Below are 95,954 nucleotides of genomic sequence, written 5' to 3'. Positions count from 1 at the left end.
TAGCTAATGCGCCGCGGGCCCATCTGTAAGTGACAGCTAAAAGCCGCCTTTCAACTTCTCGTTATGCAACAAAAAGTATTATCCGGTATTAGCCCCGGTTTCCCGGGGTTATCCCAATCTTACAGGCAGGTTGCCCACGTGTTACTCACCCGTCCGCCGCTCGTTCCACAGGCGTCACCTCCGAAGAGGATCTGCCTGCTTCCCGCGCTCGACTTGCATGTATTAGGCACGCCGCCAGCGTTCGTCCTGAGCCAAGATCAAACTCTCCAAAAAAGTTTGTTCATAATTAACACCGTTAATTATGATGTCTTAGCTTGCTCCAAAAGTTTCCTTTTGGTTATTTTTAAGAAAAAACAGTTGCATGTTTTTCTCTTGACATACTGGTTGTTTTGTTCAGTTTTCAAAGAGCAAATATTGGTTTGCTGCTGTCAAAAACACAGCGTTTAATATAATACCAAATCAAAGAGATTATGTCAACTAAAAGACGACTTTGATTTCACAACAATAAAAAACAATCGAATGAACAAATTCGACATTTTCTATATCGCGGATTGTTATTATAGCATCAATCCCATTTAACTGTCAATAAAAAATTACATGTTTTTTAAATGTATTACTTTTTTTGCGACAGCAATAACTATAATACAGTTCGAACAGAAAAAAGTCAACCCTTTTTTCTGTTCTCATCAAAATTCCCCTTCTACTTCGTAACAGCACCTTTCCATTCAAGCATGCCACCAGTCATATTAGACACATTATAACCATTTTCACTTAAAAACTCTGCTGCTCTCATACTTCTTCGACCTGAGCGACAGACCAATACATGGTGTTTTGATTTGTCCAATGAATTTATCGCATCTGGAATTTCTTGTAACGGTATATGTTTAGCATTTTTAATCATACCTTGAGCTACTTCTTCATCTTCTCTTACATCAACAACCTCAATGTCTATTCCTTCTTTTAATTGACTTTCTAATTCTTCTGGAGAGATTTCATTTATTTTTTCCATCTTATCACCCTTTATCGTTCATTCATGTTTATGATACGTTTTCTGAGGATAACTTGCAACTTCCTTACACACACTAGCATTAATAAAAAATATTGGAGAGATGGTATATGAAGTATTTGATTACTATTATATTTATTTTTCTTGTATCAATAGGATTATCTGTTGATAACTTGAAAGCAACAGAAACAAAGGCAACATTAATTCATACGTACGAAGCTGATGTAACTGGTGATGGTCAACATGAAAAAATTGAGCTAAAAGGTATTTTGTTTTCACCAGATACGACATTTTATCGAAAGGTTTGGGCTTCTATTACTAGCAATAATCAAAAGTGGAAAATAAATTACAATGGAGGTTATGATCCTTCACTACAGTTAATTGACTTAAACCATGACACTATTAAAGATATTTTTTATCAGAGCGCAACGGGCGGAAGTGGTGGTTTATATAATTATCAATTAGATACCATCACAAATGATGAAATAAGTAATATACCATTGCCTGAGCAAACATACCTTAGTGGTGAATTTGAAGATAATTTCAACGTTACCATTCAATTAACTCCAAGTGAAAAACCGATTCAAATAGATGTCAAAAATCGTGCTGATGATTATATAAGACTTGGGATATACAATAAAGAAGGAAAATTACTTGAAACAAATAAATCTGTAATGATTGATCCCATTGCCTTCTTCGAACCATTATTAATTAGTGAAAGTAAAGGATATGGTTTAAAAAGTTATCAACAAATAAGCGGGGCTTATCATGCGGACAGGCTAGGAACAGTTGAAACAATTTGGTATTTTGAAAATGGCAAATGGATTATCTTACAAACTAAATGGATCCCCTCTTAAAATAAAGAACCTATTATAGCATAAAGCAAAGCCGAACGAATTGGTACCTACCTCAGAAGTTAGATTTTTCACTCTAACTTCTGGGGTAATCACCTTCAAACCCGTTCGGCTTTTGTTAATTCTACTATACGTAAAATCCAAGGAGAGAAATGACCATAGTAAATCTCGCCTGTATAAAGCTTTTATCACTTCATTATAATTTTGCTCGTCTTTAATGATACGTATGTGCGAGTCTTCTTTCAATTAATTTGCTACGATATTGACTAGCTTACCGGGTACTACGATGACTTTACGAATTGTTTTCCCTTCAATTAGTGCTTGAATCTTTTCGTTTTCTAAAGCTGTTTTTTCCAGCTCTTCTTTAGATATGTCTTTAGAAACACTAATTTTCGCTCGTACCTTACCCATTATCTGTACAACGATTTCAACTTCAGCTTCAACCAATTTACGCTCATCGTATGTTGGCCATGGTTCGTAGCTGATCGTTTCTGTATGGCCCAAAACACTCCATAGTTCTTCTGACACATGTGGTGCAACTGGAGATAACATCTTTACGAACCCTTCCATATAAGCTTTAGGAAGTTTATCCGCTTTATAACCTTCATTGATGAACACCATCATTTGTGAAATACCCGTATTAAAATGGAGATGATTAAAATCATCTGTTACTTTTTTCACTGTTTCATGGTACACCTTATCTAAGGCTGTATTCCCTTCATCTACTACTTTCTCTGATAATTCTCCATTTTCACCTACAATTAACCGCCATACTCGATCAAGGAAACGTCTAGCGCCATCTAAGCCATTTTCTGACCAAGCAACGGATGCATCAAGCGGTCCCATGAACATTTCATACAGTCGAAGTGTGTCCGCACCATGCGATTCGATAATATCATCAGGATTAACCACGTTTCCTTTCGACTTACTCATCTTTTCATTTCCTTCGCCAAGTATCATCCCTTGATTAAATAATTTCATAAACGGTTCTTTTGTAGGAACCACGCCGATATCATAAAGGAATTTATGCCAAAATCGTGCATATAACAAGTGAAGGACAGCATGTTCTGCTCCACCAATATAAATATCAATCGGTAACCATTCTTCAAGAGCTTTTGGATCCGCAATTTCATTAGGGTTATTCGGATCAATATACCGTAAGAAATACCAGCAGCTTCCTGCCCACTGAGGCATTGTGTTTGTTTCTCTTCTACCTTTCATACCCGTTTCTGGATCGATAACATTTACCCAATCGCTATTTGCTAATGGTGATTCACCATTTCCAGAAGGCTTAATATTATCCATTGCAGGGAGCTCAAGCGGTAATTCCTCTTCTGGTACAGTGGTCATTGATCCATCTTCCCAATGGATAATAGGAATAGGTTCACCCCAATAGCGTTGTCGTGCAAACAGCCAATCTCGTAAACGATACGTAACTTTCTTCGTACCTTTACCAGTTTCCTCTAACCAGTCAATCATTTTTGCTATGGCTTTCTCTTTATCCAATCCATTTAAGAAATCAGAATTTACGTGTTCACCGTCACCCATATAGGCTTCTTTCGTAATCTCTCCCCCGGCTACCACTTCTACAATTGGCAATTCGAATTTAACTGCAAATTCATAGTCTCGGTCATCATGTGCGGGGACTGCCATAATAGCTCCTGAACCGTAGCTCATTAATACATAATCAGCGATCCATATTGGCATTTTTTCTTGATTAACTGGATTAATGGCATAGGCCCCAGTAAATACACCTGTTTTATCCTTAGCTAAATCCGTTCTCTCCAAATCGGATTTCGTTTGGATATCTTTAATATAAGTATCAACAGCAGCTTTCTGTTCATCTGTCACGATCTTTTCAACCATTGGATGTTCAGGAGCTAATACAGCATAAGTTGCACCGAAAAGTGTATCGGGTCTAGTCGTAAATACCGTAAACGTTTCATTTGAATGATCAACTGTAAACTGTACTTCAGCACCTTCTGATCGCCCAATCCAGTTACGCTGCATATCCTTCAAGCTTTCTGGCCAATCCAATTCATCTAAATCTTCGAGTAAGCGATCAGCATAAGCAGTTATTTTCAACATCCATTGCTTCATAGGTTTCCGAACAACAGGATGACCGCCTCGCTCACTTTTCCCATCTATTACTTCTTCATTCGCTAGAACCGTTCCTAAAGCAGGACACCAGTTCACAGCAACCTCATCCATATAAGCTAGACCTTTTTCATAAAGCTTCGTAAAAATCCATTGTGTCCATTTATAGTAATTCGGATCCATTGTACTAATTTCACGATCCCAATCATAGGAAAATCCAAGTGCTTGAATTTGTCTCTTAAAAACAGCAATATTTTGTTCTGTAAAATCCGCTGGACTATTTCCAGTATCAATCGCATATTGCTCAGCCGGTAAACCGAAAGCATCCCATCCCATTGGATGAAGTACTTCGTAACCCTGCATCCGTTTCATTCTTGAAATAATATCTGTTGCTGTATAGCCCTCTGGATGCCCTACATGTAATCCAGCACCAGATGGGTATGGAAACATGTCTAACGCATAAACTTTTTCTTTTTCAGAAAATGTATCCGTTTTGAATGTTTTGTTTTTCAACCAATACGTTTGCCACTTTTTTTCAATTTGTTGATGATGAAAACTCATTACATTTCCTCCTTTACTTCTACATATGTTTTTGTAAACGAAAAAAAGCCACTCATCCCTATAAGGGACGAGAAGCTTTTCCCGCGGTACCACCCAGATTAATGCAAATTCCTGCATTCACTTGAGATCCGTAACGTGGATCCACGGCAGAAACTACTTTATCACTTCTGCAACATTAAAGGTGAGTTCATAAATTTCCAGGGACAGTTTACACCAACCACTGCCTCTCTTTTCCTGTAGGGATTTATTACTAATCCTTTGCATAGTCATTATCGTATATGATGTATAAGAATTGTAATGAATTGCATACACTTTGTCAAGACAATACTACGTATAATCTGGTAAAATAAGTCTAACCATCATATTAAAGGAGTATACCATGTTACACGGAATATTACATTATGCCCATTATTTATTGGAAAATTCTATAGAAAAAAATGAGACGGTAATTGACGCGACTTGTGGTAATGGTAATGACACTTTATTTTTAAGTAAAGTTGTCGGTGAAAATGGACGAGTCATTGCTTTTGACATTCAACAGGAGGCGATTCGTTCTACGAAGCAAAAACTAGTAGAAAATAACCGTGAGAATGTCGACCTGATCCTTGACAGTCACGCAAATCTAAAAAAACACTTACCCTCCGAAGAAATTCTATTAGGTGGGGCTGTGTTTAATTTAGGTTATTTACCAAAAGGTAATAAATCAGTTATAACCAAAGGAACTTCAACAATTACTGCAATCGATACGATATTAAAGTATTTAAAGCGTGGTGGATTGATCGTAATTGTGATCTATCATGGACATGAAGGAGGAAAAGAAGAAAAGGAAGCTGTAATAAAACATGTCATGAGGTTAAATCAACGATGGTATCATGTTTTACAATATGGCTTTATTAACCAAAAAAATAATCCGCCTTTTATAATCGCTATTCAAAAAAGATAATAATGGTCTATCTCCATGCAAGGTACGCCTAGTTTCTGAGCGTGGCCCAACACGCGCCTATTTATCCACATGGGCAAATTTTGTAATTTCCTAGACTACCAGTAAAGTGGAGGACCTCCTCCACTTTTATGCTACTATACGTATTTTCATTTTCCCTTTTTATGAATATCATCCTTAAAATATCTCCCGCTACTCAATCCTGTCGACTACTAGTAACTAATCTTTTTAAGTAATAATAACTTCTCGTGTTCCAGTGAAAAAATTTCGAAGCTACTCCACTCGCTTTTAATAATTGTCGCTTCATTTGACGAGAGCCGTCAATTAACTTGACCTTTTCATCTCCTAAATACAACCCAACTAGACCCTGCAGTACCATTTGATGAAATGGAGCATCTGGTAGCATCGTTGAATTAACGTGAGCTTCTAATAAAAAGTGCCGAAATCGTTCCTGCATCGTGATTTGATCTGGGTAATAATTACAGAAGTTCAAATCTTCCTCTTCTTTATCCTCCACTTGGTCGATATAATAATCAAGTAAAATATGCAAGCACTGAATATATGGAAAATATCCAGATACTAATCGGCTTGCTCTGTCTGAACTAAGTCTCCCAGCAAACCCATAGCAGGCCAAACAATATATTCCAAGCGTAGATCCTGCTGCTGCTGAAAATTCATACCAGCTTAACGGATATGCATTCATATTCTCTGACCACTTTGTTAATCGTGGTATACGTTCTTCCATGATCACATGCTTGTGTACCTGTAAATCCATATACAATTTTGCCAATTTAAGCGCATGCTCTTGGAAAAGATCAATGTGATTTAGTGATGCTAGTGCTTCATTACAAGTTCTAACTAACTCTTTCAAATACCCTTTGTCATCTTTACTTTCAAAATACTTATAATAATCCGTTTTACTATCATTACAAGATAGTGCATCTATCATAGCATGATGTAACAATCGGAAATTTTCTGGATCCATAGAATTACTACGATCACAAAGATTATCTAAATAGTCACTTATCGTTTGATATGCAACAATAAATCGTACAGCTTTCTGCCAGTTTTGATGTGCTAATATGCTATAAACTGCTCCTCCTTGACAATGAAAACGTTTGGAAGAAATACTTGATAAAGCCTGAGTTCTCAATTCTTGATCGGGAATTTCCGCAGCACGTTTTTGCCAATAAACTAACTCTTTACTTACAGCTGGAAAAATTTTCAGATAAACGGTTGCCATTAAAATTATTGGGTTATTTGGTACATGATTGCTCAACTTGCTGCCTCCAATCTACATTGTCCCCGCTATAATTTTGTTATACTGTTTATATCACCATATTATCCAGGAGGATTCAAATGATACATTCATATAAAGAAAAACAACCACAAATTCATGAAACTGCATTTATTGCAGAGGATGCAACCATCATCGGTGACGTTACAATTGATGAATATTCTAGTATATGGTTTAAAACTGTAGTTCGTGGAGATGTTGCACCTGTGAAAATTGGTAAAAGAATTAGTATTCAAGATCTGTCCATGCTTCATCAAAGCCCTAATCTTCCCTTAATTATCGAGGATGATGTGACAGTCGGACATCAAGTGACCCTGCACTCCGCCATGATTAGAAACAAAGCTTTAATTGGTATGGGTTCCATTATTCTTGATGGTGCGGAAATAGGTGAAAATGCATTTATCGGAGCCGGAAGCCTTGTGCCACCTAGAAAAACGATTCCGCCACATACGTTAGCTCTTGGTAGACCAGCAAAAGTAATCCGAGACTTAACTCTAGAAGATTACGCGGAGATGGAACGTGTACGAAAATCATATGTAGATAAAGCAATCTACTACAAAAAATATACAAATTCCGGTAAGTAACTTCAAGAACAAAAGCGATTGGAGCTAGTCAACGGAGATAAAGGAATCACGGTGTGCTTGCAAGCCAATGATGACTTAGATTAGGGCGATTCGTGAAGTCACCTAGATTCTGTGCGCTGGAGCTGGACGCAGCTCAACACGCCTTCTTTATCCTTATGGAAAATATTGTAATTTAGACTATGAAAAAAGGCAGCCTAGAAGATTAAATCAGCTAGGTTACCTTTTTTCGTATCATAACCATTGTGAAGCTAAAGGATGATCAAGACTTTACTACTTAATAAGTGCTTTCAATTGCTCAACTTTGTCTGTCTTCTCCCATGGAAATAAAATGTCTGTTCTTCCAAAATGCCCGTAAGCAGCAGTATTTTTATAAATAGGTTTTTGCAAGTCTAACATACGAATAATACCTGCTGGTCGTAAATCAAATAATTCTCGAACAGCTTTTACTAGTTGCTCTTCATTTACAACACCTGTTCCAAAAGTGTTTATCGAAATAGAAACAGGTTCTGCTACACCAATGGCATAGGCTAGCTGTACTTCACAGCTTTTGGCAAGCCTGGCAGCCACTATGTTCTTTGCGACATAACGGGCAGCGTATGCAGCTGACCGATCAACTTTAGTAGAGTCTTTTCCACTAAACGCTCCGCCACCGTGTCTAGCATAGCCTCCATACGTATCAACAATAATCTTTCGACCTGTTAAACCTGCATCCCCCTGAGGTCCACCAATAACGAAACGGCCAGTTGGATTAATAAAATATTTAGTCGTCTCATCTAATAACTCATTTGGTACTATAGGGCGTATAACATGCTCTATCAAATCTTTTTCTATTTGCTCTGTAGCTATATCCTGATGATGCTGTGTAGAAATTACGATGGTATCAATTTTAACAGGTTGATCATTTTCATCATACTCAACGGTTACCTGTGTTTTACCGTCCGGTCGTAAGTATTCTAATGTCTTATCCTTCCGAACGTCAGCGAGACGCTTTGCCAACTTATGTGCCAATGAGATTGGAAGTGGCATCAATTCGTCTGTTTCATCACAAGCAAAACCAAACATTAAACCCTGATCACCAGCACCTATTGCAGCAATCTCTTGATCGCTCATTTTTCCTTGTCTTGCTTCCAATGCTGTGTCAACTCCACCAGCAATATCAGGTGATTGTTCATCAATGGCAGTTAATACTGCGCATGTCTCCGCGTCGAACCCAAATTTTGCGCGAGTATATCCGATTTCTTTTATAGTTTTACGAACAATAGCAGGTATATCTACATAAGTAGTAGTGGATATTTCACCCGCTACAAGAACAAGTCCAGTTGTAACAGTTGTTTCACATGCCACTCGGGCATTTGGATCTGTTTTTAATATCTCATCCAAAATAGCATCTGAAATTTGATCAGATATCTTATCTGGATGTCCTTCTGTTACTGATTCAGAAGTAAACAAACGACGATTAGCAGCCATGTTGCTAAATCCTCCTTCAAATATCGATTACGGAACTCTATTTATCAAATATGCTCATTCAGTAATAAGTACTAAGGTTAAACTGAAATAAGAAAGGCACCAGAAAGATTACCTACTACCGTATATTCTATTGTCACTCCTGGTTCACACGTACACGCAGGCGAATGACAATTTAGCTTAGAAATTGACTAATATGTTTATAATCGGGTTAAAGTTAGTCATCTACGTGTAGAATTTTTATAACTAATAAAAAAAGCCTTTCCCGCTTGTCATGAGGAAAGGATTGCTGGCCTTTCGCTCTTATTGTTCAAGGAAAAAAATCTCCTTGCATCAGGTTAGCACCTTTTCACTAAAGTGATGGTTGCTGGGCTTCATTGGGTCTGTCCCTCCACCAACTCTGAATAAGAGAGTATCCGTTCGAAACTTAGCTTATCGGAAGAAGCTTAATGTGTCAACTAGTTTAACTGTATTCTCAGAAGTTTTTTACTCATACTAAAGGAAAGAAAGATTCTGAACGACATTTTTTGCTGTAAACATTCAACATCTTATAAAAATTATTTTATATTTAGTATGGACTATTAACTTAAATGTGTTATACTAATAAACATATTCAGGATTATTTGGTCGTTCAACAAAAGAACGTGAATACAATTTCACATAAAGGCAGGTATTTAACATGAAAACGGTAGAAAAGTCTTTCGTAAAAGAATTATACACGCATAAACAGCTACAAACAAATTTATCCGTACCTCAGCTTGTTGAAAGAATTTTAGCAAGAGAAGAAGGCATGTTAACCGCAACAGGTGCAGTTCAAGCAACAACAGGATCTTATACCGGTCGCTCCCCAAAAGATAAATTTATTGTTACAGATGAAGTAAGTGAACAGCAGGTGGATTGGGGAACAGTAAATCAATCCATTGATGAATCTGTATTTGATCGATTGTATGAAAAGGTTATTTCCTATTTAAAAAATAAAGAAGAGCTATTCCAATTTAACGGATTTGCTGGTGCAGACCACGCGTATCGCTTACCAATACAAGTTATTAACGAATATGCCTGGCACAATCTATTTGCACGGCAGTTATTTATAACTCCAACTGCTGATGAGTTACTATCACATCAAGCTGAATTCACAGTAATATCAGCCCCTACTTTTAAAGCAGATCCTGAAGTAGATGGTACGAACTCAGAAGCGTTTATTCTTGTTTCTTTTAAAAAACGAATCATTCTAATAGGTGGTACCGAATATGCAGGTGAAATTAAAAAGTCTATCTTTTCAGTGATGAATTTCTTACTACCTCAACAAGATGTATTATCTATGCACTGTTCTGCTAATGTTGGCAAAGAGGGAGACGTGGCTTTATTCTTTGGTTTATCCGGCACGGGGAAAACCACCTTATCTGCTGATCCTTACAGAAGATTAATTGGTGATGATGAGCATGGTTGGGGTCCAAATGGAGTATTTAATATTGAAGGCGGATGTTACGCAAAGTGTATTCATTTATCTCAAGAAAAAGAGCCGCAAATTTATAATGCAATACGATTTGGTTCTGTCCTTGAAAACGTTATTCTTAATAAACAAACAAGGCTACCTGATTATGATGACACAACTTTAACAGAAAACACAAGAGCAGCCTATCCAATTGAAAACATTGATAATATCGCAGTGCCAAGTATTGCTGGGCATCCAAATACAATTATCTTCCTTACAGCAGATGCTTCGGGAACATTGCCGCCAATAAGTAAATTATCAAAAGAGCAAGCAATGTATCATTTCTTAAGTGGCTACACAAGCAAGCTTGCAGGTACGGAGCGAGGAGTGACAGAACCACAGGCTACGTTCTCTGCATGTTTTGGATCACCATTTTTACCTTTAGCTCCGGCAAAGTATGCGAAAATGCTTGGTGAAAAAATTGATTTTTATCAATCAAACGTGTTTCTTGTAAACACAGGATGGACTGGGGGATCTTACGGCATTGGTAAACGCATGAAGCTGTCTTATACACGTGCAATGATTCATGCTGCATTAGAAGGTGAACTCAATAGTGTAGAGACAATAAGAGATAATATTTTTGGATTGGAAATCCCTATCCAAGTTCCAGGTGTTCCCGATGACGTCTTAGTTCCCGAAAACACATGGGAAGACAAAAACGCTTATCAAACGGAAGCAAAATCACTTGCCATGAAGTTTCATCAGAATTTCCAAAAATTCACGGAAGCAAGCGCTGATATTATGCAGGCTGGGCCAATTTATAAAGGATAATTTATCGTTTCCTCATCCCAAAAGGATTTATTATAAATGAGTGAAAAAAGTTGTATAATTTACTGTTCAGCTATAACAGCTGGTTGCCGATCTCTTATAAAGAGATCGGCTTTTTTTAGTCTAGTAAATTATAAAGCGTATTGAGCTGCGTCCAGCTCTAGTGCCCAGAAACGAGGCGACTTCACGAATCGTCCTAATCTAAGTCATCATTGGCTTGCAAGCTACCGTGCTTCCTTTATCTCCATTGACTTGCTCCAAGTGCTACGTTTCTATTCGGGAGCTTGCGTTTCTGTTCCATAAATATTTTCGTACTATTCGATCATCTATTCATTTGACTTATTTTTTTCTAGGCATTCACACATTTTCTAAGCTGTTCATAAACTGTGTTGACATATAAATATTTGAAGGGGTCGAATAGAATGAAAAAAATAATGGTTTTTATCCTGATCTCTTGCGGGTTAATTATAACTCTTACTGCTTGTAATTCGAAGGAAAACACGTCGATCAAAATAGCAGAAGTAACTCGTTCTTTATTTTACGCCCCACAATACGTAGCTCTAGAGGAAGGTTTTTTTGAAGAAGTAGGCCTAGATGTAGAGCTGCAAACAACTTGGGGTGGGGATAAAACGATGACTGCCCTGTTATCTGAAGGAGCTGATATGGCTTTAGTAGGTGCAGAGACTTCCATCTACGTTTATGCTCAGAACTCCAAAGATTATGCGATTAATTTTGCCCAATTAACCCAAACAGATGGCACCTTTTTAGTAGCAAAAGAACCTAAACCAAATTTCACATGGGAAGACCTAAAGGATACAACATTCCTTGGACAGCGGAAAGGAGGAATGCCGCAAATGGTTGGAGAATTTGTGCTAAAGCAGCATGGTATTAATCCACAGACAGATCTCGATTTACAGCAAAATATAGAATTCGCTAACATTCCGGGGGCATTTGTATCTGGTGAAGCGGAATACGTTCAATTATTTGAACCAACTGCCAGTACGTTTGAAAAGGAAGGAAAAGGACATATAGTCGCTTCATTTGGTGAAGAGTCCGGTCACGTACCTTATACAGTATATATGACTAAACAAAGCTTTATTGACAAAAACAAAGCTGACGTAGAAAAATTCACTAGAGCTATTTATAAAGCACAGCAATGGGTTGAAACACATACCCCCGAAGAAATTGCTCAAGTAATCCAACCATACTTTGAAGATACAGAACTAGAAATGCTTACCGCATCCATTGAGCGCTACAAAAGCCAAGCATCCTTTGCAACCGATCCTGTCCTAGATAAGAAAGAATGGAATAATTTGAAGAAAATAATGAATGAAGCTGGTGAATTACCTGAGGATGTACCATACGAAGAGCTCGTGAATACAGAGATCGCAGAGGATGTAATACGTAACTAAGGAGTGAGTAAAGGTGTCATTTCTAACCTTAGATCATGTCTCACATTATTATTTCTCGAAAAATAATTATACAAAGGCATTAGATGATATTTCTTTTTCTATCCAGAAAGGAGAATTTATTGCCTTATTAGGTCCTAGTGGATGTGGAAAATCAACAATACTTTCAATCATTGCAGGTATTATTAAACAAACCGAAGGAAAGGTTAGCTTACAAAAAAAGGAAGTTGAAACGACAGCATCTGAAATCGGCTACATGCTTCAGCAAGATTATTTATTTCCTTGGAAAACCATTGTGGATAACGTTTTACTAGGACCAAAAATCACTCATACACATTCAAAAAACACAGAACAAAAAGCCCTCAAACTATTGAAGGAAGTAGGATTGGCAGAGGTCGCGAATGCATATCCTAGTTCTTTATCTGGGGGGATGCGGCAACGTGCTGCCCTTGTACGCACTCTAATTAATGATCCAAAAATTCTACTTCTTGATGAACCGTTCTCTGCTTTAGATTATCAAACAAAGCTTAAATTAGAAGAGCTAGTATCAAAATTATTAAAAGCTTACCATAAAACAACTATTCTCGTAACACATGATATTGGCGAAGCAATTGCTATGAGTGATCGCATATTCGTAATGGATGCGAATCCTGGAACCATTTCAAAGGTTTTTGAAGTGCCAATTGAATTAAGAAATGAACCACCTTTACTTGTGAGGCGACACCCTAAATATCAAATCCTCTTTGATAAGGTTTGGGAGGAGCTTGATCAAAGAGAAAATGTACAAACAAAAAAGGTGGTGAGTATAAATAATGAAGGCGACTAATACGGATGAACAACTGTTTAAGGCCTATTTAAGTAAAGTTAAAAAAGAAACTAAAATCGTATATACTTGGCAAGTAAGTATACTTATAACGTTTGTGCTACTGTGGGAAATAGCTAGCAGGCTTTATTGGATCGACCCATTATTATTTAGCTCGCCTACTACAATTTGTCAAGTAATCATTGAAAAATTTAGTAACGGCTCGTTATTTACCCACCTTGAAGTCACACTACTGGAGACCATTGCTGGATTTCTAATTGGTACACTATTCGGCATACTACTAGCTATATCTTTATGGACATCGAAGCGTTTCTCTAGAATAATGGATCCTTACCTGGTAATTTTGAATGCTATGCCAAAGGTAGCGTTAGGGCCTATCATTATTGTGGCACTAGGACCTGGGTATGTTTCAATTATAGCAATGGGAGCAATTATATCCGTTATCATCACTACACTTGTTGTTTATTCAGCTTTTAATGAAGTGGATCCCAATTTTGAGAAAGTATTAATTAGTTTCGGTGCTAGTAAATGGCAAATATTTAAACATGCCATTTTTCCAGCCACTTTACCTGCTATGATTTCCACCCTCAAAGTAAATGTAGGATTATCCTGGGTTGGGGTTATAGTCGGTGAATTTCTCGTATCTAAACAGGGCCTTGGATATCTAATTATTTATGGTTTCCAAGTGTTTGATTTTTCATTAGTCATGGCAAGCTTAGTATTAATTGCTATCTTCGCTGCCATCATGTACAAATTTGTAGAACGAATGGAAGCGTGGCTGATCAAGCATTCATCTTCCTAATAAATATATAAAATCGCCCAAATAAAGGGCGATTTTTAATAATGCTGGTGTATATATTGAATACAATGCTCAAGAACGTCATCTTTCATAATAAAGCTATAGCAATTTTGATATTTCACATTTAATGGAATAGTTTCTAAGAGTATCGGCCCATCTGTTTCATAGTATGTGTCCTGTTTTTCTAGTGCTTGGATCGAAGCATAATACACATTCTTTACTACATCTTCCTTTTTACCAGATACAAAATACTGTCCCATGTAGTTCATATTTTTCACTAACCCACCAGTCTCTTCTTTTACTTCTCTTATTGCGGCTTCCTCCGGTGTTTCCCCTTCTTCCACCTTACCTCCTGGAAATTCTAACCCTCTATCTTTGTGTTTGGTTAATAACCATTGACCCCGATATTTACAGACAATCCATACATGTTTAGGGTTTTTGGAAAAAGGAAGATAATCGAATGATAACTTAATTTCATTATTGTAATAGTCTCTGAATGTATACATTATTTCAACGCCTTTACCAATACCGTATTTATTTAGCTATGTTTGATATTAGATATTCTCCAAATATCTTCATAAGTGAACTCTATTTCGATCGTATACTTACCATGTAATGCACTTTTATTATGCTGGATAAGCTTAACCTTGTCATCATGTACTGGGATGGTACGATATGAATTGTTCTCATCTATCCATGGTGGGATTTCTGTTGGAATAATATACAACCCATTTGACCGTTCTTGATAATAATAATCAATATAAGGTTCTACAACGTTTTTTGTGGCAATTTTAGAGAATTCTTCTAAAAGCTCTTGTTTGGTATTAAATGTTATTACTTGATAATTTTCATCCGTATCCTGTTGCAGGAAATCCAAAAGTTGATTGGTTCGCTTTATAATTGTATCATGACTTAAATTATTCGTAACTTGTTCATTAGAAGTGTTATTAGCTATACCTTTATCTACTCCTGTGACCGATTGCTTCTCTACTTTTGCAGCAGCAAGAATTGGCTCTTTTTCCGTACTAATTAGAAAAACGGCTAAGAAAGTAACTCCCAAAAGAGAAACTATATTCATGAAAAGCTTCCTTTTCAATGTTAATTGCCTCCTTTACGAATATAAAAGCTCACAGATACAATACTATTCCTTGTAATTGGTAATAATAAACATTTTCATGAAATAAATCAACTAAGAGATAAAAAGGGATAACATGCACGTAATGCATTTATCCCTTACTTTTAAAGAGGTCTATCTCCTAATATTCCCATGTGCTTTATATGTTCTTTCGCACTTTCATCTCCTAATTCGTATATCATACGATACGCTTCGGTCATTTCATCGTCATAATCATCATTAGACTGATCATTATGATAGGGTGTAACTGGTACGTGAGCGCGAAAAAAAGTAGTTACTCCTGCAGCATTCATCTCATTAAATTTTTCTCTCAATAATACAATTTCATCATCAGTAGCATGTATAACAAAATTATCATTATTATCATATTTTATCTTGGAAATCTCGCCTGATCCCATATTAATATAATATTTCTTTTTTCCCATTCAACTACACCTCCTTTTAGTTAATGTTCCTAAAAGCAGGTAGAAGCATGTATGAAAAATAAAAAAGCCCGCTCTGATAAGCGGGTAATGAAAAATTATGTGCATTAATTAATCGCATTTGTAGCATTAGCAAATATACAACGTCCTTTTCCATGAGGGATGCACATTGGTGTCCCAAATCGTGGATCGAACGTAACATCACACATCATTTCAAAAACTTGATGAACCAGATTACATGTAATAATCTCCTCAGGTTTCCCTTGCGCAAAGATCTGTTTATCTTTAATAGCAACAATATGATGTGCATATCTACATGCTAAATTCAAATCATGAAGGACCATAACAACTGTACGTCCTTCCTTCTCATTTAATTCAAATAACAGATCAAGTACTTCTATCTGATGAGTCATGTCTAAGTAAGTTGTTGGCTCATCTAATAAAATTATATCTGTATCCTGCGCTAAAGTCATGGCAATCCATGCACGCTGACGCTGTCCACCAGACAATGAATCAACGGGGCGATCTTTTAAATCAAACATGTTAGTAGAATCTAAAGCGTGATTAACCGCTTTTTCATCTTCGTCAGACCATTGCTTTAATAAGCCACGATACGGATGTCTACCTTGTTTCACTAATTCATGTACGGTTAACCCTTCTGGACTAATGGGACTTTGTGGAAGTATCGCTAATTTCTTGGCAACGTCCTTTGTCCCCATTTTTGCAATAGCTGCACCATCTAATACTACATTCCCTTGTTTAGGCTTCAATAATCGTGCCAACGAACGAAGTAAAGTTGACTTTCCACAGCCATTTCCGCCAATGAATACAGTAATTTCACCTTTAGGTATCTCTAGACTTAAATCGTCAATAATTATATTATCCCCGTAACCTAGCGTTAAATCATTTGCTGTTAAGGTTTGCATTGGAATCTCTCCCTTTTCCCTCCAAAAATATCGTGCGTGTTATATGTATTTTTAGAGGATCAATACAAAGCGCTATCCTTAGTGTATTTGCTTTTTCGTGATTCGTCAATGACTTTGATAATCATTTTCAATTAATTTTAAAATTTTGTTCTTTACAATATTGCTTTCATCAATCAATCTCACTAGCATATTCCTAATTAGCAAGCTATCCATGGAATAAATCCAAAATCACCTACTGCAAAATACACACTCGTATCAATGAGAGGACAATTACCTAAGCTGCTTACACCCTTCTTTACCTCTAATCTGTTTCAAATGACTTCTTACAAGTTTATTGGATGCATTACGTGGTAAAGCATCTACTTCATAAACTTCTTTTGGCTGTTTATAACTTGCTACATGCTCATCTAAATAGCTCATAATTTCTTGTAGAGTAAGTCGATATTTCGTTACAATAAATGCGATAGGTACTTCACCCCATTTGGTATCAGAGATCCCCGTAACGCCTACTTCCTTAATTGCTGGATGACCGGCAAGAGCACTTTCAATTTCCGATGGATATATGTTTTCTCCTCCAGAAATAATTAAATCATGCCTGCGTTCCACAACATATAGAAAACCTTCGTCATCTAAATAGCCTAAATCACCTGTTGCCAGCCACCCACCTTGAATTGCCTTATTAGTTGCTTCGCGCTTTTTATAATACCCCGATGTCACCATTGGTCCTTTTACACATATTTCTCCAACACCAGAATGATCTGGATCTTTTATCATTAATTGCGCTGGAAATAGAGGCTTACCAGCTGAACCTACTTTTTGCAGCGCATCTCCTGCACTAAGTGTCACAATTTGTGATGCTGTCTCCGTCATGCCAAATGATTGGAAAACTGGCACATTCATTTCCTTCGCTTGCTCTAATAATGGACGAGGAGCAGGTCCACCTCCTAATAATACACAACGAAGGGAAGTTGGATAACGATCGGTTCCAAGCTCTTCCAATAATTGTTGAAGCATTACAGTAACTACAGATACGATGGTAACGCCTTCGTGCATAATTGCTTTCTGGACACTAGTTTTATCAAACTTCTCTAATAAATAGACAGACATACCATAAACTACACTGCGAATAAGGATGGATAAGCCACTAACATGAAATATTGGTAAAGCAGCTAACCATTTATCGTCAGAATGAATCCCTAAATTAAGTGCACTCCCTATTGCACTCCACCAATGGTTTCCGTACGTATGAATGACGCCCTTAGGAGAGCCAGTTGTGCCAGATGTATACATAATGGAAAACGGAGTATTTAATTGTATTTCCGTGGTAAGGACAATATCTGCATGCTCGTGATAATTATCTATTTCCTCAAACACAGCCTTATTTAAACAGGGTATTTGCACAGCTTTCACTTTTAATTCATCTGCATAGATTAAAAATGAAGCATCTGCATCTTTAATTTGATATGTTAATTCCTCATTCGTTAATCGAGTATTTAGTAAAACGACTACTGCCTTTAAGTAGCTAATTGCATGAATTGCAGTAATCATCGCTTGTTTATTCGTCGATAAAACAGCCACATGTGAGCCTTCCTTCACTCCCCATGTAGCTAATTTCTTCGCGTACATTTGGCTTTGTTCCTTCAATTCTTGAAATGTTATTTGATATCCATTTGCGTATTGGATAGCTGCACAATTGGGCGATATATCGGCCTGTTTAGATAACCAATGTGGTATCGTATCTTGCATGTTCCTACCTCCTTCGTTCTACAATCGTTTGCCGTCTAATCTATAATAGAGAGCTATGTAAGAAAAAAACCTTTGCTAAAAAAGCAAAGGTAAGAGATCACTATTTTTGACTGCATTGCTTAAGGGAACCGTGGGAATTTTTTAAAGTCTGGCTTTCTTTTTTCTTTAAATGCATCTCTTCCCTCTTTCGCTTCATCTGTTGTGTAGTAAAGCAAAGTAGCATCGCCGCCCATTTGCTGCAATCCTGCCAGTCCATCAGTATCTGCATTAAATGATGCTTTTAAGAAGCGTAAAGCTGTTGGAGATTTTTCTAAAATTTCCTCACACCATTGGATCGTTTCCTCTTCTAATTTATCAAGTGGTACAACTGTATTAACCATACCCATTTCATATGCTTCTTCTGCATTATATTGACGACATAAATACCAAATTTCACGAGCACGTTTATGTCCTACCATCCTTGCTAGGTAACCTGCTCCATAACCAGCATCAAAGCTACCAACCTTCGGTCCAGTTTGTCCGAAGATTGCATTATCTGCTGCGATTGTTAAATCACAAACAACGTGAAGAACATGTCCTCCACCAATAGCGTAACCAGACACCATTGCAATTACTGGCTTAGGAATCGTACGAATAAGACGTTGCAGGTCTAATACATTGAGTCTAGGTACTTGATCGTCGCCTACGTATCCTCCATGCCCGCGTACAGATTGGTCTCCCCCTGAACAGAAGGCTTTTTCTCCTTCACCTGCTAAAACAATGACCCCAATATCTGAATCATCACGTGCATCAGCAAACGCATCAATCATTTCATTAACAGTTAATGGTGTAAATGCATTACGCTTTTCAGGACGGTTGATTGTTACTTTGGCGATGCCATTATATTTTTCATAGATTATTTCTTCATATTCTCTTACTTTTTCCCATTGAATAGGCATGATAATTCCTCCTTAAAGTAGTATGTAATCAATTAGTAAATTAATTGCATATATCAGCCAGATAAATATCCGTGATATACTCAGATACTATTTTACCAAAAATCTCTGGTTTCTCCACATGAATTGCATGTCCAGCTTCAGATACAATGGTTAGCAACGATTGCGGAAAGCGATTGTCCATTTCCTTCATCAGTTCACAATATTTTTTATCTAACTCACCCGCAAGTAACAATACAGGTTTAGTAAGTCGCGCTAGAGCATCCCACCAAGATGGTTGAAAACCTGTTCCCATATGTAAAAGCGAGTCAGCTAACCCCGTTTTTGACTGCATGTGACGTTCATAACGAACAGATTGCTTTATTTCTAAGGGTAACGACGTTTGACTTTGAAATAACGGTATATTTTCCCAATATGACACAAACCAATCAAGCCCTTGTTCAAGGATCCTATTGGCTAATATTCTATCGTTTTCTTGTCGTTGAACTCTCTCTTCAAGCGTATCAATGCCTGGAGATGTACTTTCAAGAAGCAAGGCTTTTATCTTTTCAGGATAATGTATGGCATAAGATATAGCTGTTCTTCCCCCCATTGAATATCCAAGCAAACAAAAAGATGAAAGCTTTAATGCATTAAATAAAGCATCTAAATCCTTACAACAAGCCTCCATCGACTTCTCCTTCGCCTTTGTCTTTCCGTGTCCTGGTAGATCAATGGTAATTAATGTCCACTTGTTTTTCCATTTATTAACGAAATAATTCCAAGTCCTACTACTCCCCGTAAAACCATGTAGCATAACAATTGGCTCACCATTACCATGAATTTCATACCAATAGTTAGATTGATTAATGGAGAAATACAATATTTATGCCCCACCCTTCAATAGTTCAGCTTCAATTGCCTGCCATTTCTCTCGGTGCCATGCTGCATTTTCTTCTCTATCTGTCTTTACTTCGATAATGGATAAACCCATATTTGCATAGCTCTGAAGCAGCGCCTCTTTGACCTCTTTTTCAGTCTGAGGGTTAAAGTAGCGCCCCCCATACATCGTAACTACATGTTCAAAATTAATATTTAATGGTGTACCAAACAAAGCCTCAAAGTGTTTTCTATCATTTGCTTGAGGTAAAAACGAAAATATACCTCCACCATTATTATTCATAAGTAAAATGGTAACATCCAATTTATAATGCATCGCTGCATGCAATCCATTCATATCATGAAAAAATGAAAGATCTCCTAAGACAAGTGTTAATCTACTCCCATTCGAGGCAGCGCCTAAACCACTAGATACTACGCCATCAATGCCGTTAGCACCGCGATTAGCAAGAACCTGAATTCGCTTTTCTGTTGTTAAAAAGAAGGTGTCTAAATCCCGTACTGCCATACTATTCCCAACAAATATACTACTGTTATCTGGAATAACATCCAGTAAACCACGCATTGCTTCACCTTCTGTAACCTGATTATTTGTTTTACGTAGTAGATGTTTTTTTGTTATCTGATTGGTTTGTTGCCATTCATACAGCCAATCTTTGTCCAACTTTAATTCTGTATTTGCGGTAAGGTGCTCACAAAATAATACAGAATCTGCAAAGACAAACTCAGTTCTATTACCAGCTGGCTCCCGAAACCCACGGTCATTCTCTACGACAAATTGTAAAATGTCTTTATGCTGTTTCACATAGAATAAGTATGCCTTTGAAACTGGCATCGCACCGATACGAATAATAAATTCAGGCTTGAGCAGTTCACGAATTGTTTCATTCCGTAAGAAGGCATCGTAACCATCAATGACGACATCCTTAGCATGTTCTCCTGACCGAACTTGTGATAATGGGTCAGCTAGAACCGGCACTTGCCATTTAGCAGCTAGCTTTGTAACGACTTCACCTAACTTAGGATCAGTCTGTGGTCCACATACAATAATACCTTTTTTCTTTTGCTTTAACTTTTCATGCATCTGATCTATTTGTGTAGGTGATAGCTGTTTTTTTCCGTCATAGGTTGGCAGGTATGGCGTATTACAAGTATCTCCCCACAAATTATCTAGTTGAAAATCTACGACCAATGGCTCACGAAAAGGGAAATTCAAGTGAACCGGTCCACAATTTCCTTCCTTTGCCATAAAAAAAGCCCTTGCAGCCTTATTCCTGGCATACAGCAGCATTTCTGGAGTTGATTCAGGAAGCGCCATTTCCTGAAACCACTTCACATATTCTCCATATAAATTCAACTGTGCTATAGCCTGAGGAGCGCCTACATCACGTAATTCATGAGGTCTGTCAGCAGTAAGAATAATTAATGGAACTCTGCTGTAAAAAGCTTCGACAATAGCTGGATAGTAATTTGCAGCAGCAGTACCGGATGTACACACTAATGCAACTGGACGCATGGTTTTCTTAGCAATACCCAGTGCATAAAAAGCAGCAGAACGTTCATCAATGATGATCCATTCTTTAATTTGTTTATGTTCGGCTAAAGTCAAAGCTAATGGTGTAGATCTTGAACCAGGTGAAATTACAGCATCCGTTAATCCATTATTTGCTAATTCATCAATGAAATTTGCTGTATAGCGTGTTAACGTCTCGGTGTGGTTCATGATTCTCCTCCTAAAACAGAAAGCATAGGTGTGAATTTAATCCGTGTCTCCTCAAATTCCGCTTCAGGAATAGAGTCCTTTACAACTCCACATCCAGCAAATAAAGACGCTTCATCATTTTGAATAAGAGCAGAACGTATAGCTACTGCGAACTCTCCATTATCATTACTATCTAGCCACCCTACAGGAGCGCCATACCAACCCCTATCTAATAATTCATAGTCTCTAATAAATGTTATCGCATCATTTCGAGGAACACCACCAAGAGCAGGTGTTGGATGTAATTGTTCAACAATGTCAAAAATACTGTATCCTGCTTTTAACTTTCCCGTTACAGGTGTATATAAGTGCTGTAGATTTTTCAATGGGTAAACAGTCGGCTCCTCTGGCACATGAACATTGACACAATATTTATTTAAGCCTTTTTTGATCATTTGCACGACAAAATCATGCTCTTCTCTATTTTTTTCATCGTGGAACAGTTGATTGCTAATTTGTCGATCCTCTGTTTCTGATTTCCCTCTAGGAGCAGTGCCTGCCAAACAGGTTGATAGCAATTGTTTATTTTCAATCTTTACTAATCGCTCCGGAGTAGCGCCGATAAAGCAATTGTTGTTACGTTCAAAAGCAAAAACAAAGCTGTTTGATTGGGTTGCTAACAACTGATCCAGTATCGTGGCAATATTAGCATTTTTATTTAATTTCACACGCATTTCTCTAGCCAATACGATTTTATCTATTGATGTATGGCGGATTTCTTCCGTTGCTTTCTTTACCGTTTTTTTCCATTCTTCAGGTGCAATGACTTTTGTAGTTAACATACGTAGTTTTTCCTTCTCTGCCTTTATTGGCGTGAGAAGGAAACGTTCAGTATCACGTAGTTGATTTGCCAATTGAATAGGATGATCCGTTTTTTTAGCCAAAACATTTATTGTAAAATAATAGTTTTCCTTATATTTCGTTAACATATATTCTGGAACAGTAAATTGAATAGCTGGAAAATCGCCCCAAAGCTCGGTTCGGTCCTTTTTAGGATCAAAATCCATTCCCCCCAATGAGACTAATCCAGTACCAGGAACATCAAACGAATTATGAATAATGGCTTGATCTATTACTTGTTTCCATTTTAATTCCATATGTTGAAAACGATTTTCATTAGCACTGATATCATACGCATTTCCAACGCCAGCTATAGAAAATGCATCATTTGTGCTCGTCCAAAAGACGCGATCCTTCTCTATCTGTCGTGCTGCTTCAAAAAAACAAACCGGATTTTTAGGTTGAATCTTTTTCGTTATGCTACAAAGCTGGACCTTATTAATAGAAAGGCTACTAATTGCGTCTTCCAAGATCTCTTCCAGTTGTTTATCTTGTACTTCAATCATCTGAATAAACCTCCGTTAAACTAACAATGACAAAACTTCCATCTTTATTCTATTCTCTTTTCAACTGTTTCTCAAGAAAATCAAACCCAAACGTTGACACTATATAGCAATTTCCATATCATTAATATGATATTGGTACAAAAACAGGAGGAGCATACCATGCAATCATTAAATAAAGTTAATATAAAGGATGCAATGAATGAAAAGGATGGTTTTCAAGTATGGTGGCGTTTATTACGTCCTCATACACTGACAGCATCTTTCGTTCCAGTATTTGTTGGGTCTATGCTTGCTTTTCGAGAAGGCCATGTTCACATATTATTATTTATCGCAATGTTAATTGCCTCCATGCTAATTCAGGCGGCAACGAATATGTTCAACGAATATTATGATTATGCTAAAGGACTAGATACCGAGGATTCTGTTGGTATCGGGGGCACCATTGTTCGTGATGGAATAAATCCAAAAACTGTCCTCCGCTTAGCACTTGCTTTTTTTGGAATTGCCATCTTAATTGGTATCTATATAAGTATTCAATCTAGTTGGTGGATAGCTGCTATCGGTTTAATATGTATGGTATTTGGTTATTTATATACAGGTGGTCCTCTACCCATAGCTTATACACCACTTGGTGAGTTATTCTCCGGTTTCCTAATGGGTACGGTCATTATTGGAATTAGTTACTTTATCCAAACAAACACGATCACTGGTGAGGTACTAATTGCTTCCATTCCAATAGCATTGTTTATTGGCGCAATCATGCTATCTAATAATATTCGTGATCTAGATAATGATAAAGAAAATGGTCGGAAAACACTAGCTATACTTTTGGGAAGAAAAAATGCAGTCCGCTTTCTAGCATTGATGTTCATTGTAGCCTTCATAACGACTGCGACGCTTATTATAGCAGACATTTTCCCACTATGGTCTTTCATTACATTTATTGGAATTATTAAAGCAGTTGATGTCATTAACAAATTTAAAGGCAAGACAGAGCCAATTGAAATGATGCCAGCAATGGCAGCAACTGGTAAAACAAACTCCATTTACGGAATTTTACTTGGGATATCTTTAGTTATTAGTATGTACATTTAATAAGGGGATATTATACTATGGACCATACGTTACTGAAAACATTAGGAATGGAAATTGAGACATTGACGAAGAATAAAGTAGTAGTCACGATGCCGGTTGATGAACGTACACATCAGCCAGCTGGATACTTACATGGTGGTGCTAGTGCTGCACTTGCTGAGACCGCTGCTAGCATTGGGGCTACATTACACGCAGATATGGAGCAAGAATCTATTTTCGGCATTGAAATTAATGCGAATCATATCAAAAGTAAGCGAACCGGTATAGTAACAGCTACTGCCATCCCTCTTCATGCAGGAAAATCAACAATGGTTTGGGATATTAAGATTACTGATGAGCAAGGCTCACTCATATGCATTTCTAGATGCACAATCGGTATTGTTTCAAAAAGACAAAAAAAGCAATAAAGAAAATTTTCCTTTGCGCAAGTATCGATAAGCAACTTTAAGCTATTGCTATTTCGCCTAGAATCGATGGTGTATTCTCCCTTTTGAAGTTGGTGTACGAAGCTAAAATTGTTAATCCAAAGCCCGAACGATAAAAATAAATGTGCATACGAGTACAGCCAAATTACGTAGACTCCTTGAAAAAGAATGTTTCTACTAGTACGATGGAACGCTTCCGAAGCCTTCCTTTGAATACCCTTGCTTTCAGCTAACGCCTACGACGACCTTCACCGTTCGGGACTTTAACCCTAGAGCGTGCGCACATGCCTGGCACACCAAAAGGAGTATAGAAAAACGAGCGTTTTTCTATACTCCTACGGCGTTACATAATCGCCCTTTTTTCTATGAAGCAATATGGACTTGTTTTTGTTCAATCCAGCTTTTTAATTTAATAAATAACGGGATAAATAACGCTCCAACGATGATACCCTTTATTACATTAAATGGAAGAACATATGCGTAAACGGAGAACCATTTAACGGAATTTGACATATCCTCCCAGCCCATAAACCAGCTGTAAGCAGGTAGAATGATGAAATAATTTAACAAACTCATTCCCAGAGCCATTATGATCGTTCCCGTTACTAGTCCAGAAACAACACTTTTGACTCCTTTATATTTATGATATAAGAGGGATACTGGAATGACGAACATAATCCCGGCCATAAAATTTGCAATAACTCCTACCGGATCTGTACCACCACTTATAGCTAAATAAAGAATATTCTTAATCGCTACAACAATAACCCCAGCTAATGGTGAAAAAATAAGGGAAGCCATTAATGCCGGGACATCACTGAAATCTACTTTTAAATAGCCTGGCAACAAAGGCAATGGGAAATTCAGGAAAAATAAGAGCAAAGATATGGTACCTAAAAGTGATAAAATAATAAGTTTTAATAGCTTTGATGATTGCATGTTACGTTTCATCGTTTTCCTCCTTCATCAATTATCGATTCCTATCTCGTGATGAAGGATATGAGCCTAACAGTTAGCAAATGAAAAACCCTAAAGCGCGGCCTAACCGGGGCTTTAGGGTACCATAAATTCATTAGGAAAAAGCAGTGCGAACTAACGCACCTTTTCTTGGCTCGACATCTTCTCCCATCCAGACTGTAACTGTCGGTTCTGGACTTACACCAGATCAGCCACAGCAAAATGCCTGCTGTGGGTCACGGACTTAAAGCAATTAACTGCTTCTTACCGTCGGTCGGGAATTTCACCCTGCCCCGAAGATGGAATCGATATTATGTTGTACCGTTATTTTAACCTATCTTTATTCGTATTGCAATATCTATGTTTACCTACTCAATCGATAAGTTTTCAATCAAATTAAGTATAGACTTTAGCGGAAAAGCAATAATCAGCTAAACTATAGAATGAACAAAAGCGCAAGCATCCGATTAGAAACGTAGCGACTGGAGCGAATCAACGGTGATAATACTATTTCAATAGGCGAACCGCCAGTCGTCAACAAACAAAAACTTCTTGACCAAAACATTTCTTTCCATAACTTTTTACGGACATGAAGAAAATCCATCTTGCTAAGTCTTGAACTGGCACTTTTATAGGCATTGATGAATTTCGATCATTCACTGTTGGGTTGTGCTTTGAACAAAAAAGGAAAAAAAGCCTTTGGGCTGTCACCCAACCGAAATTCATCTCCCCCTTACCGTTGGGCTACGCCCTTCACACGCTTGAAGTTGGAGACTTCTTTCGGAAGTACGTTAAAATTTCCTAGACTACAAAAAAAATCACTCCGCCCCAGTAATAATGGAGCGAAGTGATTTATACATGCTAAGAAATTATGAAGGATGCTTATTCTTCGACATTGATAAATAATTTACCTTCAGCTTGCTCACGAGTTTCGTTGCCATAGTCATCTTCGACCTTTACTTCTATTACTGCCCCTTCAGCAACAACATTGCTAGTTGCAGTCCAATAACCTACATAATGTCCATCTGATGTTTCCATCATTGGAAGCTCCGTAGCGTTCATAACCGTATTGGTCAATGGCATATGAATAAAGTACGTCGCTCTAAGCCCTGGTTCACTATCAAATTCAAATTTCACCGTCTCACCTGCTTCAAGTGTAACATCTTCCTCAGGAGTCAGATTCTCAATTTCTGGTACAGTGAAATCTACATCAATAGTAACAGATTCAGTGGACGTATTGCCTGCTAAATCATGAGCAGTTACTTCAATTTCATTTTCTCCGTTTTCTAAAAGTATTCGTTTAGAATACATGCCATCTTCAACAGCCGCTTCTTGTCCATTCACTTCCACGAAATCTAGGTTGGTATCAGAAACTGAACCTTCTACAGTTACGGTTTCACGATTAGATTTCTCTCCATCCTTAGGGCTGTCTATCGTTAATTCAGGAGACTCTGTATCCAACGTTACAGTTACAGGATCAGATTCACCTGTTGGAGTACCATCAAGTAATGATACAGCAGTTAATTCATTCGCTCCTTCCATCAATTCTACCGGAATAGCAAATGAACCATCATCACCAATTTCAGCAGTACCGGCTTCTTCGCCATTATTCATTAATTGAACGGTCGTTGTTGGTGAAGCAGTACCTTCAACAGTCAATTCGGTTTCGTTTGTAATCATATCTTCAGCTGGAGAAGTAATGACAGGTTCCTCCACCTCATAGTTTACACGAGCGCGAATCATGTAATTTCCTTCATTAGCAGGAGATTTAGACCAAGCCCCTCCTACTAATTGGTAGCTGCGTTCAGCATTAGGACTGCTTTCATCTGTAGCTAGACCTGGAGCACCTGTATTTGGAGCAGTTTGGATATATACCATATAGAAATCACCATCTACAGTAATTCCATGCTCAGAAAGATCAACTACCGTCCATGCATCTTTATCGCGATTTGCCTCTGCGTCAAATGGTCCAGCAAGTTTTTCACCCGGAGCACCGTCTGGTCCTGAAGCATCCCAAACTTCTACTTGGAATGCAGTTCCACCAGGGTTAGGGAACTCTTCATCCCAGAATTTGAATACACCAGAATCAACTACCCCAGCTTCTTCTCCTTCAGGAAGAGACATTTTCACTGCCCAACCATTGAAAGCATCATAAAATGCACGAGCGTTTTCTGGTGTACCATCATCATATGCTATTTCTCCACCAGGAACCGTATAGAATGGTTCTAACTCGACATCTGCTGTCGTATCGCTATCCGCTAGAGAAACTTCAACTTCCGTACCATGATAACCGCTAGACACTACTTTTAGTGTATATGTTCCTTCATAAGCTGTAAGCGAATAGTTACCGTTTTCATCAGTTGTCACAGGTTCAACATTTGCATCCTCAACTAATAGAAGAGAAGCCCCTGAGATTGGCTCGCCTGTTTGCTGATCAGTTACCGTACCGCTAACTGTGTATTGATCAACTTCTTCTAGCGTAAAATCAGCTTCAGCAGCACCATCAGCTTCAATGGTTACGGATTGTTCTGCTGATTCAAACCCGTATGCTTCTGCTTTTACCGTATATTCTCCTGCGGCATGAAGTAATGAGTAACTACCTGTTGCAGGGTCCGTAGTCACCGAACGACCACTTTCTAGGACACTAACCTGTGCACTCATAGGAAGTAGTGTTGGGCTGACTGCCTCTTTATCTACTAATGGTTCTTTCTTTGGCTTTACTGGCTGAATTTTTGCAGGATAAACTTTTTCTTTTAGCGTATCCTTTGTATCCGTTTTAATAACACCTAAAGCAGCGTTATCGAAACCAACTACCCCTATATAGCCTCGATCCTTTGCCAAAGATGCACTTTCACCATTAGAAGTATCTGCTAGTGTTACGTCATCAATATACCAGCCATCTCTAGTGACACTCCCATCTGTGTCAAGATTAAAGCCAATATACACACGCTGTCCACTATATTCAGACAAGTCTACTTCTACGCTTTCCCAACCATCTGAGGTATTCGTTATTTCCGTTAATTGTGTCCAATCTTCTTGGTCAGTTGATATAAACACATGACCGTAATCCCAATTGTTTTCAATATTGTACCATTGATTGAATTGCAAGTATGCATTTCCTTCTGGTAAATCAATTGGTGGCATAACCAGTGTAGTGTTTGTGTTACTATCATACTCACCTGCTAAATTTGTAGCATATACGTTTTCTCCTGAAGCTGCACTCTCTGGTCCAGAAGTTGGAACACCACGCTCCCAGCTGTTATTTTCACCAAACACTGTCCAGCCAGCCGATGCTGATTCAAAATCGTCAGAGAAACCAACTGAGACTCCAGATAATAAAGTAACCTCATACGTATCACTGGTTACTTCATTGTTACCAAAATCATTAATTGTCCAAGTATACGTTAGAGATTCACCATCTATTTGCTCTCCAGGAATCGTTACTTGGTATTCACCTTCTTTATAATCTCCTGAAACACGTTCCGCTTCGACAGTTTGTGTTTCACCATCTTGATCTGTATACGATAGATTTACACTGTTTACACTTATGTTGTCCGATACTTGAATGGACAAATTCAAATCCATTCCAGTATAAGATTCACTAGGACCTTCATGTTCGAAGACGGGAGCTTCTGTATCCTCTCCTGCCTTAGTAACCTGTCCCTCAAGTGTTCCTAACCCTGTAACAAGTAAAGAAATGGCATCATATGCATTTACAAGCCCATGACCATAACCATTATTCGGTACCTCTGTAAAGTTGTCATCTGTTAATGGCGTAGCCGTTGTTGTAAGAATTTCTTCAATTTCATCAACAGTTAGGCTAGCATCTGCTTGCTTTAATAATGCAACTACAGCAGATACTGCTGGACCAGCCATTGATGTTCCATTCCATCCACCTTCATAGCCACCACCAGGTACACTGGAACGAATATTAACACCAGGTGCTGAAATTTCAGGTTTAATTTCATCATAAGGAGATGGTCCCTGAAGAGAAAACCCTGCTAATACATCATTAACATCTGTTGCACCAGTTGCAAATGATTCCGGATAATTTGCTGGCACAGCTACAGAACCTGGTCCACCTGGATTTCCAAGCGATGTGTTACCCGCTGAAAATTCAGGGAATATTTCTGCTGCTCTCCAAGCAATAACCACATCACGGTACCACTCGTCTAAGCCAGGTCCACCACCCCAAGAATTATTTACGACATCTGGAGCCATTGACGCATCTCCACCAGGAGCAAGCATCCATTCAGCTGCAGCTATCAGCCATGTATCATAGCCACTACCTGCTGCATTTAATCCTTTGGCTGAAATCCATTTTGCACCAGGTGCTACACCAACTTGGTTAGAACCATCAGGTTCACTTCCAACCATTGTCCCGGTAACATGTGTTCCATGTCCATGGTCGTCATATGCTTCTTCTTCATCTGCAGTCGCATCGAAAAAGCTATAGGTATGATCAACTTCACCGGTATCATTATTATAGCCACGATATTTTTCCTGTAATGCTGGGTGATCCCATTGTGCACCACTATCAATACTAGCTACTACTGTACCAGTTCCATCAAAGCCCATCTCCCAAACAGACGGCGCTCCAACACGATCCACATTCCACTCAATATTGGTTAATTCCGATTCGATTTTTCCAGCCTCTTTATCAATTGTCACATCATAAAGTTCGCGTTCTTCATTTGGTAATATTTTTTCTACCTCTGCAAACGTCGCTAGCTTTTCTGCTATTTCTTTTGTAGCAGTTACCGCCATTCCATTTACAATATGGTAGGATTTGAAGCTCTCAATATTACCTTTTGCCTCTTGCTCCTCCAGAAAAGCTTTTACATTTGCTTGTGATTCTAGTGCAGTAGTCTTTAATTCGGATATTACAGCTGAGCGCTGCATATGCTCCGCCTTTTGTCCTGACAAGCTTGCTTTTGCTGCATCAGATCTTGCATTTTTTGCGACCTTCATGACATCTGCTTTTTCATTAAATTTTACCAGGAAGGTTACTTTGTCGTCGTCTTTAAATGCTTTTACTAATCGATCACTCACTTTTGCCTCGGCTATCTTATTAGAATCATGGGCAGACTGATGAAGCTTACCGCTTGATTCCGCGCTGGCTATTCCTGGTGTAATTAACGAAAATGTCATTAATACCGTTGCTGCAATACTTAGTGCTTTAGATTGACGTCGTCTTCTTTTAGCCTTCACAGCTATTCCTCCCCTCAATTTTTGACACATTCTGATGCAGACAAGAACCAACAAATTAAAAACACCTTCTGCCTCCCCCCTTGAAAATTTGGTTCTCAACTGACAGTGGTGCCTCCAGAAAAATCTAAGTTGTTACAGCAAGTATAGTAGATTAACTAGATAAAATAATGTCGAATCAAGTCGAACAAAAGCTGAATTTTCAAAATTGGTAGATTAGTAATATTTTTTCATCAACTTTTCATAGGTATTAATTCGTATGTTTCACCTACTAAAACTTCATAAAAAACCCCTCATTCCTTATAAGATAAGGAATGAGGGGTTACTTTCCATTACTTTACAGCCTAGAAAACAGTTAACTGCTTCACTAAAATGAAGCTATTTACCTAGGCATATCCCTATTTTAACATTGATGTTTTCTTCATTACAGAAAACATACTACTATATTACTTTATTTTGTAATATTCCATAGATAATAATTCTTATTTTTTGATACATTCTTAATGTTCGCACAATAATTCGGCCTATAGAATGAAATATTGTTAACTTTGCGTTATAATGCAGAAACCATACGCACTTACTGATAGCTACATATCTTTAATCTTCATCTAATGGGTTTAAACTTTCATTTCCAGTTAGAGAAGCAATCATCGTAACTAATAATTCAATTTCTTGTTCCATATCTTTCAAGCTAGACGTTTCTACAGGGGAGTGCATATAGCGTAAAGGTAACGACACTAAAGACACAGGAACCCCTTTACCGGTTAATCTCATTTTATCTGCATCTGTACCTGTCATTCTTGGTGTAAGCTCATATTGTACATTTATCTTTAACTGCTTCGCGGCTCTTTCTAACCATTGATTTATTTTCCTATTAATCGGCGCCCCTTTAGCAAGAACTGGTCCACCCTCTAGTCGGACATCACCATATTTATTTTTATTCACTCCTGGATAATCTGTAGCAAAAGTAACATCACAAGCGATTGCCATATCTGGTGCAACTCCCGCAGCTGCAAAATAGGCTCCGCCCATATTTGTCTCTTCATTAACCGTACTTGCTGCATAGACACCAACCTCACAGCCTCGTTCCTTTAACCCTTTTAAAACCTCAGCCACTATAAATGCGCCCGTTCGATTATCAAGTCCTCGGCCAGAAACGTATCTATCACTTAAAATCTCTGGTTTTGTATTGTAAACAACTAAATCTCCTATTTGGATATGTTGTTCAGCCTCTTCCTTCGTTTTGTACCCACAATCAATAAATAAATCTTCCAAGCTGAAATCATTCTTTAATCCACCGTGATGCTGAGCATTTACACCGATTACACCCGTAATCGTTTGCTGATAGCCTAAAACAGTAACTTTCATTCCAACAGCCGCTTTTGGATTAATGCCTCCCATTTGATCAAAATGTAAAAACCCTTGATCATCAATGCGGTTAATCACAAGTGCAATTTCATCACAATGACCTGCAAGTAATACTTTAAAAGGTGCATCTGGATTTAGTACACCAATCGCGTTTCCAGCATGATCCGTTCTAATTTCGTCAGCAAATTCTTTTACATACTGTATCCACTTTTTTTGTATTTCCATTTCACTACTTGATGGTGATGGTGTTTGTAATAAATTTAATAAAAAATCTTGGTTTGCTAATACCACTCTATTTTCCTCCTTATTCGATAACTTGATGATGTACTACTATTATGATAGCAAAAAATTCGATGAAGAGCACTTTTGTTTACGCGTATAATAACTATGTGTACACTTTAATAAAGTGAAACTTCAATCTGTGGGGATTTTGTGTATCCCACACGGATTGGTAGTACCAAAAGGGTATGACCTAAAGGCCCTAGAACCAATCGGACATTTACGGGCAATTGATCCCTTACTTAACAATATTGGTTTTACTGTATTGCTTGATGTGGGGGGCTTACTGCCAGTTATATGGGGGATAAAAAGATTTGAAGGAGAGAAAATCGATGGACTTAAATCAATGGTATAATATTGGTATTTCACCTGACACATATATTGAAACAATGGAACAGCATCAAGAAAACTTATTACATATTTATGATCATTTCTCCTTACCAGCTGATGAGGAGTTTTTTGCAAGCGTAAAAAAGAAAAATTTACGTGTAATTGTTTTAACGGAAGACTGGTGTGGCGATGCTATGTTGAACATCCCTATTTTATTACATATTGCGGAAGTAGCCCAAATTGATGTTCGTTTATTACATCGAGATAAAAACCTGGAACTGATGGATGAATACTTAACCAACGGTAAATCTCGCTCCATCCCCATCTTCATTTTTATCGACAAAAATGGCAATGAAGTTGCCAAATGGGGGCCGAGAGCGTCAGCAATTCAATCCTTTGTAGAAAAATCTCGAAGCGAATTACCTAGCAAAGAGTCTACAGATTATAAAGTAAAATTTGATGAAATGATCCTCTTTATGACAAAGTCTTATCGAAACCGTACTTCTTTTTGGACTGATGTATACCAAAGTTTAAAAGAAACACTGCAAAAAATAGAAGTTAATCAGTGATTCAGTTAACATAGCTGTGTTAATCCGTTGTCCTATTGGAGATTATAATTAGCGAAGCCTGTCCATAATGGAGAGTATAAGAGTAAAAAACTACGTTGAATCGTGTATTTTTGGGGACAGGTGACCGTTATGAGCATTCGAATTTTTAAACAAATCTACTTCAGACTGCCTATTTTTATTAGACTACTTGTAGTTATATTTTTGCTTATGTTTCTTTTTGGTGGCCTAATCCATATCGTAGAGCCAACGCAATTCCCAAGCATATTTGATGGCGTATGGTGGGCATTTGTAACTGGAGCCACGGTGGGTTACGGAGACTTTGTACCGTTAACCGCAACCGGAAAGATCGTTGCAATTTGTTTAATCTTGACTGGCGGTGGGTTAATTGCTTTCTATATAACCTCTTTATCTGCTGCAACAATTCAACACGAAAAGGACCTTGCACAAGGTAAACTCCCTTTTAAAGGTAGTAACCATTTAATTTTAATCGGATGGAACGAGAGGACCAGACAATTAATTGAAATTATTTCAACATCTTCCGTGCATATCCGCATGGTTCTAATTGATACAACCTTGGACCATGTTTCTTTTCCAGATTATCCGGTACACTTTATACAAGGTGATCCTTCAGAGGACCGTATATTAGAAAAGGCAAATATAAAACTAGCAGAACGTGTATTAATTACTGCAGATATCACTAAAAAGGAAAGGGATGCAGATAATCATTCTATCCTTACAGCCGTTGCTATTAGAGGAAATAACGCTAAAATTCCGATCATAGTGGAAATACTTTCTTCTATACAAATAGACAATGCACATCGTGCCGGCGCAACAACCATTTTAAGATCTAATGATTTCACCAGTGCTCTTTTTTACCATGAGTTATCTAGAGAAACCAAGGCGAGACCATTTGAGGATATTTATCATATCTTAACAACTCAACAATTTCATCATGCTACATTACCAGAAGAATTGGAGAATGTATCCTTTGGAGAGGCAGCCGCCATTCATCGGAAGAGCCAACAGATTTTATTAGGTATTATTCGAAATAGCACCTATTATATCAATCCAACATCAAAATTTATCCTAAAAAAAGACGATGTACTCATCGGACTAATCCCTTGGAATGATTAAGTCCTCAACTCTTTTCATTAGTTCTTTACCAGTAGTTATATACGCTTCTGGAACTTCAGCGTCAGGATCTGTTGGAGCTTGAAACTGATTAAATGTGCCTTGAAAAGCTCCTGCAGATCCGCTTTCATCGTAGCCTTTCTGATATTGATGTGCTAATAAAAACGGTTTTTCCAATCGGACAGTAACACCTGGGTAATCTAAGGAACCTTGCACTGCATAAAATGGTATTCGCAAAAAATAGTAAGTTCCTTGATCATCTATTTTTAAATCAAAAAATCCTTTCTCATAATCCCAATTTGAACCAATTACAAATCCTTCAGGCTTTAACAATTCCTCAAGTACAAATAAAGAATAAATTTTGTTTTCCAATTTTGATTCTAGTGGTACCAATATAAATCACCCTTTCATCAGCGTTATCTTTAATATGTTTTGCCACATGTTAATTATTATGCTAAAATATTTTATTGTGTAAAATGAATCGAATAATGGTATAGGAGTTGTTCAGCATGACAAACAAATTTGAGAATGGTCAAATTTTAGATGGAAAAGTTACAGGAATTCAACCATATGGTGCTTTTGTGGCACTTGATGACGAGGTTCAAGGTCTTGTTCACATATCTGAAGTTACACATGGATATGTAAAAGATATTAATGAGCACTTATCTATCGGTGATGAAGTAAAGGTAAAGGTTTTACAAGTTGATGAAGAAAAAAACAAGGTTTCATTGTCTATCCGCGCAACAGAGGAAGCTCCAAAGAAGCAAGCGAAGCCTCAGAAGGTACAAGCAAAACATACAGATAATGATTCTGCAGGTTTTAATACACTAAAAGATAAGCTTGAAGAATGGATCAAGCAATCAGAAGGTAATTATAGTAAATAATGATAAGGCAAACTCAATCGTACGAGTTTGCCTTATTATTTAACTGTCAGCCCTCCCAGGCTCACGTTGATCTGCAAATGCTTCATCCGTTTTAAATAATAAAGGTAGCAATACTAGGCCGCTTATACCTACCAATGTATAAATCACACGCGCGAAAGCAGCACTTTGCTCACCACCAAAGATAGCTGCTACTAAATCAAATTGAAATAAACCAATTAAGCCCCAGTTAATTGCACCAATGATTGTAATTGCTAAAGCGGTACGTTGTAATCCATTCATCATTTACCCTCCTTTTCTCTTTTATTCACCTTAGCTTATGCATCTTATAAAAATCTATACAGTGTCTTTCTTGATTTCATAACATCACTTGGGTAAAGTAAGTTATGTACAGGTTTGAAAGTGCTGATGAAGGAGGAAATAAGATGACACATGTAACATTTAATTACAAGAAGGCTTTTGCTTTTTTTAATGAACAGGAAATAGATAATCTAGAAGGTGCCGTAAATGCTGCACATCATGCCATACATGAAAAAACGGGTGCAGGAAACGACTTTCTCGGTTGGGTTAATTTACCTGAAACGTATGATAAGCAAGAATTTGCTCGAATTAAAGCAAGTGCTAAAAAAATCCGCGAAGATTCAGATGTATTATTAGTCATTGGGATTGGTGGCTCTTACTTAGGTGCTCGAGCTGCACTTGAAATGCTTAATCATTCTTTTCAAAGCTACTTATCGAAGCAAGAAATCGATGCGCCGCATATTATCTTCGTTGGGCATCATATGAGTTCAACCTATATTCATGAATTAATGGATGTTTTAAGAGATAAGGATTTCTCTATTAATGTAATTTCCAAGAGTGGAACAACAACAGAACCAGCCATTGCTTTTCGGATTTTCAAAAAAATATTAGAAGAAAAATATGGTGAGGAAGCTGCAAAAGACAGAATTTATGCTACAACGGATAAAGAGAAGGGTGCTTTAAAAACTTCCGCTGATCAAGCTGGTTATGAGACCTTCGTGATCCCTGATGCCGTTGGTGGTCGTTACTCCGTTTTGACAGCCGTTGGTTTGCTTCCTATTGCTGTTAGCGGCATTTCTATTGATAACATGATGAACGGTGCTCATGCAGCCATGAACGATTTAGCAGAACCATCAATCAAGAATAATCCTAGTTATCAATATGCAGCAGTTCGTAACATTCTATACAACAAAGGAAAAACGACAGAAATGCTTATTAACTACGAGCCAAACCTTCATTATTTTGCTGAATGGTGGAAGCAGCTTTTTGGAGAAAGTGAAGGAAAAGATAATAAAGGGATATATCCATCTTCTGCAAATTTCTCTACCGATTTGCATTCACTTGGTCAGTATGTACAGGAAGGTCGTCGTAATTTATTCGAAACAGTATTACACGTAAATGAGTCCAAATATGATATTACGGTAGAAGCGGAAGAAGATAATTTAGATGGCCTGAATTATTTAGCAAGTAAAACGATTCATGAAATAAATGACAAAGCCTTTCAAGGCACATTATTAGCACACACTGATGGCAATGTACCTAACTTAATTGTAGAGATACCAAAGCTCGATGCATATACATTTGGTTATTTGGTTTACTTTTTTGAAAAGGCGTGTGCCATAAGTGGCTATCTACTTGGTGTTAATCCATTTGATCAGCCTGGAGTTGAGGCTTACAAAAGAAATATGTTTGCCCTACTAGGAAAACCTGGCTACGAAGATGAAAAAGAACAGTTAGAATCAAGATTATAGTGCTTTCCAAAAAACTTACCAATTTAGGTTTAAATTTCTATTTAACAGGGTATACTATCAAATGTAAGACTTTCTCGTATTCCCCCTGTAAGCAAAGCGATATCGCTTTGCTTTTTTTATGGATAAATCTTCGTTTACTCCCCTGTTAAAAAGGCATATTTCTTTAGTTTAATTATAAGAAGTATAGTGAAAGAAATGTTATACTATAAAAAATAAATAGCTAGGAGGTCACAAATGGGAATATTTGATTTGCAACATAATAGAAAGAATACACGTTCGGTTAAATGGGATATGCTTAAACCAATGTTTCAAACAGAAGATGTATTACCAATGTGGGTAGCAGATATGGACTTTAAAGCTCCTGAACAAGTAAATCAAGCTTTAATTGAACGAGCACAGCATGGTATATACGGCTATACGGTGATTGATGATGAAGTCAAGAATTCTATACTTAAATGGTTATCACAAAGACATCAATGGAATATCAAACAGCAATGGCTATCATTTAGTCCTGGTGTTGTTACAAGCCTACATATGGCAGTACAAGCTTTTACAGAGCCTGGAGATAAAATTATTATACAAACTCCTGTGTATACGCCTTTTTATAAGGTAATAGAAAGTCACCAAAGAGAGATTGTGAAGAACCCACTCATCTATAAAAACAATTATTATCAAATTGATTTTGCTGACTTTGAAGAGAAACTAAAACAAGGAGTTAAAGCGTTTATTCTTTGCTCCCCGCACAATCCAGTAGGACGAGTTTGGAAAAAAGATGAATTAACTGAGCTAGCTCGTTTATGTATGAAGCACAATGTTCTAATTATTTCTGATGAAATTCATGGAGATCTTACATTCCCTGGTGAAGTGCATATACCGATTGCGTCACTTTCTGAGGAAGTCGCCGAACAAACCATAACTTGTATGTCCCCATCCAAAACATTTAATCTTGCTGGTTTACAAGCATCTTATGTCGTGACTTCTAATAAAGAAAAAAGGGAATTACTAGATGCTCAATTTGCTAAGCAAGGTGTTAATATGCTTAATACAATGGGAAATACTGCATTAGAGGCAGCTTATACACATGGTGAAAGTTGGCTTGAGGAGCTTCGGCATCTTTTAAAAAATCACCAAACGTATGTAAAGGAGATGTTTGAAGAACATACACCAGAATTAAAAGTTATCGATTCTGAAGGAACCTACTTATTATGGATTGACTGTAGTGCGTTAAAGCTAGATCATAAAGAACTCAAATCGTTTATGATAAAAAAAGCAAAGGTAGGCTTAAATACGGGAGTTGATTATGGACAAGAAGGCGATACTTTCATGCGCATTAATATCGCTTGCCCTCGAGCAACCCTCGAAGAAGGAGTGCAGCGAATCATTTCTGCTGTAAAAAATAGATAATTAATGAGTTTGTGCTAAACAGAGAATTTGCAAGTCGAATGGTCATACTATTGTAAACTGAAGTATGGTAATCCTTTCCACAGGTCCAGCTAACACGCTAACTTAGAAGCTGCTTAGCAGTGCCGCTCTTCGGACATTTGCGGATCTGCAGAAGTCATCCATATTGCCTCTGCTAGATTTACACTATTTTCGCCATTCCTTTCGCTTAGATACGTCACCATATAAATGAATATTCCGAACTGTAATCCGGTTATAACCGTATACGGATTACGGTTCGGAGTTTCTTTATCTTTTGTCTCGTCCTCTATTCTTCCTGTTTTTCATTATATTGCGTAGGATCTGTTGGAGATTCTTCTTGTTTTTCGTTTTTAGTTAATGTACCGCATATAATTCTTTCGCCTGAATTACCACCAGGTTGGCTCATTCCATCATCTTCTCCTTCTGTAACAATGACAGCTGTCCCATCCCCTCTTGTCAGAGAATTTTTCCCATCCAACAATGTTGCTTCCGGAAGCATAAGATCTGCATCAACCAAACCTCCTGAATCTGCCTCAATATTTGGCAAATCTCCTAAATGAGCACCCTCTGGATGCATGAGTCCATGCTCTTTTCCCTCTGGATTAAAATGATTTCCTGCTGATTTAAAATCCGGGCCTTCACACTTAGCGTATTCATGCATATGAATACCATGGAATCCTGGAGCTAAACCCTCAAGCTTTACTTTAAGATTCACGCCACCTGACTGTTCATTAAAAGTAATAGTTCCGAGCATATCTCCAGAAGCATTATACATATCAACACTTTTACTCTTTTCATCTTTCGGTTGGCAGCCTGTTATTAAAAGCATAATTAGAATAAAGGATAACCAGCGCATACGATTGTCTCCTTTTAACTGATTTGCCCTTTATTCTTTACCTATTTTAGAAAATCTAATCGTTGTGTAGGGATAAAGTGATACTTCAATCAGTGGAAGTTTGATTTATCCTCCACTGATTGTTAGTATCACAAGGCTAGGACCTAAAGGTCTTTGAATCAATCGGACATTTACTGCCATTCGTCCCCTTCTTATCCATATTGGTTTCTCTTTATTGCTTAGTGGGATTCTTACTGCTAGTTATATGCGGGAAGACAAAATCGCAAGTGCCCGATTAGAAATGTAGCGACTGGAACGACAACGAAGATAAAGGAATCACGGAGCTTGCGAACCGATGATGATTTATCCGTAGGGCTATTCGTGAACTCGCCTAGTTCCTGAAGGCTCTGGACGCGGCTCAACAGGCCCATATATATCCACAGGCTCAAATTTTATAATTTCGTAGACTATGAAAAAAGAAGATTTAGTACACATTATTCATTATTTTTATCGTTTAATTGCTCATTATATTGCTCATTAAATTTTTTCTCATCATTTTTAGATTTTTTATAGAACAAATACATTACAATACTAGCAGCAATTAAAAAGATGACTAAAGTGATTACAGCTGGGATATATTCTGATTTATCCTCTGGGAAATAGAGAAATGGCATCATTTTCATTCACTTCCTTCTTTGCTATTATAGCAAATTCCACTATATAACTAAATGAGTGATCTATTTTGTTCGCTAAACGGATACATTTTTGGCACAATAATAGTAAGGAGGACGATAAATATGCCAGAAGTTCAACTAGGGGAAACAGTTAAAGCCCATTATCGCTCAGGAACATATATCGGTAAAGTAATGGACGATAAAGGAGATCGCTATGTTGTAGAGGTCCTTGCTGTTAAGAAGCATCCAATGCAAGGAGATTTGCACAATCCGAATCAAACCGAAGGGGTTTTCTTCCATGAAAGAAAAGCCCTTGCACATCATGAAAAAATGAATGTAAAAAAACCAGCTGTACATTCATATCCAGATCCTATACCTAACTACATAGTATCATTAAAAGAAGCTGTAGAAACGTATCGAGCAAAGCTGCTTAAAGACGATACTGCATATCACAGAGCAGCACTGGAGTGTTTAAATAGGTTAGAAGAACAGTATTATGACAAAATATAGAAGAGGTCCAAGCCCACTTTCACGCTATAAAGATTTACTACACCCAAGCCTGATTAGCTAATTCATTACTATCAGCAGTGCTAGATGAAGGTAGCACCTTTTCACTATATGTAAAAAAGGCTGGGACAAAACACAACTTCTTTACCCAAAATACGAATAATCATATTATCAATAAGAGCATCATCGCCACACCGTGAAAATATACGCGCTTTTCGCGGGCACGGCCTCAGCTAACTTGGTAAAGAAAAACACGTTACCAAGTGGATTTTCGGACTCGTGCTGTTCCCACCGGAGTCTCGCTTATTTTAGGTGCTAAATGAATGATTCTTATCAAAAAACGAACGATAATTAATTGAAATTAATTATCGTTCGTTTTTTATTGTTTCTTCATTCTTTTGTCTCAGCCTTATGATAAAGGACATTTAACAAATAACTTTAAATTATTATTCACCTAAATGCTCTTTAATTACTTCCTCTACACCCTTAAGCGCTTCTTCCTCATCAGTTCCTGTAGTGGTAATTTTAATCTCTGCACCTTTAGGAATTCCTAAGGACATAACACCCATTATTGATTTTAGATTTACTGTCTTCTCATTGTATGAGATTTCTACTTCTGACTCGAACTGACCTGCTTTATTTACCAGAAGTGTAGCTGGACGTGCGTGAACTCCTGTATCCGCTGTAATTGTAAAATTTTGTTCTTTCATCCTCATTCATCCTTCCAAAGATATTATCTTTTTATGTACATACAGTACATTGGTTTTTCATATGTTATTAAGTGAAAAACTGAACTAATAATATTATATACAATAATAAGCATTTTTGAAACAGATAAGCTACAGTTTTTTATGTATCGACAAAGATTTAACAACTTCTGCTTCTATTTTCAATCATGATACGATAGTTTATACCTATTATTTGTCAGAAAGGATGAATTATAGAACTATTTGTCTTTCCTAATAGCTTATGATAACGTTATTTTGAAAGTATTCCATTTATACTAGGAGGAATTAACATGAGTGTACATATAGGTGCAAAGCAAGGAGAAATTGCTGACAAAATATTATTACCAGGTGATCCCCTTCGTGCCAAATATATCGCAGAAACTTTTTTAGAACATCCAACACAATATAATAGCGTTCGCGGTATGTATGGATTTACAGGAACATATAAAGGAGAAAGGGTATCGGTTCAAGGAACCGGAATGGGAGTTCCTTCCATCTCTATATATGTGAATGAATTAATCCAGAGCTATGATGTAAACAAACTAATCCGCGTAGGTACTTGTGGAGCAATACAAAAAGATGTCAAGGTTAGAGATGTTATTCTTGCTCAAGGATCTACCACTGATTCACAAATGAATCGCATGACCTTCGGTGGTATAGACTACGCTCCACTTGCTGACTTCCATTTATTAAAAAATGCATATGATGCTGGAATAGAAAAAGGATTAAACTTGCGAGTAGGTAATGTCTTTACAAGTGACACGTTCTACCGTGATAACGCAAAAGAAATCAATGAAAAGCTTGCTGCTTATAAAGTGCTTGCAATTGAGATGGAAACAACTGCATTATATACCTTAGCAGCAAAGTATGATCGCCAAGCTCTTTCCGTTCTTACAGTTTCTGATCATATATTAACTGGTGAAGAGACGACCTCCGAAGAAAGACAAACAACCTTCAATGACATGATGGAAATTGCATTAGAGACAGCGATTAAATAGCATAACATAGAAGGTGGGAGCCTACACCCACCTCTTTTATTCCCCTCTCTACTTTTCTTCCTTAAAGAAATTATCTAACATAGAAATAGTTTATCTAGCATTTAACAGCCACAATTTTTGTTAACCCAAAAAAAATGAGGTTGACAAAAATCCATTCTCCAATTACTATCATATACAGAGAGGATGAGATTATGAAAGGATTACGAACAATTGATCTTACATATGGAGCCGTATTTGTTGTTTTAATGGCTATAGGTGCAAATATTACGGTTTGGTTTCCTATGCTGGCAGTTCCAATCGGCGGGACAAGCGTGCCTTTATCCTTACAGACATTCTTCGCCATATTAGCCGGATTAATGTTAGGTAGAAAGCTAGGAACTCTTTCTGTTCTAGTGTATATACTTGTCGGATTTGCTGGTGTTCCCGTATTTGCTGGATTGTCAGCGGGACCTACAGCATTATTAACTCCAACTGGTGGATTTATCATATCTTTTATTTTTGTAGCCTATTTTACTGGATGGATGGTCGATAAACGGAAAGAAAGCTCTCTTTTTTATTACTTACTTGCTGCACTCGTTGGAACCATCATTAATTACGGTATAGGTGTATCATATATGTATGTCGCCTTAAATACGTGGTTAGCGGCTCCTATAACTTATCCATTAGCTTGGGCTTCGATGATTCCATTCTTGATTAAGGATATCGCCTTTGCTGGTTTAACTGCTTTATTTATGGTCAGAATTGCAACACGTATTCCAGCAGTTCGCCAAGCCAAAATTGGATAAATACTAAATTTATAAAATAATTCTTTGGTGCGCCTGATTACTAGCCATTCATGTGATAATATAGCATTAGATACCATGCATATTGTCATCTAACAAGGGATAAACTTTCCTTTAGAAAGGATGTTTAGACGACCATGGAATTATTTCATAATTACCCATTGTTTGCTGCTCTAACTGCAATAATTTTTGCTCAAGTTGTTAAAATTCCCATTTCGCTTATCGTTACAAGAGAATTTAAACCGGATTTAGCTTTTAGTACTGGAGGAATGCCAAGCAGTCATTCAGCTGCTGTAGCTGCATTAACAACAGGTGTAGGTATTGTAGAAGGAGTTTCCTCTACCATGTTTGCTATCTCATGTGTATTTAGTGTGATCATCATGTTTGATGCTACTGGTGTTAGAAGACAGGCCGGGGAGCAAGCCATCGTGTTAAATCAATTAATTAAAGATTTCCAGCTATTTATTGATGGAGCAAAAGATTGGACAAATAAAAAGCAATTTGAAAAACGCCAAGAACTAAAGGAATTATTAGGTCATCAGCCGATCGAAGTATTTTTTGGCGGATTAACAGGTGTAGCGATTGCATTCATTTTAAATGCATTGCTAAATTAATTCATGCTGGAGCAATAGTATTTTAGTTTAAGCAAAAGCCGAACTATCATTCGAAATATTTGGTACTGATCTCTTGAAATTAGATTCCTCTAACTTCAGGGAGCGGTACCATCAGAACTCTTCGAATCTGTTCGGCTTTTTTGCTTTTAAACTATTTATTGGAAAAGCACTATTTAGCTGATAAAAAACACATAAACTTCTGTTGACCTATTTTAACTAATTATACTTTTTTAACTATCCGTTATTTCCTGCCTAAATACTTGTAAAGCTTGATTCTCATTTAATTCATCCAATTTCTTTTCCGAAAGCTTACCATTACCTTTTTCAATCACGTATACATCAAGTTTCTTTTTCCCCCACTGACTGTATACGTCCTCGACCGTATTATAATAAAGGTCAATTTTATTCCCATTAATAGCACTGCCCTTATCAGCAACAACTCCAAATCCATAATCAGGAATAAATAAGATAGTGCCGATAGGATATACATTAAGATCTGCTGCTATCGTAGAGTACAAATCTCTTTTTACCTTGACCCCAGAATAAGTAATCCCATATTCCGGATGATCTGGTGTCTTTCCTGTTGACTCAATTCCAGCAGTATATCCTGTTGCAACAACATTTGCGCTTGGATACTGTTCAAAATTAATTACATCAGCTAATGTCTCTGCACCTTCAATTTCCTCACTAGAAATATAGCGCTTCTTCTCCTTTAGATGATTCAATGATTTCCCTTGTAATACCGTATGCCTAAGGGAAGAATCAGACGCCTTTGCTTCCTTAATCATATGAACAGCAGGTGATTTCAGCTTGGACCACACCTCTACTTCTGCAAAAGATACATTGGTTATGGACGAAATAGTAGTAAGAAACGCTACGATTGCTAAGATTACTAAACTTGTTCTACGAATAAAACTTTTGACATTCATAAATAACACCTCTCTGGTAGTGAACCTTTGTACAGTCTATAGAAAGTTCCAGTAAATCAAGCTCTTCCCTGACTCAGGACAGATAGTTGATATGGACAAAACTCCCAACAAAGGTTTCCTTTTTCCTACCAGTTCAGCATTTCCAATTAATCAAAAAATATACAAAACCACATAAAATTTTTTAGATAAATATGAAAACTTTAAATTTATAATCGTAATGTTTGTTTATTTATAAACGAACTAAAATCTTAATACCAGTTATGCATGTATAGTAACTAGAGAATTATTCCTTTCAAAAAAACAATCCGAACTACTTTCCGAAAATAAATATACTCGGATTATAGTCCGGATTTACTGATCATAAATCCACTTATCTCTTTTTCTTTGTTATAAACAAAGCTTTTAAAACATTTGATATCCACTTTTTCTTAATAACTTAATAATGATTCCAGACACAATTGTACCTGCAAATCCTGCTACTAATATGGCAATATCAACTGGAGTGATTTGCATTAGCCTGGAAAAAGCTTCTGAAAATGCAGATCCTGGTGCCTTTAAATACTCCATTGTAGACATATTATCTACAATAATTAATACGACAAATGGATATAAAAATGCCATCAACCATGTTCTTCGTAATAACATATTCAATATAAATGCAATACCAAAAAAGATGACAAAATATAATATAATCGACACTACTAATTGAATCAAAACAGGTGGCTCCCTTCGCAACTTTACTCACCTAACAAGCAGTTAGACATTATTATGTATAAACAATTTCTTTTCCCTTTTCCATTTTAAATGAATTTAGAAAAAAAGCAAAGACAGTGGCACTGTCCTTGCTACATCCACACTTAATAAAAAATGTTAAACTTTCCTTTTTTCATTAATAAACTTAGTCCACCTAATTTCAATAAGTACCGATTATCAATTATTTTTTTCATCACAGTTGCTTTCCAGCCAAACAATTTTTGATCGTTAAATATAACCCCTATCGCATCATTATGGCCTAGAGAAGCTACTGTACCAAGTATTTCCGGTTCAAAGTGCTCCATTTCTCCGCCTTGAATATACGCTTTTACATTATGGGCAACTACGGCTGATTGTTGAATAGCAATTTGTGCTGTTGGTGGATAAGGTCTCCCCGTTTGTTCATTCATAATAAGTGCACAATCGCCAATTACAAATACATTATCATAGTCTGGCGCTCGCATATCCTTTTCTACTGCCACTTTGCCTCGATTATTTTCAAAACCGGACTTCTCAACAAGAGCGTTTGCTTTTACACCAGCTGCCCATACCGTTGTTAGTGTTGGAATTTCCGTTATTTCACCATTTTTTTCATAAACAACACTAGTAGCTGTGCATTCTTTAAGCATTGCTCCAGTAACAAATTCAACTCCGCGTGATTCTAATGAATTCATCGCATATTCTACTAATTGTGGATCAAACCCAGGCAAAATAGTAGGTGATCCTTCAATATTAATTATTCGTACTAAATTTTTATCAATATCATATTCTTCGCAAAGCTCAGGAATACGATTTGCAAGCTCACCTAGAAATTCAACTCCAGTAAACCCACCACCGCCTACAACAATATTTAATCGTGCGGGATTTTTTTCTGATTCGTTGTGATACAAAGCAAAATTATATTCCATATGTTCGCGAATAAGGCGAGCACTATTAATGTTTCCAATTGTAAACGCATGTTCTTCTAAGCCAGGAATACCAAAGGTTGCTGCTTCAAATCCAAGCCCGATTACCAATACGTCATAATCTAATTGGCCATTTTCCAGTTTAACTTTCTTTTCATCTGGCTTAATAGAAATAACTTTATCTTTAACAAATTTCACCTTGCTCATATTTATTACATCTTTAATCTGTATACGAGTTCGATCATGATGTAAGGTTCCTGCTGCGTTTTCATGAAGCCAAGTGGTTTGGTAATGATAATCATTTATATTCACAAGTGTTATATTTGCCTCATTTACTCCTAATGTCTTTTGTAATTTAACTGTAGTCATCATGCCACCGTAGCCAGCACCTAGAATTACTATATTCGGTTTTTTCATTCTAATCACTTCCATTTTTTTTACTATTTTGTACGTTTGTGACATATTTCACTTAATAGTCATTAGAAAAAACTTGGCTACTTTACCAAGTGGATAGAAAAATTAATAGATTTATAATGTCGTTGTCACATAATCGTAATAAACATCCTTGATAATAGTAGCCTTTTTCTATCTACATTTCAACCCTTTCTTTTGTTTCCCCAATTATTAAATTTTTCTTAATAGTAAGTTACAGAGTGCTTTCATGTTCTACTAAGGGGAATTTATGGTACTATAAACAATGGTATACTAAATTTTATCGGAAGTGGAGGGAATTATTGTGACCAAAGAAGTCTATGATGTTACTATCATCGGCGCAGGTCCCGTAGGTTTATTCACAGCCTTCTATGGCGGTATGCGTCAGGCAAGTGTTAAAATAATTGAAAGTTTACCACACACTGGCGGGCAATTAACTGCTCTATATCCAGAGAAATATATATATGATGTTGCTGGTTTCCCTAAGGTTAGAGCACAGGAATTAGTAGATAACTTAGAGGAACAAGCAAACTTATTCGATCCAGAAATTGTTTTAGAACAGGCAATCGAAAATGTAGAAAGGCTTGAAGATGGAACGTTCAAATTAACATCCAATAAAAAGGAAGTACATTATACAAAGACGATCATTATTACAGCAGGAAACGGAGCTTTTCAGCCTCGACGTTTAGACATAGATCAATGCGATAAATTTGAAAACATTAATCTCCATTACCATGTTAAAGATATGAACCAATATAAGGATCAACGTGTTGTCTTACTTGGAGGTGGAGACTCAGCTGTTGATTGGGCGCTTATGCTAGAACCGATTGCCGAAAAGGTAACTCTTGTGCATCGTCGTGATAAATTCCGAGCCCATGAACACAGTGTGGAAAAGCTTTATGCATCGAACGTAGAAATCCTAACACCGTTTGTACCATCAAATATCGTTGCAAATGAGCGTATTGAACAAGTCGTTTTGGAAGAAGTAAAAGGTGACCGAGAAATCACATTGGATGTCGATGCCGTTTTATGCAATTATGGATTTGTTTCTACACTAGGACCAATTAAAGACTGGGGACTCGAAATTGAAAAGAATAGTATCGTAGTAAATTCAAAAATGGAAACCAATATACCAGGGATTTATGCTGCTGGAGATATTTGCACATACGTTGGAAAAGTGAAACTCATTGCAACTGGATTTGGCGAAGGTCCTACGGCTATAAATAATGCAAAACAATATATTGATCCGAAAGCCAGAATTCAACCAAAACACTCAACTAGCATGTTTTAAGATACTAACTATAGATAGATATAAATAATAGCTGAAGCAACTTATTGCTTCAGCTATTTTTCTAACAATCGCCAGGCGCGCCTGCCTTATCTTTTGTTCTAAAAGATGATCCACAACCACAAGATACGATAGCGTTCGGGTTATCAATACTAAATCCGCCACCCATCATATTTTGTTTGAAATCAATCGTTGTTCCTTCAATTATAGGAATATCCTGATTATTGAGAACAACTGGTATTCCATTAATTTCTTTCGTTGTATCTAACTCTTCATTTATTTCGTATTCAAAACCTAGTGAATAGGATAACCCACTACATCCGCCACCTTTTACACCAAAGCGCAAATAGGCACCATCAGACTCTTCTTTCATCATATTTTGAATCTGCTTACTAGCATGATCGGTAATATTAATAGCCATCTCATGGACCTCCCTTTAAGATGATTGCTTATCTTCTTTAAGTATACAAAGTCCTTGAATAGGATTCAACTGATGATACTCAATCGTCATAGTAATAATCTCCTGTAGCTATAACTTCTGCTCCTCCAGTCATCCAGACATAGCCCTGATCATCCCATTTAATAAACAAATCGCCGCCTGGTAAATGAACAGTTATTTGTTCATTACGGTTAACCAAATCATTCAACGCGGCTGCAACTACTGCCGCACAAGCACCAGTACCACAAGCCTGTGTAATACCAGACCCTCTCTCCCATACACAAAAATTTATTTCAGTAGGAGTAAGCACCTCAATAAATTCTACATTTATCCCCTGTGGGAACCGTTTGTCCTTTTCAATTGATGGTCCTAATTCTACTAAAGGGGCATCATCAATATTGTCAACAACAAAAACAGCATGCGGGTTGCCCATAGATACCGCTGTTACTTTAAGCTGCTGATCCATTATTTTAAATTGTTCTGCTACTACTTTTTCTGTTTCACTGCCTATCATTGGAATGTCCGCTCGGTTAAGCTGTGGCTTCCCCATGTTAATTGTTACAAGCTGCACATTATTATTCTGTATTTGAACCTCTGCCTCTACAATATTAGCTTTCGTTTCTATTTGAAATTGAGTGACATCAACAATTCCATGTTCATAGGCATACTTCGCAGTACACCTTAATCCATTACCACAACTCTGCCCTTCTGAACCATCCTTATTAAATATCCGCATACCTAGTGCCGCTCTTTCACTGGGATGAATTAAAATGATACCATCAGACCCTATTCCTGTGTTCATATTAGATACGCTTTGCGCTAACGCTGGCAGCATTGCTTCCTCTAATTTATGCTGGAATAAATCAATATATATATAGCTATTTCCAAGTCCATGCATCTTCGTAAAAGGGATTTTCATGTTCGTTTCCTCGTTTCTATTTATTCTGTAATGGAATGTTATGTTTATCCAATGCATGATAAACTGTTTTTAACCGCGGTATACCTTCAGCAACCATTTCGTCATTGATCATGACAATGGGATAGAATAAATCATCACGCACTATCTTTTCAATAAATGCCTGATGCTTTTCCACATTTGGAGGTTGATCAATATCTATGTATTCATATTTTAGGTGATCATCTATATATTTCCGACCAATAGCAGCTTGTAGCCATTCATAAGTATCCCTAGAGCCTGGTGCGCCAACACAGCTCGCACAAATCTGTTCTGCCCCATATACCGTTATCTTTATTTGCTTCATCCCATCTAGCCTCCTTTATACGATATCTTTTATTTTACAAAATGTTTATCTAAAGATAAAATAAAAATGATTATCAGTTTCAATTATGCCATAGATTTTTTGAAGAATCCGTTCTATAATAGATAGAAGAAAGGAGAAGATGGATAATGCGAGACCAAGTACAAGAAGTATTAAATAAATTACGTCCATTCTTGCTACGTGATGGTGGCGATGTGGAGTTAATCGATGTAGATGAAAACGGCATTGTGCTTCTTCGTCTGATGGGTGCATGCGGGAATTGCCCGAGTTCTACCATTACATTAAAGGCTGGGATTGAACGCGCCTTAATGGCCGAAGTACCTGGAGTAACAGAAATAGAGCAAGTATTTTAAAACAAACTAAATCGATAACATAGCTAATAATTATATTTTATCCTATACAAAGAAGGCCTCCAACGACAAGGATGCCTTCTTTATTTTTGTCTAGGAAATATTGAGCCGCGTCCAGTTCCAGCGCCCAGAACTAGATGACTTCACGACTCGCTCCAGTCGCTACATTTCTAATCGAGCGCTTGCGCTTTTGTTCCTATCTATTTTACCAAACAGGCGTCTTCGGCTGACCGCCTGTTAATACAGAAAGCGTATTATCCAAACACAATTTCCACATAGCAGTTCGTGTTTCTGTACTCGCCGAACCAATATGTGGAAGTGCAACAACATTCTTCAACTGCATTAATGGATGATCAGCATGAATAGGCTCCTCTACAAAGACATCCAATCCAGCTGCCTTTATTTCTCCAGTTACTAAAGCATTCTCTAACGCTGTTTCATCTACTACTGCACCTCTAGAAATATTAATAAAAATACCAGTATCTTTCATTTTATGAAAGGTAGTCTTATTAAATAATTGCTCCGTTTCACCAGTTAAAGGCACAACAGATACCACAAAATCTGAATGGTGAAGCAACGTATCGAAATCTGTATAAGTGGCATTTAGCTGTTCTTCCGCTTCAACATTTCTAGAACGGTTATGGTATAAAACTTCCATTTCAAATCCCTTGGCTCTCCTTGCAATTGCTTGCCCAATTCTTCCCATACCTACAATCCCAATTGTCTTATGGTGAATATCGGATCCCGCCAATAAATACGGCCCCCAGTTGTCCCACTTATCTTTCCGTATATAATCATTTGCCTCCATAAGCCTTCTTGCAGTGGCCATTAACAGGGCAAACCCTAAATCAGCAGTTGTTTCGGTCAGCACATCTGGTGTGTTAGTTACAGCAATATTTCTAGCCTTTGCTGCTTCCATATCAATATTATCGAAACCTACCGCTAAATTCGCAATTACCTTTAAATGAGGAGCTGCATCTAGCAACTGCTGATTAATCTGTTCGCTTAACATGCAAATTAATCCCTCTGCCTCTTTTATTTCTCGCAACAACACATTTTCTGGTACTGGGTCATTCTCTTTTTCCCAAAATTTTATACGGAAGCTATTAGTATAAGGGGCGATTAATTCTTCTGGTATTTTCCGTGTAATATAAATCAATGGTTTCTTCAACGGTATGACCTCCATACGTAATTATGTTCATCATTCTATAGCCAGTGTACCACAGGAATTTGCAGAAGATCACAATCCACCTCTACTTGATTATAAAATTTCCCGAGCTTTTCTTCATATTCTGATTGTGTTTGAAGTAATTGCTTGAATTGCTCGAGTGCATCGTCATTTTCAGATGTTAAATTCCATTCCAAAAAATCAAAAATATGAATAGGAAAAAGTAACCTTGCATATATTAAACGCCAGCTAAACACAGATAATGGTCTGATCGCTTGATAATCATTTAAAAAATTGGAAGAAATTGCACCTGGATCTTTGTTTAAGATGTGCTGTCTTAAAAATTCAGAAATATCTCTCGATGGGTGATCATAAACTAATTCCATTGGCCACATAATGGGCTTTATCAGTTGATTTGTATATCTTCGAAAAGCAATCGTTCCCTGATCTACTTCATAAAATCGCTGTTCCTGTTCACTTTCACGAATATATTGAATTGCATTTTCACTTATACCGATGAAATAAGGAAGTACATCCATTACTAGACGGTAATATGCTGAAGGGGTTTCACGTGCTCTCTGCTCAAGATGATTCTCTAATGTGTTCACTTTATCGATCCATAATTCCTTCCATTGTCCATAGCTGGAAATAGCCTTTGGTTCATATCCATAAGCATTACCAATCTGATGAAATTCGGCTAGTAATTTTCCATCAGATAGAGTAATCTCTCTATATGAAAGTTTGCCTTGAACAACCATAAGCTGCGTATCCTGAAAAACTGTAAACCATTCTCCTTGATTATTTGATATTGGAATTGCCATATGTGTATAGTAGTCTTCCGCTAAATAATAAGCTACAACCGCCTGTTCCATATAAATAATTTCATTGTTATCAATAGAAATGGTAAAATAAACATATTCTCCAGATTTAAAGCATTCTTTGCCGTCAATCCATCTTTTTTCTTCTGGTTGAATGTTGTAATTTTCATAAAGCCACTTTTCATAAGACAAGTAGATCCCTCCTCTGGGCATTTATACTAATTGTATGTTGAAAAGTTACCTTCTTTACTTAAAACTATAAAAAGAGAGGAAGTTACATGATGGGTCAAGAGACAAATCAGAGTGAATTAGAAGTTAAAGCTAGACAATGGCTTACTGAACGTGGAGTGACGATTGATGATATAGCAGAACTCGTTTATTATCTACAGTCTAAGTACCATGATGATTTAACAATAGAAGTTTGCAGACATAATGTTGATCGTGTTCTAACAAAAAGAGAAGTACAAAATGCCATCCTGACAGGTATTCAATTAGATGTATTAACAGAAAAGAAACAGCTAGAGCAGCCGCTACAAAAAACCATTGAGGTTGACGAAAGTTTGTATGGTGTAGACGAAATCATTGCATTATCAATCGTCAATGTATATGGCTCAATCGGCTTTACAAATTACGGGTACATTGATAAACAAAAGCCTGGCATATTACAAAAATTAAATGATAAATCCTCAGGAGAGTGTCATACGTTTTTGGATGATATTGTAGGTGCAATTGCAGCTGCGGCATCTAGTCGCTTAGCACATTCCACTGATGAAGAAAGTTACTAGATAAAGTGAAACTTCAAACCATACTTTTAACTTAGACTGTCAAGCAGTTCTTCTTATATTAGAAAAAATCTAGATTAAGCCATCACTTTTAACATACAAGAAGAGAATAAAAGACGAAGATATCGAAGTCTTATATAGTAAACAGAGAGTAGATATACCATTGGTTCTTCTACTCTCTGTTTACTTAAATATGTTGAAGCCATTCATGTAAACTATGCACATAATAGGTCGGCTGGATTTCAAGGTTTGGGTACTCCTTAATAGGAGTAACACCAGTAAAAACCATCAATGTATCCATCCCTGCACCTATGCCAGCTCGTATGTCTGTAGCATAATTATCGCCAACCATTAACGCTTCATCCTTTTTCACTCCTAACACAGTTAGGGCTTCCTCCATAATAATGGATTCTGGCTTACCAATAAAGGTTGGCGCTACTCCAGTACTAACTGTAATTACAGATGTCAGTGATCCATTCCCAGGTAATAATCCTCTTTCACTGGGAATCGCTACATCGCCGTTCGTAGAAATAAAAGTAGCGCCATCCCTGACAGCCAAACAAGCTTTTGCTAGCTTATCATATGAAATGTTCCGGTCAATGCCAACAACTACAAAATCACAATCCTGATCTGTAATAGTCAGTCCTTGCTCTTCTATAGCTTGATGTAATCCATCTTCTCCTATAACATAACATCTTGCTTGTTTCTTTCTTGCTTGAATAAACTTTGCTGTAGCTATACTCGTTGTCACTATCTGCTGTGCAGTTGCAGTAATCCCCATTTTATTTAATTTCGTAGACACATCTTCTTGTGTTTTTGAAGAGTTATTAGTTACGAACACATGTGGAATGTTATTGGTTTTTAATGTAGCAATAAATTCTGCAGCCGCTTCAATTGGTTCATTTCCTCGATACATCGTACCGTCTAAATCAATTAAATAGCCTTTATACGCATGTTTCATGAATATTCCTTCTTTCTAAACTAAAAAGTCCAAGCGACCTTGCTCACTCAGACAACGTCTTCTTTATTCAACTGCAGTAGAAAGATATAGTCCTTCACCTTTCTTCCAATTGCTTTATTGTCCACATACAATAAGGTTTCCCATCAGTAATACATGTATGTGAAATAACTTCACAGGTAGAAAAGATGTCTTGATACATTGCTTTTTCATTTTGACATACTTGTGTATATTTAGAGGATAACGCAGAAATCGGACAATGATAATTTTTCATTTCATAGTGTCCTACATCTACCTTTTTCAATTCTACCATATATCCATTTTCATCTTGAAACTTAGCCATTTCTTTAACCTTACTATCAAAGTCACTGTCACCTACGAAATCCTCTAGCTGATTCCGTTCCCGCAGCATTCTTTGCCAAAGTAAATCATCAACCGCTCTCTTACCTTGAAGATACTCAAGATCCTGAAGCAGCTCTAATGGCAGTTTTTCGTTTTGATTTGGGAATAATCCATGCCCCTTCTCTGTAAGCTCATAAGTAAAATATGGTCTTCCTAGTTTCTGCTTTATACTATTCTTCTTGATAAATCCATCCCGCACTAGAGATTGTATATGCTTTCGAACAGCAATTTCCGAAATCGTAAAAAAAGGCAACACATCTGTTATAGTTACTTCATGTCCTTTTTTTATTAACGTCAATAGCTTTTGCTTCGTAGGTGTTTGTTTCATAACGTATCACCCCTATGATTCATTTGAAAAAGCGTTAGCTACTCCTAGTTCATTATCTAAGTACACTCTTATATGTGCTGAAAATTGTTTATATACTTGATAATTAGCTTGAATCGTATGTATTAACTTGTTATGGTCGATGTTTGTATAGTCGGTTACCAACACTTTTCTTAGCTGTATTAATTCTTTATAAGCAGTTTCCTCATCTTTAGGAAGAACCTGTTCATCTAACAAAATATCGATAATATCGTTATAACTACCTGGATCACGCATAATAAATCCATCGATCATCATATTTCCAACATCTAATGTACATTCTATTACTATATGTACAGCTCTTTCCAAACTTAATTTATCGATTAACGTTTCTGGAGCGTTCATTTTCAATACATTGATGACCTGGTCCATGTATTGAAGCGTCTGCTGAATCTTACTCCTATCTACAAAATACATGTAACAAACCCCCATTATGAATTACAATCTTATCATACCATATATTATAGGATTATTGAGCAAAACATGATATAGTTAAGGAAAATGTCAATATTCGGAAAAGAGGGATATGATGGGAAGTAAGTATGAATTAATTAAAGATGAAACTGTTACAAAAGAAGTGCGTTATATAAGTTTCATGGGAAAGTTACAGCGTTATGATTTTGCTTTTTTAAAGAATGATGATGATCCAAGCAAAACCACCATTATCAATTTGCGTAAAAATCGATTTACAGTAGTAGGAAAAGAGGATTTAAACGATCCAGGAAAGATAGAGCATATCTTCCATGAGACAGCTATGGAAGCTGATGAAATTCGGAACTTCCTACATGAAGTTCTTTAATTACAGCAAATTTCATGCATAATTTAAATACGAGGAGAATGAAGGATGATGGGAACTGTGATCTCTTCCAACAAGGAAGATATACTTAATTTAGATGTTACAGCTATATCCCATGCTATTAAAGAAAGACAGTTTTCAGTGTTAGAAATCGTTAGTGTTTATATAGAAAAACAAAAACAAATAAATCCGATTATTAATGCAGTAGTAGAAAATCGGTACGTTGAAGCGCTACAACAAGCAAAAGAGCTGGATATGTTTTTAAAAAATAATGAGCCATTATCCCCTCTATTTGGTGTCCCAATAAGTGTAAAAGAATCCATTCATGTCAAAGGTATGAAAACGACTGGTGGACTAGAACATAGAAAAGACTTAATTTCTAGAAAAGACGCAGTAGTTATATCGAAATTACAGGAAGCTGGAATGATTATCTTAAGTAAGACAAATACACCTGCCTTATGTTTTTGTCAGGAAACAGATAATCGACTATATGGTCGTACCAACAATCCTTGGGATATCAATAGGACCTGTGGAGGCTCAAGTGGAGGTGAAGGAGCCCTGTTAGCAGCAGGAGGTGCTCTTGCAGGAATTGGCTCTGACATTGGTGGTTCCATTCGATTTCCCAGTCACTTCAATGGCGTTATTGGTTTTAAGCCCGGTTTTAAACAGGTTTCAGCTCATGGGCATTTTCCAGCTGTTACAAATGATATCCAAAATAGAATGTTAAGCATTGGACCAATGGGTAAATCCGTTCGGGATATGGAACTTATCTATTCAAGCATCTCCGAAAATGAAATAGATGATTGCTCTCTAAAGAATTTTAAGATAGAAATTTTACCTAGTAATATGGAACAACCATTAAATGAAGTAACGAAAAGACTGTTAGACGATATTGAAAAAGTACTAACAAGATCGTTTTCTACTTTTCGACGCATTCCTCCAATGTATCATAACTGCGCTACATTATGGCAAGAAATGCTCTCAAGTAATGGCAGTGAATTAATTGAAAAAGCTGCATTTAATAATGACAGGTCTTTTCTCTTGAAATCTTTTCTTAAAGAAAAACTAACGCAACGCTCTAAGATTCATCCGTATCTGTCGAAAGCAATTTTTGGAGCAAAGCTTTTTAAACCATCGATTAGCCGCATTCGAGAGATGGAAGAGACAATTTTACAGGGAGACAAGATTCTGGGAGCGTATTTACAAAATAGGCTACTCATTTTTCCAATTTATCATACGGGAGCATTAGAGCATGGAAAAGTTTATCGACAAATATTCTCCATGCGGCGAACATTTCTCACTTACATGCCTTATGTAGCCTATGCAAATGTTTGGGGATTACCTGCATTGACCGTACCGGTAGGAAATGATGAAAATAATATGCCAATTGCTGTTCAAATTATAAGTAAATCAGGAAATGAGGATGCAATTTTTCGATTAGGAAAAATGCTTGAAAAAAAATACAGAGGCTATAAACGTTGTGAGCTTTAATCCCTAGCATCATTTCATACGAACTGCCTTTATTTTCTACCCATACAACTCACTATATAGTCAAAACTAATACCAACACCTTTACATTAGTTGTTGGTATTTTGTGTGAAAAGGATGTGTTTAGTTGATGGCAAAAGAAAAAAAGAAGACATATTCAAACTTTACTAATGTGGAAAGTATGCACGACAAGCTAATTCCTGAGGAATTCCCAGAAGGATCTTTTGGTTCTCCAATGAATGAATATGCTCTAGTGGAAGGTAAATCGACTCCTTGGGAAAAAGGACAACGACGGGATAGTGCTTTTGTTTACCCTGATAGAGAACGTCATAAGGACTTACCTAGACAGGCTGATGGCTCACATGACCCACATAATAATCCTGATGGCGATTTTGGAAACGAGCAGTAGCAACATCGAGCTACTGCTTTTTTATGTAGCAATTTTTTGAAGGACAAAATAAGCACATCCAAAATTACAGTATTCATATAAATAGTCATCTAAGGCACTGATCTTATTGTCAACAGGTGCTTTTTGGTTTTGATCTGCATAAAAGCCTTTTAATCGTAACTGGTCATAACCCCAGTCACCAACAATAAAATCATACTTAGCTAATATATCTGAGTACCGTTCTTTTAACATATCCTCACTAAATCCATTTTTATGATTTTCCACAAGCTCGTATTTTTTCCCTTGCAGCTCTATCATATAAATCCCCCCATATATCGTGTCTACAGTTTATCATCTTTTCGAAAAACCCTCCAGAAATAAAATAGTATGATTTTCAACTCAAATTGCAAACTAATGATGAAAAGATATTTTGAATGGAGGATAGCAATGAAAACAAGAACACTTATACCAATCGGCCTGACTTCTTTGCTACTCATTACTGGTTGTGCAAATAATAACAATGCTATTGATGAAAGAGACCAAATACGGAATGAATTAGATCCTAATCAAGAGTTACGAGCTCCGGCAGAAGATGGTGCTGATGATAAACTTGGCTATGTGCGTTATACGAAAGAACAAATGGAAAATAATACAGAAAAAAATCATTCCGTAAGTATTGACCGTACTGAAATGGCGAATATGATTACGCGAATTATGTTGCGTGGTGATGCTTTCGATGAAGTCGCAACACTTGTAACGGACGAAGAAGTGTTAATTGCTTACCAAAAATCTGGCCGTTATGATCAGGATAGAACAGCGGATATGGCAAAGCGTACGGCAATGTCAGTTATGCCTAGATACTTTAAAGTATATGTCTCGGACAATACAAGTTTAATTAATGATATCCACAGTTTGCATAATCTAAGTACAACAGAAGGTGATTATGATAATACGATTCAGAGCATTATTAAAGAAATGAAAAAATCACCTCAAGGTAGTAATAAAGGTATGTAATTAAAAACAGAAAGGAACTGATTGGAAATTCCAATTAGTCCCTTTTAATTTATTGTATAATCAGAACTACTTTGACAAAAAATACAGAACATCAGCTACTTGTAACGTTATTAAGTAAAGAAAATATGCGTGTAAGGGTGAAACATTTTGTATGCAAAACGTTTTTTTTTCATGATCATAATTCTATTTTCAGTTTTTCCGCATACATTTGCACATGCAGAAGAGAAAACGATTTATGATAAAAGAATGGCATTATTCAAAAAAACAGAAGCCTTAAGTCAAATTCCTTGGTACTATTTCGCAGCAATTGATAATTACGAGCGCAACAAAAAACAGGATTCAGATGATGAGAAAGTTATCTCTATTGAGGTACCACCTGAATTATGGTATGGATTAGGAAATTCTTCTATGATCAAGGATGAACGATTAATCGTCTTTTTCAATGGAAAGGGTAAAGATGGCGATGGTGATCAAAAAGCCGATCCGAGAAATTCGGAAGATATTCTTCATACGATGGCAAATTATTTACTTGAATACGGTCAAACGAAGGATGATATAAAAATTGCATTATGGAATTATTATAAGCGGGATTTATCCGTACAGACGATAATGAACACTGCAAAGGTGTTTAAGGAATTTCAAGATATTAATTTAACGGATAGGGATTTTCCTGTTTCTATAGCTCACAATTATAGTTATAGAAGCACATGGGGTGACCGAAGAGGATTTGGCGGATTACGAATTCATGAAGGTACCGATATTTTTGCAAATTATGGAACACCTGTAAAATCAACAACATATGGTGTTATAGAAATGATGGGCTGGAATCTCTATGGAGGATGGAGAATCGGTATTCGTGATATTTATAATATTTATCATTATTATGGACATATGAACGGTTACGATGATGATATTAAGGTTGGTCAAGTTGTTAAGCCTGGAGATGTACTGGGGAGTGTTGGTTCGACAGGTTATGGACCGCCGGGAACATCTGGAAAATTCCCTCCACATTTACATTATGGTATGTACAAAGATAATGGCAAAAGCGAATGGTCCTTTGATCCATACCCTTATTTACGTAAATGGGAACGAATTGCGAAACAAAAAGATTAACAAGATAGTCAATTTAAACTTATATGACTTCTTTGCCTAGACTGGATAGAGAATAAATAATAAATTGAAGCGTTCAAAGGTCTGTTAGAATCGAAAAGACTTCCCTTCACCTAGCTATAGCAACTAGAGAAGGGAAGTCTTTCTGCTACAAATTCGATAAAAAGGTCACTGCTTATTTTACTTCTTTTGATTTCTTCACAGCATACATAATACTTGCAGCTAATCCTCCCCAAATAATTACCATACTAAGAATCATCACTAAAATGACACTGCCAGTCATAGTTATTTGGCCTCCCTCTCCTCTGAATGCTCACTAACACCTTTAGCTTCGGACCTCCACTTAGTAGCAGCCATGACAATACCGATAATAAGGGCTGCTGCTGCAACAAACCAACCTCCAAATACGATAAATATATCTGCATATCCTTCATAATTTCCAGTTTCTGTGTCAAATTGCTTCATTAGGTTTAGTCGGAATAAATCGAACATCATATACCCCAATACTAGAGGTGTAATAACATTTAGACTTAGCGACCACCACCAACCTAGGCGAATATCAGAAATAGCATTGGCATGTGTTTTTAGATCCTTTACTTTACGAAGAATCCATGCAATAAGCACTACTTCAACAAGTCCTATAAGCGCTACTCCAAATTGATTAATAAAGTAGTCAGCTGCATCCAAGAAGAACAGACCACCTTGAGTCGCAAATAAAAGTGAAATAATTGCGGCTATTCCACCTCCAAATAAAACTGCCTTTGATCTGGATATTTTGAATTTATCTGTTAAACCAGCAACATATGTCTCTGTAATTGACATCAATGAAGTTAATCCAGCAAGTACCAATGAAGCGAAAAACAAAAAGCCAAATAATCCATTCAGTCCTGGGAATTCATTAATTATCGCCGGAAAAACTACGAAGGCAAGACCAACTCCTCCTGAGACTACTTCCTCTACCCCTACACCGGATTGAGCTGCCATAAATCCAAGAGCAGAAAACACCCCAATACCAGCTAGTAACTCAAAGCTTGAATTACCAAATCCTGTAATGAAGGCGTTGTTGGTAATATCCGATTTCTTAGGTAAGTAGCTTGAATATGTGATCATAATAGCGAAGGCAATCGATAAACTAAAAAATATTTGCCCATATGCTGCCACCCATACTTCTCCATCTAATATTTTACTGAAGTCTGGAGCAAAAAATGTTTGCAATCCGTCCATAGCTCCGTCTAATGTAATTGCTCGAATAACAATAATAAGGAAAATAATAACTAAAGCGGGAATAAAGATGCGGTTTGCAATTTCTATTCCTCTCTTAACTCCTTTAAATAAAATACCTAGAACTACAACCCAAACGATAATTAATGGAATAAGTACACCTGGTACAAGACTTCCTATTTGTCCTGGTTCTACGGTACGATGTAAAAAGTCATTCATTAAAAACACTTCCGTATCTGCTCCCCAGCTTAAATTAATTGAGAAAACAGAATAGGATATTGCCCAGGCAATAATAACAGAATAGTACGTAGAGATAACAAACGATACGAGCACTGCCCACCAGCCAATAAATTCTGTCTTTTTATTTATTCGCTTATACGTAAGCGGTGCAGAACCACGATATTTATGTCCCATCGTAAATTCCATAATCAAAATAGGAATACCGGCGGTTAGTAGTGCGAACAGATAAGGGATAAAAAAGGCTCCTCCACCATTCTCATAAGCGACAGCTGGAAAACGCCAAATATTTCCTAGTCCAACCGCTGAACCTACAGCAGCCATAATAAACCCTGCTCTTGTCCCCCATTGTGAACGAGTTTCCATTACAATACCTCCCCCTCTTCTTTACCAAAATAGTTGGTTTAAGGAATGTTTTTAAAGTTTTATTTTTTCAGATATTTCTGTTTGTATTATAACGGTACTTTTATACTATGTCAAAGAATTATTTGAATTTCAAGATATTTCTAATTTTAATTAACAAAAAAACAGCATATGTAGTTATTAGATATTTTTAAACAATTATTATAGGCTTTTAGATTAGGTTATTCGTTACTTCTCCAGAAGAAAAAATACTCGATTCCTCATCGTAACACTAGAGATTCTTCGGGTATTTGTACAAAGCTTCTAGCTACATTCCCTCCACACAGAACAAAATAGACTTCATTTCGTAGCTTTAAAAGTTGGACAATATTTTTTCTACTATATAAAAATACTGCCGAGAAAAAATTCCCGACAGCTTGGATTTTAGCTTAAAGTGTATATTTCCACAGAATACCATCGCCATGTTATAAGATAAACTGACTACAACAAGCGAAGTTTTCTATTGTAAGCACCGTAAGAGTATAACCTATTGGTCTCTATTCTAAACCGGCGATTTTACTGTATGTTACATGCCCGATACATAATCATTCGTAGCATAACACCGATCTCGTATTATGACTTTGTGTTCGATAAAAAGTGCAGGATTAATGCAATAGCTAAGACGATAACAAGTGTAGCAATTAAAGGAAATACGACTTGATTGGTGAAACCAATTATAAGATAGCCAATTCCAGCTGAAACAGCTGCCAAAATCGCATATGGCAATTGAGTCAAGACATGATCAATATGATTTGCACCAGCACCCGTTGAAGATAGAATTGTCGTATCCGATATTGGTGTACAATGATCACCAAAAACAGAACCAGCAAGCACTGCAGCCATAGAAGGTAATAACATAGAAATATCTGTAATTACTGTCACCTCAGCTGCGATCGGAAGCATGATACCGAATGTCCCCCAGGATGTGCCTGTAGCTAAGGCCATAAATCCTGCAATCAAGAAGAATAACAACGGTAACCATGCCGGACTAATCGAAGCATTATCTACAATTTGTGCTAAATACTCCCCTGTTTTTAATGTTCCTATCACTGAACCAATTGTCCAGGCCAATAATAGTATATAAATAGCAGGAAGCATTGTTTTCAAACCTTCTACAATAATTTTTCCTGCGTTGCTTTTCGGTTTCCTTTGTAATCCATGAAAAACAAATGATGTTAAAACAGCGATTGTACCACCAATAAATAGCGATAGATTAACATTCGTATTTGCAAAAATGGATATAATGCTAACATTACCATCGCTGGCATTTGCACCTGTAACAAGCATGGATACCACAGTAGCAAGAATCAAAACACCAATTGGGACAAGAAGATGATAGATTTTCCCATCTGTATGTGCTGCAAACGTATCGGTTAAATCTCCCGGTACTCTATCCTGCTTAGGATTTAGTAATTCTCCTGTCTGAATTGCCCTTTGCTCATGTGCTTTCATCGGGCCAATATCCATCTTTAAGTAGGCTACTAAAAACACAAGTAGTATGGCTCCTAATGCATATAAATTATATGGGATCATTTTAATAAACGCCTCTAAAGGTCCTATATCTGTGATGCCATTTGCTACAAATAAGCCACCGATAATACCAATGATATATGCTCCCCAGCTCGATATCGGTGATATTACCGTAACTGGTGCCGAAGTTGAATCAATAATATAGGCTAGCTTTGCTCGTGAAATCTTATGTCGATCTGTTAAGGGTCTTGCTATTTGCCCTACAGCCAAGCTGTTAAAATAATCATCAATAAAAATGATAATACCTAGCACCGCACTCATTACTTGCGCACCGACTCTTGTTTTTACACGTTTGATCATCCATTCACCGAAGGCTCGACTCCCACCTGAAGCTTGGAGAAAAGCTGTCATTATTCCTAATAAAAGTAAAAATCCTAATAACAGAAGGTTACCTGTATTTAGCGAGCCTTCCGATATAAATATAGTATAAATAATAATTCCTATTTCCTTTAGGGAATCCCATATTGAAAAATCATGAATGAGAAGTGCTCCTGCTACAATCCCAGTTCCTAAAGATAATAATACATTTCTCGTTACTAATACCAATACGAGCATTAATATTGCAGGAATAAGGGAAAAAATTGTTCCTTCCATTGTTGTAACCTCCACTATGATTGTTTGCAATAATGAAAGAAAACATACTGTTCAAGAAAATGGGATACGTGGAAAACGGGGCTGCGTCAGAGAATGGGGGCTCTGTAAACACAAAAAGACAATGATAGAAAATAACCTACCATTGCCTTTACAATATACGTTATCCTCCATTTCGATCAGTAGTTCTCCATGCACATTGCTTCTTGCATGACAGTATACTTCTTATTCAAAAGCACACCAGCAATAATAAGGAAGACACTTATTATGCTTCGGCAATACATCCTTTCATCAATCATCATCGTTGTCATCCTCCGACTGATTAATCATATCCATTGCACCTCTACCTCACCGATCTGATAAGGTTTAAATATTCAACTAGCTAATAATAATTATTATAACAAGTACTTAATCAATATTCAAGTCATCCTTGGGAACGGCTATGTTTGGACCACTACTTCCTTCTCCACCACCAAAAAATTCTGGAACATCACCCATAAGTACCCTTGAGTCAACATATACCTTCGTTGTAATTTCCGCAGGCTCGGTCGTAAATGGTACGACAATCTGTGCATTAACGGTAACCGGTATATAAATTTCAAACAATGCAGCATTAATACCAAATTCTTTCATTTCGTATTTTATATCTGATTGAATACTGCCAACAATTTCAAAATGAACAGGGACTTTGGGTCCTAAATTAGCTAAAATAGTACTTCCGGTCACTTGACCGATGGGAATCTCGACTACCGTTGGATCTTTGTCAGCAAGTTCATTTGCTGAATCTCCGTAATCCTTTGGTTCCATATCTGGATCATCCGTATTTAACATTTCTCCTTTGTTCATTCCGTATAAAAAGTATTCCGCTCTAATGGTAGCAGCTCGCAATGCTCTGCTCACTGCTGAAGCATTCCAACCAACAATGGTAGGATATCCATTTTCATCTTTACTAACGTCCATTAAGTCTTCAAAGCTTATGTTTTCCGTTGACTTCACAGCTTCATTAATCGTTCTAGTCGCGAATTCAACTGTCTTCCTTTTGGCTATCTCCATCAGTGGAGGAGTTATCCCTTTATCTACTATTAGAATACTAAGGGAGGTTAATATGACAAATGTAATTGAAGTCATTAAAAAAATCGCCTTAGCTGGAGAAGTTGCTTTTATCTTTAATCCTGATCGTCTACCCATCTAAAAACCCCCTTGCAACAAACATATGCTTGTTCCAAGAAGGTTAGAATGTAAAAAATCTCAATCTATTTTGCATGAGAAAACCACCACATTTAGTACGTTAGCTAAATTAACATCATATGGTTTAGCTAATTTTCTCCCTTGCTCCTTGTTAATTCGAATAATTGGTCTGTCGCAAACATGCGGATTTTGTTTTACAACAATACCTTGTCTCCCATCATTTAGATCAACCATAATACCATTTGGATAAACAACAATAGAACTCTTTAACGCTTCAATCATTTCTCTATCATATAACTGTCCAGATCCGGCATATAAGATTTCTAAACCTTCGTGAGGAAGCATGGCATCACGATATACACGATTACTTGTAACTGCGTCGAACACATCTGCAATCCCTATTAATTTTGCATATTTATGTATCGATTCAGAAGTTATTCCAAGTGGATAGCCTGATCCATCCAACCGTTCATGATGCTGTAAGGCACAAAGTGATACAACAAAAGGTACACTATCCTGACCTACAAGAAAACGGTATCCCGTTCTTGTATGGTTTTGAATAATTTTAAATTCTTCTTCTGTTAATTTTCCTGGTTTTTGTAATATATCTGGGTTAATAAACAGCTTTCCAACATCGTGCAGCATTGCTGCCATCCCTATTTCTTCTAATTGCTTATTAGATAGCTTTAACTTAACACCAATAGCCAGTGCATAAATGGCTACATTTAAAGAGTGTTGAAATATATAATTATCCGATACAATCATATCGGTTAATAATGATAATGACTGTTCGTTTTGTTGCAGCTCATTCGTGATTTGCTGAACAATCACTGAAAGTTCCGATCCTTTTTGATCAAGGATATAAGATCGGTTTGTCAATCCATTATGCTGTAGGGAAAGAAATACTTCCTTAATCGTTTCTGAAGCCTCTCGTCTGAGTGATTTTGATATGGTCGGCATTGCCGCTATATCCTTCATTTCTTCATCCTCAATATAAATGTATGTAATCCCGTGCTTTACTAGTCTATCAAGAAACTGCTTTGTTAAGGCAACACCTTTATTTACCAGAATGACGCCACTTTCATTATATATTGTTTTTGCTAGAATAGCGCCTGGTTCTATTGATCTTGTATTAGCAAGTCTCATTATGTTCTCCTAACACACATATATAGTTATTTACACCCATTCAATTACATAAATCCACTTATTTTAACATAAATCTAATCAAATAGTACCAGAACATACGTGAAATATCTATACCTATTCCTTTATAAATCTATGATTCTTAAGAAACGTATTCATCATTATATGGTAGGTCGTAGGATGTAAAAAAGTGTCTGGTACGAAACGAAAATAGTTAGTCCAAAAGCCGAACGATAAAACAAAATGTTACTACATGGCGCAGTCAAAATCCGTAGGCGCTTTGAAAACAGAGCGTTTTTTCTGTGTACGATGTATCGCTACCGACTCTTCCATATCCTGTGGGAACAGCGCAAGCTTAAGACCCCGCGCAGCAAAACGCTCTTTGCTATCCAAGGAAGCTGAAGCCATGTCCGCAAAAAGCGTAATATTTTGCTGGAGCGGTGAGCGCGAGTAAACAAATAATCTGAACTGATTCGTTCGGATTACGATGTGAATAAAGTAATAATTTTTTCCCTGTCTCTACAGCTAAGAGATTCGGATCAATGCATCTTTCCCTATCATTCCTTCTTCCCAACCATATTGCTTGGATGCATCTGTTATTTTTTGTAACGGTGCATGCAAAAGCTCATCAATTGTCCGAACACCTACCGCACGACCAGCTACTACCTTTCGATCTGCTAATTTTTCATTTAATATATCCACATCTAGAGCTGCACACATGATATAACCGACTTCATTCGAAATAATTAACAAGTTCGTTTTTGGTAATTCTACAACGATAGCCGTAAAAAAGATTCCATCTACTTCTAGCGGGTTTACTGTAATCATAAACGTGTATGGCCTCCTTCATTCTCTTCTTCATATCTATATGCAAATGAAGGGCCTATTGTCACAAAAGCCTAAACGCTTAATCCTTAAATCCTTCTTTTAATGTATAAACTAATATATCTCTTAAGAATTCTGGTAAATAATATTGTTTGATTTCTGATTTAGCAACTTCAGGTAACAGCCTGCCAAATGTAAACGTATCCGCAGTAGCAACCGTATACGTTTTTTCTGGATCTAATGGATAAGACCCTAAAAATGCCTGTTTTACAAAGTACTCCCCATTTTTTAACTCCTCCATATCCATTTCAAGTCCAGCAAACGCCATTTTACCTAATACTTTTCCGCGAAAACCAAAACCCTTTAATTGTAATTGCATAAATTCTTTTGTTTGTGATGCTCTTATTACCTCCAGTAATTCGTCACCATTCAACTTTACGACACATGTATTTATCGGATGCGGACAAATGCGATGTACATCACCATAAGTCACTTTACCAGCAGGTAAACCTTCTAATAGGAGTCCAGCATTTAGCATGGAGCAATCTGCCTCTGTTTGCTTCTTAATAGATTCTGTTAAAGCCTGCAATATTGGCGTTGACTGAAACCAATTTACCTCTAAAGGATATGCTAATTCTATAATCGGTTTAGCAAGAATGGTAGTAGCTTGTTTAGATAATTGCTCTATTCTTCGTTCTGTAGTTTTATCTTTTGGTAAATGAGTTATATTCAACGCGTATGCCTCTTTACGACTCAGTTTATGCTCATCATGGTCCCAAGTTAGAATAACTTCTCCTACATAATGACAATGTTTTCCGGCAGCAGTTATTAATGTATTATTAACATACTCGCCATTACGCAACAGATGATGTGTATGTCCGCCGATGATAACATCAATATCAGGGAAGTTTTTGGCAATTTCTTGATCCTCACTATACCCTAAATGCGATAGCAGAACGACAATGTCTGCCTGTTTTTTCACATTATCAATCACCTGTTGTAACTGTTCAAATGGAGGTGATACATACCAATCTAGTAACTGATAAAAGGCATTAAATGGTGCCGTTAAACCGATAACTCCTATATTTACTCCATGAGCGGATTGTAGAATCGTACTCTGTTGCAGCCACGCTGGTTCTATTTGATCGCTACTATGTAAGTTGGCACATACTATTTCAAAATCAGCTTCATCATAAAGATGGAAAAGATCCTGATGCGATAACGTAATACCTTCATTGTTACCTAACGTAACGACATCATACCCTGCTTCATTCATAAGTTGAACATTTGCTTTTCCCATAAAGGCATCTGATATAGGGTGAACTCGGTCTACATGATCACCAATATCAACTGCCCAACAAGAACAGCCTAATTTACGTCGACTATCCCTTGTCTCTTTAAGATATCCTGTAACACGAGACCATTGATCAAAATTGCTATGTAAATCATTCGTATAATAAAAATAGATATTCTCTTTCATTATGTTATGCTCCTTATGATAGCCCTTGAGAAATCATGCGAATCCCAATAATGATTAATACAATTCGTAATATCCATTCTAGTGTTTTACCTGTTAGAAGTTGGTTAACCCAAGCACCTAATTTTCCACCAATCCATGCACCAGGAATAAACAAGAAAACATACTGCCATTCAATATGCCCTAAAGCAATATGTGTTCCAGCTCCAATAATGCTAATAAAGAAGATCATAAACATCGACGTAGCAGTAGCAATATGCGCCGGTATCCCAAATAATAATATCATCGCAGGCACCATAATGGATCCACCGCCAATACCAAATAACCCAGACAAAGCTCCTACTATTAATGATAGTACAAAAGCTACCCATTTAGACACCGTATATTGATATGTTATTCCATTTAATTCGAATGTCCTTATCTCACTTATGTTATTACTTATCTGCTTTGTTGGCTCTTTTCGCTTAATAAAGAAAAGGAGCGAAATGACAATTGTAATACATCCAAAGTAGAGTAGAAATTGATCACCATCAATAAATTGATTTAACCAAGACCCTATCATGCCGCCAGGTAAACTACCAGATAAAAACAGTAGACCTGTCTTATAATCAACACGTCCACGCTTGTAATAAGCAAAAGTTGATGACATGGCGGTAAAAACCATAGAGACTAATGATATTCCAACAATAGCTTGAGGGGTTGCCCAAGAAAATGCATCGGAAAGCTGGTTTAAAAATAATAGGCTTGGAATGAGAATAATTCCACCGCCTAGCCCCATTAAACCACCTACAAACGCTGTCAAAATTCCTATAAGTATACAAATAACAAAGACCAATCAATATCCCTTCCATCCAACCATTTTTTCTGTCTTATTCAATACTAGCATTGATTTTTAATAATTCCTATATGGAAGCATTCAGTTTAACATAAACTTCAAAACCTCTAATGAAATATTGAAAAACAGCCGTAAACCAAAAGGCTTAAGAACGCTATCTCGTCAACATATAAAGTCTTTTTTTCACGTAATCGATACCAAAAAAATTAATAACTTCGTCCCATAATTGAATCAAAAATAATCTTTCTGGAGATAATATATACAAAAGCAAAGGAGGGATGTGGATGATATATATTCAAGTCAAAGAGAATATTATATTGATAAAAACTTGGCCCATAATTATGACAATCCTACTCATCAAACAATTATGGGCACTGCTATGAAGAGGGGCTTGTCCCCTCCTTCCATTTATAGTATGGATAATTATATATAAAAATATACTATATGGAATAAATTTAATAGAAGATTCTATTAGACATAGACCTTAACTTATGAATCCTACTAAGTCTATAGACTCTATTAAAACTACAAATTAAAACGTAACATTATTTTTCCAGATGTTCTTGTACATTTTTTAAAAATTCAATTCGGCTATAAGCTGGACCACCCTCCATTAGTGGGTCAACTACGTTCACAAACACGTGATCATTTTTAAATGCATTGATGTTTTGTACAATCGAATTCTTTTTCATTTCCTCGAAGGCAGTTTCATTTTCTTCATTTTCACTAGTAGAGAATTGCACAAATAAATAATCCGGATTCATATCAGCTAGTTGTTCAACAGATATTGCCTCTTGTGTTTTCGCTTTCTTCACCTCGTCTGGAACTTCTAATCCCAGTTCATCATATAGTACAGGGTTAAAGAATACACCTTCTGGATAGACGAAAACTTGCCCGCCACGAACTCGAATAGCTGCTACTTTTTTACCTTGGAGCTTCTCTGTTAATGATTCTTCTGCAGTAGCCATATCTGATTCATATTCAGACAAGATTGTTTCTGCATCTGCTTGCTTTCCAGTTAATTCAGCCATTAGCTTCAAATTAGCTTCCCAGTTTGTTGAAATATGCGAAACTAAAATAGTTGGAGCTATTTTCTGCAATTTCTCTTGTACTTCTTCAGGAAATTTCGTTGTTCCAAGTATTACATCTGGCTTCAATTCCAGTATCTTCTCAAAATTTGGCTGTTGTTTTTCTCCAATGGATTCAGCTTCCTCGGTCGCTGCAGCATAAATCTCTGGGAACTCTCCTCCCACAGATATCGCTCCTGTTAAGTTTACATCAAGTACTGTAGCATCCTCCATTGCTTCCATTGCTCCTGTCACAACAACTTTTTCTACAGTTTTTGGTACAGTGTACGCTTCACCAAGATACTCAATTGTTCTTGTTTCGCTTTCCTCGCTAGTATCCTCATTTGCTTGAGCCGTGTCTTCACTATTATTAGAAGAACTTGACTCACTATCTTTATCTCCTCCACATGCAGCTAATACAACCATTAGTAATGCGATTAAACTAACGAACATAAATCTTTTCATCTTTCCTAAACCCCTTCCCGCTATAATAATAGTAATACTTAAAATCTAAGCTATCTTCCAATTAATTGTTTCACTGATAAAAACTGATATCCAATCAGACTTATTTCAGTGACAGTTTATGTGATACCTAAATGCTCACGTAAGGTAGACCCAGTATATTCACTCCTAAACAACCCTCGCTCAACTAGCATTGGCATCAGCTCGCTAAAGAACAGTTCCATCGATGTTTTCGAGCCTCCTGGTAAAGCAATAAACCCATCTGCAGCACCTGTTTCAAGCCACTCCGTAATTTCACTTAGCGCGTCCTCAACCGTTCCTACGACGACCCAATGTGCAGAACCGACTACCTCCGGCCTTGACAACAGTTCTTCCACTATGGGCTGCTGTCGTGTAATTAACCTGCGCAACAAATCAGCATGCGTCCTACTACGAACTGGTTGATTTTGATCGGGTAGCATATCGACTGTTATCGATTGATCTAAAGGTAGTGTACTGATATCCATACCAAGTATGGATTTTACTGAAGCATATCTATGCTCTTGACTTAGATGTGCATGCGCTTTCCGATGTAGTTCTAGTGCTTCCTGTCGCGTATTGGCTAGGAAAAAATACAATCCAGGCAAAACTCGTATTGCGCTTGGATGACGTCCATGCTTCTTCGCTCGTCTCCTTAGGTCATCACGTAATTCAATACCTGAAGCCATATCTGGAGTGGCTGCAAAAATAGCGTCCGCTACCGAAGCTGCAAAGTTACGTCCCGATTCTGAGGCGCCTGCTTGGAACAAAGGAATGGTCCCTGATTTATGTGCCGGTACATTAAGCGGTCCTTCAACACTAAAAAAATCACCGGAATGATTGATGGGAGAAACCATTTCCTTATCCGCATATTGTCCTGTAGAACGATTAATAACCAGCGATTCGTTCGGATAACTATCCCATAGCTTGCGGACAATGTCTGTGAATTCACTTGCTTTCTGATATCTTTCCGGTGATGACGGCATCGGATCATCCCCGAAATTTCCAGCACCTTCAATGGAAGTGACGATATTCCACCCTGCACGCCCATTGCTAATCCACTGCAAAGACTGAAGCTGCCTAGCAACCGTATATGGTGGGTTGAAAGTGGTAGAAGCAGTAGTAACCAGTCCAATTCGGTTGGTCTCACGAGCAATCGAAGTTAGCAGAAGCGTCGGATCTAAGCTGCCAAAGCCAGGTGAATTCCCCAGTACCTCTTTGTTCAGAAACAATGTATCTGGCCTAAAGATAAAATCAAGTTTCGCCTCTTCTGCCATCTTCGCTAATTGCACATAAAAGTCGCTTGAATATAAGTTTTCTACACCACTGTCTCTATGTCTCCAGCCATTCCCCTTCATCCATGTTGTTGACAAGGATAAACCGATGCATAGCTGCCTATTTGTGGTCATATGTACCAAAACCTTTCCTACAAAGTAAGTTGTACCCGGAAAATGCTTTAATCAGAAGTATTTTCTACATATGGGCACAGCAGCCATATAATAGTCTATGAATGGTAACATTGTTTTGGAAATTATGTCGCCTTGACCAATGAACTCCTTAGAACAAAAAGGAACACACTTGCCCTGCCCAATAATTAGTTAAACAACTAGTAACCATGCCTCCTTTTTTATTTCTACTTCTTCTGTAACATGATTGGCTACAACACCAAACGACATTTGCTGTTCCTACATCATTAAAAGACAGAATAGAAAGTCAGTAGATTATCTAATTGATATTGATTATCATTATCATTATAATGCTTGTGAAGCATAAAATCCAGAATAATTTTGTACTTTTTTCTAATTAGAAACGAAATCACGAAGTCTATATCAAGATTTAATGTTATTACGCAGTCCCAATCGTATTTCTGTAGTAGACGCAGGCAACAAAATTCACAAAAGAAAAACCTGTATATCTGAAGATACCTAATTAAATGAGCTAGAGGAAAAAGCACCCCGAGAGTCATATCTAAAATAAGCGACTACTATGGAGATGCTTTTATTATTGGAGAAAAAGAAATATGTGTTTACAGAAGAAGGGGACCCCAAGTGATTGAAATAAAGGTATCTATATAACAGAATCTCGGGTCAACAGGCAAGGTAAAATGGTGGAATAACTTGTTAATAATCATCAAGTTTTTAAAGCTTCATTATAATGCTTGGCGTAATCACTAATATTTTTTATCGTAGCGGGAACATTTTCCTTTTTTATGGAAATTGTTGCATATTCTTTCATGGCGTGTTCTCCTACACAAACACTATATGTAGCATTTCTAAATAACTCTAAATCATTTTGATCATTCCCAAATGCGATAAATTCCCCTGATTGTATTCCCAATTGGTTTAATCCGTTCATTTTATGTATTCCTAATGGAGATATATCAAGCAAATTCTCTCTCCCATGTTCATAGATCTGTACAGGTAAATGACTCAAATTATGCTTGATTTCATCAGTAGTCGTAAATAAGACGATTTTGGTTATCATCTTTAATTCGTCTAATGACTTATTTTCAGCTTGCTTTTCAGGGTCTAGATTACGAAATATAGAATGCTGCACCTCACCTGTATAGCTGTAATCCCAATCACTGTCTACTAAATAGGTTAAGTGATACTTTTCAATTAATCGCTTTATTTTTAAAACTAAGTTAGGAGTAAACGTGCGCACATGCATTTTTCCATTTTCAAATGTGAAAGCTCCATTTCCTCCTACCATTCGAAAATGGCGATATCTCTTCGGCAAAACTGGTAATAAATCACGAATCGGTCGAGCTGAAGCAAATATGATCTCATGTCCATGCTAAATACAAACATCTAATGCCTCACGCATCTCATAACTTAATGACTCACCCTTAAAACAAATCGTACCATCTAAATCAAATACAAAAATCATTTCTTTCACCTCGCTTACAGTATAATCCTGTTTTGTTATAATAAAAAGGACCAATGTCCCGAAGGAGAACGAAATGACTACATTAATGAATTATATCCAAACCTTTCAGCTTCCATTTCCTGATCATCTAGAACCGTATATAGAATTGATATCCTTTCAAGCAGGTCAGCAGGTTGTCAATACAGGAGATAAAGCTTCAGGCTTCTATATATTGACAGAAGGGAAATATCGTGTAACTACAAATGAAGTAACAGGAAAATCGCTTCTCCTGCGATTTTGTTCACCAGTATCAATTCTTGGTGACATCGAATATTTTCAGAAAAAAACAATCCAATCAGATGTTATTACGATACATCCAGCTACTTTTATTTATATACCTTATACCATCTATGAGCGCTATTTAAGAACTTACAGCCCATTTACAGAGATGCTTTTAGAGGAGTTAAGTTACAAGCTACAAACCTGTACTGTGGCATCCCGAATTAATGCGCTTGCTCCTGTAGAAGCTCGATTCGCTGCATACCTGTGTACCATTTATTCCGATGCAAAATTTGGTAAACAGCTTTTTACGACGAACACGAATGAAGTAGCTTCACTTATCGGCACTACACCTCGTCACTTAAATCGTGTTTTGAAAAGGTTAAGCGAACAACATGTCCTTATCCGTAATAAAGAAAAGCTACATATTAAAAATTGGCCGGTGCTTCAACAATTATCAGAAGGCATTCGATATGAATAACAACAAAAGACGATGCAAAAATGCATCGTCTCGCAGCACTGGGTATAGCTAATTTTCTTATAAATCTGAACAACGAAAGCTTCCTATATAAAATCCTTGGCGATTTCTTCTTGTTTCGGTTTAAGCGTCTTAATTTTCTTGATGAAATAGTAATGTTTATAAAGAGCAAGTATCACTAATAAAATTTTCACCAAGAGAATGTCCACATAAAATACGGAAAACAGGATAAAAGCGTCGGCAATCAAATTGATGCGAATTTTTTCTTTACGTGTCATACCCTTTTTTTGGCGGAATCGTTCTACATATTTTTCATAAAACGAAGTTCCCTTAAACCAATTTTCGATTCGCTTTGAACTTTTCGCAAAGCAAAAAGACGCGAAAAGAAAAAATGGCCCACCTGGCAGTACAGGAAGTACGATACCTGCAACACCAATTCCTAGCGATATCGATCCAAGCAGAAAGAACAGGATACTTTTAATATTTTTAATGGTTATCACCTTACTTTTATTAAACTGCGATAGATGACATAGAAATAAGATATTATTAGCTATAACTACATAATTACGAAAGCACTTATAGCTTTCTCATTGTCTGCGAAAAAAATCTTACCTATACTCTTTCATAAGTATACAACATGGAACAATAATTGGGTAAGTCCGAGTGAAATTGTAACAGATAATTACTATTTTGGATATTCTTCAAGCTTCTTAAGGTAAATTCGTAACCGCCCTTCCACTTGTTCTTTCGTTCCAAAGCGAATTATTTGTTCACGGTCTAACGGTGCTTCATTTACTAACTGATAGTGTGTATACGCCATTGTAACTAGCTTTAAGAACACTTCAATATGTAGTGCATCACGCTTCTGTTTTGAACTACCAGTATACCCTTCAATAAAGCCTTCTGCACTCGCTATTAATTGAGGTATATAAAGATGATAATTCCCTTTGCGATATCTTTTTGTGTTATGAAACAAGTGGAATAAGGCTTGATAATTAAACACATAATTGGCAGCAATAGATACTCCTGTATATAGCAGTGGATAGGGATCTATAATTTTCGCAGCACGCTTTGTATAGATGATATTTTCAGGAGATGTATCCTGATTTGTCAGGATAATTTTCTCATCGTTTATCGAACGACGAGAAATGAAGCTTTCCCCAGCTTTTACAACTTTTGCTCTATCAAATTCGTAGGGACTATCAATTAATTTATTTAATTCCTCTTGATATTCTTTGGTTTCTTCAAGAACAAACGCCTTTAAATCCATATCTAGTTCACCTTTTAACTCACCTGTTTGTCCAATTTCCAAATGACCTATGCCCTTATAAGGAGAATTTAAGTTTTCAAGAGCAAGAAAAAACGCTCCTAACTCTTTTCCATACCTTCTCGATAGATCTGTTGTCTGACGCTGAAGGCCAATAGATTTGCCTAGATACGATTCAATCGTATAGGTCAGTTTCTCATCAACAAAGAACTTAAATTGCTTCGGACAAACTCCCTCTTTCGCTCTGTTGGCATGTTGGTAAAATGCTTTTGTAGCAGCATATTCCGACGTTAGCGCTTTTCGATTGAATACGACTTCTTTATCATAGGCAACTCTCTTTGGAATACGAAGGACGAGCTGTTCCTTTTCGATTAAATATGCATGATGCCAAGCACCTTCACCTAACCTATTAATTTCAGTTTCCTTTGAAATCTCTTTTAATCCCTCGTTTCTCAAAGCATTATTTAAAAGCTCCAATTCTGTTAGATTTTCTGTTGTAAGTAATTTCATTTCTGTTGTTTTCCCTTCACTATCCTTTTTATTATATACTTCAATATAAAAAGACGTATCCCTTCTTATACAATTCCTATTCTTTCAATCAATTATTTCAAAATGCAGCATGTAGCTCCAATTTATTCCAGAACAAAAGCCCAATTAGAAATGTAGTGACTGGAGCGAGACAACAGAGATAAAGGAGTCACGGTGAGCTTACGAGCCGATGATGACTTAGATTAGGGCAATTCGTGAAGTCACCTAGCTTCTGGGCGCTGGAGCTGGACGCGAGCCCCATATTTATTCACATGGGCCGATGTTATAATTTCCTAGACCATAAAAAAAGCTTACCTTATTACAGATAAGCATATCCGTCTTTATTATTCATCTATTTTTCAGATTCATCTTTGCCATGAAAGAAATAATGGTGATAAAAATCAAAATCAATTCTTGGTAAAGGAATACTATTAATCATTTTTTTGCATTTGCAAAAAATGGTACACCGCTCCTATCATATTAGCATCTGCATGAAATGTACAGCGATCAACTCTTGGAACAATTGTTGCTACATCTACCATACCGACAACCCTATCTATTTCTTTTCTTAATCGTAAAAGTAAATCATCTCTTGCACTAATTCCTCCACCAATTAATATTATCTGAGGATCCAAAGCATATTGAATATTATATATTCCAATCGAAAGCATCGTGATGAATTCGGAAATAGCTCTCTCACACACCTTATCTCCCTGGTCAGCTAAGGTGAAAATCTTTTCACCTGTTAATGATGATATTTCTAGTTGTTTTTCACTGGCGACACGCTTAATAATAGAATAGGTAGAGGCTACTTCACTAAATGTATTCATGCCACTACTTAGATTATGTGGATTAAGTATCATATAGCCAAATTCTCCACCATGCAGTGTGTTCCCCTTATGAACGATTCCATTTTTTATCAATGCGCCACCTATACCCGTTCCAATGACGACAACACATACATCTTTTTTTCCTTTGGCAGATCCTTTCCATACTTCAGCTAATCCAACACAGTTCGCATCATTTTCTACTTGTGTTGCTAATCCTGTTTCTTTTTCAATAAGATGCTTGATATTGGGACCATGAATATACGGAATAGCGCTTGACCCATAAATGAAACCATCTTCTGAAACGGAACCAGGAGCGCTAACCGCAATCCCTTTCATCTCTTTATTGGTATAGGTTAGCACCTTGCTTTTAATAAACATTAATAAATCTTCAAGTGTAGATGGTGTTTGCATAAAATTCTTATGAAGTATATGCCCTTCTGTATCTATTAAACCATATTTTATATAGGTCCCACCGAGATCAAATGTGAGAACATTCGCCATATAGATCCACCTCTATCGTGCAATAATTTTTCATTTAAAAGCCATTTTTCCTAGCTACATCGCCAAACCACTGTCCACTCTTTTTAAGGGAACGTTCTTGTGTCCTTATATCAACACGATATAGTCCATAACGATTCTTATAAGCGTTGAGCCATGACCAATTATCCATAAATGTCCAAACATGGTAGCCAAAGCAATTTGATCCTTCACGAATAGCTTTATGCAGCCATTTCAAATGTTCTTTATAAAATTCAATCCGATAATCATCTTGAATCATACCTGACTTATCTGAAAAACGCTCCTCATTTTCTACTCCCATACCATTTTCAGCTACATACCATGGGATATTTCCATAATTATCTCTAATATTAATAGCAAGATCGTAAATGCCTTTTTCGTATATTTCCCATCCACGATAAGGATTCATCCGACGCTCTGGCCAAATATATGATTCAAAGAACTTTTCAGGTAAGATTTGATCCGATTGATATGGCCTCTCTCTCTCCTTCACCCTTCGTGGCTGATAATAATTCACTCCGAGAAAGTCAACTGTATTATTTTTTATAATCGCTAGATCTTCTTGATTTGTTTCTGGTAATAAATCATATGATCTGAGCAGTTCAGTCAATTCCTCAGGATAAGACCCATAAACAGAAGGATCTAAAAAGCTTCTATTAAAAAATAGGTCAGCTATACGAGCTGCTTTGACATCCCCTTTTGTGTCACTACGAGGGTATGATGGTGTTAAATTTAAGATAATACCAATCTTACCTGTTTGGTTCGATTCATGATAAGTCTGGATTACTTTTGCACTTGCTAACATGGAATAATAAGCAACTACCACTGCTCGCTTCATGTCAACGACACAAGGGTAATGGTAATGATTCAAATATCCCATTTCTACAGGAACAATAGGTTCATTAAAGGTCGTCCACCTCTTAATTTTTTCACCGAATAGTTCAAATGCCGTTTGAGCATAATAATTGAATGCTTCCACTACCTCAAGGCTCTCCCATCCACCCTTTTCCTGCATAAGTAAAGGCATATCAAAATGGAATAGGTTAACAATGGGTTCAATACCATGTTCAATAAGTTGATCAAACATTTTTTGATAAAAGGAAACTGCTTCCCCATTAACATTTATTCCATCAGGAAGCAATCGAGACCATGATATAGAAGTTCTAAAGGAATTTAAATGAATTGCCTTCATCCGCTTAATATCCTCAGTATAACGCTGGTAAAAATCGGATGTTTTCATCGGTCCTACGCCTTCATGAAATCGTTCCGGGTTTAGTTGATACCAGTAATCCCAAATATTCTTTGCTTTATTTTCATCATTAGCAGATCCTTCCGTTTGAGTTGCAGAAGCTGCCGCACCCCATTTAAAATTTGTTGGAAATATATAATCGTTTGCATGCATCGGTAACACCTCATCTTTGCAAATAGTAGTTCGTTACGAATGATATAAGTAATACTTTTTAAATAGACATGAAGATGATTGGTCTTTAATGTCCCTGTAAATAGGCTTGCTCCGTTTCAATCCATTTACTTACATTTTCTCTAAACATATTAATATATTGCGAATAAAGCACGTCAATAATAATCAATAAAGGAATTTGCCCAGAAATTTGTTCCACTTCATTTGCATTTTTAATCTGTGACGTTAGTAAGGTTACATTTGCAAGATCACTTATATCTGAGGATTGATTTGAGGTAATAATAACAATCGTAGCCCCTTTTTCTTTTAAACGTCTTAATGATTGAATGACATGCTTGTTTTCACCACGTAATGATAAGTATATAATTAAATTTTCCTTATTTAGAAGGGATGAGATCATCTCAATAGAATCATAATCTTGAACAACTTCTACATATTTCCCTATCCTAGTAAAACGAAACTTAAAGTCTTCACCAGCAATGGCACTCAACCCTAGTCCATAGATGTGAATAATCTTATGACTTTTTATATAGTTACATACCAATTTAACATCTTCTATATCAATTTTTTCATCAATTTCATTAATCATTTCTTTATATCGATACTGTAAATTCCTTGTAACCTTATTCTTATCATTCGAATGTTCTTTTACCATTTTTCGATAAAAATACATTAATTCTTTATAATTTTCAAAACCTATTTTTTTACAAAACCTTGTAATGGAAGCTGCTGATACATTAATTTTTCGAGCAAGAACAGATTGCTTAAGTGGCGGTTTGCCACTTAAAAAATAATCAGCTATCTGCTCATCAACTGCTGTGAATTTTAATTTTGAGCTTTCTATAGTTAAAAACAAATCACTATTCAACAATTATTATCACCCACATGCTTCAGTAATTGCCAAAACAAGTCTCAATTCTTATGCAAACTGAACATAAATTGTTTTAATCTCTTTAGGTTTAAACATCCCTAGCTGAATCATATTTTCTTGATAGACATCATTTTCATTTATGGTTTCCTCCATGTTGGTAAACGACCATCGTATGGAACCATGATGCGATATCACTTCCCCACCGTCCTCAATCTTTTTACAGGTAGGATTAAAAAAGCGAATGATAAACCCTTTCCCATCCCATGACTTTTTAAATGAGCTAAAAACAACCTTTTTCACTTTAGTCGTATCAAGCAAAGACAAATGATTAGGAACGGCATTAGATAATGGTTGCATGACAAAATATTTTAATGTTGTTGTAAATTGATTTAATGATTGCTGCTGATAATATGGCACAGAAATAGCATATTCTTGATAGTGTCTAAAAGCTTCAGACTCGGAAAAGGACTTTCCAAGCATTAACGAAAACTTATATTTTAGCTTCTTCTGCAACTGACTATCTGGTGTTTGAATGTATTTAAATTGATTTCCAGAAGCTACACCAGGTCGTCTAAGTAGATCTGGCTTCCCTAAATATCCAACTGCTCGGAATAAGGTAAGCGCGATTTTCATGTCATCTTTTCCAATTATTTCATACTCTTTAACCCCTTTTGAAAAGACAGTAACACTTCTTTGCCCGTCATGTATGTTCACAAAATTCAACATTGGGTAAATTCCAGTTGGCTCTTCTTTCCATGCTTTTTCTTGCCATGACTGTAGATTTGGATCGGTTATCGGGCGAGAAATTGTTCCAAATGGAGTATCTGATATGCTTTGTTGCGTATTTACATTTCCATTTATAAGTAGTCGCATTCGGTGATCTAACGCGTTGTTTTCTAGCTCTAGTTGAATACCAATGGATCTTTCTCCTGTTTTCAATGTAATATAACATTCATAAGGGATTTCGCAAGTATTTTTCATCTGAATCCGTTCTTCCTGAGATAAAGGAACAATGAATGTTCCAGATAATTTGAGACAACACGCGAACGTCCCTTGAGAACATTCGATGAAACTATTCGAAAATCCAAGCATTATCGATTTATCCTCTAATGGTGGCGAATAATCATAGTTATCTCCATCATCACCAGTGTCTTCAATCATGAAGAGATTTTCATAGAATGTATCAGAGACTTTATCATATACATTAATCTCTCCATTGACATAGTCTATCTTATAATATTCATTTTCTATATAACTTTTATGCTTATTTTCAACTATTTGAGGAGTATCTCCTTTATTCCCTTCGATAACATCTAAAACTTCATATCCTAGTGGAGCAAGCTCTAGTTTAAGTGCTATTTCTAACTCAAAATAATATGATTTTGGAGACGTGTTTGCTTTCTTTCGTATTGGTTCATTTGAATGTTTTTCCATACTGATAATTTCATAAGGAAGTTCTTTTCCATTATGATAAATTACAAAGTCGGATTGAGATAATGAAATCTTCAGCCTCAACACTTGTTCCCTGCGCATTGGCAATGTATTAAAAACAGTAATTTGATTATCCTTTATCTCTTTCCTAGATTCACTAATCTTCCTTGTTAAGTAATCAACCATAGAATAGGATAACTGATCAGCATCAATAAGCCTTTGTAGAATAGCTTGATTTGTTTTATCGCTATTACACGCCCCTGCACTATCATGTGCATGATTTTTTAAGGTTAGCTTCCAAATTTTATCCACTAATTCCTTTTTATAAGGAATACCTATCTGAGTTGCAATAGCCATTAAAGGTTCTAATTGATATATTAACCGACGTTCCACTTTATCATTTATATATTTATGATCATACCTAGAGGAGTATATAGAACGATGAATTTTCGATACTTCCGCATTCAATAATTCACCTTGAACCTTTGGCAAATCTTTTCTTTCGCTGTTTATTCCTTCAAACAAGTCATCATAATTACTTTCTATTAATCTATCAGATGACAAAGCTTTATTGTAGTCAGCAATTCTTTCTTTTAGATTAAAGTCTACATATCGTTGATCTCCACCCACAGGAAGTGCAATATGGGATGAGGTTGTTCCTATCTTAATTTGCTTCATTAAAGCTTCACTGTTATTGCTTTCAATAAGTTGAACTCCCACAAAATACCCGTCTTTTAGATTATAAGCTAAGACCCGGCTACCATCCTCGGATTCCCAAAATAATTCTCGTTGATTAGCTTTATCAGATGATAATCCCCTCCAAAATACAGCTTTATCTATCCCCATTTGTGCAAATATTTTCGGCATATCGATAGATTGTCCGAACGCATCAGGTACATAGCCTAATCGATCTGTTCCTCCTAGTGAATCTCCCAACTCCATTCCGATTTGCAGGTTACGTACAAGCGATTCTCCACGTATAATCATTTGATCTGACTGTGTGTACCATGGCCCAACCTTCAATTTTCCTTTTTTAATTAAGGCCATAAGCCTTTCCTTTTTGTCTGTATTTACTTCAAGATAATCCTCGACAATACTCATTTGTCCATCAAGCATATAATAATCCAAGACACCTTCTTCTAATGCTTTAATCACTTCATCTACATGATAACAAAGTTGGATGAACGACTCACTACTTGTGAAATACCATTCATAATCCCAATGTGTATGCGCTATTACATGAATCTTATTTGTCATTTAACACCCTACCTCGTCTAATCCTAATTGTTTTAATTACTAAATTTTCTCCTAATCAATTCGTACATCCCCGCTTCAGATGTAACAGATAAAAGCGAATCGATAAATGTTTCATCAATTAATGCACGAGAAATGGTACTTAGTGCTTTTAAATGCTCTTGATTTTCTCCCTCAGGAATCGCTAATGCAAATGTGATATGGACAGCTTTTTTATCCATTGATTCCCATTCAATTGGTTGAGTAAATTTCACAAGCATCAATGTAGGTTTTAATACCGTTTTATGTTTACAATGCGGAATCGCTATTCCATCTTTAAACCCTGTGGTCACTTCTTTTTCTCTCTTTTTTAGTCCTTTATAATAGGATTTAGAAGATTTAACAATTCCAATACGCTCTGCAAATGAAGCAATAAAACGCAATGCGTCATCTTTCGTTTCTATATCTGAATTAAATACAACATGATTTGCATCAAACATTTCATTTATCATCTTTTACTCGACCTTTCTTTTCGTAAGTCCAATAATTATGGCGGTTACTAATACACCCATCATGACGCTAAATATCCACGTAACAAAAGGAATTGGCTGCTCAATATACCCTATAAATGCTCCTAATGGTGATCCTATTCCTCCATAAAACTTAATTCCTAATCCAGCAGCAAGACCACCAGCGACAGCGGAGCCAGCAACAAAAGCAGGTATCATTCGAATAGGATCTTGTGCTGCAAATGGGATAGCCCCTTCTGTCACCCCAACAATTCCCATGCCAAATGCACTGTTTGCAGACACCTTTTCTGTTTGGGAAAACTTTTTCTTAAACAGTAAAGATGCTAACCAAATTCCTAGTGGAGCGACTGAAATAGCAGCCTGTGTTGCTGTTTGTGGAACAAAATTTGCTCCCTCGATTCCATATTTTGCAACTGTATCTGTAAAAACGGCGGTACCAAACACTAAAGCTGTCTTGTTAATCGGTCCCCCTAAATCAAATCCAACCATAGCTCCGATAATGACACCGATAATAACAGGAGCTGCCGCATAGTTTTCATTTAAGGTCGTTAACCCATCGTATAAAAAGTTCATCATGGATGCCATTGGATTTCCGACCACATATAAGACAAATAGTGCTATTAAGAGGGTACTTATTAATGGAATCAGCATAATCGGAACGATTGGTTGAATCAATTTAGGATATGGGATTTTTTTAAGTAGCTTTACCAAATACCCGGCAGTAAAAGCAACAAGTATCGCGGCTAAGAAGCCTCCTCCGGCTTCTGCACCAAGCATTTCTGCATCATTAGCAATATAAGTCCCTATCATAGCAGCAGCGATAGCTGGTTTGCCTGCAATTGAATTTGCAACAAACCCAGCAAAAAGTGGAATCATTAATAAGAATCCGACTTGTCCAACACTAAATAAATTGGCCATTAATTCGCCCATTGCTGTTGATATATCAAATCCCCATTCAACAATTCTTCCTGCCTCATCGCGTTGAAATGCATAAACATTTGCTATAGCTAAAATAAGACCAGAAGCAATTACCATTGGAATCATATATGAAATTCCAGCCATAATATGTTGGAAAAAACCACCCTCATCCGTTTTTCCCATTTTTGCAATACCAGCCTTTGTACCTTTTTCTCCATAAGGTTTCGCTTCATTCAAAGCGCTTTCAATTAATGCATCAGGATTTTTTATTGCTTCAGATGCCCTGACACGCATGACACGCTTCCCAATAAACCGAGACATATCAATATTTATTTCAATAGCTAATATAACCACATCAGCTTCTTCAATTTCCTGATCAGTCAAACCGTTTTCAATACCAATTGACCCCTGCGTCTCCACCTTAATCTGATATCCTTTTTCTTTTCCAGCTTTTTCAAGAGATTCAGCAGCCATGTAAGTATGAGCTATTCCAGCAGAACAAGCTGTAACCCCAACAATCTTTTTCTGTGACATGTATATTCCACCTTCCTTTACAACGTTTATTTATGAACTATTTTCCTCTTACACTTTCTATGGTACTTAAATATAACCTCTCACCGCCTAATCATTTAATGAATACTTATATGAATATAATAATTACAATGCCTTCTAGCTCTTGCACCTCATTATATGTTCAAATCGTTTGAATGTATATACTTTCAATGAAACCTGTTTTAACTATCAATTTTACAGCATTTAATGAAAATAATTTCATAAATCAATTATTCAGTTTTAAGCGAATATAAAGATGTAGCTGATTAGGAAAGTAGGGGCCTGAGGAAATCAACTATTGAAATTAAAGGCTCAGGGGCTTATAGAGAAAATATCGAAAAAAGCCTATGGGGCACTTTGTAAGATTGGGAAAGTAATGTATTGTAGCTAGCAGGATTCGTATTTTTCCTTCCCAAAGTAGCAATTCCTATCAAACTTCTCATACAAAAAAAGCTTGTTTTTCTAGTATGGTTCATGCTTATTAACAGTCATAGCAGAATACAGGAAGAGATATTTTAGCTACGAAATACTTTCGAAGGATACACGACTCAATTAGCACGGCCATTACAACAATTACCTTCATGATTTAACATTCTTAAGGACAAAGCTTGCTCTCTGCTTCACCCCTATTTTTGGTACCTCAATAAGCTCATAATCAAGTTGCTCATAAATCCTAAACATAGCTTGATAAGTTACGACCGCTTCTTCATAATCTTGTTTTCTCTCATCATCATTTTGGTATATGTCCTTCCAAGGTGGTAAAATAAATACCTTTTTATTATACCTGTAGCTTTTGACGGCGTAGTCAAGCTGTTCCGAAACAGGAATGTTTATTAAATATGTATAGGTAAGCGTATCTGGAATGCCCCGATCGAAAAATAGGGGTTGGCTAGAAGGATTCGTCAATGCTGAAAGATAACTTTCTATGGATTGAACTAGCATGAGATCACGATATTTTGTTACATTTCCCCAAGGCAGAGCATCACCATTCGAAGCAAGCTGTGCTTTAATAATCTCCCTTGCAACCTCAGGAACAAACGATTGATTATGTTTCTTTAATTCATGCAACAGGGTCGTTTTTCCAGATCCTGGTCCTCCGGTAATAATGATAAAGTCATTTTTTACTATCATTAAAAAATTCCTTTCTTTGTTCAAAAATAAGATGCAATCTATTTGTAGCATACTGTGAAGTAATAAATAGTAGTGAATCGTTTATGTAATTTCGGCATGATATATGTAGAAGAATTATTAAAATCCTGGCGTTATAGGAAAAATAAAGAGAAGGCTCAAATCTTATTGGGCTGATTTGGGAAAAAAGGATTCGGGTAAAGTTTAACGTTTTAACAATCGCAAATGTTATAAGCTCAGATAGATAATAATATATCCCTGTTAGAAATAGTGATTTTCAACTCCTACTCCGTTAACAGAATAAACTTCGTGCTAGAATACCATCGCCTCTTATGACCGCTAATAATTGAAAGAAGCAAATGTTCCAAAGTGTTCCACACGCTTTCAATTATTCACACGCCTCAGCTTTATCACTAACCTAGGTTTTCTTGTATAGAATTTCCTTCGGATTTATTATAATTAATATAATTGCGAAAGCAAAATAAGCAAGCATAACATATACCAAAATATCTAATAATTCTCCTTTTATCAACACAAGAGAAAAATTAAATAGTTGGTGAGAAATAATTGGTATCATTAGGTTCTTATTTAGGTTGTAGAACAGCGTCATAAAAAGATATAATTCCAATCATAAAAAGTACGATGTACTTGATTAAATTGACTGCAGTATAGCCTGAGACAAACCATAGTGGGGTATGCCAAAATCCCCATAAAACGCCTACTAATAGGGCTGATTTCAAGGGAGAGTACTTTTTTTGAAGTTCATTTAAAGCATATCCTCTCCAACCTAATTCTTCACCTAAAGGTCCCCTTACTAAATTATCTAAGAATGCAAAGAACAATAATCCAAGACCTGTAAAGGATAGTGCCAAGTTTTGAGTATCGTTTGTAATGGTTAGAAGAAATAAAGTCACAGCGATAATCATAACCTGAATAATCACCATGGTACTAAGAGAGGAAAACCTAATTTTGGGAGAAAATTGGTCCTTTACAAAGTCTTTTAACTTTAAACCCGGATAGATCTTTCTAAATAAAATAACGAAGGCAAAGGTTGGTGACCATGCAGAGATGATTTGCAAGAGGTTTGTTATGCTACTAGGTGCTCCAAAAATCATACTTACCCGATAAATATAAAAAATACAAAGAATATTACATAGCTTGTACTAACAAAACTTAGTAATGGGTGCTTTAATGCTTTTTTCACTTTTATCATAATAATCCACCTCGTTAAATCGTTCGTAAATGGATTATATAATTATTAATAATCAAATGCTTCAGACTAGAGGCTGAAACGCTATGTTTTTTGTTGAATACTCCAGTAACAATCATTAAACAAGCTGGCTCGATTTAGAAAGTCACCTTCTTATGTGAGAATGGTACCCTTCATGTTTCAGGATAGAGGTAGCTTATTTTTTGAAAACATCATCTACAGTTGTACCAAGAACAGCTGCTATTTTAAACGCAAGCTGCAGTGTAGGGTCATATCGGTCGTTTTCAATTGCATTAATTGTTTGCCTTGACACATTACATTTTTTTGCTAACGATCTTGTGTGAACCCTTTGTTTTTCCGAAGCTTTGTAATTTTATTTTCCATTTCCACTCATCCGCCGTCTATAAATCCAGTAATATACAAAGTAGCTAATAATCGCAATAAAAAAGTAAAATAAGCCTGGATATTCAAACTCTACCATTGCTAAACGCTCATCATTTAAGTTAAAAAAGTCAAAAACAAAATTAATAATAAAAAATACAATTAGCAGTAACCAACTGTTTACGATTGCCTTTTGTTTAATCAACTGCGAACGCTCATCATCCTTTGTCTTAACTCCACCATATTCATCCGTGCCAGTAACCCAGCCTATAATAAAAAACACAGCCAATCCAACCAAAAACGGAACCGTCCATTTTACTAACAATGCTATCACCTTCTAAAAATGTCAAAAATTCTTTCCATTTACTGTATCGTAAAAGACTTGCTTATGTCAAAACATTTTTACATAAATTATCCAGCACCGTGCTACATAAAAGATGATAGCAAAGCAAAACACGCTCATTCTTATGCCTTCGGGAAGAGCTTGGTCGGTTGCTTTATTTTTCAAAAAAATTAAAGTCTTCTTCTATATTGCTTAGTCTTATTAAAAACGGATGAAGTGACATAATCAAAAAGAACAAAACAGGAAATAAACGAAGCAAGATAATTCCAGGAATATCAAAGAATATATTAAATAATAGTGGTAGAGGAACGAAAAAATTCAGAAGCCCTGCTTTCTTTTTTGACTTTTGTGTTTGATATTGTTTTTCTCTACAATAGGGGCAAGTCATTCCGGTATCCAATGTAAACATCTTCTTAAGGGTTTGTTTCCAGCTCCACTTGTTATTGCACTTTTGACAGATAGGCATTGAATTTATCACTCCTTGTTAAACACTGAGTTTCAATCGAGGCGCAACATTTATGCAATGCTAGCACTGTTAGCTTATTAAAGTATAGATTGTAACAAAAAAGCTAAAACCAGATGCAAGCATAAGCGTAATGGCAGTTGGCTTTCGTTTTTTAAATTCAATAATGCCTGTAACAAAGAGCATTGTCCCTAAAAATAATAATATATAAGGAATTATTACTTCAGATGTATCCGTTATCAAACCATAACTTGATAATGAAACTACAATAATAGCTAACACAAGTCTAAGTACTTTCAATAATATCTCCCCCAAAAACTAAAATGTAATATGCTATTTATTAATAGTTATATAAGGAAAGTGATTAATTAAATAGCCAACCACTAATAACTTGAAAAGCTACTATTGCAACTGCTATAGCTGGACCAACGATAAGAACTCCAATGAACAATGATTTTAATATATCTCCTATAATGAAGAGTGGTTTGCCACGTTTTCCATGTCATCTATTTTATTGCTCCTATACTGTAATGATTTATTTATATTTTTTAACTCCTCTAAGATTTGGCGTTCCGTACTATTTTCCATATCAAATCTCTCCTTTCAGATTTACGAACAGGCTCGAGCCAAGAAAATTAATGGAACATGGTATCCCTATTGTTTCATATCAATTATCAAAGTAGTTTGACTGCTTTTAAGTTAAAAGTTAAAGCCCCTTCCTAAAAGATAGTGGGGCTTTGCTTTTTCGATGACATATCCATAATACTTTCCATAGATAAATGGTTACTGCTAGCAATCTTCGATTCTTGTTTTACATATTGATACAAGTTGTCTTACCTTCAGCTGTATACCAGCACTTCTTTTTCTTGTCCCATTTTTTGAATATCTTCCTTTTTGAATGTTCCTTCTATAAAGTTCTGATGCCATACCATAAACATAAGAACTGTCCAAATTTTCCTGCTATAATCAACTTTTCCCTGACAGTGCGCTTGAAGTAATTGTAAAATGTAATCCTTGTGTAGCAAATGATCTGTTTCACTGTTTCGAATAAGTTGTTTAGCCCAACTATTCAACTCATTTTTCAACCAATGGCGAATAGGTACTGGGAAGCCTAACTTCTTACGATCAAGTACATGATCAGGAATAATCCCACGAGAAGCTTCTCTTAGAATCTGTTTTGTTGTACCATTAGCAATTTTCATATCAACAGGAAGTTGCTTAGCAACCTGAAAGACTTCTTTATCCAAAAAAGGCACGCGTAATTCAAGGGAATTAGCCATTGTTACTCGATCTGCTTTTAATAGTATGTCACCACGCATCCATGTATTAATATCAATATATTGCATTTGATTTACCAATGGATATTCCTCTACATTATCAAATAGTGATTCAGTGATTTGCTGATATTGTACATGGTCGTTGTATTTCTTTAATAGTTTGCGTTTTTCTTCTTCTTCAAACATCTTAGCATTTCCAATATAGCGGTCACGTAAAGGAGTTGTACCACGATACAGGAAGCTTTTACCTTTTACACCTTCAGGTAAAACAGCTGAAACTTTAGCTAGCAAACCTCTTACAGGTGCTGGAACGGAATCAAATACCTTTAGGGATTCCGGTTCACGGTATATATTATAGCCACCAAATAGTTCATCAGACCCTTCTCCGGATAAAACTACTTTTACATGTTGACTTGCTTCCGTTGACACAAAATAAAGTGGCACACAAGAGGGGTCAGCCAATGGATCATCCATATGCCACATTATTTTTGGTAGGCTATTTATATATTCTTCAGGAGAAATAAATGTAGCTATATTTTCCACATTTAATTTATCTGCAGTTTTTTTAGCTACATCCATTTCGGAAAATCCTTCTCGTTCAAATCCTACTGAAAATGTTTTAATATTTGGATTGAATTCCCTCGCAATAGAAACAATTAAGGTTGAATCAATCCCTCCAGACAAAAATGATCCTACCGGCACATCGCTACGCAAATGCTTATTCACCGAATCGTACATTACATCTTGAATTTGTTTTATCCAATCATGTTTGTCCTTAGTTACTGGCTGAAATGTAGCATGCCAATATTGAGTAAATACAATTGATTCACCTGGTTTCTTTTTAAAATAGTGACCAGGTTTTACCTTTTTTATCCCACGGGACAATGTCATTGGTTCTGGGACGTATTGAAAGCTGAAGTAGTGTTGTAATGCATCTAGATTTACTTCCTCCTTTTCCATCATTAATGAGATACTTTTCTTCTCTGAGGCAAAGCATGTCCCTAAATCATTTTCATAATAGAAAAGCGGTTTAATTCCAAATGGATCTCTTGCACCATAAAATTCTTTCCTTTCTTTATCCCAGATTAGAATAGAAAACATTCCTCTTAAGTATTTAAATGCCTCCTCTCTATACTTAACAAATAAAGCTGCAATCACTTCTGTGTCTGAATCAGTGTCAAAGTGATAACCCTCTTTAATCAGGTCTTGTCTAAGTTCTAAATAATTATAAATCTCCCCATTAAAAACCATCCATATTTGCTTATCATTATAGCTTAATGGTTGTGTTCCACTCTCTATATCAATAATACTTAATCGGCGGAACCCAAATGATACATAGGAGTCAAAATAATATTGCTCCTCATCCGGACCGCGGTGGGTTATAATATTATTTTGTTCCTTAAATTGCGCAATATCTTGTTCATATCTTTCCATTGGAGTATCAAATAACATACCTACAAATCCACACATATCATATATCCTCTCTAAAAAAGGGAAGGCCCTATCAAAATTGTAATATTAACGTTACATTAAAGTAATGCAATAGAAATATTTTAACATGAATTTAAATAAAGAACCATCATTTAAATGATATGTAAAATAATGGTTTTACATGAGAATCAAAATTATATCTGAGTACACACGATCCTATAGAAATTAAGCAATTTCTTCATGATAAGACATTTTTAGAAGTGAAGCATTATTACATTAGAGAATTTACTTGCTTTCATTAATATTGGAGACATTCATAGAAAACTCCTCAAAACTTAATTGTCCTAAGGCAAACTTCATACTTTGAACAAATATACGTTCATTTTTAGTTAGTTCTCGTTTTGCTTCCTTTTCAATCCATTCATGCTCTATGTCCAAAATATCCAAAACATGCTTTTGTTTTGAAAAAGCTTCATAGTATCTTAATCCAAATTTTCTTTGGGAGATTGCATCAATATGAATGCCATCTGGATTTGCTGTTAAGTCTTTTGATGTTACAATATAGCAATTTTTTTCGGTATGAGCTACTTTAGATAATATCTGGTTTATTTGTTTATATTCTACAGCGCTTTTTCCAAATCCGACCTCTCCAAGGTAATGGCCCAATTCACCGATAATAATCGGGATATCTGGTGCATTCAATTCTTCTCTCAAGTGTTTAAATAATGAAAGCAATTTATCTTCATACGTCTGATAACGTTCTCCGTAACTGTCGCTTTCTCCTTGATGCCACAGAATTCCCACTATTTCACTTGTTTCCATAGCGAATTTTGCTTCAGAAATCGCATGTCTTGTTAATAGTCCATCAATTGACCACTCATCAATAGAGCTTCCTCCCTCGGCACAGGTTATTAGCCCAATGGACTCGCCCTGATGATCCTCTGTCCATGCCTGAGCAAAAGAGGCTGCCGGCCCAATACCAGATACGTGACGATCAAAATTAAGCGGTTCTGCCATCATTTGCCATCTGCCGTTTCGCAACATATGTATGTACTCATTATAAATTGGCGGTACATCCTCAATAAATCCTCTGCCTGCCATATTTGATTGTCCGATTAATAATATAGATTTCATCGAAAAACCTTCTTTCTTTGTTTGCAATGGTCTAATTAGACTAAATGGGGTTAAGAGTATTACTCAATTAGTCTTTTTGTCAAGTCAATTTTGTCTTTATTCAACTAAATAGCCCTTTAATGAAAATGAGCGCTGACCCTTATTCGGAAAAGCGCCCGTTAACGGAATAAGCAGTCCTATCAGTTCGTTAAAATCACTTTGCCTTGATTTCCCCTCGATAATTCAACAATCCGAACAGCTTCCTGTATTTCCGATAAACTGTGATATGATTTAGGTCTCATAAGCCTTAATTTTTTACCATTAACCAATGTTATTAAATGGTTAAATGTCTCCTGCCAAACATCGGCTGAGACTCTTTTATTCCAATGCCGCAAATGAAATAACTTTGCGTTCACTTTTGCCTCATTTGTAATCCTAGCCCAGTCTACTTGGATTCCTGATAAAAGACCTAAGGTTAAAAAAGTACTTTCAGGACGAACGCAAAAAGCTAGATCATTACCGACTGATCCCCCAATTGAATCAATAGCTGCATCGGCCCCAAACCCACCAGATAAATCCATAACTGTTTCACGTAATGGATCTATAGAGGTATTAATTACATAAGAAGCACCAAGCCTTATTAGATCCTTTGAATACTCATCATTCCTAGTTATCGCAATTAGCCGGAAGCCCAGCACTTTAGATAATTGGGCAAAAATATGCCCGATAGATGAACCACAGGCATTGACTAAGAGGATATCATTTGGTCTTAATCCTAACTCCTGAGTACAGATGACCAAGGCTGTAATTGGATTTATGTACATTTGCGCAGCTGTAAAGTCATCAATAGAATCTGGAATTGCCACTGTAAATTCTGCTGATGTTTTAACAAACTCCTGCCAAGTACCTTCTCCCCTTATAGGCAAAACCCGCTTGCCGATAAGATTTTGAGATAACAAGGAACCTACGTTTTCGACAATTCCAACTCCCTCATAACCCGGAATATTTGGTAAAGAAATTCTGTGAGAGTAAGCACCCCTTATCGGTATTAAATCAGATGGGTTAATTGGTCTAGCTACCATGCGTACAAGAACCTCGTTTTCTTTTGGGGGTTGAATGTCTTTATATTCAACTTTAAGTACTTCTTGGGGGTTGCCAAATTCATTGAATTTAAGGCATTTAGCTTTCAAGAAACCCTCTCCTTTGGTCATAAAAAATTACATTTATTGTAAACACATTTTCTTTCCTAAACAGTTCCATGTTCTTAAGCAATCTGCCCCTTTTCTTAAACACAGGACGCAGTTGTTTATTCCAGAATCGCGCCCGATTAATGAATGTTTCATTATTATTAAGCCAAACGGTTTGATTTTTGATGTAAAGTGTTATGCAGCTTTTTTCGGTATATATTCTGAAAAAGTTTGCTATCAATTTTATTACCACTGAACTTTCCAATGACTTTACGCACATCTTTATCATAAACAATTAGTTCTTTATAGTTTTTATTATTTAAAAGGTCTTGAAACCACTTATATTTCTTCAAGCGGTTTATATTACTACAAATATCTTCTTCATCGCCTTTTAAAAATGGTAAATAAAGACCAATATTTAAAAATACAATCAAAGCTAGGATGAAAAAATAAAATATAAGTTTCAAATTACCCCTCCTGAAATAAAGCATTTAATTGAAATACGACTGCTCTTATGAAAGGTTTCATTTTATTAAACATTATGGGACCTATAGAAGCGCAGCTCTTATTCTACAACTGCGACCTATTCTGGAGTACGGTTATAAGATCTCTGAGTAGAAACAATCATTAACTAGGCTTTTAACTGAAGAAAAAAAGGAAACTCGGTTTCTACAATCGTAGATGTGGATAAGCATTTCTATAACAATATGGCCCGATTGAGGCGCAATTCCAGATAGGTGACCTAAGTGTTACCTGTTATTAATTTTTCAATGAGACTCCTTTGGTTTCGTTTTCCTTGCTGATATAAAGATTCCAGAAATAACTAGAGATATAATTGGAAAATATATATTCCAAGATGTGAAACTAATCTCCAAATTAGGATAATAATATTTTGCATACCATACTTCATACAACAAATTAAGAATTAATGTCACTAAAGGTCCGACAAAGATTCTTTTAGTAGTAACTGCTGACAAAACACCTAATCCAATTACTACAATAGGGACTATGACCAATTGCATTAAAAACTGGTCTATCGATTCAATAAAGTTCATATCAGTTCCCCCAATATTTCACGAAATTATACAACAATATGACCCAGCTCTGAAGCACACACATATTCAAGAAGCGAAGCGCGCCCTTTTCTGGAATAGTCTTACCTTAATTATTCTTGTCGTTGGAAAGATTATTGTCGACCTGAATATATTGATTTTCAGTTAATAAAACTCGAATAAACTCGGCTACATTTTTTGGAGAGACTATCGCTATATCATATTTCCGATGAATAATCTCTATTCTATCAATGGATAGTGCAGGTCCTGCCAATGGATTTTTTGTAGCATTCAATCTTTTTATTTCATTAATCTTCACTGTGCTTCTAAATGGGCCTGATTTGATTTTAATAAGTCCTTCTTCAATTTTATAACCAGTTCCAAACCACAACCATAAAAGCAGACAAATTATTAGCAAACCTATAATATAGCTTACTAAGCTTTTATAAGTTATCATCTGCCAGCCCATTAAAAGTGTTACTCCCCAAATTATTAAAGCTAACCAATTGTCTTTCTTGGATGGGAAATACAAATTAATCGTCCCCCTTGTTTTACTCAATCAAATGGCCCAATTCTAGAACACTACTTATTCAACAACTGCGCCCGTTTGCGGCATAATGTAAATGTTATGATTCCCGAGATACACTTCCTGAATTACTGTGGCTTTATATTTTCGGAATGACTTTGATTGAATCTTTTTATATATTTGTTTTTCTTAGTAAAAAACGCAAAAATTACATTTATAAAAACTGGCAGTAAACTTAATAAAAAGAATCCCCAATTATTTGTAATTAAAGATAATGCTAAGAAGAAATCGATTACACTGGATAAAATGTAAACAGTACGTTCAGAAAAAACTTGAACTTCTGAGCTGTATATTTTAGCCATAATCAATAAAAGGACCATCAAATTGATCCCCATTCGTATGAGCCCAGTCATATAAAGCACTGTAAGCGTAACTAATAATGTTATAATTACCTATATGTATGGTGTAGATATAATTTGTTTCCTCCCCAAAAAAATTTTAATCTAGTATCTTTTACTTTCTCTTCTAATATTATTTGTTAACATACTTCTACATCAAACTGAGAAAAAATGATTACATTTCTTTCGTCATGTAAACCTGTTGAGCTATTGTTTGAAATCCAATCTGTTTCAAAATGGTAAGAGGTAATTCGCTTTTGGTAATCGGTAAATTAGTAATTGTTCGAATGATATCATCCTTAAAATCTCCAAAAACCTCCCCTAACATAAAATAGACAATTTCCTCACTATCTGTCAGGTCTGGTTTCGACTCACACTGAAACAAAATAGTACTTAGATGTCTCCCTTGAGAATTAAATATTTTTTGATAATAAGCATAGCCAAGTTCATTTCCACTATCATCTTTGACGATGATCCCTTCACCATTTTTGGCACTTTGCCATTGCGTTTGCCAAGGATTCATTGTTTTATAAAACAGAAGTTGACCTATTTGCTGAGGTGCTACTCGTTCGACATTATATTTTCTATTTGAATCTTTAATCGGATTTTGTAATAACTTTCCCTTGAGTGTTAAATACTCTAAATTGTCATAGATTAAATAGCCCATATTTTTATATAGAGAAATGGCTTTAGTATTATTACTTATTGCCTCAAGTGTTGCTAGATCTACTCCTTCTTCTTTTAAAATAGAGAGAGTTGACTCTATTAATATTTTTCCAACTCCTTTGCTTCTATATTCCTTAGCAACACCTGTTCCTCCATTCCAGGCAACTTTTTTTCCTTTAACCTTTCTTACACCATTCATTACAATTCCTATAGGTTGGTTATCTTTAAAGGCTACTATAGATAATAAAGGTGAAAGATCTTCATTGACCATCCTTTTTATAAGATTTTCAGGAGTCGTTGTCGTATCAATATAATACCCCGCAAAACCTTCATTCCAAGATTTTACAGCTTCAGCTATTGTACAATCTATCAACCTTTTAATTTTAATCATGTTTTTAATTCCGCCAATCTTATTTAGTAATTTTCAAGAAATTCTTCCTATAATAGAACTTGGCTGTACTGACTCTTCAATTTTATTCTACAATATGGTTCTTTTTATGAAGAAGGGGCTGGGACAAAACCCAGTAAAATAAAAAGTGGTACTCGCCAATAATTTGGTGAGTACCACTTTT

General features: G+C 36.4%; 91 protein-coding genes, 1 rRNA gene, 2 pseudogenes, 3 riboswitches and 1 other annotated feature. Of the genes and pseudogenes, 27 read left to right on the top strand and 67 right to left on the bottom strand.

All coding sequences use genetic code 11. From position 1 onward, the window contains the following. Positions 1–273: ribosomal RNA gene (locus tag ABDZ84_RS10595) — 16S ribosomal RNA — on the bottom strand; the annotation flags it as partial. 427 nt (positions 274–700) lie between these two features. Continuing rightward, on the bottom strand, positions 701–1,009 hold the full coding sequence (locus ABDZ84_RS10590) for a rhodanese-like domain-containing protein (protein WP_026681494.1): 309 nt from the start codon (positions 1,007–1,009) through the stop codon (positions 701–703). Positions 1,010–1,116: 107 nt separating this feature from the next. On the opposite strand from ABDZ84_RS10590, the gene ABDZ84_RS10585 reads away from it, so the two are divergent. Further along, the gene (locus ABDZ84_RS10585) at positions 1,117–1,863 is read left to right on the top strand and encodes a hypothetical protein (RefSeq protein ID WP_205388747.1); all 747 of its coding nucleotides are present in this window, start codon (positions 1,117–1,119) and stop codon (positions 1,861–1,863) included. 243 nt (positions 1,864–2,106) lie between these two features. Here ABDZ84_RS10585 and leuS read toward each other — a convergent pair whose 3' ends face one another. Further along, on the bottom strand, positions 2,107–4,518 hold the full coding sequence (gene leuS, locus ABDZ84_RS10580) for a leucine--tRNA ligase (protein WP_026681496.1): 2,412 nt from the start codon (positions 4,516–4,518) through the stop codon (positions 2,107–2,109). A gap of 60 nt (positions 4,519–4,578) precedes the next feature. After that, positions 4,579–4,791 (bottom strand) — a binding site (T-box leader). Between the two features lie 106 nt (positions 4,792–4,897). On the opposite strand from leuS, the gene mnmM reads away from it, so the two are divergent. Then, entirely contained in the window at positions 4,898–5,461 is a 564-nt protein-coding gene (gene mnmM, locus ABDZ84_RS10575) for a tRNA 5-(aminomethyl)-2-thiouridylate-methyltransferase MnmM (protein WP_121605561.1), read from the top strand. Positions 5,462–5,654: 193 nt separating this feature from the next. Here mnmM and ABDZ84_RS10570 read toward each other — a convergent pair whose 3' ends face one another. Next, complete coding sequence (locus tag ABDZ84_RS10570; RefSeq protein WP_026681498.1) at positions 5,655–6,737, bottom strand: tetraprenyl-beta-curcumene synthase family protein; 1,083 nt, start codon at positions 6,735–6,737, stop codon at positions 5,655–5,657. Between the two features lie 80 nt (positions 6,738–6,817). On the opposite strand from ABDZ84_RS10570, the gene ABDZ84_RS10565 reads away from it, so the two are divergent. Further along, the gene (locus ABDZ84_RS10565; protein ID WP_026681499.1) at positions 6,818–7,339 is read left to right on the top strand and encodes a gamma carbonic anhydrase; all 522 of its coding nucleotides are present in this window, start codon (positions 6,818–6,820) and stop codon (positions 7,337–7,339) included. 270 nt (positions 7,340–7,609) lie between these two features. Here ABDZ84_RS10565 and metK read toward each other — a convergent pair whose 3' ends face one another. Next, the gene (metK, locus tag ABDZ84_RS10560) at positions 7,610–8,806 is read right to left on the bottom strand and encodes a methionine adenosyltransferase (protein ID WP_026681500.1); all 1,197 of its coding nucleotides are present in this window, start codon (positions 8,804–8,806) and stop codon (positions 7,610–7,612) included. Positions 8,807–9,103: 297 nt separating this feature from the next. Next, a riboswitch (SAM riboswitch) is annotated at positions 9,104–9,214 on the bottom strand. Positions 9,215–9,482: 268 nt separating this feature from the next. Between metK and pckA the strand changes: the two genes are divergently transcribed. The 4 genes from pckA to ABDZ84_RS10540 all read left to right on the top strand — a co-directional run bounded on the left by pckA (position 9,483) and on the right by ABDZ84_RS10540 (position 14,100). Beyond that, positions 9,483–11,069: a phosphoenolpyruvate carboxykinase (ATP) gene (gene pckA, locus ABDZ84_RS10555; RefSeq protein ID WP_026681501.1), complete on the top strand. Its 1,587-nt coding sequence runs from the start codon at positions 9,483–9,485 to the stop codon at positions 11,067–11,069. 419 nt (positions 11,070–11,488) lie between these two features. After that, positions 11,489–12,478 carry an ABC transporter substrate-binding protein gene (locus ABDZ84_RS10550; protein ID WP_026681502.1) on the top strand — a complete coding sequence of 330 codons (990 nt, stop codon included), beginning with the start codon at positions 11,489–11,491 and terminating at the stop codon, positions 12,476–12,478. A 13-nt stretch (positions 12,479–12,491) separates the two neighbouring features. Beyond that, on the top strand, positions 12,492–13,301 hold the full coding sequence (locus ABDZ84_RS10545; protein WP_026681503.1) for an ABC transporter ATP-binding protein: 810 nt from the start codon (positions 12,492–12,494) through the stop codon (positions 13,299–13,301). Then, positions 13,288–14,100 carry an ABC transporter permease gene (locus ABDZ84_RS10540; protein ID WP_026681504.1) on the top strand — a complete coding sequence of 271 codons (813 nt, stop codon included), beginning with the start codon at positions 13,288–13,290 and terminating at the stop codon, positions 14,098–14,100. The genes ABDZ84_RS10545 and ABDZ84_RS10540 overlap by 14 nt, the downstream gene beginning before the upstream one ends. A 35-nt stretch (positions 14,101–14,135) precedes the next feature. Here ABDZ84_RS10540 and ytkD read toward each other — a convergent pair whose 3' ends face one another. The 9 genes from ytkD to ABDZ84_RS10495 form a co-directional block, all read right to left on the bottom strand. Beyond that, complete coding sequence (gene ytkD, locus ABDZ84_RS10535) at positions 14,136–14,603, bottom strand: RNA deprotection pyrophosphohydrolase (protein WP_026681505.1); 468 nt, start codon at positions 14,601–14,603, stop codon at positions 14,136–14,138. Between the two features lie 32 nt (positions 14,604–14,635). Next, on the bottom strand, positions 14,636–15,175 hold the full coding sequence (locus ABDZ84_RS10530; RefSeq protein ID WP_152525427.1) for a hypothetical protein: 540 nt from the start codon (positions 15,173–15,175) through the stop codon (positions 14,636–14,638). Between the two features lie 161 nt (positions 15,176–15,336). Then, on the bottom strand, positions 15,337–15,657 hold the full coding sequence (locus ABDZ84_RS10525) for a hypothetical protein (RefSeq protein WP_026681507.1): 321 nt from the start codon (positions 15,655–15,657) through the stop codon (positions 15,337–15,339). 104 nt (positions 15,658–15,761) lie between these two features. Continuing rightward, positions 15,762–16,580 carry an ABC transporter ATP-binding protein gene (locus ABDZ84_RS10520; RefSeq protein WP_026681508.1) on the bottom strand — a complete coding sequence of 273 codons (819 nt, stop codon included), beginning with the start codon at positions 16,578–16,580 and terminating at the stop codon, positions 15,762–15,764. 270 nt (positions 16,581–16,850) lie between these two features. Further along, positions 16,851–18,326 (bottom strand): o-succinylbenzoate--CoA ligase, encoded by a 1,476-nt coding sequence (locus ABDZ84_RS10515; protein ID WP_121605563.1) that lies wholly within the window; start codon positions 18,324–18,326, stop codon positions 16,851–16,853. 119 nt (positions 18,327–18,445) lie between these two features. Next, positions 18,446–19,264 (bottom strand): 1,4-dihydroxy-2-naphthoyl-CoA synthase, encoded by an 819-nt coding sequence (menB, locus tag ABDZ84_RS10510; protein WP_026681510.1) that lies wholly within the window; start codon positions 19,262–19,264, stop codon positions 18,446–18,448. 40 nt (positions 19,265–19,304) lie between these two features. Continuing rightward, the gene (menH, locus tag ABDZ84_RS10505) at positions 19,305–20,123 is read right to left on the bottom strand and encodes a 2-succinyl-6-hydroxy-2,4-cyclohexadiene-1-carboxylate synthase (protein ID WP_026681511.1); all 819 of its coding nucleotides are present in this window, start codon (positions 20,121–20,123) and stop codon (positions 19,305–19,307) included. Positions 20,124–20,126: 3 nt separating this feature from the next. Further along, positions 20,127–21,863 carry a 2-succinyl-5-enolpyruvyl-6-hydroxy-3-cyclohexene-1-carboxylic-acid synthase gene (gene menD / locus ABDZ84_RS10500; RefSeq protein WP_026681512.1) on the bottom strand — a complete coding sequence of 579 codons (1,737 nt, stop codon included), beginning with the start codon at positions 21,861–21,863 and terminating at the stop codon, positions 20,127–20,129. After that, complete coding sequence (locus ABDZ84_RS10495; protein ID WP_026681513.1) at positions 21,860–23,248, bottom strand: isochorismate synthase; 1,389 nt, start codon at positions 23,246–23,248, stop codon at positions 21,860–21,862. The genes menD and ABDZ84_RS10495 overlap by 4 nt, the downstream gene beginning before the upstream one ends. A 159-nt stretch (positions 23,249–23,407) precedes the next feature. Here ABDZ84_RS10495 and ABDZ84_RS10490 point away from each other — a divergent pair, with 159 nt between their 5' ends. Then, positions 23,408–24,343 carry a 1,4-dihydroxy-2-naphthoate polyprenyltransferase gene (locus ABDZ84_RS10490; protein WP_026681514.1) on the top strand — a complete coding sequence of 312 codons (936 nt, stop codon included), beginning with the start codon at positions 23,408–23,410 and terminating at the stop codon, positions 24,341–24,343. 17 nt (positions 24,344–24,360) lie between these two features. Next, positions 24,361–24,750, top strand: coding sequence for a hotdog fold thioesterase (locus ABDZ84_RS10485; protein WP_026681515.1), 390 nt, complete (start codon positions 24,361–24,363; stop codon positions 24,748–24,750). Positions 24,751–25,131: 381 nt separating this feature from the next. On the opposite strand, the gene ABDZ84_RS10480 is transcribed toward ABDZ84_RS10485, so the two are convergent. From ABDZ84_RS10480 to ABDZ84_RS10465, 4 genes and pseudogenes are all read right to left on the bottom strand, one after another. Then, positions 25,132–25,719, bottom strand: coding sequence for an ECF transporter S component (locus tag ABDZ84_RS10480; RefSeq protein WP_205388750.1), 588 nt, complete (start codon positions 25,717–25,719; stop codon positions 25,132–25,134). Between the two features lie 162 nt (positions 25,720–25,881). Continuing rightward, a riboswitch (FMN riboswitch) is annotated at positions 25,882–26,030 on the bottom strand. A 131-nt stretch (positions 26,031–26,161) separates the two neighbouring features. After that, positions 26,162–26,407, bottom strand: a pseudogene (locus ABDZ84_RS10475) (transposase); the annotation flags it as partial. Between the two features lie 200 nt (positions 26,408–26,607). Next, the gene (locus ABDZ84_RS10470) at positions 26,608–30,876 is read right to left on the bottom strand and encodes a S8 family serine peptidase (protein WP_425542115.1); all 4,269 of its coding nucleotides are present in this window, start codon (positions 30,874–30,876) and stop codon (positions 26,608–26,610) included. 654 nt (positions 30,877–31,530) lie between these two features. Next, a complete protein-coding gene (locus tag ABDZ84_RS10465; RefSeq protein WP_026681518.1) occupies positions 31,531–32,592 on the bottom strand; it encodes a M20/M25/M40 family metallo-hydrolase in 1,062 nt (353 codons plus the stop codon). 320 nt (positions 32,593–32,912) lie between these two features. On the opposite strand from ABDZ84_RS10465, the gene ABDZ84_RS10460 reads away from it, so the two are divergent. Both ABDZ84_RS10460 and ABDZ84_RS10455 read left to right on the top strand, forming a co-directional pair. Then, positions 32,913–33,479, top strand: coding sequence for a thioredoxin family protein (locus tag ABDZ84_RS10460; RefSeq protein ID WP_121605566.1), 567 nt, complete (start codon positions 32,913–32,915; stop codon positions 33,477–33,479). A 129-nt stretch (positions 33,480–33,608) separates the two neighbouring features. Then, the gene (locus ABDZ84_RS10455; protein ID WP_121605567.1) at positions 33,609–34,613 is read left to right on the top strand and encodes a potassium channel family protein; all 1,005 of its coding nucleotides are present in this window, start codon (positions 33,609–33,611) and stop codon (positions 34,611–34,613) included. On the opposite strand, the gene ABDZ84_RS10450 is transcribed toward ABDZ84_RS10455, so the two are convergent. After that, positions 34,593–35,003, bottom strand: coding sequence for a YugN-like family protein (locus tag ABDZ84_RS10450; RefSeq protein ID WP_026681522.1), 411 nt, complete (start codon positions 35,001–35,003; stop codon positions 34,593–34,595). The two genes, ABDZ84_RS10455 and ABDZ84_RS10450, sit on opposite strands and share 21 nt — an antisense overlap. A 116-nt stretch (positions 35,004–35,119) precedes the next feature. Here ABDZ84_RS10450 and yugI point away from each other — a divergent pair, with 116 nt between their 5' ends. Beyond that, complete coding sequence (gene yugI, locus ABDZ84_RS10445) at positions 35,120–35,494, top strand: S1 domain-containing post-transcriptional regulator GSP13 (protein ID WP_026681523.1); 375 nt, start codon at positions 35,120–35,122, stop codon at positions 35,492–35,494. Positions 35,495–35,533: 39 nt separating this feature from the next. Here yugI and ABDZ84_RS10440 read toward each other — a convergent pair whose 3' ends face one another. Next, a complete protein-coding gene (locus ABDZ84_RS10440) occupies positions 35,534–35,773 on the bottom strand; it encodes a DUF378 domain-containing protein (protein WP_026681524.1) in 240 nt (79 codons plus the stop codon). 143 nt (positions 35,774–35,916) lie between these two features. Between ABDZ84_RS10440 and ABDZ84_RS10435 the strand changes: the two genes are divergently transcribed. Together ABDZ84_RS10435 and ABDZ84_RS10430 are read left to right on the top strand one after the other, a co-directional pair. Continuing rightward, positions 35,917–37,263, top strand: a complete 1,347-nt coding sequence (locus ABDZ84_RS10435; protein ID WP_321132544.1) for a glucose-6-phosphate isomerase — start codon at positions 35,917–35,919, stop codon at positions 37,261–37,263. Positions 37,264–37,497: 234 nt separating this feature from the next. Beyond that, complete coding sequence (locus ABDZ84_RS10430) at positions 37,498–38,667, top strand: MalY/PatB family protein (protein WP_026681526.1); 1,170 nt, start codon at positions 37,498–37,500, stop codon at positions 38,665–38,667. Between the two features lie 304 nt (positions 38,668–38,971). Here the strand turns inward: ABDZ84_RS10430 and ABDZ84_RS10425 are convergent, their stop codons facing one another. Next, positions 38,972–39,541 carry a superoxide dismutase family protein gene (locus tag ABDZ84_RS10425; RefSeq protein ID WP_026681527.1) on the bottom strand — a complete coding sequence of 190 codons (570 nt, stop codon included), beginning with the start codon at positions 39,539–39,541 and terminating at the stop codon, positions 38,972–38,974. 473 nt (positions 39,542–40,014) lie between these two features. Beyond that, on the bottom strand, positions 40,015–40,197 hold the full coding sequence (locus ABDZ84_RS10420) for a hypothetical protein (RefSeq protein ID WP_026681528.1): 183 nt from the start codon (positions 40,195–40,197) through the stop codon (positions 40,015–40,017). 120 nt (positions 40,198–40,317) lie between these two features. Here ABDZ84_RS10420 and kapB point away from each other — a divergent pair, with 120 nt between their 5' ends. Continuing rightward, entirely contained in the window at positions 40,318–40,704 is a 387-nt protein-coding gene (kapB, locus tag ABDZ84_RS10415; RefSeq protein ID WP_026681529.1) for a kinase-associated lipoprotein KapB, read from the top strand. A 443-nt stretch (positions 40,705–41,147) separates the two neighbouring features. Here kapB and ABDZ84_RS10410 read toward each other — a convergent pair whose 3' ends face one another. Next, positions 41,148–41,411, bottom strand: a complete 264-nt coding sequence (locus tag ABDZ84_RS10410) for a phosphocarrier protein HPr (RefSeq protein ID WP_026681530.1) — start codon at positions 41,409–41,411, stop codon at positions 41,148–41,150. Positions 41,412–41,719: 308 nt separating this feature from the next. Here ABDZ84_RS10410 and deoD point away from each other — a divergent pair, with 308 nt between their 5' ends. The 3 genes from deoD (at position 41,720) to ABDZ84_RS10395 (ending at position 43,823) form a co-directional block, all read left to right on the top strand. Further along, entirely contained in the window at positions 41,720–42,427 is a 708-nt protein-coding gene (gene deoD, locus ABDZ84_RS10405) for a purine-nucleoside phosphorylase (protein WP_026681531.1), read from the top strand. 191 nt (positions 42,428–42,618) lie between these two features. Then, complete coding sequence (locus ABDZ84_RS10400; protein ID WP_026681532.1) at positions 42,619–43,212, top strand: biotin transporter BioY; 594 nt, start codon at positions 42,619–42,621, stop codon at positions 43,210–43,212. Positions 43,213–43,346: 134 nt separating this feature from the next. After that, complete coding sequence (locus ABDZ84_RS10395; protein WP_026681533.1) at positions 43,347–43,823, top strand: divergent PAP2 family protein; 477 nt, start codon at positions 43,347–43,349, stop codon at positions 43,821–43,823. A gap of 230 nt (positions 43,824–44,053) precedes the next feature. Here ABDZ84_RS10395 and ABDZ84_RS10390 read toward each other — a convergent pair whose 3' ends face one another. The 3 genes from ABDZ84_RS10390 to ABDZ84_RS10380 form a co-directional block, all read right to left on the bottom strand. Further along, positions 44,054–44,752, bottom strand: coding sequence for a 3D domain-containing protein (locus tag ABDZ84_RS10390; RefSeq protein ID WP_026681534.1), 699 nt, complete (start codon positions 44,750–44,752; stop codon positions 44,054–44,056). Positions 44,753–45,154: 402 nt separating this feature from the next. Then, positions 45,155–45,466, bottom strand: a complete 312-nt coding sequence (locus ABDZ84_RS10385; protein WP_026681535.1) for a YuiB family protein — start codon at positions 45,464–45,466, stop codon at positions 45,155–45,157. A gap of 143 nt (positions 45,467–45,609) precedes the next feature. Beyond that, positions 45,610–46,827 (bottom strand): NAD(P)/FAD-dependent oxidoreductase, encoded by a 1,218-nt coding sequence (locus ABDZ84_RS10380; RefSeq protein ID WP_026681536.1) that lies wholly within the window; start codon positions 46,825–46,827, stop codon positions 45,610–45,612. Between the two features lie 319 nt (positions 46,828–47,146). On the opposite strand from ABDZ84_RS10380, the gene ABDZ84_RS10375 reads away from it, so the two are divergent. After that, a complete protein-coding gene (locus tag ABDZ84_RS10375; RefSeq protein WP_026681537.1) occupies positions 47,147–48,133 on the top strand; it encodes an NAD(P)/FAD-dependent oxidoreductase in 987 nt (328 codons plus the stop codon). A 61-nt stretch (positions 48,134–48,194) separates the two neighbouring features. On the opposite strand, the gene ABDZ84_RS10370 is transcribed toward ABDZ84_RS10375, so the two are convergent. The 3 genes from ABDZ84_RS10370 to ABDZ84_RS10360 all read right to left on the bottom strand — a co-directional run bounded on the left by ABDZ84_RS10370 (position 48,195) and on the right by ABDZ84_RS10360 (position 49,831). Then, the gene (locus tag ABDZ84_RS10370) at positions 48,195–48,551 is read right to left on the bottom strand and encodes a HesB/IscA family protein (RefSeq protein WP_026681538.1); all 357 of its coding nucleotides are present in this window, start codon (positions 48,549–48,551) and stop codon (positions 48,195–48,197) included. 79 nt (positions 48,552–48,630) lie between these two features. After that, positions 48,631–49,488, bottom strand: coding sequence for a diaminopimelate epimerase (gene dapF, locus ABDZ84_RS10365; RefSeq protein WP_026681539.1), 858 nt, complete (start codon positions 49,486–49,488; stop codon positions 48,631–48,633). Between the two features lie 16 nt (positions 49,489–49,504). After that, on the bottom strand, positions 49,505–49,831 hold the full coding sequence (locus tag ABDZ84_RS10360) for a YuzD family protein (RefSeq protein WP_026681540.1): 327 nt from the start codon (positions 49,829–49,831) through the stop codon (positions 49,505–49,507). 146 nt (positions 49,832–49,977) lie between these two features. On the opposite strand from ABDZ84_RS10360, the gene ABDZ84_RS10355 reads away from it, so the two are divergent. Next, on the top strand, positions 49,978–50,202 hold the full coding sequence (locus ABDZ84_RS10355; RefSeq protein ID WP_026681541.1) for a NifU family protein: 225 nt from the start codon (positions 49,978–49,980) through the stop codon (positions 50,200–50,202). Between the two features lie 202 nt (positions 50,203–50,404). Here the strand turns inward: ABDZ84_RS10355 and ABDZ84_RS10350 are convergent, their stop codons facing one another. Beyond that, complete coding sequence (locus tag ABDZ84_RS10350; protein WP_026681542.1) at positions 50,405–51,370, bottom strand: 2-hydroxyacid dehydrogenase; 966 nt, start codon at positions 51,368–51,370, stop codon at positions 50,405–50,407. 35 nt (positions 51,371–51,405) lie between these two features. Then, complete coding sequence (locus tag ABDZ84_RS10345) at positions 51,406–52,377, bottom strand: protein kinase family protein (protein WP_026681543.1); 972 nt, start codon at positions 52,375–52,377, stop codon at positions 51,406–51,408. Positions 52,378–52,466: 89 nt separating this feature from the next. On the opposite strand from ABDZ84_RS10345, the gene ABDZ84_RS10340 reads away from it, so the two are divergent. Then, the gene (locus ABDZ84_RS10340; protein ID WP_026681544.1) at positions 52,467–52,970 is read left to right on the top strand and encodes a phosphatidylglycerophosphatase A family protein; all 504 of its coding nucleotides are present in this window, start codon (positions 52,467–52,469) and stop codon (positions 52,968–52,970) included. A gap of 184 nt (positions 52,971–53,154) precedes the next feature. Here the strand turns inward: ABDZ84_RS10340 and ABDZ84_RS10335 are convergent, their stop codons facing one another. From ABDZ84_RS10335 to ABDZ84_RS10325, 3 genes are all read right to left on the bottom strand, one after another. Further along, on the bottom strand, positions 53,155–53,928 hold the full coding sequence (locus ABDZ84_RS10335) for a TIGR01457 family HAD-type hydrolase (RefSeq protein ID WP_026681545.1): 774 nt from the start codon (positions 53,926–53,928) through the stop codon (positions 53,155–53,157). A 94-nt stretch (positions 53,929–54,022) separates the two neighbouring features. Further along, complete coding sequence (locus ABDZ84_RS10330; RefSeq protein ID WP_281948885.1) at positions 54,023–54,655, bottom strand: helix-turn-helix transcriptional regulator; 633 nt, start codon at positions 54,653–54,655, stop codon at positions 54,023–54,025. Between the two features lie 12 nt (positions 54,656–54,667). Continuing rightward, complete coding sequence (locus tag ABDZ84_RS10325) at positions 54,668–55,108, bottom strand: DUF86 domain-containing protein (protein WP_343781373.1); 441 nt, start codon at positions 55,106–55,108, stop codon at positions 54,668–54,670. Positions 55,109–55,220: 112 nt separating this feature from the next. On the opposite strand from ABDZ84_RS10325, the gene ABDZ84_RS10320 reads away from it, so the two are divergent. The 3 genes from ABDZ84_RS10320 to ABDZ84_RS10310 all read left to right on the top strand — a co-directional run bounded on the left by ABDZ84_RS10320 (position 55,221) and on the right by ABDZ84_RS10310 (position 57,384). Continuing rightward, positions 55,221–55,490, top strand: coding sequence for an SAV0927 family protein (locus tag ABDZ84_RS10320; RefSeq protein ID WP_026681547.1), 270 nt, complete (start codon positions 55,221–55,223; stop codon positions 55,488–55,490). Positions 55,491–55,535: 45 nt separating this feature from the next. Then, on the top strand, positions 55,536–56,978 hold the full coding sequence (locus ABDZ84_RS10315; RefSeq protein ID WP_343781370.1) for an amidase: 1,443 nt from the start codon (positions 55,536–55,538) through the stop codon (positions 56,976–56,978). Positions 56,979–57,105: 127 nt separating this feature from the next. Next, positions 57,106–57,384 carry a hypothetical protein gene (locus tag ABDZ84_RS10310; RefSeq protein WP_281950157.1) on the top strand — a complete coding sequence of 93 codons (279 nt, stop codon included), beginning with the start codon at positions 57,106–57,108 and terminating at the stop codon, positions 57,382–57,384. 21 nt (positions 57,385–57,405) lie between these two features. Here the strand turns inward: ABDZ84_RS10310 and ABDZ84_RS10305 are convergent, their stop codons facing one another. Then, a complete protein-coding gene (locus tag ABDZ84_RS10305) occupies positions 57,406–57,681 on the bottom strand; it encodes a YutD family protein (RefSeq protein WP_026681550.1) in 276 nt (91 codons plus the stop codon). A gap of 129 nt (positions 57,682–57,810) precedes the next feature. Between ABDZ84_RS10305 and ABDZ84_RS10300 the strand changes: the two genes are divergently transcribed. Further along, a complete protein-coding gene (locus ABDZ84_RS10300; protein ID WP_026681551.1) occupies positions 57,811–58,377 on the top strand; it encodes a YhcN/YlaJ family sporulation lipoprotein in 567 nt (188 codons plus the stop codon). A gap of 144 nt (positions 58,378–58,521) precedes the next feature. Then, entirely contained in the window at positions 58,522–59,490 is a 969-nt protein-coding gene (locus tag ABDZ84_RS10295) for a M23 family metallopeptidase (protein ID WP_425542114.1), read from the top strand. A 172-nt stretch (positions 59,491–59,662) separates the two neighbouring features. On the opposite strand, the gene ABDZ84_RS10290 is transcribed toward ABDZ84_RS10295, so the two are convergent. The 11 genes from ABDZ84_RS10290 to ABDZ84_RS10240 all read right to left on the bottom strand — a co-directional run bounded on the left by ABDZ84_RS10290 (position 59,663) and on the right by ABDZ84_RS10240 (position 73,264). Further along, positions 59,663–59,770, bottom strand: coding sequence for a methionine/alanine import family NSS transporter small subunit (locus ABDZ84_RS10290; RefSeq protein WP_281948883.1), 108 nt, complete (start codon positions 59,768–59,770; stop codon positions 59,663–59,665). A gap of 2 nt (positions 59,771–59,772) precedes the next feature. Beyond that, entirely contained in the window at positions 59,773–61,311 is a 1,539-nt protein-coding gene (locus tag ABDZ84_RS10285) for a sodium-dependent transporter (RefSeq protein WP_343781366.1), read from the bottom strand. A gap of 609 nt (positions 61,312–61,920) precedes the next feature. Next, entirely contained in the window at positions 61,921–63,471 is a 1,551-nt protein-coding gene (locus ABDZ84_RS10280) for a Na+/H+ antiporter NhaC family protein (protein ID WP_343781364.1), read from the bottom strand. Positions 63,472–63,643: 172 nt separating this feature from the next. Next, a riboswitch (Lysine riboswitch) is annotated at positions 63,644–63,822 on the bottom strand. Between the two features lie 54 nt (positions 63,823–63,876). Beyond that, on the bottom strand, positions 63,877–64,656 hold the full coding sequence (gene yunB / locus ABDZ84_RS10275) for a sporulation protein YunB (RefSeq protein ID WP_026681555.1): 780 nt from the start codon (positions 64,654–64,656) through the stop codon (positions 63,877–63,879). 60 nt (positions 64,657–64,716) lie between these two features. After that, positions 64,717–65,802: an HD-GYP domain-containing protein gene (locus tag ABDZ84_RS10270; RefSeq protein ID WP_166529780.1), complete on the bottom strand. Its 1,086-nt coding sequence runs from the start codon at positions 65,800–65,802 to the stop codon at positions 64,717–64,719. Between the two features lie 522 nt (positions 65,803–66,324). Continuing rightward, positions 66,325–66,627: a YunC family protein gene (locus ABDZ84_RS10265; RefSeq protein WP_026681557.1), complete on the bottom strand. Its 303-nt coding sequence runs from the start codon at positions 66,625–66,627 to the stop codon at positions 66,325–66,327. A gap of 79 nt (positions 66,628–66,706) precedes the next feature. Next, positions 66,707–68,104 (bottom strand): bifunctional metallophosphatase/5'-nucleotidase, encoded by a 1,398-nt coding sequence (locus ABDZ84_RS10260; protein WP_026681558.1) that lies wholly within the window; start codon positions 68,102–68,104, stop codon positions 66,707–66,709. Positions 68,105–68,117: 13 nt separating this feature from the next. Then, complete coding sequence (locus ABDZ84_RS10255) at positions 68,118–68,936, bottom strand: sulfite exporter TauE/SafE family protein (RefSeq protein WP_026681559.1); 819 nt, start codon at positions 68,934–68,936, stop codon at positions 68,118–68,120. Between the two features lie 545 nt (positions 68,937–69,481). Beyond that, positions 69,482–70,468 carry an ABC transporter substrate-binding protein gene (locus ABDZ84_RS10250; protein WP_026681560.1) on the bottom strand — a complete coding sequence of 329 codons (987 nt, stop codon included), beginning with the start codon at positions 70,466–70,468 and terminating at the stop codon, positions 69,482–69,484. 116 nt (positions 70,469–70,584) lie between these two features. Beyond that, positions 70,585–71,892, bottom strand: a complete 1,308-nt coding sequence (locus tag ABDZ84_RS10245; RefSeq protein WP_343781359.1) for an NtaA/DmoA family FMN-dependent monooxygenase — start codon at positions 71,890–71,892, stop codon at positions 70,585–70,587. Positions 71,893–72,613: 721 nt separating this feature from the next. Continuing rightward, positions 72,614–73,264, bottom strand: a complete 651-nt coding sequence (locus ABDZ84_RS10240; protein WP_343781394.1) for an HAD hydrolase family protein — start codon at positions 73,262–73,264, stop codon at positions 72,614–72,616. Between the two features lie 181 nt (positions 73,265–73,445). Between ABDZ84_RS10240 and ABDZ84_RS10235 the strand changes: the two genes are divergently transcribed. Beyond that, a complete protein-coding gene (locus ABDZ84_RS10235) occupies positions 73,446–74,111 on the top strand; it encodes a Crp/Fnr family transcriptional regulator (protein WP_034679134.1) in 666 nt (221 codons plus the stop codon). Between the two features lie 83 nt (positions 74,112–74,194). On the opposite strand, the gene ABDZ84_RS10230 is transcribed toward ABDZ84_RS10235, so the two are convergent. From ABDZ84_RS10230 to ABDZ84_RS10130, 21 genes and pseudogenes are all read right to left on the bottom strand, one after another. Then, positions 74,195–74,608: a YbaN family protein gene (locus ABDZ84_RS10230; protein WP_258469539.1), complete on the bottom strand. Its 414-nt coding sequence runs from the start codon at positions 74,606–74,608 to the stop codon at positions 74,195–74,197. 185 nt (positions 74,609–74,793) lie between these two features. Further along, positions 74,794–75,885 (bottom strand): hypothetical protein, encoded by a 1,092-nt coding sequence (locus ABDZ84_RS10225; protein WP_343781355.1) that lies wholly within the window; start codon positions 75,883–75,885, stop codon positions 74,794–74,796. Positions 75,886–76,334: 449 nt separating this feature from the next. Continuing rightward, complete coding sequence (locus ABDZ84_RS10220; protein WP_026681565.1) at positions 76,335–77,234, bottom strand: ROK family protein; 900 nt, start codon at positions 77,232–77,234, stop codon at positions 76,335–76,337. Between the two features lie 34 nt (positions 77,235–77,268). Next, positions 77,269–78,654: a glycoside hydrolase family 1 protein gene (locus tag ABDZ84_RS10215; protein WP_343781352.1), complete on the bottom strand. Its 1,386-nt coding sequence runs from the start codon at positions 78,652–78,654 to the stop codon at positions 77,269–77,271. A gap of 85 nt (positions 78,655–78,739) precedes the next feature. Then, on the bottom strand, positions 78,740–79,543 hold the full coding sequence (locus ABDZ84_RS10210; RefSeq protein WP_080668687.1) for a MurR/RpiR family transcriptional regulator: 804 nt from the start codon (positions 79,541–79,543) through the stop codon (positions 78,740–78,742). Positions 79,544–79,591: 48 nt separating this feature from the next. Further along, positions 79,592–82,231: a glycoside hydrolase family 38 N-terminal domain-containing protein gene (locus tag ABDZ84_RS10205; protein WP_026681568.1), complete on the bottom strand. Its 2,640-nt coding sequence runs from the start codon at positions 82,229–82,231 to the stop codon at positions 79,592–79,594. 32 nt (positions 82,232–82,263) lie between these two features. Beyond that, positions 82,264–82,719, bottom strand: coding sequence for a PTS sugar transporter subunit IIA (locus ABDZ84_RS10200; RefSeq protein ID WP_026681569.1), 456 nt, complete (start codon positions 82,717–82,719; stop codon positions 82,264–82,266). A gap of 3 nt (positions 82,720–82,722) precedes the next feature. Continuing rightward, positions 82,723–84,189, bottom strand: coding sequence for a PTS fructose transporter subunit IIC (locus tag ABDZ84_RS10195; RefSeq protein WP_166529773.1), 1,467 nt, complete (start codon positions 84,187–84,189; stop codon positions 82,723–82,725). A 597-nt stretch (positions 84,190–84,786) separates the two neighbouring features. After that, the gene (locus ABDZ84_RS10190; RefSeq protein WP_343781348.1) at positions 84,787–85,338 is read right to left on the bottom strand and encodes an AAA family ATPase; all 552 of its coding nucleotides are present in this window, start codon (positions 85,336–85,338) and stop codon (positions 84,787–84,789) included. Positions 85,339–85,919: 581 nt separating this feature from the next. Then, positions 85,920–86,450 (bottom strand): CPBP family intramembrane glutamic endopeptidase, encoded by a 531-nt coding sequence (locus ABDZ84_RS10185; protein WP_343781346.1) that lies wholly within the window; start codon positions 86,448–86,450, stop codon positions 85,920–85,922. Positions 86,451–86,741: 291 nt separating this feature from the next. Then, positions 86,742–86,929, bottom strand: a pseudogene (locus ABDZ84_RS10180) (helix-turn-helix transcriptional regulator). After that, positions 86,919–87,260: a DUF2178 domain-containing protein gene (locus ABDZ84_RS10175; protein ID WP_281948873.1), complete on the bottom strand. Its 342-nt coding sequence runs from the start codon at positions 87,258–87,260 to the stop codon at positions 86,919–86,921. Before ABDZ84_RS10175 ends, ABDZ84_RS10180 begins: the two are co-directional and overlap by 11 nt. Before the next feature lie 163 nt (positions 87,261–87,423). Next, positions 87,424–87,735 (bottom strand): TIGR04104 family putative zinc finger protein, encoded by a 312-nt coding sequence (locus tag ABDZ84_RS10170; protein ID WP_026681574.1) that lies wholly within the window; start codon positions 87,733–87,735, stop codon positions 87,424–87,426. Positions 87,736–87,804: 69 nt separating this feature from the next. Beyond that, positions 87,805–88,032 carry a DUF3953 domain-containing protein gene (locus ABDZ84_RS10165; protein ID WP_026681575.1) on the bottom strand — a complete coding sequence of 76 codons (228 nt, stop codon included), beginning with the start codon at positions 88,030–88,032 and terminating at the stop codon, positions 87,805–87,807. Positions 88,033–88,571: 539 nt separating this feature from the next. After that, positions 88,572–90,479: an asparagine synthase (glutamine-hydrolyzing) gene (gene asnB / locus ABDZ84_RS10160; RefSeq protein ID WP_343781342.1), complete on the bottom strand. Its 1,908-nt coding sequence runs from the start codon at positions 90,477–90,479 to the stop codon at positions 88,572–88,574. A gap of 246 nt (positions 90,480–90,725) precedes the next feature. Further along, positions 90,726–91,574, bottom strand: coding sequence for a sialate O-acetylesterase (locus ABDZ84_RS10155; RefSeq protein WP_205388769.1), 849 nt, complete (start codon positions 91,572–91,574; stop codon positions 90,726–90,728). Positions 91,575–91,753: 179 nt separating this feature from the next. Then, positions 91,754–92,743 (bottom strand): zinc-dependent alcohol dehydrogenase family protein, encoded by a 990-nt coding sequence (locus ABDZ84_RS10150; protein WP_166529770.1) that lies wholly within the window; start codon positions 92,741–92,743, stop codon positions 91,754–91,756. Between the two features lie 158 nt (positions 92,744–92,901). After that, on the bottom strand, positions 92,902–93,207 hold the full coding sequence (locus ABDZ84_RS10145) for a hypothetical protein (protein ID WP_026681579.1): 306 nt from the start codon (positions 93,205–93,207) through the stop codon (positions 92,902–92,904). A 300-nt stretch (positions 93,208–93,507) separates the two neighbouring features. Continuing rightward, complete coding sequence (locus ABDZ84_RS10140; protein ID WP_343781338.1) at positions 93,508–93,795, bottom strand: hypothetical protein; 288 nt, start codon at positions 93,793–93,795, stop codon at positions 93,508–93,510. A 106-nt stretch (positions 93,796–93,901) separates the two neighbouring features. Further along, complete coding sequence (locus tag ABDZ84_RS10135; RefSeq protein ID WP_228089198.1) at positions 93,902–94,324, bottom strand: PH domain-containing protein; 423 nt, start codon at positions 94,322–94,324, stop codon at positions 93,902–93,904. Between the two features lie 567 nt (positions 94,325–94,891). Then, entirely contained in the window at positions 94,892–95,773 is an 882-nt protein-coding gene (locus ABDZ84_RS10130) for a GNAT family N-acetyltransferase (RefSeq protein WP_343781334.1), read from the bottom strand. Positions 95,774–95,954 lie beyond the last annotated feature (181 nt).

The sequence above is a fragment of the Virgibacillus salarius genome (assembly GCF_039521925.1).
In the GTDB taxonomy this organism is placed as follows: domain Bacteria; phylum Bacillota; class Bacilli; order Bacillales; family Amphibacillaceae; genus Virgibacillus; species Virgibacillus salarius.
Note: the sequence above shows the minus strand (reverse complement) of the source record. Positions and strands in the feature narration are given on the sequence as shown.

Excerpts from the sequence above, each read along its gene's own strand:
- ABDZ84_RS10590 (WP_026681494.1), bottom strand. The coding sequence starts at position 1,009 with ATGGAAAAAATAAATGAAATCTCTCCAGAAGAATTAGAAAGTCAATTA.
- ABDZ84_RS10585 (WP_205388747.1), top strand. The coding sequence starts at position 1,117 with ATGAAGTATTTGATTACTATTATATTTATTTTTCTTGTATCAATAGGA.
- leuS (WP_026681496.1), bottom strand. The coding sequence starts at position 4,518 with ATGAGTTTTCATCATCAACAAATTGAAAAAAAGTGGCAAACGTATTGG.
- mnmM (WP_121605561.1), top strand. The coding sequence starts at position 4,898 with ATGTTACACGGAATATTACATTATGCCCATTATTTATTGGAAAATTCT.
- ABDZ84_RS10565 (WP_026681499.1), top strand. The coding sequence starts at position 6,818 with ATGATACATTCATATAAAGAAAAACAACCACAAATTCATGAAACTGCA.
- metK (WP_026681500.1), bottom strand. The coding sequence starts at position 8,806 with ATGGCTGCTAATCGTCGTTTGTTTACTTCTGAATCAGTAACAGAAGGA.
- pckA (WP_026681501.1), top strand. The coding sequence starts at position 9,483 with ATGAAAACGGTAGAAAAGTCTTTCGTAAAAGAATTATACACGCATAAA.
- ABDZ84_RS10550 (WP_026681502.1), top strand. The coding sequence starts at position 11,489 with ATGAAAAAAATAATGGTTTTTATCCTGATCTCTTGCGGGTTAATTATA.
- ABDZ84_RS10540 (WP_026681504.1), top strand. The coding sequence starts at position 13,288 with ATGAAGGCGACTAATACGGATGAACAACTGTTTAAGGCCTATTTAAGT.
- ytkD (WP_026681505.1), bottom strand. The coding sequence starts at position 14,603 with ATGTATACATTCAGAGACTATTACAATAATGAAATTAAGTTATCATTC.
- ABDZ84_RS10530 (WP_152525427.1), bottom strand. The coding sequence starts at position 15,175 with ATGAATATAGTTTCTCTTTTGGGAGTTACTTTCTTAGCCGTTTTTCTA.
- ABDZ84_RS10525 (WP_026681507.1), bottom strand. The coding sequence starts at position 15,657 with ATGGGAAAAAAGAAATATTATATTAATATGGGATCAGGCGAGATTTCC.
- ABDZ84_RS10520 (WP_026681508.1), bottom strand. The coding sequence starts at position 16,580 with ATGCAAACCTTAACAGCAAATGATTTAACGCTAGGTTACGGGGATAAT.
- ABDZ84_RS10515 (WP_121605563.1), bottom strand. The coding sequence starts at position 18,326 with ATGCAAGATACGATACCACATTGGTTATCTAAACAGGCCGATATATCG.
- menB (WP_026681510.1), bottom strand. The coding sequence starts at position 19,264 with ATGCCTATTCAATGGGAAAAAGTAAGAGAATATGAAGAAATAATCTAT.
- menD (WP_026681512.1), bottom strand. The coding sequence starts at position 21,863 with ATGAACCACACCGAGACGTTAACACGCTATACAGCAAATTTCATTGAT.
- ABDZ84_RS10495 (WP_026681513.1), bottom strand. The coding sequence starts at position 23,248 with ATGATTGAAGTACAAGATAAACAACTGGAAGAGATCTTGGAAGACGCA.
- ABDZ84_RS10490 (WP_026681514.1), top strand. The coding sequence starts at position 23,408 with ATGCAATCATTAAATAAAGTTAATATAAAGGATGCAATGAATGAAAAG.
- ABDZ84_RS10485 (WP_026681515.1), top strand. The coding sequence starts at position 24,361 with ATGGACCATACGTTACTGAAAACATTAGGAATGGAAATTGAGACATTG.
- ABDZ84_RS10480 (WP_205388750.1), bottom strand. The coding sequence starts at position 25,719 with ATGAAACGTAACATGCAATCATCAAAGCTATTAAAACTTATTATTTTA.
- ABDZ84_RS10470 (WP_425542115.1), bottom strand. The coding sequence starts at position 30,876 with ATGACATTTTCGTTAATTACACCAGGAATAGCCAGCGCGGAATCAAGC.
- ABDZ84_RS10460 (WP_121605566.1), top strand. The coding sequence starts at position 32,913 with ATGGACTTAAATCAATGGTATAATATTGGTATTTCACCTGACACATAT.
- ABDZ84_RS10455 (WP_121605567.1), top strand. The coding sequence starts at position 33,609 with ATGAGCATTCGAATTTTTAAACAAATCTACTTCAGACTGCCTATTTTT.
- yugI (WP_026681523.1), top strand. The coding sequence starts at position 35,120 with ATGACAAACAAATTTGAGAATGGTCAAATTTTAGATGGAAAAGTTACA.
- ABDZ84_RS10440 (WP_026681524.1), bottom strand. The coding sequence starts at position 35,773 with ATGAATGGATTACAACGTACCGCTTTAGCAATTACAATCATTGGTGCA.
- ABDZ84_RS10435 (WP_321132544.1), top strand. The coding sequence starts at position 35,917 with ATGACACATGTAACATTTAATTACAAGAAGGCTTTTGCTTTTTTTAAT.
- ABDZ84_RS10430 (WP_026681526.1), top strand. The coding sequence starts at position 37,498 with ATGGGAATATTTGATTTGCAACATAATAGAAAGAATACACGTTCGGTT.
- ABDZ84_RS10425 (WP_026681527.1), bottom strand. The coding sequence starts at position 39,541 with ATGCGCTGGTTATCCTTTATTCTAATTATGCTTTTAATAACAGGCTGC.
- ABDZ84_RS10420 (WP_026681528.1), bottom strand. The coding sequence starts at position 40,197 with ATGATGCCATTTCTCTATTTCCCAGAGGATAAATCAGAATATATCCCA.
- kapB (WP_026681529.1), top strand. The coding sequence starts at position 40,318 with ATGCCAGAAGTTCAACTAGGGGAAACAGTTAAAGCCCATTATCGCTCA.
- ABDZ84_RS10410 (WP_026681530.1), bottom strand. The coding sequence starts at position 41,411 with ATGAAAGAACAAAATTTTACAATTACAGCGGATACAGGAGTTCACGCA.
- deoD (WP_026681531.1), top strand. The coding sequence starts at position 41,720 with ATGAGTGTACATATAGGTGCAAAGCAAGGAGAAATTGCTGACAAAATA.
- ABDZ84_RS10400 (WP_026681532.1), top strand. The coding sequence starts at position 42,619 with ATGAAAGGATTACGAACAATTGATCTTACATATGGAGCCGTATTTGTT.
- ABDZ84_RS10395 (WP_026681533.1), top strand. The coding sequence starts at position 43,347 with ATGGAATTATTTCATAATTACCCATTGTTTGCTGCTCTAACTGCAATA.
- ABDZ84_RS10390 (WP_026681534.1), bottom strand. The coding sequence starts at position 44,752 with ATGAATGTCAAAAGTTTTATTCGTAGAACAAGTTTAGTAATCTTAGCA.
- ABDZ84_RS10380 (WP_026681536.1), bottom strand. The coding sequence starts at position 46,827 with ATGAAAAAACCGAATATAGTAATTCTAGGTGCTGGCTACGGTGGCATG.
- ABDZ84_RS10370 (WP_026681538.1), bottom strand. The coding sequence starts at position 48,551 with ATGGCTATTAATATTACCGATCATGCTAGTAAGCAGATTCAAAATATG.
- dapF (WP_026681539.1), bottom strand. The coding sequence starts at position 49,488 with ATGAAAATCCCTTTTACGAAGATGCATGGACTTGGAAATAGCTATATA.
- ABDZ84_RS10360 (WP_026681540.1), bottom strand. The coding sequence starts at position 49,831 with ATGAAGCAAATAAAGATAACGGTATATGGGGCAGAACAGATTTGTGCG.
- ABDZ84_RS10355 (WP_026681541.1), top strand. The coding sequence starts at position 49,978 with ATGCGAGACCAAGTACAAGAAGTATTAAATAAATTACGTCCATTCTTG.
- ABDZ84_RS10340 (WP_026681544.1), top strand. The coding sequence starts at position 52,467 with ATGGGTCAAGAGACAAATCAGAGTGAATTAGAAGTTAAAGCTAGACAA.
- ABDZ84_RS10335 (WP_026681545.1), bottom strand. The coding sequence starts at position 53,928 with ATGAAACATGCGTATAAAGGCTATTTAATTGATTTAGACGGTACGATG.
- ABDZ84_RS10330 (WP_281948885.1), bottom strand. The coding sequence starts at position 54,655 with ATGAAACAAACACCTACGAAGCAAAAGCTATTGACGTTAATAAAAAAA.
- ABDZ84_RS10325 (WP_343781373.1), bottom strand. The coding sequence starts at position 55,108 with ATGTATTTTGTAGATAGGAGTAAGATTCAGCAGACGCTTCAATACATG.
- ABDZ84_RS10320 (WP_026681547.1), top strand. The coding sequence starts at position 55,221 with ATGGGAAGTAAGTATGAATTAATTAAAGATGAAACTGTTACAAAAGAA.
- ABDZ84_RS10315 (WP_343781370.1), top strand. The coding sequence starts at position 55,536 with ATGATGGGAACTGTGATCTCTTCCAACAAGGAAGATATACTTAATTTA.
- ABDZ84_RS10310 (WP_281950157.1), top strand. The coding sequence starts at position 57,106 with ATGGCAAAAGAAAAAAAGAAGACATATTCAAACTTTACTAATGTGGAA.
- ABDZ84_RS10305 (WP_026681550.1), bottom strand. The coding sequence starts at position 57,681 with ATGATAGAGCTGCAAGGGAAAAAATACGAGCTTGTGGAAAATCATAAA.
- ABDZ84_RS10300 (WP_026681551.1), top strand. The coding sequence starts at position 57,811 with ATGAAAACAAGAACACTTATACCAATCGGCCTGACTTCTTTGCTACTC.
- ABDZ84_RS10290 (WP_281948883.1), bottom strand. The coding sequence starts at position 59,770 with ATGACTGGCAGTGTCATTTTAGTGATGATTCTTAGTATGGTAATTATT.
- ABDZ84_RS10285 (WP_343781366.1), bottom strand. The coding sequence starts at position 61,311 with ATGGAAACTCGTTCACAATGGGGGACAAGAGCAGGGTTTATTATGGCT.
- ABDZ84_RS10280 (WP_343781364.1), bottom strand. The coding sequence starts at position 63,471 with ATGGAAGGAACAATTTTTTCCCTTATTCCTGCAATATTAATGCTCGTA.
- yunB (WP_026681555.1), bottom strand. The coding sequence starts at position 64,656 with ATGGGTAGACGATCAGGATTAAAGATAAAAGCAACTTCTCCAGCTAAG.
- ABDZ84_RS10270 (WP_166529780.1), bottom strand. The coding sequence starts at position 65,802 with ATGAGACTTGCTAATACAAGATCAATAGAACCAGGCGCTATTCTAGCA.
- ABDZ84_RS10265 (WP_026681557.1), bottom strand. The coding sequence starts at position 66,627 with ATGATTACAGTAAACCCGCTAGAAGTAGATGGAATCTTTTTTACGGCT.
- ABDZ84_RS10260 (WP_026681558.1), bottom strand. The coding sequence starts at position 68,104 with ATGAAAGAGAATATCTATTTTTATTATACGAATGATTTACATAGCAAT.
- ABDZ84_RS10250 (WP_026681560.1), bottom strand. The coding sequence starts at position 70,468 with ATGAAAAGATTTATGTTCGTTAGTTTAATCGCATTACTAATGGTTGTA.
- ABDZ84_RS10245 (WP_343781359.1), bottom strand. The coding sequence starts at position 71,892 with ATGACCACAAATAGGCAGCTATGCATCGGTTTATCCTTGTCAACAACA.
- ABDZ84_RS10235 (WP_034679134.1), top strand. The coding sequence starts at position 73,446 with ATGACTACATTAATGAATTATATCCAAACCTTTCAGCTTCCATTTCCT.
- ABDZ84_RS10225 (WP_343781355.1), bottom strand. The coding sequence starts at position 75,885 with ATGAAATTACTTACAACAGAAAATCTAACAGAATTGGAGCTTTTAAAT.
- ABDZ84_RS10220 (WP_026681565.1), bottom strand. The coding sequence starts at position 77,234 with ATGGCGAATGTTCTCACATTTGATCTCGGTGGGACCTATATAAAATAT.
- ABDZ84_RS10215 (WP_343781352.1), bottom strand. The coding sequence starts at position 78,654 with ATGCATGCAAACGATTATATATTTCCAACAAATTTTAAATGGGGTGCG.
- ABDZ84_RS10205 (WP_026681568.1), bottom strand. The coding sequence starts at position 82,231 with ATGACAAATAAGATTCATGTAATAGCGCATACACATTGGGATTATGAA.
- ABDZ84_RS10200 (WP_026681569.1), bottom strand. The coding sequence starts at position 82,719 with ATGATAAATGAAATGTTTGATGCAAATCATGTTGTATTTAATTCAGAT.
- ABDZ84_RS10195 (WP_166529773.1), bottom strand. The coding sequence starts at position 84,189 with ATGTCACAGAAAAAGATTGTTGGGGTTACAGCTTGTTCTGCTGGAATA.
- ABDZ84_RS10190 (WP_343781348.1), bottom strand. The coding sequence starts at position 85,338 with ATGATAGTAAAAAATGACTTTATCATTATTACCGGAGGACCAGGATCT.
- ABDZ84_RS10185 (WP_343781346.1), bottom strand. The coding sequence starts at position 86,450 with ATGATTTTTGGAGCACCTAGTAGCATAACAAACCTCTTGCAAATCATC.
- ABDZ84_RS10170 (WP_026681574.1), bottom strand. The coding sequence starts at position 87,735 with ATGCCTATCTGTCAAAAGTGCAATAACAAGTGGAGCTGGAAACAAACC.
- asnB (WP_343781342.1), bottom strand. The coding sequence starts at position 90,479 with ATGTGTGGATTTGTAGGTATGTTATTTGATACTCCAATGGAAAGATAT.
- ABDZ84_RS10155 (WP_205388769.1), bottom strand. The coding sequence starts at position 91,574 with ATGAAATCTATATTATTAATCGGACAATCAAATATGGCAGGCAGAGGA.
- ABDZ84_RS10140 (WP_343781338.1), bottom strand. The coding sequence starts at position 93,795 with ATGAACTTTATTGAATCGATAGACCAGTTTTTAATGCAATTGGTCATA.
- ABDZ84_RS10130 (WP_343781334.1), bottom strand. The coding sequence starts at position 95,773 with ATGATTAAAATTAAAAGGTTGATAGATTGTACAATAGCTGAAGCTGTA.